Raw genomic sequence first — 88,425 nt, forward strand, 5'->3', positions numbered from 1 at the left:
TTTTCGCCCGCGAAGCGAACGCGGTCGGTGGCCAGGCAGTGCGTTCCCCAGCCTGCGGGCACCGTCAGCGCGCGCTCGGTCCAGCGCAGCGCATCCTCGCCGCTCACCACGGCGGCGACTCCGGGAAGCGACAGCGCTTCGCTCGTATCGACGGACAGGACGCGCGCGTGCGCGTGGGGGCTGCGCAGGATCGCGCAGTGCAGCATGCCCGGAAGCGCGAGGTCGTCGATGAAGCGGGTGCTTCCGGTGAGCAGCTTGGGGTCCTCGACGCGATGGACCGATCGACCGACGAAGCGACCCTCCGCCACGGCTCAGCCCCCGTCCGTCTCGCGCAGCTTCTCCGCCGCGCGCCTCACCGAGGCCAGGATCGACTGGTAGCCCGTGCAGCGGCAGATCTGACCGCCGAGCGCGTCCCTGATCTCGTCGTCGCTGGGCTCGCGATTGCGCCGCAGCAGCTCGAGCGTGCTGACCAGGAAGCCGGGCGTGCAGAAGCCGCACTGCAGACCGCGCTCCTCCAGAAAGGCGCGCTGGATCGGATGAAGCTCCCCGTCGACCGCGAGGCCCTCGACGGTCTCCACTCTCGCGCCGCTCGCCTGCACCGCGAGCGTGAGACACGAGCGGGCCGGAGCGCCGTCGAGCAGGATCGTGCAGGCGCCGCAGACTCCGTGCTCGCAGCCGACGTGCGTGCCGGTGAGTCCGAGCTCGTGGCGCAGGAAATCGGCGAGAGAGGTGCGGGCCTCCGCGCGCCCCTCGAGCTCGCATCCGTTCACGGAAAGCCGGATGGTGAATGTCTCAGACACCGGGCGCGCGCCCCCGGGAGCTCGTGGCTCGCGCGGCCGCCTCGGCGAGCGCGCGCTGCACCAGAACGCGCGTGAGATGCGCGCGGTACTCCGAGGAGGCGTGCGCATCCGACTGCGGCGGCCCGAGCTCCGCGGCGACCCGCTCCGCCGCGCGCAGGTGCAGGGATTCGCCCGGCCGCTCGCCTGCGAGCGCGGCTTCAGCCGCCCGCGCTCGCACGGGCCGCGGGCCCACGCCGAAGGGGACCAACCGGGCGTCGCAGTAACGGCCCGTGTCGTCGAGCGAGACGCTCGCCACCACGCCGGCCAGCGCGAAGTCACCGGGCCTGCGGGCGAACTCGAGACACGACCAGCCGCTTCGCGACGGCAGCAGCGGCCAGCGCACCGCGGCCAGAATCTCGCCGGGCTCGAGCGCGGTCGCGAGAAACCCCTGGAAGAAGTCGTCCGCGACGATCGTCCGCGTCGTGCCCGCGCCGCGGACGCGAAGGGTCGCCCCGAGCGCGACCGCGAGCGCGGGGTACTCGGCCGCGGGGTCCGCCTGTACCAGCGATCCGCCGACCGTCCCGCGGCTGCGGATCGGCGCGTGGCCGATCAGACCGGTCGCCGTGTGCAGGAGCGGGTGGCGCTCGCGCACCAGCGGCGAGTGCTCCACGGTCCGCTTGCGGGTCACCGCGCCGATCTCGAGCGCGCCGTCCGACTCCACGACGTAATCGAGCTCGGCGATTCGCGACACGTCGACCAGAACGCTCGGCCGCGCCAGCCGCAAATTCAGCAGCGGCAGCAGGCTCTGCCCGCCCGCGAGGATCATCGCGTCGTCGCCGTGCTCCGCGAGCCGAGCGACCGCCTCTTCGGCGCTCGACGCGGCGACGTAGCGGAACGGGACCGGTTTCATGCGCAGCCTCGTCGAGACAGTGCCGGATGCGATTCTACTCGAAGGTCACCGGCGCGTGAATCGCTTGACGAAATCCCCCGGTTCGCGCTCTTCTCGTGCGGCGTCGCAGCGCGGGAGGCGGGAGGAGCGATGGATCTGCTGCTGATCATCCGTGATGCGCTCGCGAGCTCACTGGCCGGCGCGCTGCTCACCGCGCTGCAGGCGCGCGAGGCGGGACGGACGGTGGCCGTGCTGCTCACGCAGGAAGCGCTCGAGGCCGCGGCGCGGGGCAGCTTCGGCTGGCCCCGCGAGCTCTCGGGGCCGACGATCCGGCTCGGCATCGCGGATCGGGCCGCGGCGCAGGGGCTGCCGCTGCTCGGGCGCGGCGCGGGCCGCCAGCTCGATGCGAAGGGGCTGTTCTCGCGCGCGGAGCGCGCGGGCGTGGAGCTGTACGCGTGCCCGGTGTGGACCACGCTTCTGGGTCTGGAGGAATCGCTCCCGCCGGGGATGCGCAGACTCGACGGCCGCGCTCTCATCGATCTGCTCCGGAACGCGGGGCGGGTGATCGGGTCACTCTAGTCAGCCAATCAGGCGGGAGGTGCACGAAGTGAGTTGGAGTGACTGGACCCGAGTCGAAGGGGACGGGCTCGAGTTCGACGAGATCCGCTACGAGAAACGGGTCCACTCCGAGCTCCGCGGCGGCGTGGCTCGCGTCACGATAGCCAAGCCGGGCAAGTTCAACGTGATGACGCTGCACACCGTCGACGAGATGTTCCGCGCCTTCTACGACGCCAACCACGACGCCTCGATCGGGGCGCTGATCGTCGCGGGCAGCGGCGACCACTTCGGCACCGGGGGCGACGTCGAGTGGGAGCGCTGGGGCCTGCGCGAGGCGTTCTACAACCGCTACCCGCACAACCGCCTGATCCGGCTCTCGCGAAAGCCGGTGATCGCCGCGGTGCAGGGCTATTGCCTCGGTGGTCACAATCACATGGCCTACTGCTGCGATTTCACGATCGCCGCCGACGACGCGATCTTCGGACAGGCCGGACCGCGCGTGTCGAGCCCGGCCGACGGCTTCTTCGTCCCGTATCTGGTGAACGTCGTCGGCGCCAAGCGCGCGCGTGAGATGTGGATGCTCTGCCGCCGCTACACCGCGCACGAGGCGCTGCAGATGGGGCTGGTGAACCGCGTCGTTCCGCGCGCGCGGCTGGACGCCGAGGTCGACGCCTGGTGTGAGGAGCTGCTTCTGGCCAGCCCCGGCTGCCTCGAGGTGCTGAAGGCGGCGTTCGACCAGCAGATGGACGGCTATGCGGAGATGGGTGTGATCTCGAGCCAGCTCTATCCGGATTTCTTCGACCAGCCCGAAGGGAAAGAGGGGGGTGCCGCGTTCTCGCAGCGGCGCACGCCTCGATTCTGGAGCCTGCGCGAGCGCGAGAGCGCGCTTCGCCGCCGGCTGAGCGAGGAGTACGACGAGAACGCGCCCGAGGAGTGAGTGCAGGCTTCGCGCTCATGGCGCAGCCACCCCGGCCGCTCCGTCGCGCACCAGCGAGGCGATCTCGTCGGCCGAATAGCCCAGCTCGCCGAGCAGCTCGCTGGTGTGCTGGCCGTGCACCGGGGGCGCGCGCCGCACCGAGGCCGGCGTTCCGTGCAGGTGCAGCGGCGTGCCGGTGAGCGAGATCGGACCGAGCCGCGCGTGCTCGACGCTCGCGATCATTCCGTTGTGGCGGATCTGCGGATCGCGCACCACGTCGGGCAGCTCGTTCACCGGCGCCGTCAACACGTCACCGGCGACCAGCTTCGCCATGAGCCGCTCGCGGGGCATGGCTGCGCAGCACTCGCGAAGCAGATCGTCGAGCTCGTCCGCGTGCGCGAGCCTGCGCTCGATGGTCCGGAAGCGCGGATCGTCCGCCCAGCCCACGTCGAGCGAGGCGCAGAGCTTGCGGAAGAACTTCTCCGAAGGGCAGGTGATCACGACGCTGCCGCCGTCGCTGCAGGGGTAGATCCCGGAGGGCGCGAAGTACTGGCTGCGGTTTCCGGTTCGCGGCGCGACCTCTCCGGCCACGAGGTAGCCGCCGATCGCGCTCGTCTGCGCGTGGACCAGCGCGTCGAGGAGCGAGAGGTCGATGCGTTGCCCGCGTCCGCTCGAGCTTCGCGCGTGCAGCGCGGCCAGCGCGGAGGTCGAGACCAGGAGCGACGTCATCACGTCGACGAGCGGCACGGTCACGCGCACGGGATCGCCGTCGGGTTCGCCGTTCAGCGCCAGAAGCCCCGCGAACCCCTGCGCGAGGAAGTCGATTCCGGGCCGGCCCGCGTAGGGGCCGTCCGCGCCGAACGCGGTCACCCCGATCCAGATGATGTCGGGCCGGTGGCGGCACACCTGCTCGTAGCCGAGCTCGAGCCGCGAGAGCGCGGGCTCGCGCACGTTGGTGATCAGGATGTCGGTCGTTCCGAGCAGGCGCGCGAAGGCGCTGCGGGCGCTCTCGCGCTGCAGGTCGAGAACGATGCCGCGCTTGTTGCGGTTCAGGCCCAGGAACGCGGTCCGCTCGCCGTCGCGCTCCGGGCCCAGGTGCCGGCTGTCGTCGCCGAAGTGCGACTCGACCTTGATCACGTCCGCGCCGAGGTCGCCGAGCAGGGTGGCGCCGTACGGTCCGGCCAGCATCGTGGCCAGGTCCAGCACGCGAATCCCGTCGAGCGGGCCTTTGGCTACACCGCTCAGGGTATGGCCCCCTTCGCCTTGAACGCCTCGACCTCGTCCCAGTCGTAGCCGAGCGTCTCGGTCAGGATCAGCTCGGTGTCCTGCCCGAGCTCCGGGCCGAGCGTGCGGACCGAGCCCGGGGACTTCGACAGACCGACCGGCAGGCCGCGCACCTGGACCTTCCGCTGCACCTCCTCGCAGAAGGTCTCGACGAAGTAGTCGTTCGCCCAGGCCTGCGGGTCGGTGGCCGCGTCGCGCAGGTTCCCGATCGGGCTCGCGACGATCCCGAGCGGGCGGAAGCGCTCCATCCACTCCGCCGACGTGCGCCGCGAGAGCGACGCGTCGAGTGACTCGACCAGCGCGATCGCGTGCTCGCGGCGGAGCGCCGGGCTCTCGAAGCGCGGGTCGCTGGCGAGCTGCGGATCGTCGAGCGCTTCGCGCACCCGCCGCCAGCTCGTGTCGCCCTCGGGCATGCACAGGAAGATCCAGCCGTCGCGGGTCGGGTAGCGATTCCAGAGCGGGTTGCGGACGTCCTTTCGCGAGACCTGCCGCGAGTGGCGCGGGCTTCGCGTGGCCAGGAACGCCGCAAGGCTCGGTGCGGCGAGGAAGAGCTGCGCGCCGTAGAGCGACGCGTCGATCCGCTGCCCCCGACCGGTGCGCCGGCGGTGCCGCAGCGCGAGCAGGATTCCCAACGCGGCCAGCAGACCGCCGATCGAGTCCCCGGAGCCCATGCCCAGGTAGATCGGCGGCGCGCCGGGCTCGCCGAGCCGGGCCATGAGCCCGGTCAGCGCCTGCACCGTCATGTCGAAGGACGGCTTGTCGATGCCGCCGAACGGGCCGTAGCCGCTGTTCGTCGCGTAGATCAGCCGCGGGTTGATCGAGCGGAGCTTCTCGTACGAGAGCTCCCAGCGCTCGAGATTCTCCGCGCCCAGGTTGGTGAGGAAGACGTCCGACTTCTCGACCAGCCGGTACAGGATCTCGCGCGCCTCGGGCTTCTTCAGATCGAGCGCGAGCCCCTTCTTGTTGCGGTTGATCACCAGGAAGTACTGGTTCCAGTCGCCGACCGGCAGCGCCTTGATGCTGCGCACCCCGCGGCCCTGATCGCCACCCTGCGGGCGCTCGACCTTGATCACCTCGGCGCCGAAGTCGGCGAGGTGCTGCGCGGCGACCGGTCCCTGGAACCAGACCGTGAGGTCGACGACGCGAATCCCGTCCAGCGCTCCAGCCATCGGCTAGCCCAGGATCCCGCGCTCGGCGAGCGCGTGGATACGCTCCTCGGTGTAGCCGAGGCGCTCGCGCAGGATCTGCGCGCCGTGCTGGCCCGCGCACGGCGCGAGGCGCTCGAGGACCGCCGGCGTCTCGCTCATGAAGATCGGAAATCCCAACGTCTGGACCCGGCCGAGGCTCGGATGGTCCAGCGAGAGCACGTAGCGGTTCAGCTCGGCCTGGGCGTCGCCCGCCGGGAACTCGTAGTCCTCGATCACGTCGGCCGAGAGCTGGCGCTCCGCGAAGACGCGCCGCCAGTGTTCGCCGTCGTGGCGCAGGAACGCCTGCTCGAGCCTGTCGATCAGCTCCAGACGGTTCTGCTCGCAGCGCTTCTCGTGGCTGTCGAAGCGCGGGTCCGCCGGATCGATCCCGACCGCCGCGGCCAGCCCCGGCCACCACCGATCGGTGTCGGGCATGGTCAGCGTCAGCCAGCGGCCGTCCCGTGTCGCGTAGAGCATGCCGCTGCCGCTCATCGGGTTGCCCGAGTCGCGCCGCGCCACGGGCTGGAGCAGGCGCTCTCCTCCCATCGCCAGGTACGCCTGCAGGTCGAGCGCCGCGCCGTACATGTTCCCGGCGAAGAGGGAGACGTCCACGAGCTGTCCCTCGCAGCTCCGCTCGCGGTGCTCGAGCGCGGCGAGCACCCCGAAGGCCAGCATCACCGTGGTGTAGATCTGTCCGCTTCCGGTGTAGACCGGCGGCTCTCCGGGCTGCGGCAGGATCGGCATCATGCCGGTGCGCGCGGCCGCGAGCTCGTCGAGCGCGGGCAGCTCCCGGTCGGGCCCGTTCGGGCCGAATCCGCTCGCGCGCAGGTAGATCAGCCCGGGATTCGTCCGCGCCAGGCTGTCGTAGTCCAAACCGGCCGCGTGGGCCTCGTTCGTCGGCCAGTCGCAGACGAGGACGTCGGCGCGGCCGACGAGCTCGCGCAGGATCTCGCCGCCCTCGCGCTGGCCGAGGTCGAGCGCGACGCTGCGCTTGTTGCGGTTGGCGAGCTCCTCGCGGTAGCTCCAGGCGGCGCGCTCCTCGGGATCGGGAGCGGGCGCGAGCGGAGTGCGTCGGGTCTCGACGCGGATCACGTCGGCGCCGAAGTCGCCGAGCATCGCGACGCCGAGCGAGGACCAGAACTCCGTCGCGAGGTCGATCACGACCAGCCCGTCGAGAGCGGAGCTCATCGCTTTTCACCCGCGGACCAGCCGCGCACCACCTCGAGCGTCCGGTCCTGGTTCGCCTTGCGGTCGGGGAGCCTTCGCCCGAGCCAGGTCTCGTAGAACGTGTCCAGGTCGGGCAGGAATTCGAAGTCGGGCGGGCAGCCGCGCGGCACCGCCTCGACCTCGAGCTGCGCGCCGCAGCCGGGGCAGGTGTATTCGCGGATCTGGATCCAGGCCGGGTCCGGCTGCTCGCGGCCGCGGTAGACCTCGCGCAGCTGCTCGCGCGTCTCGCGCACGTGGATCAGCGCCGCGAGCTTCCAGTTCACGCGGTAGTCGCCGAACTCGTGCCCGCAGCGGCACTTCACCACGCGCTCCGCCTGCTTCTGCACGATCGAGAGACAGGGCGTGAGCGGCAGCAGGATCCGCTCGCTCCACGGCACCCGGCTCTGCAGCACCGCGATCCACTTGTCGAAGCGGTCCGGATCCTTCGCCTCGCGCATGATCTCCTGCACGCGCGACCACGGAAGCTTTCCGTCGATCAGTCTCTCGATCTCTTCGCTCTCGTACGACGCCAAGGGGCCTCCGCGCTAGAACTCGAAGTCTTCGGGGAGCTGCCAGAAACCGCGCAGCTCGGCGGCGTAGCCGGGCGATGCCGCGAGCGACGTGCGCCACATCTGCAGCACCGCGGGGTGCATGCCCTCGGAGGCCTGGATCTTGCGGCGCTCCGCGCTCCACCAGTCGCGAAACGGCACGCCGCGGCGCAGCCGCTCGCGGCGGATCTCGTCGCGGCGCGCCGCGGTCGCCTCCAGGTCGACCGTCCACTCGCCGCTCGCGGGATCCTGCGCCGCGATCACGCCGTGGACCTGTCGCGCGACCCACTCGCGCGTCCAGCCCTTCGACAGGTCCGCGCGCACGTGCTCCGGATCGCGCTCGAGCGGATCGCCCTGCGCCTGCGCTCCCGAGATCGGGTGCACGACCACGTCGTACTCGTGCAGCGGCTCCGGGGTGACGAAGGGCGCCACGAGGTCGGGCTCCAGCGTCGTCGCGCGCAGGTGCACGGCGAGATCGGGTGCCTCCGGATCGCCGCGCTCGTGCACCAGCGGCAGGCGCGCGTCGATGCGCTCCTTCAGGTTCGTGCCGCTCGCGTAGCTCGGCCGGTCCGGCGCGGCGGGGTAGGCGCCGAACATCCCGTGGTTCGCGACGATCTTGCTGCGGATTCCCGCGCAGCCGCACTGGTAGCTGATGCCCGGCGTGTTCATGATCATCCAGACCGCCGTGTGGCCGAGCCCGCCGCGGAACTTCCCGTAGCCGCCGGAGTCGGGCTCGACGTTCCGCCCCAGGTAGAGCACCGGCTGATAGGACTCGCCGAACTCGGCGTTTCCGAAGTCCCCGTTCGGCGTGTAGATGCACCAGGCGCTGTTCTCGCCGTCGGCCATGCCGCGGGCGGGCGAGCCGTTGCTCGCCTGATCGAGCGCGAGCGCGGCCGAGAAATTGCCGTACTGGTCGGTGCCGACGAACTCGGCCGTCATGGTCGTGGCGGCGCCGGCGGCGACCTCCTCGACGTAGCCGCGCATGTAGTAGAGCCGCCCGAACGCCTCGTACAGCGAGCTCATCCACATCACCGCGGGCGCCCACGCCACGCCCGACGACGCGAAGTAGTTGGCCGGGAACGGATTCGCCCACGAGCCCTCGGGCGGGGTGTCGAGCGTCCACGCGGCCATCGGCCCGGAGTTGAACATGTCGAAGCCGACCACGTGCGAGTAGCCGTTCAGAAGCGCCGAGACGAGCGCCGTCGGCGTGATGTTCTCGCCGAACGGCACCCAGCCGCTCGCGCCCTGCAGCGACAAGCGCAGCCTCGCTTCCGCGTCGATCTCGAGCTCGAGCGGAAGATTGAACAGACAGTCGACGTCCTGCTCCGGCAGCAGCACGCGCTTGCCCGCCATCGCGAGGTCCTTGAAGTTCGACTTGCGCAGCCGGCCCGGGATCGCCTGTGTCTTCACGCGCATCACCGCGTAGCGGCGGCTGTCCTCGACGTACTCCTGGATCACGTCCCGGAAATAGTCGCGGCCGTACTTCTCGATCACCTCGAGCACGCGCTCGCGGATCGTGATGCAGCCGGCGAGCCGGCCGCGCGCGTCGCCCATCACCCAGTCGGGCGTGCGCACGCGCGAGCGGATGCGCATCTCGTACCAGGGGTAGAAGCGGTCCTTCGCGCCGATCTTCTCCATCGTGACGGGAACGCCGTCGCCGAAGACGCTCGGATTCATGAAGCCGATCGAGCCGGGCACGATGTAGCCCGCGTCGTTGGCGTGGCTCACCGCCGAGGCCCAGGCGACCAGCTCGCCGCGGTGGAAGATCGGGATCGCGGTGTCGAAGTCGACCGGATGGATGCCGCCGTAGTGCGGATCGTTGTTCTCGAACACGTCGCCCGCGGCGATGCCGGGGTCCTCCTCGTAGCCGAGCTCGATCAGCGAGCGCACGAAGAGCGCGAGCAGTCCCGGGTGCGCGGTGATTCCGCGCGAGGTGCAGACGGCCTCGCCGGTGGGCAGGTGCAGCGCCCAGAGCGCGTCGCCGCCCTCGGTCGCGATCGGCGACGACGAGACCTTGCAGCCGACGGTCCAGCCGGTGTTGCAGATGTTCTGCAGGATCTGCCAGATCGCCTCGTAGCTGCCCGGGTTCTCCTGCTTGCGGCGCAGCTCGCGCAGGCCGAACAGGTGCCCGGTCTCCTTCAGCAGCCGGTCGTTCTCGACCAGCCGTCCATGGACCGGTCGCTCGGGATTCGGGACGCTCGCGTTCATCGGCGCGGATCCTTTCGCGACAGCCAATAGATTTCTCGCTCGTCGATCCGCAGGCTCCAGTCGGACGGCACGAACAGGGTGGTGTTAGGCGCCTCGATCACCGCCAGACCGTCGAGCCGGTTGCCGGCGCGCAGCTCGCTCATCTCGTAGATCTCTGCCTGCTGCCAGCGACCCTTCTCGAAGACCTGCCGCGATCCCTTGCTCGCCTGCCGCCGCGGCTCGGCCGCCTCGAGCTCGTGCAGGACGAGCCGCGGCTTCACGGTGTCGACCTGCGCGATCACGCTGACCTCGCTGATCTGGTAGGTGGGCGAGGCGGGCCGGCCCGCGAGCGTGAACATGCGCGCGAAGGTCTCCTCGAAGCGCGAGAGGAGCTTGCGCACGTCCGACGCGTCGGCCAGGCGCGGGACCGGCGACTCGACCTCGACGTCCTCGAGCAGGCCGAAGTAGCGCAGGTAGGCGATCCGCCGCAGCGAGATCTGCTCGCGCCCGAAGCCCTCGGCGAGCAGCTCCTCGAAGAGCTCGGCCGCCAGCGAGTCCCACGCCGCGCCGACCGGCGCCGCCGCGCGCATCAGCGCCGCATCGTCGGCGCCTGGCGGGATCACGCCCGACACACTTCGGTGGCGGCGGTGGGCGTAGTCCATGCACGCGCCTCCCCAGGCCGAGAACGCCCCCGCGTGCGGCACGGTGCAGATCGCCTTCCAGGGCGTGTCCCCCGCGTAGCCGAGCAGATGCAGCGGGCCGCCGCCGCCGTAGCCGAGCAGCGTGTAGTCGCGCACGTCGCGGCCGACCATCAGGCTGCGCACCAGGTGCTCGTGCATGGTCACGTTGATCAGGTGCAGGCACTGCTCGGCGGCGACGTACGGGTCCAGACCGAGCGGCTTTGCCACGTGGCGCTCGAAGCTCTCGAGCGACTTCTTCGGGTACACCTTCACGCGACCGCCGAGGTAGTAGTCCGGATTCAGGATCCCGAGCAGCAGGTTGCAATCGTTCACCGTCGGGATCTCGTTTCCCGTGTCCTGGAAGACCGGCCCCGGCATTCCCCCGGCGCTATCGGGCCCGAGCTTGATCCGGCGCGTCTGTGGATCGAGCCGGATGTACGTTCCGGTGCCCGCGCCGATCGAGCGGATGTCGAGCATCGGCACGTTCACGTACATCTGCTGGAACGGCGGCTGGCGGTCGATCGGCAGCATTCCCGCGCTGATCGCCGCCGCGTCGAAGCTCGTTCCGCCGACGTCGGAGCAGACGACGTCGGAGACGCCGATCGTGTTCGCGAGATAGCTCGCGCCCATCAGGCCGCCGACCGGGCCCGACATGACGGTCTCGAAGAGGCGCGGATAGCGGATGTTCGTGATGCCCCCGTAGGAGAGCACCGTCTTGAGCGAACGGCGGTAGCCGAGCGCCTGGAGCTTTCGCTCGACGCCGAAGAGCTGCTCGCGCGCCGGCGCGGTCGCGTAGGCCTGGATCACGGTGGAGTTGGCGCGCGAGATCTCGCGCGCGGTGGGCGCGACGTCGCTCGAGACGGCCAGCGGAATCTCCCGGCCGCGCTCGCGCATCACGCGGCGCGCGATCTCGGCCGCCCGCTGCTCGTGCGCGGGATTGGTGAAGGAGAACAGGAAGACGATCGCCAGCGACTCGATCCCGAGGTCGAGCAGCTCCGCCACGCCGCGCTCGACCTCGTGCTCGTAGAGCGGGATGACCGGCTTCCCGAACAGGTCGATGCGCTCCGTCACCCCGCGCGTCAGCCGCCGCGGCACCAGCGGCTCGCGGTGCTTGCGGTACTGCATGTGCGTGATCTCGGGCCAGTGGTAGCCGATGAAGCTCTGCGAGCCGCGACCTTGGACGATCAGATCCTCGAAGCCGCGCGTCACGATCAGGCCGGTCTCGAGTCCGGACAGATTGATCAGCGCGTTCAACATCGAGGTGCCGGTGTAGATCGCGGTCTCGACGTCGGCGGCGAAGCCGGCGCCGTCGCGGGCCAGGTCGAGGCCGAGATAGCCCAGCGCCTCGTCGAGCGACTCCATGAAGCCGATGCTCTCGTCGTGCGGGGTCGTCGGGGCCTTGCCGATCACGCAGCGCCCCGTCTCGTCGACGACGATCACGTCGGTCATCGTGCCGCCGGCGTCGCAGGCCACGAGATACCGAGGCATCCGGAACTCCTGTCTCGTTTCGAATTCTACGCTTCGTCGCTTCGCTCAGGCGCCCGTTCTACCCAGCAGCGCTCGGAACAGCGCGGCGATCCGCTGCCATGCCGTGCGAAGCAGCAGCGGCAGGACGCGCAGGGTTTCCTCTCGCGGCGGCGGCGCCGCCGCCTCGAGCTGCGCGCGCACGCGCGCGGCGAACTCCGCGAAGAGCTGCCGCGCCACGCCCTCGATCATTCCGCGGCCGAGCTGCACGATCCGGCCGGAGAGATCGATGCTGGCCTCGGTCTGCACCTCGGTCCCGCCGCCGGGACGCGCGCGCAGCCGGCTCGAGACCGTGCCGAGCGCGGATCCGCCGCCCGGCTCGCGTCCCTCGGCGAGCATCTCGACCTCGCGCGCGCTCTCGTCGACGCGAACCAGCCGCACCTGGCCGCGGTAGCTCGCGGTGATCGCGCCGACGCGGAGCTTCACGCTGCCGCGGAACGTGCGGTCGTCGAGGGCCTCTTCCATCGTGGCCCCCGGCAGACAAGCCGCGACCGAGCGGGGGTCCAGCATGAAGCGCCAGACGTCTTCGAGCGCGGCCGCGACCTCGAACGACTCCGCTAGCGCGATCGCCATCTGCTCGCGCCAATTCCGGACTCGTCGCCGCCGGCCGGATCCCGTACCCTCACGGGGCTAGCTTACTCATGAGTCAGTCGAAGTCAACCAATTCGTGCGCCGCGCTCGAGCGGCGGGCGGAACGGAGCCGCGTTGCCCACCCGTGAGATCTACTGGAACGTCGTCGGCGAGGCGCTGATCTATCCGTTCGCGCTGCTCGCGCTGCTGCTCTTCGCGCGCGGGGTCGCTCGGCGGTACGCGCTGTGGCGGAGCGGCCGGCCGCAGGCCCGCTTCGACCGGCCGCTGCTGCGGCTTCGCGGGCTCCTCGTCGAGGTGTTCGGCGGACGGCGGCAGCTGCGCGATCCGCTCGCGGGCGGCGCGCATCTGCTGATCCTCTACGGATTCTGCGCCGAGCTGATCGCCACATCGCTGATCTCGCTCCAGGACTGGAGCGGGGTGCACTTCCTCGAGGGACGCTTCTATCTGGGCTATTCGCTCTTCGCCGACCTGTTCGGGATCGCGGGACTGATCGGCGTCGGGATGGCGGTCTGGCGGCGCGCGTTCCTGCGCCCCGCGCACCTGCACACGGTCTTCGACGACTGGCTGGCGCTCGCGCTGCTCGGGCTCGTTTTCGCGCAGGGCTTCGCGATCGAAGGCGCGCGGATCGCGGTGACCGAGCTCGAGTCGCAGCCAGGTCTCGCGATCTGGTCGCCCGGCGGCTACGCGGTCGCGCTGCTGCTTCGGCCGCTCTCGGACACCTCGCTCCTGCTCCTGCACCGCGCGCTCTGGTGGGTGCACGCGCTGACCGCGTTCGGCTTCATCGGCTACGTGGCGTACGGAAAGCTCGAGCACATCGCCTACGGCCTCGCGAACGTCTTCACGCGCAATCTGGCTCCCTCGGGAAAGCTCGCGCACTTCGACATCGAGGCCGCGCTCGACGCGGATCCGGAATCCGTCGCCGAGCTCGGCGTCGGGCGCATCGGCGCCTTCACCTGGAAGGATCTGCTCGATCTGGACGCCTGCACGAACTGCGGTCGCTGCGAATCCGTCTGCCCGGCGCACCAGAGCGGCGTGGCGCTGAGCCCCCGCAAGCTGATCCGCGACCTGAAGGACCATCTGAGCCAGCCTGGCACGCGCCCGCTCGTCGGCGACGGCCGCGACGGCGCGCCGCTTCCCGCCGTGCTCGAGGCCGAGGTCTGGGGCTGCCGTACCTGCGGCGCCTGTCAGCAGGAGTGTCCGGTCCTGATCGAGCACGTGCCGAAGCTCGTCGATCTGCGCCGTCACCTGGTCATGACCGAGGCGAGGATGCCGGAGCCGCTGCAGCAGATGCTGCGAAGCGTGGACGAGCGGATGCACCCCTGGGCGGGATCGGGGCGGGATCGCGAGCACTGGTTCGCCGACCTGGATCTGAAGGTCTTCGGCCGTGGCGACACCGCGGAGTACCTGTTCTGGGTCGGCTGCACCGGCGCGATGGTCGACCGCAACGTCGCGGTCACGCGCGCGACGGCGAAGGTGCTCACGGCTGGTGGCGTCGACTTCGCGGTGCTCGGAGCGGAGGAGGCGTGCAGCGGCGACCCCGCACGGCGGACCGGCAGCGAGCTCGGCTTCCAGACCTGCGCCAAGACGAACATCGAGACGTTCGCGCGCTACGGCGTGCGCAAGATCATCACCACCTGCCCGCACTGCTTCAACACGCTGCGCAACGAGTACCCCGATTTCGACGGCCACTACGAGGTGATCCACCACAGCGTGCTGATCGAGCAGCTGATCCGGGATGGACGCCTGCCGCTGCGCCGGGAGCTCGAGTCCGTCACGTACCACGATCCGTGCTACCTCGGCCGACACAACGGCGTGTACGACGCGCCGCGAAACGTCGTGGCGGCGCTCGCGCGGCCGGGCGCGATGCGCGAGCTCGAGCCGGGTGGATCGCGCTCGCGCTGCTGCGGGGCGGGCGGCGGCTACGCCTGGATGGACGACTCGCCGGAGACCCGCATCAACCACACGCGGATCGAAGACGTGCTGGCCAGCGGCGCCACGACTGCCGCGGTCGGCTGCCCGTTCTGCCTGCAGATGTTCGACGACGGCCTGCGCGCTCGCGATCCCGCCGGGGGGATCCGCGCGGCGGACCTGGCCGAGCTCGTGGCCGAGGCGCTCGAGAACTGAGCCTGGACTCGCGCGATCGATCGAGGGCACCATCCCGGCAGGCGCGAAGCGATCGACGTGCGGACTGAGGAGCGGAGCATGGCGGGCCCACTGGACCTGACCGGCCGGGTCGTGATCGTCACCGGCGGGACGCGCGGGATCGGTCGCGGCATCGCCCGGCGTTTTCTCGAAGCGGGTGCCGAGGTCCTGGTCTGCGGCAGAAGCGACGTGGACGAGCTTCCCGCCGCCGGCTCGCGCCGCGCGCACTTCGCCCGCGCGGACGTGCGCGAGGTCGAGCAGATCGAGTCGGTGATCGGCCTGGCGCTGCAGCGCTTCGCGCGGATCGACGTGCTGGTGAACAACGCCGGCGGCTCGCCCCCGGCGGCGGCTGCCACCGCCTCGCCCCGCTTCTCGGAAGCGATCATCCGCCTGAACCTGATCGCGCCGCTCCACTTCGCGCAAGCCGCAAACGCGGTGATGCAGAAGCAGGAGCAGGGCGGCTCGATCATCAACATCGCGAGCGTGAGCGGAGTGCGGCCCTCCCCCGGAACGGCCGCGTACGGCGCGGCCAAGGCGGGCCTGCTGAACCTGACCCGGACGCTCGCGGTGGAATGGGCCCCGAGAGTCCGCGTGAACGCGATCACGGTCGGCATGATCCAGACCGAGCAGGCCGATCTGCACTATGGCGACGCGCGCGGGATCGCCGCGGTCGCCGCCACCGTTCCGCTGGGCCGGCTCGGCCGACCCGAGGATGTCGGCAACGCCTGCCTGTTCCTCGCCTCGAACCTTGCGGGCTACGTCTCCGGCTCGGCGCTCGAGCTGCACGGCGGCGGCGAGCGGCCCGCGTTCCTGGGCGCGTCCAACACCGGGAAGTGACGCGGGATCAAGACTCCGCGGTCGCGCGGAAGATCTCGACGCCGTCGCGAAACGTCGCGACCACCTTCGATTGCGCGAGCTCGCACCGCACCTGCGACCACGGCCGTTCGAGCAGGCAGAGGTCGGCCCGCGCGCCCGGCTCGACCCGGCGCGGTCGCGATCCCGGCGCCGTCGCGGACGAGGTGAACAGGCCGAGCGCCCGCTCCGGCGAGAGCCGCTCGTCGGGTCCGAGCACGGCGCCGAAACGGGTGCGCCGATCGACCGCGGCTTGCATGGCAAGCCACGGATCGGGCTCGCCGAAGGGCGCGTCGGTTCCGGCGCCGAGCGGGACGCCCGCGTCCAGCAGTCCGCGAAGCCGGTACAGCCACGGGCGATCGTCGGGCTCGACGTCGACGCGGTAGGCGTCGCCGCGCTCCCAGACCAGCCCCGGCTGGGTCACGACCGCGACCGGCAGCTCCGCGAGCAGGTGTGCTGCATCGGGCGGGCAGACCGACGCGTGCTCGATCCGGTCGCCCTCGCGCGCGCCCGAAGCTCGGAGCGCGCCCGCCGCGAGCACGAGCTCCGCGAGCGTGACGCAGTGGATCGCGGCCGCTCGCCCGGCCTCGTGCGCGCGCGCGATCCGAGCCGCGAGCTCGTCCATGGCCGGCAGCTCGCGCTCGTCGAGCACGAGCTTCACGGCTCCGCGTTCGACCGAGCCGTGCGCGGGGTCGGGCAGGTCGGGCGTGCCCATCACGACGAGCCGCTGCAGCAGCTCGCCTGCGTCGGACGCCCGCACGAACGCGCGCAGCTCGGCGCCCGAGTTGCCCGCGGTCGCGTCGGTGAGTCCGGTGACTCCGCGCGAGGCGAGTCGCCGGCTCACGTCGGCCAGGCTCGGCCAGCCGCCGTCGCGGAGCCGCTCGCGAAGCCAGCCGTCGAGCCGGAACAGCCGCCCCGTCGCGCGCCCCGACGCGTCGCGTTCGACGCCGGGCGGCCCGAGCTCCAGGTCGAGCCCGAGCCGCTCCACTCCTCGCGAGTTCAGCAGCCAGGCCGAACCCGTGCGGTGTTGGATTCGGATCGGCCGATCCGCGACGAGCGCGTCGAGCCGATCGCGATCGAGATCGCCGGCGACCGACTCGTGGTAGCCGACGCCGCGAATCCAGTCGCCGCCCGACGCCCCACGCAGCGCGAGTGCGAGCTGCTCCGCGCCGCTCACCTGCGGGGGGCCGCAGCGGACCGAGCCCATGGCGGCGGCGAGCGCGGAGAGGTGCAGATGGTGGTCGTGCAGGCCGGGAAGCAGCGCGCCGCCTGCCGCGTCGAGCACGTCCTCGCCGGCGAGCGGCGCGAGATCGCGGCCGATCGCCTCGATGCGGCGATTCGCGAGGCGCACGGCGAGCGGAGCCACGCCCTCGACCTCGGCGCGCGTGATCAGCATCTGGACCGACCGGCGATCGCGCGCGCTCGAGTCATCTCGAGATGATACGCTGCGCGGCATCGGCCCAAGAGTGTGAGGTGAGCGCGCTGATGCCCGTGTTGAAGACAGGAAGCCGGCTGAGAAGCGCCGTGTGCGCGACCGAGGTGATGCTGGTGAAGGCGCCCGCGACCGAGGTCGAGATCTGCTGCGGTGGCGTGCCGATGTTGGACCCGGCAGCGACGAAGCCGTCCGGGCTCGCGATCGCGGCCGACGCGCGAAGCGGCACCGCGCTCGGCAAGCGCTACGTGAGCGCCTCCGGCGATCTCGAGCTGCTCTGCACCAAGCCGGGCGAGGGCTCGCTCTCGGTCGCCGGAGTGCCGCTGGTGCTGAAGGAAGCGAAGGCGTTGCCGTCGTCGGACTAGTCGAATGAATCTGATGATGCTGCTCGAGATGGCGGCCTCCGGATTCGGGGACCGCGAGGCGTTCCGGAACGAGGGCGCGTCGCTCAGCTACGCAGATCTGTTCCGTGCCGCCGGCGCGGCCGCGCGTGAGGTCCGGGGCTCGGGCCGCGAGCGGCTCGCGCTGCTCGACACCAGCAGCCTGGCCTTGCCGGTGGGGCTTTTCGCGAGCGCGTGGGCGGGCGTGCCGTTCGTGCCGCTGAACTATCGGCTCACCGGGAGCGAGTTGTCGCGGCTCCTGGCCGAAGTCGCGCCTTGCCAGCTCGTGACCGATCCGGAGCGCGCGGGCGCGCTATCGAAGCTCGACGGAAGCCGGGTGCTCTCGCGCGACGCGTTCCTCTCCTCGGCTCGCGCCGGCGATCCCGGCGAGAGCGACTGGGAGATGGACCCGGACGCGACGGCGGTGCTGCTCTTCACCAGCGGAACCACCGGCGCGCCGAAGGCGGCGGTGCTGCGCCACAAGCACCTGGTCTCGTACATCCTCGGCTCGGTCGAGTTCGGCTCGGCCGGCGAGGACGACGCCACACTGGTCAGTGTGCCGCCGTACCACGTGGCCGGAATCGCGGCGATGGCGAGCTCCGTCTACGCGGGCCGGCGAATCGTGCAGCTGCCGAGCTTCAGCGCGGAGGCCTGGGTCGCGCTCGCGCGCAAGGAGCGCGTCACGAGCGCCTTCGTCGTCCCGACCATGCTGGTGCGGATCGTCGAAGCGCTGGCTCGCGAGGGGAGTCCGCAGCTTCCCGACCTGCGCGCGATCTCCTACGGCGGTGGTCGGATGCCGCAGGAGGTGATCGCGCGCGCGATGGAGCTGCTGCCCGACTGCGACTTCACCAACGCCTACGGGCTCACCGAGACCAGCTCGACGATCACCGTGCTCGACCCAGAAGACCACCGTGCGGCCGCTTCCAGCGCCGATGCGAAGATCCGCCGCAGGCTGGGCTCGGTCGGGCGCGCGCTTCCCAGCGTCGAGCTGCAGGTCCGTGGCGAGGGCGGAGCTCCCGTCGAGCCGGAGGAGCGCGGGGAGGTCTTCGTGCGCGGCGAGCAGGTCTCGGGCGAATACCTGGGGCACGGCTCGCGGCTCGACGCCGACGGCTGGTTCCCGACTCGCGACGCCGGCTGGCTGGACCGCGACGGCTACCTCTTCGTCGAGGGCCGAATCGACGACGTGATCGTGCGCGGCGGAGAGAACCTCTCGCCCGGCGAGATCGAGGACGTGCTCCGCCAGCACCCCGCGGTCGCCGACTGCGCCGTGGTCGGAATCCCCAGCGAGCAGTGGGGCGAGGCGGTCGCCGCGGCGGTCGTGCTCGCGCCGGGCCAGCGCGCGGAAACGGCGGAGCTCGCGGAGTGGGTTCGATCGCGCCTGCGCTCGTCGCGCACGCCGGAGCAGATCGAGTTCCGCGCGGAGCTTCCCTACACCGAGACGGGAAAGCTGCTGCGGCGCCAGGTCCGCGCGGAGCTCGCGCGTTTCGCGAGAGGAACGCCGTAGCTTCCGCGGACGAGCTCGTGATCCTGCCGCTCGGCGAAGCGCTCGAGCAGCTGGGGTCGCCTGACGCGATGGAGCTCTACTCGCCGCTCTCGGGCGACTCGATCCTGATCGCGGATTTCCACCGATCCTCGGCCGGGCTCGAGCCGGATGCGATCGACGCGGCGTGCGAGGCGCTCGGGAGACTGCCGTGCCCGTCGCTCGCGCTCTCGGGCGCGCGCCCGGATCCCGCGCTCGGACGCCTGCTCTCGCGCTTCGACGTGGTCGTGGCCTCGCGCGAGGAGCTCGAGCCGGTCGCCGCGACCGCGGCACGCGCGCCGCTCGCCGCGCAGGCGCTGGTGCAGCTGCTCCGCCTGGGTGCGCGGCTCGACGTCCACCACGCGCTGATCGCGGAGTCGCTGGTCTACTCGATGCTGCAGAGCGGTCCGGAGTTCGCGCGCTGGCGCGCCGGGCGCGAGGTCCGACCCGCGCCGCAGGACGACGGCGAGCCGGCGGTGCTCGTGCAGCGCGAGGGCGACCGCCTGCGGCTGCAGCTCAACCGGCCCCGGCGCCGAAACGCCTTCTCGGCGGCGATGCGCGACGCGCTGGTCGAGGGGCTGCGGCTCGCCGAGCTCGACCCGTCGATCGCCGAGGTGATCCTCTCCGGTGTCGGGCCGTCGTTCTGCAGCGGCGGCGACCTGGACGAGTTCGGCTCGCGTCCCGACCCGGCCACCGCGCACGCGGTTCGGAGCAGCCGCAGCGCGTCGGCGCTCATCGCCCGCTGCGCGGCGAGGGTTCGCGCCGAGCTGCACGGGGCCTGCGTCGGCGCGGGCATCGAGCTGCCGGCGTTCGCTTCGCGCGTGGTCGCACGCGAGGACGCGTTCTTCCAGCTCCCCGAGCTCTCGCTCGGACTGGTTCCCGGCGCGGGCGGAACGGTCAGCCTGCCGCGTCGCATCGGCCGCGAGCGCACGGCGTGGCTCGCGCTCTCGGGCGCTCGGATCGACGCGCCGACCGCGAGGCGCTGGGGGCTGATCGACGCGATCATTTCCTGACCGCCTTTCCCCGGACCGGCCCGAGCTGCCAGAATCCCGGCCGATGACTCGCCCCACGCACCTCGCGCGGCACCGCCAGGCGGCGGTGGTCGGCATCCACGCGCTGCCGTTCTCGCGCAACATCGGCACGACCGAGCGCCACGGCGGGGCGCTCGCGATCCTGGGCGCGCTCGCGGACGCCGGGCTCAGCGTTCGCGACGTCGACGGGATGTTCCGGTACGTGTGGGAGAGCACGACCGAGATGGAGATGGCGCGGATCCTCGGCGTCCCGAACTTGAAGATGTTCGGCGAGATCGACTACGGCGGGGGCGCGGGCGCGCCCACCGTGGGCCTCGCGGCGCTCGCGATCGAGAGCGGCCTGGCCGACGTCGTGGTGGTCTGGCGCTCGCGAAACCGCAGCTCGGGCGGGCGCCCTTGGGCAAGCCAGCTTCAGGCCACCGGCCAGGACCAGTTCGAGCGCCCGTACGGTCTGGTGCGTCCGGTCGACGGAATGGCGCTCCACGCGCGCTACTGGATCCACAAGTACGGCTGGACGCCCGAGGTGACCGGCCGCGTCGCGGTGACCCAGCGCCAGCACGCGCAGCGCAATCCCGCGGCGATGATGCGCAAGCCGCTCTCGATGGACGACTACCTGGGCTCGCGCATGATCGCGGACCCGCTGCGCCTGTTCGACTGCTGCCTGGAGACCGACGGCGCGATGGCCATGGTGCTCACCAGCGCGGAGCGGGCGCGCGACCTCGACGTGGTTCCGGTCCACGTCACGGGCTTCGCGATGGGATCGGGCCCGCAAATGACCGCCATGACGTTCTACTACGGCGAGGAGCTGGGCCGGACGCCGAATCGCTGGGTCGCCCCCGAGCTCTGGCGCAACACCGGGCTCGCGCCGCGCGACATCGACGTGGTGCAGCTCTACGACGCCTTCACGCCGCAGATCCCGCTGGCCTTCGAGGAGTACGGCTTCTGCGGCGAGGGCGAGGCGCCGGCGTACATGGCCGAGGGCCGCAATCCCCCGTACAACACCAGCGGCGGCGGCCTGTCCGAGGCCTACGTGCACGGCTTCAATCTTCTGGTCGAAGGCGTTCGCCAGGTTCGCGGCAGCTCCACGTCGCAGGTCGAGAACGTGCGTCACTGTCTGGTGACGAGCGGGAACGTGGTCCCGACCGGCGCGATCGTGTTCTCGAAGGAGCCGTGGTGACGCAGGGCGCCGACGACCGCTCCCGCGCGTTTCCGGTCCCGGTGCCCGACGCGGACACGCAGCCGTTCTGGGACGGCTGCCGCGGCGGCGAGCTGCGCATCCAGCGCTGCGCGTCGTGCGGGACGTGGCTCTGGCAGCCGCGGCCGGTCTGCTCGAGCTGCCAGACGCCGGGTCCGGTCTGGACGGCGGTCTCCGGCGACGGCTTCGTCGCGTCCTGGACCGTGATGCGTCCGCCCACGCTGCCGGCCTTCGCGGATCGGGTTCCGTACGTGCTCCTGCTCGTGGAGCTCGACGTCGGCGTGCGGCTGATCGGCTACCTGGTCGACGGCGACGGCCGCTGGCTTCGCAGCGACGGCGCGGCGGAGGGGGTCGAGATCGGCCGGCGGGTCGCGCTGCGCTTCCACGACCAGGCGGGGACGCCGCTCCCCTGCTGGACGCTCGTCTAGACGCGCGTCCAACGCTTCCGATCTGTGGTAGGTTGGCGTCTGACTCGCGAGTGAGGAGACGTCGGGCCTTGGATTTCGACTTCACCGCCGAGCAGAAGGCGTTCGTGGCCGAGGTCGAGCGCTTCCTCGACGAGAACCACGACCCCGAGGTCATGGACCCGAGCCGCGAGAACATGGCGCAGCTCGTCGACACGCCGAAGCGCCGGGCGTTCATGAAGAAGCTCGGGCAGCGCGGCTGGCTGGGCATGACCTGGCCGCGCGAGTACGGCGGGCGCGAGGCCGACGGCATCTTCGAGTTCCTGCTGAACGAGTGCCTGGCCCGGCGCGGCGCGCCGCAGATCGGCAAGGGCGTCGGGATCATCGGCAAGACGCTGATCCGGCACGGCAGCGAGAAGCTGAAGCGCGAGTTCCTGCCGAAGATCCTCGAGAACGACGTCGAGTTCGCGATCGGCTACAGCGAGCCGCAGGCCGGCTCCGACGCCGCGGCGATGCAGCTCCGGGCGGTGCGCGAGGGCGACGGCTGGCGGCTCGACGGCCAGAAGATCTTCACCACCTCGGCGCACTTCGCGCAGTGGTACTGGGTCGGCGCGCGCACGGATCCCGACCGGGCCAAGCACGACGGAATCAGCCTGTTCCTGCTGCCGATGGACGCGAAGGGCCTCACGGTCCACGCGATGCCGACGATCGGCGAGCGCGAGATCACCAACCAGGTCTTCTTCGACTCGGTCTTCGTGCCCGACGACTACCGCGTCGGCGAGCTGAACCGGGGCTTCCAGTACATCTCGGAAGCGCTCGATCTGGAACGGTTCACCATGTTCACGTTCTCGCCGATCCAGGGCCGGGTCGAGCTGCTCTGCGACTACGTCGCGCGCGCGCAGCGCGACGGCCGCCCGCTGCGCGAGGACCCGGTGATCCGCGCGCGGATCGCGCAGCTCCTGACCGAGACCGAGGTGGCGCGCGTGCTGGGCTTCAGCTTCGTCGCGAAGTCGATGAAGGGCGGGGCCGCGCCGACGGTCGAGGCCTCGGAGTACAAGCTCTACGCGACGCAGCTCTCGCAGCGAGTGGCCAACGCGTCGCTCGACATCGGCGGGCCCGCCGCGCAGCTCCGCGTCGGCGAGGCGGACGCGCCGATGAACGGCCGCGCCGACACCAGCTATCGCTGCACGGTGGTCGAGACGATCGGCGGCGGCGCGTCCGAGATCCAGAAGAACATCATCGCGCGGCGCAAGCTCGGGCTGCCGCGCAACTTCTAACGGGCCGTGGCGGCGGTGCCTCTCCTCTCCGGGTACAAGGTGCTGGACTTCTCGAGCGTGGGGCCGGCGTCGCGCTGCTCGCGCATCCTCGCCGACTACGGCGCGGAGGTGATCAAGGTCGCTCCGCCGCCGGCGAAGGCCGCGGCGCAGATCCAGCCGCCGTTCCACAGCTACGGCGCGGGCCGCGGCATGAAGTGGCTGCGCGTGGACCTGAAGCAGCCCGCGGGCCGCGACGCGCTGCTCCGCGTGCTGCGAACCGCGGACGTGCTGATCGAGAGCTTCCGCCCCGGCGTCGCCTCACGGCTGGGTCTGGGCTACGAGGCCCTGCGCGAGCTGAATCCCGGGATCGTCTACTGCTCGACCAGCGGCTACGGCCAGACGGGGCCCTACGCGCAGTGGGCCGGGCACGACCTGAACTATCTGGCGCTCGGCGGGTATCTCGCGTGCTCGGGCCGCCGCGCGGATGGAGCGCCGGCGCTGCCGGGCGCGAGCGTCGCCGACGCGGCCGGCGGTGGGATGCACGCGGCGATCGCGATCCTGGCCGCGCTTCTCGAGCGCGGGCGCTCGTCGCGCGGGGCTCATCTGGACGTCTCGGCCACCGACGGCGTGCTCTCGCTGATGTCGCTCGCCATCGACGGGTACCTGGCGACCGGAGACGAGCCGGGACCGGGATCCGACCTCCTGACCGGGCGCTACGCGTGCTACGACGTGTACCCGGCGCGCGACGGCCGCTTCCTGGCGGTGGCGGCGATCGAGCCTGCGTTCTACGCGAACCTGTGTCGCGCGCTCTCGCTCGAGGCGTGGATTGCGCACCAGCTCGACGACGCCCGACAGGACGAGATCCGCGCCGCGTTCCGCGCGGCCTTCGCGCGCCGCGATCGCGACGAGTGGATCGCGGAGCTCGCGCCGCGCGACACCTGCGTCTCGCCGGTCTACACGGTTTCCGAGCTGGCTCGCGACGCGCACCTCGCCGAGCGCCGCTCCTTCCAATCCGCCGTGCACGCGGAGCGCGGCACGCTTCGCCAGCTCGCGCCGATCCTGGCCGGTGCGAGCCGCGAGCCGTCGGGCCGGCCGCTCGGCGCGGATTCCGGCGGCGAAGCGATCGAGCTTCTGCGCGCCGCGGGCCTGGCCGAGGCGGAGATCGAGCGCCTGCGCCGCGACGGGGTGGTCGCGTGACGCGGCACGACGCGAAGGAATACCGCGATGGCTGAGCTCTCCGAGATCCCCGAACACGTGCGCGCCTGGATCGGCGTGCCGCTCGTCGAGGACGAGGGCGAGTTCGAGATCGAGCGCGGCTACATCGCGACGAGCCTGGCCTCGGTCGAGAACGGCAATCCGCTGTTCTGGGACGACGCGGTGGCGCGCGAGATCAGCGGCGGCCCGATCGCGCCGCCGAGCATGCTCTCGGTCTGGCTGCGCCCGCACCACTGGGCGCCGGGCCGGCGCGAGGAGCGCTTGCCGCTCGAGATGCACTTCCGGCTGAAGCGCGAGCTCGCGCTGCCGGAGGCGATCATCGCCGACAACGAGCTCTCGTTCGGCGAGCCGGTGCGGCCGGGCGATCGACTGCGCAGCCGGCAGACGCTGCGCTCGATCTCGGAGCCGCGGACCAACCGGCTCGGCACCGGCCGCTTCTGGGTGATCGAGGTCGAGTACACCAATCAGCGTGGCGAGTGGGTGGGCACCGAGAGCTACAACTGTTACGGCTACCGGAGGGACGGCGCGTGACCGCGCAGCTCGCGGCCCTGACAGCGGATCGAGTGAAGCCGGGCGACGCGCTCCCGCCGCTCTCCGTCGCCGTGACCGCCACCACCGTCGTGCTCGGGGCGCTGGCCGCGCGCGACTGGCGGCCGATGCACCACGATCGCGACTTCGCCCAGAACCAGGGCGTGCGCGACATCTTCCTGAACACCCCCAACATGGTGGCGTGGTTCGAGCGCTACCTGACCGACTGGACCGGTCCGCTCGGCCGGCTCGGCCGCATGAAGTTCAAGATCAAGAAATCCGTGTGCCCCGGTGACACCATGGTGTTTCAAGGGCGCGTCGACGGCGTCGCGAGCGACGAGACCGGCTGTGTCTGGGCGAGCGTCTCGATCGATCTGACCGTGAAGGGGGACAGCATGATGAGCTGCAGCGCGCGCATCGCTCTGCCCACGGACGCGTCCGACAACCCCTGGCGGCGGCGCGGGCGCGACTGGCGGCCGTAGCAACGCGGCCGGGGCGAAGAGGGAGTGGCGATGGATCTCGACTGGAGCGAAGAGCAGCAGATGCTTCGGGAGATGGTGCGCGGCGTCTGTCGCCACCACTCTCCGATCGCCGTGGTTCGCGCCTTGGAGGACGATCCGATCGGCTACCCGGCGGAGCTCTGGAAGAAGATGGGCGAGCTCGGGCTGATCGGGCTGCAGATCCCCGAATCATTTGGCGGCGGCGGGCAGACGCTGCTCGAGAGCGCGGTCGTCTTCGAGGAGCTCGGCCGCGCGCTCGCGCCCGTGCCGCTGCTCGGCAGCGCCGTGCTCGGCGCGGGCGCGCTGCTGCGCGCGGGCGACGAGGCGCAGAAGCAGAGCCTGCTGCCGGGCCTGGCCTCGGGCGCGAGCATCGTCGCACCCGCATGGCTCGAGCCCGAGCGCGGCTTCGGACCGGACGGCGTGCAGCTCGAGGGGGCGCGCGTGGGCGACGAGTACAGGCTGCGCGGCACCAAGCTGCACGTGCCGTTCGCGCGCGCGGCCACGCAGCTTCTGGTCCTCGCGCGCACGGGCCCGGCGCGAGACGCGATCGACCTCTTCCTGGTCGATCCGTCGCAATCCGGTGTCGGGCTCGCGCAGCAGCACAGCCTGGCCTCGGACACCCAGTACCGCGTCGAGCTCGACGGCGTGCGCGTGCCCGCGTCTTCGCGCGTCGGTGCGCCCGGCTCGGGCTGGGCGACCTGGAATCGAGTCATGCTCGACGCGATCGTGCTGCTCGCCGCGCAGGCGATGGGCGGTGCCGAGCGCGCGCTCGAGATCACCGCCGAGTACGCCAAGGAGCGCAAGCAGTTCGACAAGCCGCTCGGCGCGTTCCAGGCGATCGCGCACTACCTGGCCGACGCCGTGACCCGGATCGACGGTGGCAAGGCTCTGGTGTACGAGGCGGCCTGGGCGATCGCGACCGGACGGCCGAGCGAGCGGCTCGCGCCGATGGCGAAGCTCTTCGCCTGCCAGACCTACCGCGACGTGACCGCGACCATGGTGCAGATCTGGGGCGGCGTCGGATTCATCGCGGAGTACGACATCCAGCTCTACTTCCGCCGCGCGAAGCAGCTGCAGCTCTCGTACTGGGACACGCGCTACCTCGAAGAACTCGTCGCGGCGTCCGCGCTGGACGGGGGACGGTGACGGTCGCGAAGTCGAGCGGCGCCCTGCACGGCAGGCGCGTGCTCGACCTCGCGGACGCGAGCGGGGCGTACTGCGGCAAGCTTCTCGCCGACCTGGGCGCCGACGTGATCAAGGTCGAGCCGCCCGACGGCGATCCCTCGCGGCGGCACCCGCCGTTCCGCGCTCGCGTCGCCCATCCCGACGCGAGCCTGTTCTTCCTGTACATGAACACGAGCAAGCGCGGCGTCGTGCTCGACCTCGCGGAGGCGCGCGATCGCGAGCGCCTGCTCGAGCTCGCGCGCGGCTCGGATCTCCTGATCGAGGCCTTCCCGCCCGGGCAACTCGACGCGCTCGGCCTCGGCTACGCTGCCCTGTGTCGCGCGAATCCGAGGCTCGTGCTCACCTCGATCACGGGCTTCGGCCAGACGGGGCCGCGCCGCGGCTGGAAGTCCTCGGACCTGGTCGCGACCGCGCTCGGCGGCGCGGCCGGCGTGATCGGCGAGGCCGAGGACCCGCCGGTGCGGCTCGCCGGCGAGCAGGCGCACGTGTCGGCGTCGCTGGTCGCCGCGGCGAGCAGCCTGATCGCGCTCCACCAGCGCGACCGGACCGGGCAGGGCCGGCACGTCGACGTCTCGATCCAGGAGGCGGTGCTCTCGCTCAGTCACATCACCGGGGTCGGCAAGTACCTCGACGACGGAATCGTGCCGCGCAGGCGCGGCGCGGGGCTGTTCGCATCGGTCCCGTCCGGCACGTATCGGTGTCGCGACGGGCTCGTCTACCTGATGATCAACCGCCCCGCGCACTGGCAGGCGCTGGCGCGCTGGGTCCACGAGGTGACCGGCAACGAGGAGGTGCTCGCGCCGATCTTCGACGGGCCGTCGTCCAATCGCATCGAGTACCGCGAGCTGCTCGACCTGTTCATCGCCGAGCTGACCGAGCGCTTCACGGTGCAGGAGGTCTACCGCGAGGGTCAGCGCCGCCACATCGCGTTCACTCCGGTGAACGGCGCCGCGGCGCTGATCGAAGACCCGCAGCTCGAAGCGCGCGGATTCTTCGCCGAGCTCGCGCACCCCGTGGCGGGGGCGATGCGCATGCCCGGCGCTCCGTACCGGCTCTCGCGCACGCCCTGGCGGATGACTCGGCCGGCGCCGCGTCCGGGCGAGCACCAGACCGAGATCCTCGGCGGCGAGCCGCCGCTGCGTGCGCGCACGTACGCCGCTGCCGCGGAATCGGGCGCGGAGCTCGAGGGCCTGCGCGTGCTCGAGTTCAGCTCCGCGATGGCCGGGCCGTGGATCGGCCGCTTCATGGCGCACTGCGGGGCCGAGGTGATCCGCGTCGAGTCGCGAAAGCGCCCCGACGTGGTGCGCCTGTACGTTCCGCCGCGCGCGCCCGAGCTCGGCACCCAGCCGCAGCTCTCGCCGTGGTTCACCGACTGGAACGCGGGCAAGCGCTTCGTCGCGCTCGATCTCGCGAATCCGCTCGGCGCAGAGCTGGCCCGACGACTGGCCGCCGCCTGCGGCGTGGTGATCGAGAACCAGCGCGCCGGCGTGATGGAGAAGCTGGGACTCGGCTACCGCGAGCTCGCACGCGCCCGCCCCGACCTGGTCATGCTCTCGAGCTCGGGCTTCGGCGACACCGGCCCGTGTCGCAGCTACGTCACCTGGGGCCCGAACATCGAGGCGCTCTCCGGCCTCGCGGAGCTCTCCGGCTTTGCCGGCCGCTCCTGCACCATGACCCAGTACGCCTACCCCGACGGCCTCTCCGCGCTTCACGGCCTGGTCGCGCTGATGGCCGCGCTCGATCACCGCGCGCGAACGGGCGAGGGCCAGCACATCGACCTGTCTCAGCTCGAGGCGACCGTTGCCTCGATCGGCCACGCGCTGCTCGAGCAGCTCGCCGACGGAGTCACGCCCGCACGGCGCGGCAACCGCTCGACCTGGGCCGCCCCGCACGACTGCTATCCCTGCCGCGGCGAAGACCGGTGGTGCGCGATCGCGGTGACGAGCGACGCGGAGTGGGCCGCGCTCTGCCGCGCGATCGGCCGTCCCGACTGGGCCGCGGATTCGCGCCTGGCGCACGCGGCGGGCCGCCTCGCGCACGCCGACGAGCTCGACGCCGGCATCTCGGCCTGGACCCGCGAGCGCGACGACATTCAAGTGATGGATCTGCTGCAGCGCGCCGGAGTTCCCGCCGGCGCGGTGCAGGACACCCGCGACCAGCACGAGCGCGACCCCCACCTGGCCGCACGCGGATTCTTCGAGGAGCTCGAGCACTACAAGAAGGGAAGGGTGACCGCGACCGGAATCCCGCTCGGCCTGGGCCCGCGAACCCGCCCGCGTCTCCCCGCCGGCGCCGCCCTGGGCCAGGACAACACGTACGTGTTCCGCGAAATCCTCGGCCTGTCGGCCGACGAGTTCCGCGAGCACGTCGAGGCCGGCGCGATCGAGATGTCCGACGCCGAGTGACTCAGGCGCCGAGGAAGTCGGGCCGCTCGCTACGACCAGGTCGCGGTGGTGCCGCCATCGACCACGAGGATGGCGCCGTTGACGTAGCTCGCCTCCTCGGAGGCGAGGAACAGGCAGGCGCTCGCGATCTCGTCCGGCCGCGCGACGCGCCCGAGCGGCGAGACCATGAAGCGCGTGGCGTCGGCGAGGTGCGGGTCGCCGGCCGCGCTCAGTCGGTGGCGGATCATCTTGGTCTCGATGCTGCCCGGCGCGACACAGTTGGTGCGCACGCCCTTGGGACCGTAGGCGACCGCCATCGAGCGGGTCAGGTTCACCATTCCGCCCTTGGCGGCGCTGTAGGCATGGGCGTCGGCCATGCCCATGACGCCGCCGATGCTCGCGACGTTCACGACCGCCCCGCCGCCGGCCGCGAAAATGTGCGGCAGCGCGTGGCGGCACACGTTGTAGACCGAGCTCAGGTTGATGGCGATCACGTCCTGCCAGCTGGCGGGCGGCGTCGACGCGAGGTCGGCCATGGCGCCGGGGTGGGTGAGCTCGTAGTCGTAGCCGACGCCCGCGTTGTTGACGACGATGTCGAGCCCGCCGAGCCGCTCGACGATCGCGGCGACCAGGCGGCCGCAGTCCCCGTCGCTCGAGACGTCCGCCGCGACGGCCAGACCCTCGCCCCCCGCGGCGCGGACGGCCGCGATCGTCTCCTCGACCCGTGCCGCGTTCCTGCCACACGCGGCGACCCGCGCGCCCTCGCGCGCGAACATCTCGACCGCGGCCCGTCCCACTCCACTGCCGCCGCCCGTGACGAGGGCGACTTTTCCTGCAAGGCGTCGCATAGGGCGGCGGAGTATAGAGGAACGCGCCCCCCATCAGCGTCTTCGCGTTCGAGCGCTTCCAGCAGCTGCGACATTCAACCGGAATTCTCGGATCTCGGTCACCGCCGCTCGCGCGTCCGCTCCCGCAGGATGACGAAGGCCATGCCGACCTCGCCGGGGCGCTCGTCGGGGATGCCGATCACGGCGCCTGGCCGACGCCGGGCAGGCCGAGCGGCGCGCTCTCGATCGCGGCGGAGTAGTAGTTGAAGCCGCCGACGATGAACATGTCCTTGATCCGGTCGCTGATGCTCATGTAGCCGCGCCCGTCCATACTGCCGACGTCGCTAGCGTGGAGCCTTGTAGCCGCGCACCACGATCTCGCCGGGGGAGGCGCACGGGACCTTGGTGCCTGAATCCGGGGTGGTTCGACAAGGCGAGGGGCTTCTCTCGCGAGAAGCGGGTCGATTCACGAGGAAGGCAGGGCACGCCACGCTCCGACGAGCTGTGCGGGGGCGTCCGCACGCCTCGTTCCGTTCATCCACCTCAAATCAGGGCAAGATCAACCCGTATTGAGGTAGGTGCAGGATTCAGGTGCTCGAAGGTCTGGTCGGCAATGCGACGGTCGAGAAGGCGCTCCTGTATCTCGATCAGTTCGAGCAGGGATACCCGAGCGAGATCGCGCGCGCGTTCGACCTTCCCGTAGCAATGGTGCAGCGCCAGCTCGATCGGCTCGAGCGCGGCCGGATCGTGGTGAGCCGGTTGCGCGGGCGAACTCGTCTCTTCGAGTGGAATCCAGCATTCCCCTTTCGGGACGAGCTGCGCGCACTCCTACGAAAGGCCCTCCGGGCCCTGCCTGCGAGGGAGCGCAAGCGATTCCTGCCGGAGCGGCGTCGCCCGTGGCCGACGGGGAAGCGGATGTGAGCTCGATCGGCCCGAGGACCTCGACCGAGGACTTAGCAGGGCTGGTCTGCGGGACGCTGGAGAGACACGGTGTCGAGGTTGTGCTCTCGGGCGGGGCCGTCGTCTCGATCTAGTCGGAGAACGCTTACCCGTCGCACGATCTGGACTTCATTCCGGTGGGCCTGTCCGGCAAGGTCGCGGATGCGGTGAAGCTCTTCTGCACGAACTCGGCGTCTCGGCGTCGGGGTTCGCGGCCTGTGTGTACGAGAGAAGGGCCCAGCCTAATCGCCGCGGAGCGCACGCGGCTGATCGAGGCAGGCGCCTGCGGCGCGCCCGCATATCTGCTCGACTCCGAGGTCCTGCAGGGCCGCCAGCACCTGCCGCTGATCGCGCTGCTCCCGCGTCCGCAGATTTCGCGCGTGCGCTCCGAAGGGACTGATGTCGACACACGCGCCCCAGCAAAGCCCGCGCCGGGCCGACGCGCCGGTCGAGGTTCAATCCTCAGCGTGCTCCCCCTGCAACGTCGCAAGGGCGTCGCGCGATTCGAGCAACGCCTTCTGTGCATCGACAATCGCCTTCTCGGCTTCGATCTCGGCCGTCTCCTGACTCGAGTGGTCGATCTTGAGCTGGAACATCTCGGCGGGGACGGAGATCAGCTCCTTCGCGACGCGACCCGGAAACCGCGCCAGCTCAAGGAACTGACTTGGCTGCTCCGACTCGACGAACGTCAGCATGCCCTGGTCGAACTTCATCGATTGTTTGTTCGTCACCAGCCACGGGTCGGGTACCGGCAACAAGTCGATCGGGGCGCCGTTCGGGAGAGCGACGCGGGTCTCGTGAAGGAGTGAGCCGTCCGCTCTGAGGATCGAGAGTCCGTACGGAATCGGGCGGCGGTAGTAGAGACCGTCGGAGCTGTCGATGCGGCACCCCCCCAGCCACCTGACGATGGTTCCTCGCACGCCGCCGAAGCATTTCTGCTGAGGTGGCTCGAGCTCCTTCGAAGGACTAGCCGACAATTTGACATCGAGATCCACGCCCCAGGTGTCGAGCACCTGGTTCAGCGTCGCCAGATCCGAACGCTTGGGATCCGGGTCGAATATGTGCTCCTTGCGAAATGGCACGCAGGCGGGCTTCTTGTCGTCGGGCATTGTCTCCCGCGAGAGCGTCGCCAGGGTCGTTCCCGCCTTCGCAACGAGCGCCGCGGAGCGGACGACCTCCACGACGATGTCGGCGCTACGGTCGGTGAGGACGACGTCCGCACTGCTGAGCAGGCCCGCCGGTGTAGTGGCGATCGTCCACTTGTCGTCGCGTGATGCCGAATGCCCGAGCTGCGCGACGTAGCGAAGGCTTGGGTCTGGCTCAGGCGGGAGGACCGCGAGTGCGATCGCATCCGCGCAGTCAGTGCTCTTGTCCTCGGCCATCTTCTGTTCGAGCTGCTTGATCTCCAGCGCCTTGTTGTCGATCGCGGCCTTCTGGACCGTCAGCGCGGTCGACGCTTCCTCGACGCGGGCGTCGACCGCCTTGACCGCTTCCACGGCCCTCGGCCCAGGCGCGAGCTTGAGCCGCTCGCGCAGCTTCTGCAGATCGACAATAACCTTGTCGACCGTCTCCAAGGCCTTCTCTGCCGCTGTCTTCTCGGCCTTCAGGTTCGCGAGGTACTGCACCCGCTGGGTCTTGTCCGTGCGCGTGACCGTGAGCTTGAGGAGCTGCCGGGGCAGGAAGTAGGAGACTCCCGCTCCCGGTTCACCGGGCGACAGACGCGACTCGAGTGGCGTGGCACAGGACACCAGGCAGAGGCACAACAAGGACTTCGTTAGCTTCTGAGTCATCACTTCTCCTGAGTCGATACGGCGCCGACCTTAGTGCAATCGCCGTACCTTGAGCGGGAGCGGGTTTCACGGACTCCTGAGCTGCTCGGGGCACGAATGCGTCCAATGCGCCGGACGCGAGAATCCGGTCTATTGGACGGACGCGGTCACCGAACGCGCGGCTGAATCGCCGCGGATTCGCCGGAGGCTCGTCTAGACGAGTCCATGACGCCGTAGCCGAGTGTGGTTTCGCCTGCCGCATGGGTCTTCGGCTGACCTGAGTCGCGTGGGCGTCTCGGCTTGATTCACCGTCGCTCGCGCGCCCGCTCCCGCAGCACGAACTTCGTGACCTTGCCGGTGGCGTTCATGGGCAGCGAGTCGACGATCTCGACGTGGCGGGGGACTTTGAAGTTGGCCATCTGCTCGCGACACCAAGCGGTGACGGTGGCGGGGTCGAGGCTGGCGCCGGGGCGGGGGACGAGGAAGGCCATGCCGACCTCGCCCAGGCGCTCGTCGGGGATGCCGATCACGGCGGCCTGGGCGACGCCGGGCAGGCCGAGCAGCGCGTTCTCGATCTCGGCGGGGTAGCAGTTGAAGCCGCCGACGATGAACATGTCCTTGATGCGGTCGGTGATGCGCAGGTAGCCGCGCGCGTCCATCACGCCGACGTCGCCGGTGTGGAGCCAGCCGCCCGCGTCGATCGCGTCGCGCGTGGCGGCGGGGTCGTCCAGGTAGCCGAGCATCACGTTGTAGCCGCGCACCACGATCTCGCCGGGCTGGCCGCGCGGGACTTCCGCGCCGTCCTCGGCGACGCAACGCACTTCGACGTCCGGGATCGCGCGGCCCGACGTCGTGGCGATCGTCTCGGGGTCGTCTTCGGGGCGGCACATGCTGACCACGCCCGTGCTCTCGGTGAGTCCGTAGCCGGTGATCACCGTCTCGAAGCCGAGCTCGCGGCGCATGCGGTGGACGAGCTCGACCGGGATCACGGCGGCGCCGGTCACGGCCAGGCGCAGCGGCGACAGGTCGTAGCGGGACAGGTCGGGCGTGGCGAGGATCGACTGGTACAGGGTGGGCGGACCGGGCAGCACGCTGATCCGCTCGCGGGCGATCCGCTCCAGCACCGCGGGCGGGTCGAAGACGGCGTGCGGGATCACCGTGGCTCCGCGCATGAAGGCGGAGAGCCAGCCGGCCTTGTAGCCGAAGCCGTGGAAGAAGGGATTCACGACCAGATAGCGGTCCGAGTCACGCAGCCCGACGATCTCGCTCCAGGCCGCGAAGCAGCGCAGGTTCTGCGCGTGGGTCGTCATCACGCCCTTCGGCTTTCCGGTGGTGCCGGACGTGAAGAGGATGTCGGAGAGCGCGTCGGGCGGGACCGACTCCGCTCGGTGTCGGGCGTCGATCGCGGCGACGCGGTGGCCGCGCGCGAGGAACTCGGACCAGGCCTCGACGCCCGGCTCGATTGCTGCGCCGTCCGCGCCGCGCAGCACCGCGATCCGCTCGAGCTTCGGCAGGCCCGCGACCGGCCGACCCGCGGCGGCGCCGCCGAGCGCGCGCTGCAGAAGCTCGACGTAGTCGACGCCGAGGAAGCCCCGCACCGTGCAGAGGACGCGCGCGCCGCTCTTCTCGAGCACGTAGCCGGCCTCGAGTCCCTTGAGCCGGGTGTTCAGCGGGACGAGCACGGCCCCCGCGGCCTGCAGGCCCAGCGCCGCCGTGATCCACTCCCAGAGGTTGGGCGCCCAGATCGCGACGCGGTCGCCCGGGCCGATGCCCGCGGCCATGAAGGCGCGCGCGGCGTCTAGCATCGCCTCGGCGAGCGCTGCGTAGCCGAGCGCGACGGGGCCGTCCTCGATCGCGATCTTCCCGCCTCGGCGCGCGCCCGCGTCGAGGAGCAGGCGCGGGATCGTCTCGGCGAGCGGGTCGGTCGGGGTCATCGCGGCCATGATAATAGAGAGGCGATGCAGACGGATCGCGGCGCGAGCTCCCCGGCCTACCCGCGCTACGTGCTCGGCGTGCTCTGGCTGGTCTACGTGGCGAACTTCGTCGACCGGCAGGTGATCGCGATCCTGCTCGAGCCGATCAAGCGCGAGCTCGGCGCCTCCGACACCGCGATGGGCTTCCTGTCCGGGTTCGCGTTCGCGCTCTTCTACACGTTTGCGGGCATCCCCGTGGCGCGCTGGGCCGACCGCAGCTCGCGAACCGCGATCCTCGCCGCGGGCGTGGCGGTCTGGAGCCTGTTCACCGCCGCGTCGGGTCTGGCGCGGAGCTTCGCGGAGCTTGCGTTGGCGCGGGTGGGCGTGGGCATCGGCGAGGCCGCGGGCACGCCGCCCTCGCACTCGCTGATCTCGGCCTACTTCCCGCCGGGCTCGCGCGCGACGGCGCTGTCCATCTACGCCTCGGGCGTGTACGTCGGCTCGATGCTCGCGTATCTCGGCGGGAGCTGGGTGCTCACTCACTTCGACTGGCGCACGGTCTACCTGCTGGTCGGCCTGCCGGGAATCGCGCTCGCTCTCCTGGTGCGCTTCACGGTGCGCGAGCCGCCGCGCGCGGCGCCGAGCGGCGCGGTCACGGGGCAGGGGGCCGCGCCCGGGACGCTCGCGGTGATCCGCGAGCTGCTCTCGCGGCGCTCGTTCGTGTTCATCGTTCTCGCGGGCTCCTGCCAGTCACTCTCGGGCTACGCGACGCTGGCCTGGGGCCCCGCGTTCCTCGGCCGCGTGCACGGGCTCGCGCCGGTCGAGATCGGCGCGTGGCTCGGGCTCGTGATCGGCATCGGCGGGTCGCTCGGCGTGTTCCTCGGCGGGATGCTCGCCGACCGGCTCGGCGCGATCGATCCGCGCTGGGTGCCGCGGCTCTGCGCGCTGCAGTGTCTGTCCTCGTTCCCGTTCCTGCTCGGGTTCCTTCTGCTCGGAACGCCGCGAGCGGCGCTGCTCTGCTTCGCGCCGGCCTACACGCTGGCGGCGATGTACGTCGGCCCGATGCTCGCGATGGTGCAGGGGATCGCGCGGCCCGAGACCCGCGCGACCGCCTCGGCGCTGCACCTCTTCATCCTGAACATGGTGGGGCTGGGCGCGGGGCCGCTGCTGGTCGGGCTCGGGGACGACCGCGTCTTCGCGGCCTTCGGCTCCCACGCGATCCGCTACTCGCTGGTGAGCGCCGGGGTGATCGCGGCGCTCGGGAGCCTCGTCTTCCTGCTCGTGGCGCGCACGCTGCGCGCGGACCTCGCGGATGCGTCGGAGCCCGCGCGGCGCTAGCCGGCTCAGCCGGCGTCGCCCGCGAACGGGCGCAGCGACAGTCGCGCGAGGTTCTTCGCGTTCACGGGCACGTAGTCGCGCGCGGACGGGTCCCTGACGAAGAGCGGATCGCGGATGCGCTGCGGATCGTAGCCGTCGCGCTGCAGCTCGAACTTCTTCAGCTTGAAGGTCGAGGTGATGTCGGCGCTCGACGACAGGCGCACGAAGACCGGCGCGGCGTAGCTCGGCAAACGCTCCTCGGTGTAGGCGTAGAACGCGCGGCCGTCGAAAGCCGCGGGGTCGCGCAGCACCAGCGCCGCCATTCCCGCGCGGCCCTCCGTCCCGGGCACGCGCACGCCGAAAACGTTGGCGATCTCCAGGCCCGGGAACGCGCCCAGCGACTCCGCGACCTCCTGGGTCGAGACGTTCTCGCTCTTCCAGCGGAACGTGTCGCCGATCCGGTCCACGAAGTAGTAGTAGCCGTCCTCGTCGCAGCGCAGCAGGTCGCCGGAGCGGTAGCAGCGGTCGCCCTTGCGCAGCACGTCGACCAGGATCTTCGCATCGGTGGCTTCGCTCGACGTGTAGCCCTCGAAGCGGCCCGCGCCCGAGTCGGGAAGATCCGGAATCACGCCGATGAACTCGCCGATCTCCCCGGGGGCGCATAGCTGGTACAGCCCGTCCGAGCCGCGCGGGTGAACGCCGGTCTCGTCGTCGTAACGGATCAAGCGACCGTTGTGATAGTCGGGGAAGGGGATCCGCCCGCACGAGCCGACTTTGTTGTCGACGTTCAGAAGCGACGTGTTCGCCTCGGTCGAGCTCCAGCCCTCGAGGATCTGCTCGATGCCGAAGCGCTGCTGGAAGGCCGGCCAGATGTCGCGGCCGAGGCCCGCTCCCATCATCACGCGGATCTTGTGCGCGCGGTCGAGCGGGCTCTCGGGCTGGCTCAGCAGGTACCGGCAGATCTCTCCGATGTACTGGAACGCAGTGGTGCCGTAGCGAACGGCGTCGCTCCAGAACTGACTCGCGCTGAATCGGCGCCGCAGCGCGATGGCCCCGCCGTGGTGCAGCGCGCACGACACGACCACCATTCCCGCGGCTCCGTGGAAGAGCGGGAGCACGCAGGCGATCACCTCGTCGCGGCCGTACCCCGCGACGGCCGACATTCCGTCGCCCACGCCCAGAAACCGCATGTGGCTGAGCCGCGCCGCCTTCGGAAGCCCGGTCGTTCCGGAGGTGAAGATGTGGAACAGGTCGTCGCCCGCGACGAGACCCGCGCGCAGGCCCGGATCGGGATTCCGTTCGGACCCTCGCTCCAGCGCGTCCGAGAGACTCCACGCCCCGCGCGGTAGCTCCGCGGGGTGATCCGGGTCCAGATCGACCGCGACCACTCGATCGGCTCCCGAGACTCCCTCGAGCTTGTCGAGACACTCGCTGCCGACGATCAGGTGGCGCGCGCGCGCGGTGTCGAGCACGTGGGCGAGCGCGTCCCCGCGAAGCTGGGTGTTGATCAGCGCGGTCGTCACGCCGAGCTTCGCGAGCCCCGCCCAGGTCGAGATGAACTCCGGGCGGTTCTCCATCAAGAGCGAGACGACGTCCCCGCGGCGAAGGCCCAGCGATAGCGCGGCCGAGGCGACGCGATTCGCGCGCCGGTTCAGCTCGCCGTAGCTCACCCGCCGGTCCTCGAAGAGCACGAAGACCCGATCCGGATCCGCCGCCGCGCGCTCCTCGATCCGGTCCGCGACGGTGAACTTCTGGCTGGGCGTGTAGCGCAGCGTTCCGGCCGAGAGCACCGCGAGACGCTTCTGGGTCACCTCTCGGGGCACGCTCATGACGACTCCTCGGCGTAGTAGCGGCTGATCGTGTCGATCACGCAGCCTGGGCGGCTCCCGCCCTCGATCTCGACGGTGACCCGGATCGTCGCCTGCACGCCCCCCGCGACCGGCTCGGCGCGGAGCAGCTCCGCGCCGCCGCGCACCCGCGAGCCCACCGGAACCGGCGCGGGGAAACGCAGCCGGTCGGCGCCGTAGTTCACGCCCATCGAGGTGCCGCGCACCTCGACGATCTGCGGCAGGAACAGATTGACCAGGGACTGGGTCAGGTAGCCGTGGGCGATGCAGCGGCCGAACGGCCCGCTCGCCGCGCGCTCCGGATCGACGTGGATCCACTGCCGATCCCCGGTCGCCTCCGCGAAGCGGTCGATTCGGTCCTGCTCGATCTGGAGCCAGTCGCTGTAGCCCAGGTGGCGGCCCACCGCGCCGATCAGCTGGTTCGGTGACTCGAAGATGGTCGCCATTCCGAGGCTCTCGGCTCTCACTCGGGCTCGAAGCGGCCGAGCTCCCCGTCGCGCGAGAGCCGTCCCTTGCGCCCGACCTGCTCGCCCGCGACGAAGCGCTCCAGAAGCGCCCGGTCGGCGGGCGTGTTCGCGATGAAGCGCTGGTCCTCGTCGGTCCTCCCGATCACGATCCCGCGCGCCGGCGCGCCCTCGCGGTCGTACACCACCGTGTAGCCCTCGATGCGCCCTGTCCCGCGAGACGCCACGACGACCGGGAGCGGAGCGGGAAGCGGATCTGCGGCGTTCGGGCCCGGGTCCACGCCGTCGCCGGTCGGGCGCTCGGTCGACCAGACACAGCCCGAGTGCTTGGTCAGATACCAGCCGTTGCCCGTGACCAGACCCTTCTCGCCCGGGTGACTGCGCAGCAGATCCGCCATCGCGGCGAGCGAGTGCAGCGTGTAGTTGTTCGCGGGCCCGCCCGCGTAGGGCAGGCCACCGGTCACGGTGAGCGCGCGCGGGTCGCCGTCCGCGACCCCGTACGACTCCGCGGCCGACTGCACCGCGACCGGGAAGCAGCTGTAGAAGTCGATCCGGTCGATGTCGTCGATCGTCACGTTCGCGCTTCCCAGCGTCCGTCGCGCGCACTCGGCCATGGCCGGAGCCCGCGAGAGATCCGGGCGCTCGCTCACGAACCAGGCACGCTCCTTGGTGTAGGCGCCGCCCCACCAGTAGAGCCAGCGGTCCTCGGCGATCCCGAGCTCGCGCGCGGCGCCCGCCGACATCAGCAGGACGCCGGCGGCCTGATCGGTCTCGAGCACGGCGTTCAGGTACTTCGTGTACGGGAACGCGATCATGCGGTTCTCCGCCGTCGGCGTGACGAGCTCGGCGGCGCTGCGGCGCACCGGAAACCAGGCGTAGGGGTTCTTCGCCGCGGTCTCCGTGAACGGGGCGAACAGCCGGCCCAGCCGCTCGCGGTGCTTCTCGAGCGAGAGCCCGAGGCGCGCGCGGAGCGCGTTCTCGAGCACCGGGTAGTTCTGGACCGGCATGTCGAGACCGTGCTGCTGCTCGAGCGGGTTGTTCCCCAGCGACGGCTCGGCGATCACCTCGGCCTGGCCCGATCCGCCGATCTTCCAGTCGAGCTTGACCTGCCGCTGCCGGGCGCGCTTCAGCGTGTGCATGTTGTTGCAGCCGACCGCGAGCGCGATCCGCGACTCGCCGCTCGCGATCCGACGCGCGAGCCGGTTCACCATCGTGAGCGGGGCCTCGCCGCCGAGCCCGGAAGCGAGCTCGCAGCGACTGGTCGCGCCGAGCTGCTCGGCGAGGAACCGGCCGCCGTTCGGCGCCAGCCATCCGGCCACGTCGACCAGCCCCACGCTGTCGATCCCGCGCAACGCCCGGTCACCGGTCCCCGCGTTCTGCGCGGCATCACGCGCCATCTGCAGGAGCATCGCGAGGGGCTCGGGCGCCTCGCGCGGATCCGCGTCCCGAACCACGAGCTGAGCCGTTCCCACCAATACCGGCCGGTTGTCCTCGTTCACCTTCCGCCTCCTCCCGAAGACCTCTCATATACCACGAGCGGGGCCCCTCGCGATCGACGCCGCACGCCGCAGCCGCGATCCGATACCATCTCGGCGACGATGAGCCGCGAGCTTCCCCCTTACCCCCCGGGCCGCAATCTCCTGGCCGGCAAGACCGTGCTGGTCACTGCGGCCGCGGGCGCCGGAATCGGCTTCGCCGCCGCGCGCCGCTGCGCGGAAGAGGGCGCGCGCGTGATGATCAGCGACATCCACGAGCGGCGTCTGCGCGAGGCGGCCGACGAGCTGGAGCGAGAGCTGGGAACGCGGCCGCCCACACGGCTCTGTGACGTCACGCGCGAGCCGGAGGTCCGGGCGCTCGTGGACGCCGCGATCGCCGAGCTGGGCCGGATCGACGTGCTGATCAACAACGCGGGCCTGGGCGGGACGGCGCGGATCGTCGAGATGCGCGACGAGGAGTGGAGCCGCGTGCTCGACGTCACGCTGAACGGAACCTTCCGCATGATGCGCGCGGTGCTCCCGCACATGCTCGAGCGGCGCAGCGGCGCGATCGTGAACAACGCCTCGGTGCTCGGCTGGCGCGCGCAGGCCGGGCAGGCGCACTACGCGGCGGCGAAGGCGGGCGTCATGGCGCTCACGCGTTGCGCCGCGATCGAGGCGGCGGAGGCGGGCGTGCGCGTGAACGCGGTCTCGCCGAGCCTGGCGATGCACCGCTTTCTGTCCAAGACGATGCCCGAGGCCGAGCTCGCGGAGCTGGAGAGTCGAGAAGCCTTCCAGCGCGCGGCCGCGCCCTGGGAGGTGGCGAACGTGATGGTGTTCCTGGCCAGCGACTACGCGTCGTACATGACCGGCGAGGTCGTCGCCGTGAGCTCGCAGCGCGCGTAGCCACGGCACACGCCGGAGTCAGGCTCCGTACACCGGCTCGGGCGCGGCGGCCTTGGCCAGGATCTCCGCGACCGCGGCGCCGATCTCGTCGGGCTCCCAGCGCGAGCCCTTGTCCACGCCCGGGCCGTGTCGCCAGCCGTCGGCGAGAGAGATCTTCCCGCCCTCGACCTCGAAGACGCGTCCGGTGACTGCGTGTGACTCGGCGCTTCCCAGCCAGACCACCAGCGGCGCGACGTTCTCCGGCGCCATCGCGTCGAAGCGGCCCGGCTCGGGCTTGGCCATGGTCTGCGCGAAGACCGCCTCGGTCATGCGCGTGCGCGCGGCCGGCGCGATCGCGTTCGCGGTCACGCCGTAGCGCGCGAGCTCGGCGGCCTGCACCAGGGTGAGCGCGGCGATCCCCGCCTTCGCGGCCGAGTAGGCGCTCTGGCCGACGCTGCCGAGAAGTCCCGCGCCCGAGCTGGTATTGATGATCCGCGCGTCCACGCGCTGGCCCGCCTTGCTCTGCTCGCGCCAGTGGGCCGCCGCGTGGCGCGAGGTGCAGAAGTGACCGCGCAGGTGCACGCGCATGACCGCGTCCCACTCCTCGGGGGAGCCGCTCGCGAACATGCGATCGCGCAGGATGCCGGCGTTGTTGACCACGACGTCGAGCCGGCCCCATTCGCGGAGCGCCTCGCCGACCAGGCGACCCGCGCCGTCCCAGTCCGCGACGTCCTCGGCGTTTGCGATCGCGACTCCGCCGGCGGCGCGGATCGAGGCGAGCACCTCGCCGACGGGACCGTCCGAGCCGCCGCTCCCGTCGAGCTCGGCGCCGACGTCGTTCACGATCACGCGCGCGCCCTGGCGCGCGAACTCGAGCGCGTGGGCGCGGCCGATCCCGCGCCCCGCGCCGGTCACGATCACCACCCGGTCGTCGCAGATCCCCGGCATCTCCGCGCTCCGCCGCCGGCCTAGGACAGCCGCTCGATGATCGTCACGTTCGCCTGGCCGCCGCCCTCGCACATCGTCTGCAGCCCGTAGCGCCCGCCGGTCCGCTCGAGCTCGTGCAGCAGCGTCGTCATCAGCTTTGCGCCGGTCGCGCCGAGCGGGTGGCCCAGCGCGATCGCGCCGCCGTTCACGTTCACGCGCTCGGGGTCGGCGCCGGTCTCTTTCAGCCACGCGAGCACGACCGGCGCGAACGCCTCGTTGATCTCGACCAGGTCGATCTGGTCGAGCTTCATGCCGCTGCGTTCCAGCGCGTGCGCCGTGGCCGGGATCGGCGCCGTGAGCATCCAGATCGGATCCGCGCCGCGCACCGACAGATGGTGGATCCGCGCGCGCGGCGTGAGGCCGTGCTGCTTCACCGCGCGTTCGGACGCGATCAGCAGCGCGCTCGACGCGTCGCAGATCTGGCTCGAGACCGCCGCCGTGAGTCGGCCGCCTGCCTGGAGCGGCGCGAGCGCCGCCATCTTCTCGAGCGAGGTGCCGCGCCGCGGCGTCTCGTCGGTCGTGACGCCTTCCAGCGGCACGATCTCGCGAGCGAAGCGCCCCTCGTCGATCGCGCGGATCGCGCGCTCGTGGCTGCGCAGCGCGAACTCCTCCATCTCGCGCCGCGAGCAGCTCCACTTCTCGGCGATCATCTCGGCCGAGCGGAACTGCGAGACCTCCTGCGTGCCGTAGCGCGAGACCCAGCCCTTCGAGGTGGAGAACGGGTCCTTGAACCCGAGCGGCTCGGCGACGGTCATCGCCGACGAGATCGGGATCAGACTCATGTTCTGCACGCCGCCGGCGATCACGACGTCGCTGGTGCCGCTCATCACGGCCTGCGCGGCGAAGTGGACCGCCTGCTGCGACGATCCGCACTGGCGGTCGACGGTCGTTCCCGGAACCTCGTCGGGAAGTCCGGCCGCGAGCCAGCAGGTGCGCGCGATGTCCCCCGCCTGCGGGCCGATCGTGTCGACGCAGCCGAAGACCACGTCCTCGACGATCGACGGGTCGATTCCGCTTCGCTCGACGATCGCCGCGAGCACGTGCGCGCCGAGGTCCGCGGGGTGCACCCGCGCGAGCCCTCCGCCGCGCCGCCCCGTCGGGCTGCGTAGCGCGTCGATGATGTAGGCCTCCGGCATCTCGGTCCCCTCCGCTTACTTGGTTTCCTGGAACTTCGCTCCGCGCTTCTCGACGAAGGCGTCGCGCGCCTCCTGAGAGTCGGGCGAGGTGTACAGCTCCAGCGTGAAGCCCTGCTCGAAGCGGTAGCTGGTCTTCACGTCGAGCAGCTCGATCCCGTTCATGCACTCCTTCGCGAGGCGGATCGCGCGCGGGCTCTTCGCGGCGATCGACGCCGCGATGGCGCGCGCCCGCGGCAGGAGCTCGTCCCGGTCGACCAGCGCCTCGATCGCGCCCAGACGATACGCCTCGGCGGCGGGGATCGGCTCGCCGGTGAAGAGCATCTTGCGCACCTTCTGGATCGGGAACATCCGCATCAGGTGCGACGCGGCGCCCAGCGCCCCGCGATCGATCTCGGGCAGCCCGAAGCTCGCGTCGTGCGAGGCCACGATGATGTCGCACGAGCCGACCAGGCCGATGCCGCCGCCCAACACGAATCCGTGGCAGGCGGCGATCACCGGGACCGGGCAGTCGTGCACGGCCGCGAACGCGTCGAAGCAGGCGCGGTTCACGCGCGTGATCCGGCTCGAGTCCGCGGCGAGCTCCTTGATGTCGACGCCGGCGCAGAAGCCGCGGCCCTTCGCGCCGAGCACCACCGCGCGCGCCTCGCCGCCGCGTCCCAGCGACGCGAGCGTCTCGGCCAGTTTCGACCAGCCCGCGCTATCCAGTGCGTTCACGGGCGGATGGTCGAGCAGGAGCTCGGCCACGCCGTCTCGGATCTCGAGCGCAAGCGTCATCGCGCAATCCTCATCGTTGGAGTGACTCGAGCGTCTGCTCGGCCTCGCGCATGATGCGCTCGACCAGCTCCGCGCAGCTCGGCCGATCCGAGATCACGCCGGCCACCGTGCCGCTGGGCAGGACGCCCTCGGCCGGCCGCCCCTCGACCATCGCGGCCTGGATCAGGATCGGGGAGTTCGCCGCCATCAGGGTCTCGGCGCGCGAGAGCTTCTCGCTGCGACGCAGCGCGAACGCAGCGCGCAGGAGCTCCGGGATCGATGCGCCGGAGAGCCTGCGGTAGGCGAGAGCGCTGCGCAGCGCGCGCAGCAGCAGCGCCGCGCGGCTGCTCGCTTCGAGCTCGCGAACCAGCTCGTTCACGATCACGCGGTGGCTCATCCCGTCGATTCGCGTGGTCACGATCAGGTCGTCCACGCCCGCCTGGAAGTAGCGCTCGGCGGTGGCCGCGGGAACCGGGCTCTCTCGGGTCAGCAGGAAGCGCGTGCCCATCGCGATCCCGACCGCCCCGAAGGCCAGCGCAGCGACGAGCCCGCGTCCGTCGTGGAAGCCGCCCGCGGCGACGACCGGCCGGTCGACGGCGTCGACGACCTGCGAGACCAGGATCGACGTAGGGACGCTTCCGGTGTGGCCGCCGCCCTCGCCGCCCTGGATCACGATCACGTCGGCGCCGAGCTGGACGGCCTTCTGCGCGTGTCGCACCGCGCCGCAGGTGGGAATGCAGAGGATCCCGGCCTGCTTGAAGCGCTTGATGAAGTCGGGATTCGGCGCGCGGCTGTAGCTCGCCGCGCGAACGCGCTGGCCGATCATCGCGTCGACGATCTGCTCCGCTCCGGGCGCCTCCATCAGCAGGTTCACGCCGAACGGGCGATCGGTGAGCTGCTTCACGCGATCGATCTCCCGGTCCACCTCGTCGGGCCGCAGGTTCGCGGTGGCGAGGAATCCCATCGCGCCCGCGTTCGAGCTCGCGGCCACGAGCTCCGGCGTGGCGATCCAGCCCATCGCGGTCTGCAGGATCGGATGGCGGATCCCCAGGATCGAACACAGCTCGGTATCGAGTGGTGAGGCCATCGCCGGGCTAGCCCCCGAGTTCCTTCTGGCCGGCTCCGAGCGGGTCGAGCCGCGTGCGCAGAATCTCGAGCTCGAGGTCGGTCGGCGATCGCGTCTCGGGCACGTCGCGCGCGATCTCGAGTGCGAAGCCCGTGCTCTCGACGACCTGTGCGACGGAGACGCCCGGGTGGACCGACGCGAGCCGCATGGTCCGGCTCGACGTCGCGAAGTCGAACACGCCCAGATTCGAGACGACGCGGCGAATCTCGTGGAAGCGGCGGGCGCGCTCGCCGAGCCGGGCCGCGCGGTCGTAGCCGACGCCCGAGACCACGTCGACCTTCTCGACGAAGACGCGCGGGCCGTGGTTGGGCACCCAGTAGCTGGTCGGGTGGTTCAGCGTATTCCCCGGCGCGCCACGCATGCCGAGCAGCTGCGCCTTCGGCCGCGCGAACGGGCCGATGCAGGCGATGTTCTGGTTGCCGAAGCGATCGACCTGCGTCGCGCCCATCATGACGTGGCGACGCCCGGCCCAGAGCGTGTCGAAGACGCTGCGATAGGGCAGCCAGCCCTCGACCACCGGCGGCTCGTGCGGCTCGCCGCCAAGCGGCGGAACGCTGGCCAGCAGCATGGCGACTCCGTCGGTGAGCAGCAGGTCCGGCTCGAACGTGAGCCGCGCCAGCCGCGCGCCGATGCTCGGCAACGTCCCGATCGGACTCACGAGTGTCTCGCCATCGCCGCGGAAGGTCTCTGCGATCGCGACGGCGCAGATCTCGGCGCGGGTTGCGCCCGTCATCGCGCGCGCACCGCGCGCTGATAGGCCGCTTCGTCGGGAAGCTCCAGATACGTCTTCTTGAACGTCTCCCACTGGCCGGGATCACGCGCGGTGGCCGCGTACTCGCGCTGGAAGGCCTCGTCGCGCCCGTAGTCGGGCGGACATTCGGTGAAGTGCGCGCCGTTGGGCGCCTCGACCACGCCGTCGATCATCGAGCGGTTGATGCGGAGCGTGTGGAACGTCCCCTCGCGCAGCAGCTCGCCGCTCTCGACGATCCGCTCGCAGCTCATGAAGCGCTCGCGCGCCGCGCCGCAGAACAGGTCGTCGAAGTACAGGTCGGGACCGAGATACTGGCCGTTGCCGCGCGCGTCGGCGCGGTTCATGTGGATCAGCGCCGCATCGAGCTCGATCGCGGGCATGGCCACCAGCTCCTCGCCGTCCGCGTACGGTGACCGCACGAGCGAGAGGTGCGGGTTGATCGTGAGCACGTCCGAGCCGAGACCCGCGCGCGTGGGCAGGAAGGGCAGGCGAAGCGACGCGGCGTACAGGCCCCACTGCAGCATGCCCTCGTCGTACTCGACCGCCTCGATGCGCCCCTCTTCGCGCGCCCGCCGGAAGTGCGGCTCGAGCGGAATGGAGTCCAGCGAGACGAAGCCGTAGACCACGCGCCTCGCCTTTCCGGAGGCGCAGAGCAGCCCGACGTCCGGGCCGCCGTAGGAGACGATCGTCAGGTCGCGCAGCTGCGAGCGCAGGATCGCGCGGACCAGCGACATCGGCTTGCGTCGCGAGCCCCAGCCACCGATGCCGATGGTCATGCCGTCGCGAAGCCGGGCCACGACGTCGGCCTCGCTCATGCGCTTGTCCTGCCTGGCCATCCGGTCTCTCAGTTTTCGGCGAGGGGCGCTCCAGCGCGCGCGGTAGTATAGGCTGCAATGCAATGAAGGTGGAAGGACGTGAGTGAGAATCCCGCGAGAACGGCGTCGCGCCGGTCGGTACACATCGTAGAGACACGCCCGGAGAACGCGAAGCAGCAGTGGCTCGAGCTCTTCGCGGACGATGCGATCGTCGAGGATCCGGTCGGGCGCTCGCCGCTCGACCCGCAGGGAAGCGGGCACCGGGGCAAGCAGGAGATCGGCGCGTTCTGGGACCGCACGATCGCGCCGGTCCGTGTGAAGTTCGAGCTCCGCGACTCGTACGCCTGCGGCGACGAGGTCGCCAACGTCGCGAAGATCAGCACCACGCTCCCCGACGGCTCGCGTTTCCGCACCGAGGGCGTGTTCGTGTACCGCGTGGATGCGGCGGGGAAGATCGTCTCGTTGCGCGCGTTCTGGGAGTTCGATCGCATGGGGGCCAGCGTCGAGAAATCCGGTTGACAGTGCCTGACTCCCGAGTAAGATAGCGGGACATGGCGGCGAGCCAACCCGCGAGCCCCAGGCGGGCGGCCCAGGCGGGCGAGGGAATGCGCGAGCAGATTCTCGCGGCCGCCGAGCAGGAGTTCGCAGCGCGCGGATTCGCGCCCGCACGGCTGGAGGACATCGCCGAGCGGATCGGAATCACGCGCGCCGCGGTGATCTACCACTTCCGCGACAAGCAGACGCTCTACGAGGGCGTGCTGGAGTCGGCCTTCACGCCGCTCCTGCAGCGCATCCGTGAAGCGCTCGAGAGCGACGATTCCCATGCCGCGCGGATCGAGGCGATGGTCGACGCCTGGATCCGCTACGCCGGCGAGCGGCCGACGCTGGCCCGGCTCTTCATGCGCGAGGTGGCCGACTCGGCGGGCGAGCTGCGCCCGGGCGTGCGTCGCCTCGTCGACCCGATGTACGCGATGGTCCTGCAGGGGATCGAGCAGGGCCAGAAGGAGGGCGCCGTGCGCAAGGTGACTCCCGCGCACCTCGTCAGCATCCTGGCCGGCGCGACGGTCTGGTTCGTGACCGGCGACCCGCTCCTGCAGCGGCGAAATCGCGGCAAGCCGCCGAGCGCCGCGCGGCTCGAGGCCTTCCGCGAGGACGTGCTCGGCGTCACGCGCTTCCTGCTGCGCGGAAAGAGGAGCTGAGTCGATGGACGACGCGGCCTGGGACGAGACGGTCGACGTGCTGGTGATCGGCTCCGGGGCCGGCGCGATGACGGCGGCGCTCACCGCCCACGATCACGGCGCGCGGACGCTCCTGATCGAGAAGTCCGACCGGTACGGCGGATCGTCCGCGATGTCGGGTGGGGGCTTCTGGATCCCGAACAACCACCTGATGGGCCCCGCCGGCGTTCCGGACACCCCGGAGGAGGCCTGGACCTACCTTCGCGAGCTGACACGCGGAAGTGTCGGTGACGATCGGATCCGGGCGTACCTCGAGAAGGGCCCGGAGATGGTCCGCTTCCTGTGCGAGCGCACGCGGCTGCGCATGGTGGCGCTGCCCGAGTACGCCGACTACTACCCGCGCGTTCCGGGCAGCAAGCCCGGCGGCCGGTCGATCGAGCCGGCGAGCTGGAACGCCTCGATTCTCGGCGACGAGCTGCTGCGCATGCGCGATCAGAGCCCGCAGATGCTGATCATGAGCCGGATCTTCATGACGATCCCCGAAGCTCGCGCGCTGCTGACGCGATCGCCGGGCTGGATCGCGCTCACCCTGAAGCTCGTGTCGCGCTACGCGCTCGATCTGCCCTGGCGCCTCAAGTCCAGGCGCGACCGGAACCTGGCGATGGGAAACGCCCTGGTCGGGATGCTTCGCGCGTCGCTTCTCGACCGCGAGATCCCGCTCTGGCTCGAAACTCCGGCGCGCGAGCTGCTGCGCGAGGGCGGCCGCGTCGTCGGCGTGCGCGCGGAGCGCGGCGGACGCGCCGTCCGGATCCGGGCGCTGCGCGGCGTCGTGATGGCCGCGGGCGGGTTCGAGGCCGATCCGGCGCTGCGCGAGCAGTATCTGCCCGCGCCGACGAGCGCCGAGTGGTCCTGCGCGAATCCGAACAACACCGGGGACGCGCTGCGGATGGGCGAGGGCATCGGCGCGGCCAAGGATCTGATGGACGAGGCGTGGTGGACGCCGACCACGCTGGTTCCGGGCGAGGCGCGCGCGCGGCTGCTCGTGATCGAGAAGTCGCTGCCCGGAAGCATCCTGGTGAACGGAAGCGGCGAGCGCTTCGTGAACGAGGCCGCGCCCTACACCGACGTCGTGAACGCGATGTACCAGAAGCACGGCGCGAACTCGCCCTGCATCCCAGCGTACCTGATCTTCGACGCGACCTTCCGCAAGAAGTACCCGTGCGGCCCGCTGCTGCCGGGCGCGCAGCAGCCGGACAGGATGCTGCCGAAGCGGCTCACGCAGGGGTACCTGCGCAAGGCCGACACGATCTCGGGACTGGCGACCCAGCTCGGCCTGGACCCGGCGCGACTGGTGGCCACGGTCGAGAAGGTGAACGCCTACGCGCGGACCGGAAAAGATCTGGACTTCCACCGCGGAGAGACGGAGTACGACCGCTACTACGGCGACGCCGAGGTGACACCGAACCCGTGTCTCGCGCCGCTCGAGACACCGCCGTTCTACGCGCTGGTCGCGCATCCCGGCGAGCTCGGCACCAAGGGAGGGCTCTCGACCGACGCGCACGCGCGGGTTCTAGACCGCACCGGCGCGCCGATCGCGGGCCTGTACGCGATCGGGAACTGCTCGGCATCGGTCATGGGCCGCACGTACCCTGGCGCGGGCGCGACGCTGGGCCCGGCCTGCACGTTCGGCTACGTCGCCGCGCTGCACGCGATCGGCGCGACGGACCGCGAATCACGAGGGAAGCCATGACGAAGCGAGATCACGTCCTCTTCGAGCTAGCCGACGGCGTAGGCGTGGTCACGCTGAACCGGCCCGATCGCCTGAACGCGGTCACCTGGGACATGGCCGGAGACGTGGCGCAGCTGTTTCGCGAGATCCGGCAGCGCGACGAGGTCCGCGCTGTGGTGCTCACCGGCGCCGGCCGCGCGTTCTGCTCCGGCGGCGACGCGGAGTTCCTGAGCGGATCGGGCGATCGACCGCTGCCCGGGCTCTCGGACCCGAACCAGCCGATGCCGCGCTACCAGCGCAAGACGCCGGCCGGCACGTTCGCGGACGTGACGAGGATGATCGTCGAAGTGGAGAAGCCCGTGATCGCGGCGATCGCGGGCCCCGCGGTGGGCGCGGGGCTGGCCTACGCGCTGGCCTGCGATCGCCGCTTCGCCGACACGACGGCGCGAACATCGGCGATCTTCGTGCGGCTCGGCTTCAGCCCCGACTGCGGGCTCAGCTACTTCCTGCCGCGGATTGCGGGTGTTTCGAACGCGCTCATGATGGTCGCGACGGGCGACGTCTACGACGCGAAGACATCGCAGTCGATGGGCCTGATCGACGAGCTGGTGCCGGAAGGGCAGGCGCTCCCGGCCGCGATGGAGTACGCGCGCAGGCTCGCGCGTGGCCCGAGCGTCGCGATCGATCTCGCGCGGCGCGTGATCCACAAGTCCCTCACCTCGAGCCTCGAGGAGATGCTCGACTACGAGGCGGTGGTCGCGACGCTCACCGCCGCGACGCGCGACGCGCGAGAGGGAACCTCGTCGTTCGTCGAGAAGCGCAAGCCGGACTTCAAGGGTTACTGATCCAGCTCCTCGAGCTCGCGCATCACCTCGGCGTCGTGCTGCCCCAGGCACGGCGCCGGCCTCCGGTAGCTGGCGGGAGTCTCGGAGAGGCGGATCGCGCAGCCGGGGGCGTAGCGCAGGCCCGTCTCGGGATGCTCGAGCGCGACCCAGAATCCGCGCGAGGCGAGCTGAGGATCCCGCGCGAGATCGCGGGCGTCGGCGAGCGCCGCCGCGGTGACTCCGGCGCTCTGCAGCAGGTTCATGAGCGCGATCGGGTCCGAGCTCCGGGTCCAGGCCGAGATCGCGGCGTCGATCTCGTCGTGGCGGTCGCGTCGCGCCGCCAGTCCGAGCGCCGCCAGCTCCGCGCCAAGCCCGGCGCAGCGGCAGAGCGCGGCCCACTCGGCGTCGCTCTCGACGCTGATCGCGATCCAGCGATCGCGACCCGCGCACGGGTAGCAGCCCTGCGGCGCACGCTGCGGGCTGCGGTTTCCGGCGCGGGCGGGGCTGGCGCCGCGGAGCTGCGCCTCCAGAAGCAGATCGCTCGTGAAGTAGAGGCTCGCCTCGAGCATCGACACGTCGACGTGTCGCCCGGGCCGATCCGGCCGCGCGTCGCGTTCGTGGAGCGCGACCAGCGCTCCGGCGACGGCGACCAGCCCCGACACGGGATCCGGCCAGGCGACACCGGAGCGGATCGGGCCGGAATCGGCATGACCCATCGAGAGCGAGAATCCGCTGCCCGCCTCGATGGTCGGCCCGAACGCCTTGCGGCTGCTGTGCGGTCCGGTGCTTCCGTACCCGGAGATCGAGACGTGCACGATCGCGGGGTCGATCTGGCGCAGCCGCTCGAAGCCCAGCCCCAGGCCGGCCATCACCCCCGGGGCGAAGTTCTCGATCACGACGTCGGCGTGTCTCACGAGCCGCTCGAAGACGCGCTTCGCCTCGGCGCGTCTCAGGTCCAGAGTGACTCCGCGCCGGTTGCGCGCCAGCTCGTTGAATCCACCGTTGCGATTCCACGGCCGCTCGCCCGGCTCGTCGTCGGGATACAGGTGCGTGAGCCGAGCGAGCTCTGGAGCGAGCGCACCGACCCCGCGGGCGTGCGGCGCCTCGACCAGGATCACGTCCGCGCCGAGATCGCCGAGCAGGCGCGAAGCGAAGGGCCCGGCCCAGACTCGCGACAGGTCCAGCACGCGCAGTCCGGCGAGCGGACCCGCGCTCGACACGCACGCGGGCGGCGCGGCTGCGGGCTCTGGCACGGACGGTCCCGCGCTCTCGCGCTCGCCGAGCGGGAAGGGGCTCCGTGGCCGGCGAAGCGCTCGGGCGCTGCCGTCCTCGCGCCAGAAGCCGCGCGCGCGGAGCTGGGGGTCGCCCAGCAGCGCGAGCAGCGGGGGCACGGGACCGCACGCGCCGCCGGCCGACTGGACGATGCTCGCGATCTCCTCCGCGGCTCGCGCTGCGAGCCACGGCGCGATCGCGGCGTCGAACGCAGCCTTGTTCCGCGCGATCGAGAGGTCATCGGCGAAGCGCGGGTCGAGCACGAGCTCCGGCATTCCCGCGGCGGCGAGGAACGCGTCGCGCATCGGCTGCGAGGGCAGCGCGAGCTGCACGAAACCGTCCCGGCACGGGTAGATCCCGACCGGGTGGGGCAAGCCCGGCTGCCGGTTCCCCTCGCGCTCGAGCACGTGCCGCCCGTGCGACCACATCGCGTGGGTGTGCTGGTGCATTCCGACCAGGCCCTCGAAGTGACTCACCTCGACGATCTGGCCGCGCCCGGTGCGCTCGCGGACGCGAAGAGCCGCCAGCGCGCCGATGAACGCTTGTGCGCCGGCCTGGTGCTGAGAAATCCGACCGGGCCGGGCCAACGGCTCGCGCCCGCGCTCGCCGGCGAGCCACGTGTGGCCGCTGATTGCGTCGTCGGTGAACTCGTTGGAGAGGAAGCGCGCGTAGGGGCCGCTCGAGCCGAACGGCGAGATGCGCACGCGAATCAGCGCCGGAAGCTCGATCGTATCCGAGAGCGGCGACAGCGGCCCGGGCGCTTCGCTCTCGATCACGACGTCGCAGCGCCCGAGCGCTCGCTCGAACGCCGCGCGCTCGCAGCGCCTGCCCGGCCGCTCGAGACGGGTCGCGTCCGCTCCGCAGTCGGAGAAGAGCCGGGCCGCGAAGGCGCCGGCCGGCGAGCCCGCGATCTCGAGGATCCGCAGCGCTTCGAAGGGCTTCACGGCTGCGAGCTTTGCCGGTCCCGGGCCTCCGCGCAAAGGCGGAGCCGATTCGCGCGCGTCTGCGGTAGGCTGGTGCACACGGAGGGCGCGGCCATGGGCGACGCGGACGGGTCGGAGCAGCGGATCGTCGACGGCCGCGCCTGGAGCGATTTCTGCGACGCGCTGAAGTCCGCCGGCGCGGTCGTGCTCGACGACGCCGCGCCCGCGGACCCGCTCACCCGCGCCGAGGGTTTCCGCTATCTGACCCGGCTCACGCGCGCCGCGTTCGAGACACTCGTCGAGGCCTCCGATCCGCAGGCGCCGGAGCTGCGCCGGACCGCGCACGAGACGATCAAGATGGGCCTCGACAATCCGGACAACATCTACCAGAGCGCGCCGATCCACGGCAGCTGCCGCTATCGCATCACCGGCGTTCGCGGCACCGTGCACTACTTGGGCTTCGGCACGCAGAAGGGCGGCTACGGCTCGACCGGCTCGCTGCAGACCACCGGCTACCTCGAGGGCCGGGATCTCGAGCTCCGCGGCGACGGAAGCTTCGAGATCGCCGTGAGCGCGGAGCCCCAGCCCGGGAACTGGCTGCGCATGGAGCCGGAGAGCCGGATGCTGATCGTCCGCCAGACCCGGCTCGACCACGCGCGCGAGGTCCCCGCGCAGATCCGGATCGAGCGCGTCGACGGGCCGCACCGGCCGCGCCGGTTCAGCCCCGCGCAGCTCGAGCGCTCGCTCGCAGGCGCCGCGGCGTTCGTGCACGGCTGCGCGAGGCTTTTCGCGGGCTGGGCGGGCGATTTCCAGAAGCACGCGAACCGCCTGCCGCGCTTCGACCCCGAGAAGGCGCTTCGCGCCGGTGGGGATCCGAACATCGCCTACTTCCACAGCTACTGGAAGCTCGCGCCGGACGAGGCGCTCGTGATCGAGGCGACCCCGCCGAAGTGCGACTACTGGAACTTCCAGCTCGCCAATCACTGGCTCGAGTCACTCGACTACCGCTACGACCGAATCCACCTGAACCCGTTCACGGCGAAGCTGCGCGCGGACGGCTCCGTGCGGGTGGTGGTCGCGCACTCGGATCCGGGCGTCGAGAACTGGCTCGACACCTGCGGACACGCGCAGGGGACGATGTGCTGGCGCTGGGTCGGCGCTGCTGAATTCCCGGAGCCGCAGACGCGGTTGGTCCGGCGGGCCGAGCTGCGCGGTGAGTGAATTCGCGCTCACCGAGGAGGCGGTGCTCGACGCCGCGCGCGCCGCCACCGGGCTCTCGGACTTCGGCGATCCGTCCTTCCGCCCCGGACTGCGCATTCTGCTCGAGACCTACGATCGCGGCGCGGGGCTCGACGAGCTGGGCCGGAAGCTCGCCTTCCGCCGCGTGGTGCAGCTGCTCGGCACGCGGCTCCGCGTCGAGCAGGCTTTGCGGACCTCGCCCCAGATCCGCGAGCAGAAGATCCGCCGGCCGCTGTACCTGACCGGGCTGCCGCGCACCGGCACCTCTGCGCTCTTCAATCTTCTCGGCTGCGATCCGAACGCCCGCCCGCTTCTGCTCTGGGAGGGATTCTTTCCCGATCCGCTTCCCGGTCACCCGCCCGGCGCTCCCGATCCGCGCTACCTGGCGGTGAAGGGCGCCTACGAGCGCATGCGCGAGCGCGACGGCGGCTTCGCGAAGATCCACTTCGCCAGCGCCGACACTCCGGAGGAGTGCGTGCTCCTGCTCGCGCACGCGTTCTGCGACGTGCAGATGGGGATCGAGGTGCTGGTCGAGCCGTACGCCTCGTGGTTCAGGCAGCAGGATCTGCGCCCGGCCTACCGCTACTACCTGGATCTGCTGCGCATGCTGCAGCTGCAGCGCCCCGGAGCGCGCTGGCTGCTCAAATCGCCCGCGCATCTCTGGGCGATCGACGTGCTGCTCGAGCAGATCCCGGACGCGTGCATCGTCTTCACGCACCGCGACCCGCGCGAGTGCGTGGCGTCGTACTGCAGCATGCTCGAGTCGCTGCTCGAGTCGCGGCACTTCGCGCCTCTCTCCGATCTGGGGCCGCGCGTGCTCGAGTACCTCGAAGCGAGCCAGGCGCGGGCGCTCGCGCAGCGAGCTCGCGCCCCGTCGGAGCACTTCTTCGACGTGGCCTACGGAGACTTCGTCGCCGATCCGCTCCGGACCGCGCGGCAGATCCACGCGCACTTCGGCCTCGACTTCTCCGCCGGGGTCGAACGCGCAATGCGCGAGCACGTCGCGGCCCATCCGCAGGGAGAGCACGGCGCGCACGAGTACGAGCTCGCGCGCTTCGGGCTCGAGGAAGCAGACGTGTTGGACCGGCTCGGCACGGACTGACGGAGGAGACGATGTTGCGAGGCGAGAAGATCCTGGTGGCCGGTCCGACGGGTCAGGTCGGCGGGCCGCTCGCAGTCGCGCTCGCGCGCGAGAACGAGGTCTGGGGCGTCGCGCGCTTCGGCGACGCGCGCGCCCGCTCGCGGCTCGAGGCGGCCGGGGTGCGCTGCGTGGCAGCGGATCTCGCCAGCGGCGATCTCGCGAAGCTGCCGGACGACTTCAGCTACGCGCTCAACTTCTCGGTCGCGAAGACCCACGACTGGGACCGCGACCTCGCGGCGAACGCGGAAGGCACCGGGTTCCTCATGCACCACTGCCGGAGCGCGCGCGCGTTCCTGCACTGCTCGTCGACGGCGGTCTACGCGCCGAACGGCCACGAGCGCTTGCGCGAGACCTCGCCGCTCGGCGACAACCACGCGGCGTTCGGCTTCCTGCCGACCTACAGCATCTGCAAGATCGCGGCGGAAGGAGTCGCCCGCTTCTCCGCGCGGCAGCTCGGGCTGCCGACGCTGATCGCGCGCCTGAACGTGCCCTACGGCGATGCGGGCGGCTGGCCGGCAGTCCACCTGGAGCTGATGCGCGCGGGAAAGCCGATCGCCGTGCACGAGAACGCCCCGAGCCTGTTCAATCCGATCCACGAGGACGACCTGCTCGCCAGCCTGCCGCGACTGCTCGCGGTCGCGTCGGTGCCTGCGACGATCGTGAACTGGGGCGGCAGCGAGGCCGTGAGCATCGAGGACTGGTGTGCGTGGCTGGGAGAGCTGACCGGGCTCGAGCCCGTCTTTGCCCCGACGCGCCGGACGATCGAGAGCACCTGCATCGACACCACGCGAATGCACGAGCTGATCGGGCCGACGCAGGTGCCCTGGCGCGACGGCTTCCGGCGCATGGTCGCCGCCCGTCGCCCGGAGCTGCTGCGCGCGACCGTGGTAGGCTGATCGAGAAGGAGGCCGCACGATGGCATTCGAGAACAAGGAGTTCGAGCTGCGCGGGATCAACCACCTGGCGCTGGTCTGCAAGGACATGGCGCGGACGGTCGACTTCTACACCAACGTGCTCGGCATCCCGCTGATCAAGACGCTCGATCTGCCGGGCGGAATGGGCCAGCACTTCTTCTTCGACATCGGAAACGGGAACCTGCTCGCGTTCTTCTGGTTCCCGGACTCCCCGCCCGCGGCGCCGGGCATCGCCGCGCCGGGCGACCGGGGACTGGTGACCGCGCACGGCTCGATGAACCACGTCGCGTTCGACGTGGCGCCCGAGAAGATCGAGGAGTACCGCGCGAAGCTCGTCGCCAAGGGGATCGCGGTCACCGAGCTCGTCGATCACGACGAGTCCGAGACTCAGGTCGCCAAGAAGATGCACCCGGGCGTGTGGATCCGCTCGATCTACTTCAAGGACCCGGACGGCATCCTGCTCGAGTTCGCCTCGCTCACGCGCAGCATCGGCCCCGGCGAGGTGAAGCACCCCGGCGCCACGCCGAAGAACCGCGAGCGCTACCTGGCGCAGCGCGAAGCCGCGCCCAAGCGCTGACCGAAGCCAGCCTCGTGGCGTTCGGGCGCAGCAGGTACTCCGAGAAGCAGAAGGCGGAGTTCAGGGCCCCCCTCATCCGGAAGCAGCGCTACCAGGTGGCCTGCCTGGTGCCGCTGGCCGGCGCGGTGGCGCTGGTGATCATGGGCTCGCCGTTCGTCCCCGACATCGGTGTGAACGCCGTGATCACGATCGCGCTCGGCGCGGTCGTGCTGGTCCTGTCAGGCGTGGGCTGCTCCTGGCTGGTCTGGCGCTGCCCGGCGTGCGGCCGGTACCTGGGACGGAGCCTCTCGCCGAAGCAGTGCCCGCACTGCGGAGTACCGCTCGCCGCGCGCTAGCCGCCGGCCGGAAGTGCGGATTGTCATAGTTGTGTCGAGAAGCCGCGCCCCCGCTTGAACGGGCGCCCCCGACGCAACAACCTGAGTCGCGCCTACCCCCGAAAACAAAGTGCGACCATGCTGAATTCGCTGCTTACGCGGTACGACCGAGCGCCGGACGAGCGCGTGAACTGGGTGCGCAGCACCCCGTTCATCCTGGTGCACCTGCTCCCGCTCGCCGCCATCTGGACCGGCGTCACGAGCTTCGACGTTGCGCTCTGCGGCGTGCTCTTCGCGCTGAAGATGTTCTTCGTCACCGCGGGCTACCACCGCTACTTCTCGCACCGCGCCTTCAAGACCAGCCGTGCGATGCAATTCCTGCTCGCCTTCGGCGGAGGCATCGCGGCGCAGAAGGGCGCGCTCTGGTGGGCGGCCCATCACCGGCACCACCATCGCTTCTCGGATCAGCCCGAGGACATCCACTCGCCCATGAAGGGCTTCTGGTGGAGCCACATCGGCTGGATCACCTGCGACCGCTACAACGACACGGAGTACGGCGCGATCCGCGACTTCGCGCGCTACCCCGAGCTGCGCTTCCTGGACACGTATCACTACGTTCCGCCGATCGTGCTCGGCGCGATCTGCTTTGCGCTGGGTGGCTGGAGCGCGCTCTGGATCGGCTTCTTCGGCTCGACCGTGCTGACCTACCACTCGACGTTCCTGATCAACTCCGTGACGCACATGTTCGGGCGCCGTCGCTACGCGCTCACCGACACGAGCCGCAACTCGCTGATCATGGCCCTGCTCACCTTCGGCGAGGGGTGGCACAACAACCACCACCACTACCAGGGCTCCGCGAACATGGGCTTCTACTGGTGGGAGATCGACATCTCCTACTACGTGTTGAAGGCCTTGAGCTACGTCGGACTGGTCTGGGATCTGCGCCTGCCGCCGGCCTCGGCCCTGGAGGAGAACCGCGTCGCGGACGGCCATCCCGACCTCGCGATGGCTGCCCTCCAGGACTGAGGCTCGGGCTCTCGCTCAGCGGTAGATGAACTCCTTGCCGTCGAGGTCGATGGCGGGGATCGCGACCTTCTCCGTCCAGTAGTCCTGCGTGTGCTGCCACTCGGGCTTGTCGCCGCGCCGCGGCAGCAGGTGCATGGCGCGCATCAGGTAGCCGGGATTGAAGTTGTTCGGGTCGATCCAGCCGGAGATCGGCATGTCCTTGTCCTCGGGCCGGAGCGTGACCTCGACCTGCTTCTTGCCCTTCTTTTCCAGGTGGCTCAGCAGCCGGCAGACGAAGTCGGAGAGCAGGTCCACGCGGAGCGTCCAGCTGGCGCGGAAGTAGCCGAAGATCCAGAGCAGGTTCGGCATCCCGGTGAACATCATCCCGCGGTAGGTCACCGAGTCGTGCAGGTCGATCGGCTTGCCGTCGACGCTGAACGCGATGTCGCCCAGCACGCAGATGTTGAAGCCGGTGGCCGCGATGATGATGTCGGCCTGGATCTCCTTGCCCGACTGCGTCAGCACGCCCTTCTCGGTGAAGCGGTCGACCTCGTCGGTGATCACCGAGGCCTTGCCGGCCAGGATGCCCTTGAACAGGTCGCCGTCGGGCACGAACGCCAGGCGCTGCTGCCAGGGCCGGTACTTCGGCGTGAAGTTGGCCTTGACCTCCTCCTCGGGCAGGTACGCGCGCACGCCGGCGAGCAGCTGCTCCGTCGCCAGGTCGGGGAAGTCGATGCAGAGCTTCGTCATCACCTGCTGGTCGTGCAGGATCTTCCGGCGCACGATCTCGTGGATCCAGCTCTCGTCGATGTCGAGCTCGCGCAGCATGTCGGCGACCTCGTTCTTGTTGGGCGCCGGGTAGAAGTAGGTCGGAGAGCGCTGCAGCACCATCGTGTGCTCCGTGTCGGCCGCGATCGCGGGCACCACCGTGGCCGTGGTCGCCCCGGACCCGATCACCAGCACCTTCTTGTTCCGGTAGTCCACATCCTTCCGCCAGTTCTGGGCGTGGATCAGCGTGCCCTTGTAGAGCTCCATGTCCTTCCACTCCGGCGTGTAGCCCTTGTCGTGGTGGTAGTAGCCCTGGCACATCCAGAGGAAGTTCGTGGTGAAGCGCAGCTGCTCTCCGGTGTCGAGGCGCGTGGCGTCGACGGTCCAGAGCTTGTCCTGGCTCGACCACTTCGCCGTCGTGATCTTGTGCCGGTAGCGGATGTGCTTGGCGAGGTCGTTCTCGTCGATCACCTCGCCCATGTACTTCAGGATCTCGTCGGCCGTCGCCACCGGAGCGGTCGTCCAGGGCTTGAAGCGATAGCCGAAGGTGTACAGGTCGCTGTCCGAGCGGATGCCCGGGTAGGTGTGCGTGAGCCAGGTGCCGCCGTAGCTCTCGAGCGAGTCGAGCACGACGAAGCTCTTGCCGGGGCACTGCTGCTGCAGGTGGTAGGCGCCGCCGACGCCGGAGATGCCTGCGCCGACGATGAGCACGTCGAAGTGCTCCGCGCGCTGGCCCGCCGCTGCCGATCCACTGACCGTCGCCATTCCTGGTACCCTCCTGCGTTGGTTTGAATTGTATTCGAACTATGCCACGGCTCGCCTGCGTTTTTCCACTCAAGGTCGCGATCGGGAGGGAACACCATGAGGTTCGGCGTCTTCTACGAGCTGCAGCTGCCCAAGCCCTGGGCACCGGATTCCGAGCACAAGCTGATCCAGGAGGCCATCGCGCAGGTCCAGCTCGCCGACCGGATCGGCATCGACTACGCCTGGGCGGTCGAGCACCACTTCCTGGACGAGTACTCCCACTGCTCCGCGTCCGAGGTCTTCCTGACGGCGCTGGCCGCGAAGACCGAGCGGATCCGGATCGGCTTCGGAATCCGGCAGGTGATCCCGAACTACAACCACCCGTCGCGAACCGCTGAAGCGGTGGCCATGCTCGACCTGGTCTCGAACGGCCGCGTCGAGTTCGGAATCGGCGAGGGCGCCACGCGCCTCGAGCTGCACGGCTACGGCATCGACGCCAAGCGCAAGCAGGCGATCTCGTTCGAGGCGGCCGAGCAGATCGCCAACATGATGGTGATGGAGCCGTACCCCGGATATCAGGGCGAGGGATTCTCGATGCCCTGCCGGAACGTCCTGCCCAAGCCGCTGCAGAAGCCGCACCCGCCGATGTGGCTGGCCTGCACGAACCGCAAGACGATCGAGATCGCGGCTCGAAACGGACTGGGGGCGCTCGCGTTCACGTTCCTCGACCCGGCCGAGGCCCGCACCTGGGCGGACCTCTACTACTCGATCATCAAGAGCGAGCAGTGCGTACCGCTGGGCCACAGCGTGAACGCGAACATCGCGATGGTCGCCGGGTTCTCGCTGCACCACGACGCGGCCGAAGCGCACCGGCGCGGCATGGACGGCTTCGCGTTCTTCCGGTACGCGATCAACGCGCTGGTCGCGAACGACGCCGTGCCGGGCCGCAGCCGCCTCTGGGAGGAGTACCAGGAGCTCAAGGGCCGCGAGCTGCCGACCATCGGCGCGCCCGGGATCGGCACGCCCGCCGACTACCGCGAGCTGGTGAAGGGGTTCGGCGACGTGGGCGTCGACCAGATCATCTTCCTGCAGCAGGGCGGGAAGAACCGCCACGATCACATCTGCGAGAGCCTCGATCTGTTCGGCCGCGAGGTGCTGCCGCACTTCGTCGAGGGCCGCGAGGAGCGCGAGGCGCGAAAGGCGCGCGAGCTCGCGCCGCACATCGAGAAGGCGCTGGCGCGAAAGCGCCGGATGCCCGCGCTCTCCGACGCCGAGATCCCGGTGGTCAAGGCCTCGCGCGAGCGCGAGGCGTTCTACTACAAAGAATGAGCGTGATCGCCGCGCGCCTGCTCTGCTAGCTCTCGCCTCACCAGCTTGCCGCTCGCGTTTCGCGGCAGCTCGCGCACGAAGCGCCAGCTGCGCGGCAGCTTGTAGCTCGCGAGGCGCGCGCGCGCGAACGACTCGAGGTCCGCCGCGCCCGCGACCGCGCCGGGCGCGAGCACGACCCAGGCGGCGACGCGCTGGCCGTAGTCGGGATCGGGCAGGCCCGCGACCGCGACCTCGATCACGTCCGGGTGCTCGGCGAGCGCGGCCTCGACCTCCGCCGGGTGCACGTTCTCTCCTCCCGTGACCAGCATGTCGTCCGCGCGACCCACCACCGCGAGACCTCCGAGGGAATCGCGAACGCCGAGGTCGCCGGTGTGGAGCCAGCCGTCGGCCAGCGCTCGCGCGCTCGCTTCGGGATTGCGCCAGTAGCCGGGAGTGACGGTCGCGCCGCGCACGAGGATCTCGCCGGGGGTGCCGTCGGGAAGCTCGGCGCCGAGCTCGTCGCAGATGCGAACCTCGACGCCGAAGAGCGGCCGCAATCCGCCCCCATCGCTGCGCAACGGCGCTCCGGGCGGAAGCGTCGCGACCTGCGAGGCGGCCTCCGAGAGGCCGTAGGTCGGCAGCACCGGCCAGCCGGTCTTCGCCGCACGCTCGAGCAGCGGGGCGGGCGCGGCCGCGCCGCCGAGCAGGATCGCGCGAAGCGACGCGGGCGGCGCAGCCTCGCCGCGCACGTCGAGAACGCGCGCGAGCATGGTCGGCACGAAGGAGACGAGCGAGATCGCGTCCGAATCGAGCGCGCGCGAGACCTCGAGCGGGTCGAAGCGCTCGTGCAGCACCACCGCGCTTCCTGCGAGCGTGCTGCGCACGAGGATCGCGAGCCCGCCGACGTGGAAGAGCGGCAGCGTCGCCAGCCAGCGGTCCGCCGGAAGCGCACCCAGGTGCAGGATCGAGCCGATCGCGCTCGCGAGCAGATTTCCGAAGCTGAGCACGACGCCCTTCGCATCGCCGCTGGTGCCGGAGGTGAAGATCAGGGCCGCGGGATGCGCCGGATCCAGATCCGCGGGAGGCGCAGCCGCGGAGCCCTGCGCGAGCTCGGACGAGCTCACCGCGCGCAAGCTCGCAGAGAGCGCGGTGACCGCGTGCGCGGCCGCGGCGACGGTCGGTTCGTCGGCGTGCACGAGCAGGTGCGCGCCGGCATGGTCGAGCTGGCGCGCGTGCTCGGCCGGGGTGAGACGCGCGTTCAGCGGCACCAGCACGACGCGCGCGCGAGCCGCCGCGTGCAGCCACTCGACGAAGGCCGGGTCGTTGCCGAAGAGCGCGCCGACGCGATCTCCCGGTGCGCACCCCCGGGCGCGCAGCGCGCCCGCGCGCCGCTCCGCGCGCGCGTTCAGCTCGCCGTAGGAGATCCGCGCGCCGCGCGCCTCGAGCGCGAGCGCGTCCGGAGTTCGAGCCGCGCGCTCCCAGAGCCAGGGCTTCACGCCGCCACCTCGAGCGGGACGCCGTCGCTGCAGGACGCGAGCCTCGCGTCGTCGAGAACGACGCCGAGCCCGGGCGTGCGCGACAGCGCGACCTCGCCGCGCACGACGACCGGGACGTCTGCGAGATCGCGCGCGAGCAGGTCGCCGGTCGCGAGACCGCAGGCGAGCAGCGGCTCCGGCAGGGCCGCTGCGACCGCGAGAGCCGCGGCCCGCGCGACCGCGCCGTCGAGAAGCGTGGTCGCGAACGCCGCGAGGCCCGCGGATCGAGCTCTCGCGGCCGCGGCGAGCGCGTCCGTCGCTCCTCCGAGCGCGCTCGGCTTGAGCACGATCACGTCGGCGGCGCGGAGCCGGAGCACGCGCTCGAGCGAGTCGGGGTCGACGGCCGACTCGTCGGCCGCGATCCGGATCGGCGAGCGATCGCGAAGCGACGCGAGCGCCGCGAGCGCGGCCGCGGGCACCGGCTGCTCGACCAGCTCGATCGCGAACGGCGCCAGCCGCTCGAGCGCCTCGAGCGCGCGCGCTGCGTCGGGAAAGATTCCGTTCGCGTCGAGCCGCAGGAGAATCCCGCTTCCGAGGGATTCGCGCGCGGCCGCGACGCGCTCGAGCTCGCGCTCGAACGGGCCCGCGCCGAGCTTCAGCTTCGCGCAGGTGAAGCCCGCGTCTCGCGCGACACGCGCGGATTCGACGAGCTCGTCCAGCGTGCGGCCGCGGAGCAGCGCCGAGACGGAGACCGTGTCTCGCATCGCCCGTCCGCAGCGACGCGCGAGCAGCTCGGCGACCGGAATGCCCTGGGCCTGCGCCTCCAGGTCGAGGAGCGCGCTGTCGAGCGCGCCGCGCGCGCACGGCGCGAATGCCCCGAGCGCCGCGGCGCGCGAGCGCAGTGCGGCCGGCTCGCGCGGATCACAGCCGAGCGCGAGTCCGGCCAGCGCGGGAAGAATCGCGCGCGCGGCCTGGTGCGATTCGAGCCCGAAGCCCGCGATCGGCGTGGCCTCGCCCAGGCCCACGCGTCCGTCGTCGCACTCGAGCACGAGCAGGGCGCCGCGGCGGACCTCGATCGTCTCGTGCGCGGTCGCGAGCGGCGCGCGCAGCGGAAGCGCGATCGGGTACACGCGCGCGCGCGCGATCTTCACGCCGCGGCCCAGAGCGCGGCCCCGAGCGCGACCCCGAACAGCGCGGTGAGCCGCGCGGTTCGCGCCAGCAGCGGATTCAGCGCCTCGCCGCTCGCCCCGGCGCGAAGCGAGCCCGCGATCGCCAGCGCCTCGGGTGCGAGCACGAGCGGAAACAGGGCGGCCACACCTGCCTGCGGCGCGGACGCCAGCGCGGGCAGCGCGGCGAAGGCGAGCGCGAGCAGCGCGATCGGCCAGATGCGCGCGGCCCGTTCGCTGCTGCGCACCGCGAGCGTGCGCTTTCCGGCGCGCGCATCGCCCTCGCGGTCGCGCAGGTTGTTCAGCGCCAGGATCGCGGTCGCCAGCGCTCCGATCGGCACCGAAGCGGCGAGCGCGAGGAGGCTCGGCTCACCGGCCTGGACGAAGTGCGAGCCCGCCACGCCCACCACGCCGAAGAACGCGAACACCGCGACGTCTCCCAGCCCGTGGTAGGCCAGCGGCCACGGTCCGCCCGTGTAGCCCCAGGCGGCGAGCAGCGCGAGCGCACCGGCGAGCAAGATCGGCCAGCCGCCCGCGGCGACCAGCCCGACACCGGAAAGCGTCGCCGCGGCGAGCACGCTCGCGAGCCCGAGCCGGAGCGCCCGCGGCGAGAGCAGTCCGAGCTGCGCGGCGCGAGGCGGGCCGAGCCGCGCGCCCGAATCCGTGCCGCGCTCGAAGTCGAACACGTCGTTCGCCAGATTCGCGGCGAGCTGCAGGAGCAGCGCGGTGGCGAAGCAGAGCGCCGCGAGTCCGAGCCGCGCGCGGCCCTCCACCGCGGCCACGCCGGTTCCCGCCGCGATCGGCGCGAGCGCCGCGGGAAGCGTGCGCGGGCGCGAGGCGAGCCACCACGCGCCGAACGATCCGGCGCGCGGAAGGCTCGGCGCGCTCGAGGCCGGCGCGCTCATCTCACGGTCGCCACGGGAAGCGCGCGAAGTCGGGCTTGCGCTTCTGCACGTAGGCGTTGCGGCCCTCCTGGGCCTCCTCGGTCATGTAGAACAGCAGCGTCGCGTTTCCCGCCAGCTCCTGGATTCCCGCCTGGCCGTCGCAGTCCGCGTTGAACGCCGACTTCAGGCAGCGGATCGCCAGCGGGCTGTGCTCGAGGATCCGCCGCGCCCACTCGACGCCGGCGCTCTCGAGATCGGCGAGCGGGACGACCTTGTTCACCAGTCCCATCTCGCGCGCCTCCTGCGCGTCGTACTGCTCGCACAGGTACCAGATCTCGCGCGCCTTCTTCTGGCCGACGATTCGCGCCAGGTACGAAGAGCCGAAGCCCCCGTCGAACGAGCCCACGCGCGGACCGGTCTGGCCGAAGCGCGCGTTCTCGGCCGCGATCGTCAGGTCGCAGACGATGTGCAGCACGTGGCCGCCGCCGATCGCGTAGCCCGCGACCAACGCGATCACCGGCTTGGGCATCGAGCGGATCAGCTTCTGCAGATCGAGCACGTTGAGCCGCGGCACGCCGTCGTCGCCGACGTAGCCGGCGTCCCCGCGCACGCGCTGATCGCCGCCCGAGCAGAACGCGTCCGGCCCTTCGCCGGTGAAGAGCACGCAGCCCACCTCGGGGTCCTCGCGCACGCGGGAGAAGGCGTCGATCAGCTCGAAGAGCGTCTTGGGCCGGAAGGCGTTTCGCACCTCGGGCCGGCAGATCGTGATCTTGGCGATTCCCTCGGCCTGCTCGTATTTCACGTCGTCGTAGCGGCGGATCAGCTTCCAGTCGGGCAGGCGGGAGGGCGTCGGGGGCGTCTGGGACATCGGAATTCTCCTCGGATCTCAGGGATCGTGGTGGGTCTGCAACAGAAACTCGGTCGTCACGGCGAGGAACGCGGCCGGGTTCTCGATCTGTGCGGCGTGGCCGGCGTCGGGAATCGCGGCGACGCGAGCATCCGGCAGTCGCGCGGCCAGGTCGTGCGCGATCGCGCGGAACTTCGCGTCCTCCGCGCCGTGCACGAGCAGGACCGGAAGCGCGAGCCGCGCGAGATCCTCGTGCAGCGCCGGCTGCACGCCGGTGCCCAGGCCGCGAAGCGAGCCGGCCAGCCCGGCCGCGGAGTTCGAAAGCCGCTGCACTCGCGACTCGGCCAGAAAGCGCTCGCCCAGCCGCGCCTGCGACGCGAAGAGCGGATTGGCCATCCAGCGCTCGACGAAGGCGGGGACGCCAAAGCGCAGGATCTCGTCTGCCAGCCGATCGTCGGCCTCGCGGCGGGCCGCGCGCTCCGCCTCCTGCTCGAGCCCCGCGGATGCGCCCACCAGCACGAGCGCGCGCACGCGCTCGGGATACGTGCAGGCGAAGCCGAGCGCCACGCGCCCGCCCATCGAGTAGCCGAGCAGCGCGGCGCGCGGCATTCGCTCGGCGTCGAGGATCGCGGCGAGATCCGCGCAGGTGCGTTCCAGGGCGTACAGCTTCGGATCCTCCGGCGCGTCGGAGCGGCCGTGCCCGAGCAGATCCACCGCGAGCGTGCCGAGGCCGTGGTCGCGCAGACCCTGCGCGACCGCGTCGAGCGTGCGAACCGAGCCGGTGAAGCCGTGCAGGAGCACCACCTGCGGGTCCAGATCGTCGCGCTCGTAGGCGAGCGCGTAGGACCCGCGCGAGATCCGGCGCGAGAGCGCGCTCATCGGGGCGAGTCTCCGTCGACGGCGTTCGCGGCCGCGGCCCAGAGCGCGCGGTGGTGTGCGACGTTCGCTCCGCGGTCGACGCGTAGCTCGAGCACCTGCAGGCCGCCCTCGCTGCGCGCGCGGTCGAGCTCGGCCTCGAGCTCGTCGCGCTTCGACACCCGCGCGTGTCGGCCGCCGCCGAAGGCCGTGAGCTCGGCGAGATCGACGCCGTGCGGCAGGGCGAAGAGCCGCTCGAAGTCGGCGTCCTCGCCGTAGGCCGCCACGGGCAGGTAGGAGAAAATTCCGCCGCCGTCGTCGTTCACGACCAGGAACGTGGTCGATAGGCCGAGCCTTCGCGCGGCGAGCAGCCCGCCGGCGTCGTGCAGGAAGGCGAGGTCGCCGATCAGGCACGCGAGCGGCGCGTCGGATGCCGCGGCCGCGCCTAGCGCTGCGCTGGTGATTCCGTCGATGCCGTTCGCGCCGCGGCTCGCGAGCACGCGCAGCGGCGCGGCGCGCGGCGCGAGGAATCCGTCGAGGTCGCGGATCGACATGCTGTTCGACGCGAAGATCGTTCCGCCCGCGGGCCAGCTCGCTCCGAGCACGCGCGCTGCGCCGGGCGCGAAGAGCTCGGGCTCGGCGGCGATGCCCGCGGCGAGCGCGCGCTGTGCGCGAGCCTCGGCGGCGACGAAGTCCGCGAGCCAGCTTCCGGGTCCGGCGCCGGTCCGCGGCTCGAGCGCGTCGGCGAGCTCGGCGCAGAGCCGCGCCGGCTCTGCGCGCGCGATCTCGGCCGCGTGGTGCGCGGGGTCGCGGAACGCCTGTTCGGAATCGACGATGCGCAGCTCGGTGCCCGGCGAGCGCTCGATCCAGGTCGCGGTGCCCTTGCTGGTCGGAGCCGCTCCGAAGCGAAGCACGAGCTCGGGCGCGTGCTCCGCGGCGAAGCGCTCCGCGCGAAGGATCGAGTCGTAGGCGCCGAGCAGCGGCGCGCGCGCGACGTGTGCGCCGCCGCGGAGTCCGGATGCGGCGTCGGCGAGGATCGGCCAGCCGAGCGCGCGCGAGAGCCGCGCGAGCTCGACGCCGAGCGCCGCGCTGCACTCGCTGGCGCCGACGATCAGCACGCCGCGGCGCGACGCCGCAAGCTCCGCCGCCCAGCGACGCACCAGCGCCGGATCGGGCGCGCGCTCCGCGGGCGAGACGCGCAGGTACGGCCCGCGATCGCGGCCGTGCAGCCCTGGCTCATCTGCGAGTGCGGCCAGCGCCTCGCGGTCGGCCGGATCGGTCCTGGGATCGAGCGGCTCGCGCAGCGGAACGTTCAGGTGCACCGGGCCGGCGGGCGGTCCGCCGGCCACGGCGACGGCTCGGGCCGCGGTCGCGCGGAGCTGGCGCAGCAGAGCGGCGTTCGGCTCGGGAAGCGGCAGCTCCGCGAACCAGCGCACGTGTGATCCAAACAGGCGCTGCTGGTCGATCGTCTGCGCCGCCCCCCAGTCGCGAAGCTCGGGCGGACGGTCCGCGGTGAGCGCGATCAGCGGAGCCTGCGCGAGGTTCGCTTCGACCAGCGCGGGCAGGAAGTTCGCGGCCGCCGTTCCGGAGCTACACAGAACCGCGACGGGCGCGCCGCTCGCCTTCGCAAGCCCGAGCGCGAAGAAGCCGGCCGAGCGCTCGTCCAGATGTGTGCGAACGCGAAGCGCAGGCGTGCGGGCCGCGGCGATCGCGAGCGGAGCGGAGCGCGAGCCCGGGCAGACGCAGACCTCGCGCACGCCCGCGCGAGCGAGCTCGTCGAAGAGCGCCAGCGCGAAGGCGATGTTTCGGTTGGGGGCGCTCAAAGCTCGACCAGCGCGGGAAGCGTCGCGCGCAGCTTCAGGCTGGTCTCGGCGAGCTCGGCGCGCGGCACCGAACGGCCCACGACCCCCGCTCCCGCGAGCAGCGTCGCGCGCTCGCCGCGAAGCAGCGCGCAGCGCAGCGCCACCACGAGCTCTCCCTGCCCCTGGCTGCCCAGCCAGCCGACCGAGCCCGCGTACCAGCCGCGTTCGAGCTGCTCGTGCTCCGCGATGAACTCGCGCGCGGCCGCGCGCGGCGCGCCGCAGGTCGCGGGGGTGGGGTGGAGCCGCGCCGCCAGGCGAAGCAGGGCGCTTTCGGTGCCGCCGCGGAGCTCGCCCTCGAACGGAGTGTGCAGATGCTGGATCGAGCCCAGGCGAAGGATCTCCGGCGCCTCGGGCGCGTCGAGTCGCGTGCAGAGCGGCTGCAGCGTCTCGGCGAGCGCTCTGCGCACGATCGCGTGCTCCTCCTGCTCCTTCTTGCTCTCGCGCAGCTCCTGCGCGCTGCGCTCGTCTTCTTCGGGGGTGCGGCCGCGCGGTGCGGAGCCGGCCAGAGCGCTCGCGCGGAGCCTCGCGCCGTCGCGCTCGAGCAGGAGCTCGGGCGTAGCACCGACGAAGCAGGCGTCGCCGTGGCCGACGGCGAAGAGGCTGCAGTCGGGATGATCGGCGCGCAGGCGCGCGAGGACCTGCTCCGGCGCGAAGCCGGAGTGTCGCGACAGCTCGCAGGAGCGCGCGAGCACGACCTTCTCGAGCTCGCCGCGCAGTATCGCTGCGAGCGCCCGCGATACCCCCGCCTCGTAGGCCTCCGGGGCGCGATCGGCACAGGCGCTGAAGCCGAGCGCTCCGCGCGTGCCCGCGGGCGCGGGTGGCCGCGGCGAGCACGAGGCGGTCGCGAGGATCGCGGCGACGCGGGCTTCGAGCTCCGCCGCGTCGGCGCCGGGCGCCACCTCGACCGACGCCGTTGCGAGAGCGGTCCCGTCCGAGATCGCGACCGCGAGCTCGGGCAGGACGAACGAGAGCGCGGGCCAGCCGCCCCATACACCGCCCGGTGGCGCGTCGGCGAAGGCGAAGCCGCCGACGAGCTTCGGCGCGGACGCGAGCACGGCGGCGCTGACGCTCTCGGCTGCGGCCGCGCGCAGTCGTGCGAAGAGCGCATCGCTCTGCTCGGCCGCGCGCGCGAAGCGATCCTCGCCTTCGCTCGCGATCGCAGCGCACGCTCCGACCGCAGCGAGCCCGACACCGCGTCCGGGGCGCTCGAGCAGGAAGCGCGCGCCAGTCGCGGCGGCGAACAGCGCGAGCAGGTCGCGCGCCGCCACGCGCTCGGTCCAGCTCGCGACGAGGTGCTCTCCGCGCGCGCTCGCCTCGGCGCACACGGCGCGAAGATGCGACGCGCGCCGGCTCATGCCGCGCTCCGCGCGCGCACCGCGCTGATCAGCTGCGCGGCGCCGAGCAGCAGTCGGCGCTTCTGGATCTGCGTGAAACCGGCGCGCGCCACCTGCGCCAGGAGGTCGCTCTCGGGCGGCAGGTAGCTCGTCGAGCGCGGCAGGTAGGCGTACGCCGCGCGGTCGGAGAGCAGGCCGCCGAGCACGGGCACGACGCGATCGAAGTAGAGCGAGTGGCCCGCGCGCACGAGCCGGGACTCGGGCCGATCGACGTCGAGCAGCGCGATGCGCCCGCCCGGAGCGAGCACCCGCGCGATCTCGGCCAGCGCAGCCGGCAGCTCGGTGAAGTTGCGCAGCGCGAAGCCGCAGACGAGCGCGTCGACGCTCGCGGTGCGAAGCGGCAGAGCGGCCGCGTCGGCCTGCACCAGAACTGCGGGAACGCGCCGTCGCTTCGCGCCGCGCAGCATCTCGCGCGCGAAGTCGACTCCGAGCACGCGCGCGCCGCGCGCCGCCGCAGCCTGCGCGAGGTCCCCGGTGCCACAGGCCAGGTCGAGCACGCGATCCCCGGGGGCGATCCGCGCCGCGTCGAGCGCCAGCCGCCGCCAGCGGCGGTCGAGCCCGCCGGTGAAGAGCCGGTTCAGCGCGTCGTAGCGCGGGGCGATGCGGTCGAACATCGCGCGGACCTGCACGCGCTTCTCGGCCCCGGTCGGCAGCGGCGCGTGGACGGCGCTCACTTCCAGCTCACCTCGAGCTGCGCCGACTCGGTCGCCGCGACCGCGGCGCGAAGCGAGCTGTCCTCGCCCGCGCCCTCCAGCCGCGCGAGTGCTCGCGAGACCAGCGTGCGCTGGAAGAACAGCGCCACCAGCCGCGTCGAGAGCGGCAGCAGCTCGCGAAACCGCAGCGTCACCTGCTCGGCGTCGAGCGCCTCGCCGTGCGGCTTGCGCACGTGTCGGTCGAAGAGATCGATCGCGCCCTCGCAGAGCTCCTGGGTCGCGCGCGCGTGGCGAACCGCGAGGTCGATCAGATCCTGCAGCGGAAGCCCCGATCCGAGCAGCGAGAGCCCGGCGCGGAGCAGGCTGCAGTCGAGCTCGCTGAAGCGCTCCTCCTCGTCGAGCCGCACCGGCTGGATCAGCCCCGCCCCCTGCGCGGCGGTGATCAGCGCCTCGGGAACGCCGGCCTCCGCGGCCAGCTCCGCGCGCGAGTAGGTGCGCGAGCCGACCCGCTCTGCGACCAGGGCCGAGATCAGCGGCTCGCGGTCCTCGCCCCCGCTGTCCTGCGCGTCGAGCACGCGCCGGATCAGCTGGAGCGACAGGCCGTCCGCGAGCAGACGGCGGATCCGCCGCAGCCGATCGAGGTGCTCCTCGCTGTAGATCGCGATCCGGCCATCGCGCCGGGGCGGCGGCAGCAGCCCCTTCCCTTGGTAGAAGCGGATCGTGTCGATCCGGACGCCGCTTCGCGCCGAGAGCTCGTCGATCCGATAGTCCACGCAGTGATTATTAGAGTAATCACTCGAATCGTCCAAGCCCGCGTGGCCGGGCGGCGACTACTCCTGGGTAGGGGGAGCGGCCGGGGCCTCGCCGGTCTTCACGTAGGCAGAGGCGGCTCCGTGGTGGTAGACCAGCTCGCCGCCCAGCTTTCCGGCCGGAATGCTCGCCACGGCGACGCCCGACATGGCGAGGATGCTGACCACGCGTCCGATCGTTCCGATCGACCCTCCGGCCACACCGAAGAGCGAGATCACGAAGGTGACCGCGGCGCTCCTCAGCAGCAGATCGGCGGCCTCCTCGTGCTCTTCGATGAAGCGCTCGTCCACGACCTTCTCGACCTTCTCCTCCTCGTTCTCGCCGGTCTCGTGCGCGACCCACGCGGTGCCCGCCAGCATGGCCTGCATCAGTACGACGCCGAGCCAGACCCGCGCGGGAAGCCATCCGACGTGGATCGCGAAGGCGGCGAGCAACGCGAACATGGGGACGAGCGACGCGAGGGCGATCGGGAAGTGGACCATCGCGGGGTGGAGCGGATCGGGAATCATGCGCTGTCCTTCGTGATGCGCCTGCTCGAGATCGAGACTCGCGGCCGGGCGTCGGCGCGCGTTCCCGGCTCGCAGTCCGGCGCGGGCGAGACACCGTAACTCCGCGCGATCGAGATTGGAAGCGCGTGCCGGGACGGCTGCCTCGGCCGTGCGGCGAGATCATCGCGATCACTGCCTTTGCCGCGCCTCGCGCGCACATGCATCGCTCCCTCGCTGCTCAACGCTCCCGACGCGCAGGCCGATGACGAGCCGTGAAGCGCAGCTTCGAGATGCAGCGAGTTCTCGTCGAGACCTTCGCGATCGTCGCGACGGTCGAGATGGCGATCATGCTCCTGCTCCCGCGCCTCCTGCCGGGGTCGAGCGGGTTGGCCGAGGCGGCGCTCGACGCGATCGCCCTGAGCGTCGTCGCGGGGCCGCTGATCATGTGGCGCGGTCTGGCGGCCTCGCGGCGTGCCGAAGCCGAGGACAGCGGCGATCGATCGCAGTCGCTGCGCCCGCTATTGCTGACGGTGGGGGCCGTGCTCGTGCTGGGAATCGGCGGCTCCGTCGTGGGCGCCTGGCGGATGCGGGAAGAGGCGCGCGCTGCAGACGCGGCGAGGTTCGAGGTGCTCGCCGAGCGCATCGAGGTCGAGACGGAGCGCAGGCTGCGGAGCTACGCGTACGGCTTGCGCGGCGCGCGCGGGGCGATCATCGCCAACCGCTCGATCACGCAAGCTCGGTTCCGCGACTACCTGGCGTCGCGCGATCTGGCGAACGAGTTCCCGGGCGCGATGGGCTTCGGCTACATCGAGCGCGTGGCGCGGGGCGAGCTTCCCGCCTACACCAGAGCGGTTCGGGCGGCCGGAGATCCGGAGTTCACCGTCTCGAGCTCGGGCGACCGGCCCGAGCTGTACGTGACCCGCCTGCTCGAGCCCCCGGAAGCCGACGGAGCGACTCCCGGCTGGGACGCGGCGACCGACGCCAAGCGTCGCGAGACCGCCGAGAGGGCCATGCGGAGCGGTGAGACCACCTGCTCGAGCATCCTCGTCACGGGCCGCGGCGCCGAGCGGAGCCCCGATTTCATCTGCTACCTGCCCGTGTTTCGCGAGGGCGCTCACACGTCGACTCTGGGCGAGCGCAGCCGCGCGCTGGTCGGCTGGGTGTACGTGACGGCGCTCGTCGGCGACACGCTGGCGCGGATGGTCGACGCTGCCGGCGGTTGGGTGGACGTGGAGATCTACGACGGGGCGGAGAGCGAGAGCGAGGCGCTCGTCTACGTCGGCGGGCGGCGCCGGCCGGGCGAGGCCCGCCAGCCGATTCTGGAGCGCGATGCCGACTGGCTCCGCCCCAAGCGTTCGGTGATCGACGCGGCAGGGGTGGAGTGGATCCTGGTGATGGCGCCCGCGTCCGCGTTCGAGTCGGTCCTGAACCGCGAGACGCCGGTTCTGATCGGCGCGGGTGGCATGCTCGTGACCGGCCTGCTCGCTCTGGTTTTGTGGAGCCTGGGCACCGGATGGATTCGCGCGCTGGCGATGGCCCGGGCCATGACGCACGACCTGCAGGCCAGCGAGCTCGAGGCGCACGGCACGCTCTCGAAGCTCGCGGCCTACCGCGCGGCGCTCGACCAACACGCGATCGTGGTGGTGACGGACGCGCAGGGAACGATCACGGAAGTGACCGATCTGATGTGCGAGCTCAGCGGCTACCCGCGCTCGGACCTGATCGGGGCGCATCGGAGCATCTTCGATCGGGGTCGGCCGAAGGAGATCCTCCCGGCAGAGGCGGTCGCGAAGGTGCAGGGCGGCCAGGTACACCGCGGGACGTACGGCAACCGAGGCAAGGATGGCCGGAGGTACTGGGTCGATCTCAGCGTCGGGCCGATCACGGATGCCACCGGAGCCTTCTGCGGCCTGATCGCGGTCGGCAGCGACATCAGCGAGCTCAAGCGGAAGGAGCGCGAGCTGGTCGAGCCGCGCGAAGAGCGAGTTCCTGGCCAACATGAGTCACGAGATCCGCACGCCGCTCACGGCGATCCTCGGCTACGCCGACATGCTCCACGAGGACGATCGATGCAACGGCTGTCCCGAGGGCCCGCTGCGGGCGGCGGCGATCGAGACGATCCAGTCGGCGGGCCGACATCTGCTCGCGATCATCAACGACATCCTCGATCTCTCGAAGATCGAGGCGGGCAAGGCGACGGCCGAGCGGATCGAGACTCCTGTGCTCGCAATCCTGCGCGAGCTCGAGGGCCTGATGCGGCCGCGCGCCGCGGGAAAGGGCGTCGCGCTCGGCTTGCGGCTCGACAGCCCGCTCCCGGAGCGCGTGATGAGCGATCCCACGCGACTGCGGCAGATCCTGATGAATCTGATCGGGAATGCGATCAAGTTCACGGACGCTGGAGCCGTGACGGTTCGCGTCCGCGCCGAACCCGGCGGCGAGACGAGCGAGCTCGCGCGGCTCGTCATCGACGTGGAGGACACGGGCGCTGGCCTGACTCGCGAGCAGGAGCGCAAGCTCTTCGCGCCGTTCAGCCAGGCCGACACGACCGTGACTCGCCAATACGGGGGCACCGGGCTCGGACTCACGATCTGCCGCCGCCTGGCGGCGCTGATGGAAGGCTCGGTCACGCTCGTGCACACGTCGCCCGGCCGCGGCTCGTGCTTCCGCGTCGATCTCCCGCTCGAGCCGGCCCCCGGCGCTCCGCTGGCGACGAGTCTGGATGCGACCGCGGACGACGAGCGCACCCAGCGCGTCCTGCCGCGGGCCCGGCTCGTCGGCCGCATCCTGCTGGCCGAAGACGGCCCGGACAACCAGCGGCTGATCCGGGGCCTGCTCGAGAAGGCGGGCGCGACGGTCGCGCTGGCCGCGGACGGCGCAACCGCGCTCGAGATGATCGAGGCGGCCGAGGCCGAGGACGAGCCGTTCGACCTGCTGTTGACCGACATGCAGATGCCGGAGATGGACGGCTACACGCTCGCGCGCACCCTGCGGCAGCGGGGCCGCACGCTGCCGATCGTCGCGCTCACCGCGCACGCGATGAGCGACGATCGGAAGCGCTGCATCGACGCAGGCTGTGACGACTACGCGAGCAAGCCCGTCGACAAGATCGCGCTGATCTCGACCTGCGCGCGCTGGATGGGGAAGTCCGCGCGAGGCGAAGCCGCCCCGGCCTGAGGCGCGGCGCGAGCTACTCGCCGGCCACCACCTTCTCGCCCGCACCGCGCGCGCTCCAGAATCCGCGCTGGCCGAAATTCATCAGGTGCGCGCGGCCGAGCTTCTCGGCGCGGAAGTCGATCTCGAAGCGCGGCTCGAGCTTCGCGCCGTCCCAGCCGTACGCCTTCAGGAACTGCGCGTCCTCGCCTCCCGTGCCGTCCCAGTTCGCGAGCAGGCTGGACGTGAAGTACACGCGCTCGCCGTCCCAGCTCTGCGAGACCATGTTGACCTGCGGCCCGATCTTCTTTTCGTATACCTGCCTGGGCTTGCGCGGCTCGGAGACGTCGAAGACGCGTACCGTGCCGTCGAGGAACGTCGAGGCGAACAGGAACCGGTCGTCCGCGGTGAGGCTCAGATCGACCAGAAGCGGCGTCTTCGACGGGTCACCGACATCGGCCACGGGCAGCGCCTCGAACGTGCCGTCGTCCTTGCGCGCCACCAGCCAGATCTTCGACTCGAGCGCGGTCGACGTGAACGCGTAGTGGTGCCGCGGCTGCAGCGCCCAGCGCACCTCGAGCGGCGCGCCGGGCATCTGGAAGATCTGCAGCGGCTTTCGCGCGTGGAAGTCCCAGAGCACCGCCGTGTTCCCGAAGTTCTTCATCGCCTCGGGATCCTTGATCAGATCGCCGAGCGCGCGCATGTAGTTCTTCTTGCCCGTGAATGCGGTGGTGAGCAGCCGGTTCAGGTTCGCGTTCACGCGCCCGTCGTAGCCGTACTCCGCGCCCTTCGGCATCCAGATCGTGCGGACGTGCTCGCCCGCGTTGTTGTACTCGACGATTCCCGTCTTTCCGGAGCCATCGGAACTCGAGACTCCGGTGATCAGCATCCGGCCGGGAATCGCGTAGAAGGTGTGGGGGCCGACGATGCCGCCGGTCGCCTTCTCGAAGTCGGTGATCGTCTTCACCAGCTTCGGCCTGGCCGGGTCGGTCGCGACGTCGAAGATGAAGATCTGGCTCGTGTCGAGTCCGCCGAGCCAGAGCTGCTTGCGGTCGTCGGTGAAGCCGCCGTGGTGCGCCTCGTGCCGGCCGCCCACCGACACGCTCGAGATCGCCTTTCCGTAGCCGGGCAGGGCGGGATTCGCGCCGACGGTCACGAGCTTGTCGGAGCCGTCGCCGAGCCCCTCGATCCCGACCGTCCACACGTAGATGAAGTCCTCCTGTCCGGTCACCTTGGGCAGATACGGCGACTGGCAGGTCTCGTCCGCGACGGCGGAGCTGGCGAGAAGCAGGGCGAAGCTCGCGATCAGGGTTCGGGCGCGCATCGTGGGTCCTCCGGTGAAGCCGCATCCTACCGCCGGCGGCCGGAAGGTGGGAGACGGCCGTACGGTGATTCGCGCCGGAAGCCGCTACGCTGGCGCGCCGTGGACCTGCTGCTGATCCGTCACGGCCTGCCGCTGCGCGTCGAGCGAGACGACGGCCTTCCCGCCGACCCGCCGCTCTCGCCGGAAGGACGCGAGCAAGCCGAGAGCGTCGCGCGCTGGCTCGCCCACGAGTCGATCGACCGGATCGTGTCGAGCCCGCTGCTGCGCGCGATGGAGACGGCGGCGCCGCTCGCCGCGGCGCTCGGGCTCGAGGTCGAGATCGAGCCGCGCGTCGCGGAGTTCGATCGCGACAGCGCCCTCTACGTTCCGCTCGAGGAGCTCCGGCGCAGCGACTACCCGGCGTGGAAGGCGTTCATGGCGAACGGCTACGGCGGGGGCGTGCCGATCGAGGTCTTCGCCTCCGAGGTTCGCGCGGCGCTCGACGCCTGCATCTCGCGAAATCGCGGCCGCCGCGTGGCGGTGTTCTGCCACGGCGGCGTGATCAACGTCTTCGCGTCGCAGGTGCTCGGCATCGCGCGCCCGCTCTTCTTCCAGCCGGTCTACACGAGCATCAACCGCTTCGCGGCGGCGTCCTCGGGCGAGCGCAGCGTCGTCGCGCTGAACGAGATCGCGCACCTCGAGGCGCCGCGCCGGGTCGGACGCGGCTAGGCGCGCGCCCGGCGCGAACCGCCCGGCGCGATCGCGAGGTCCTCGAACGCGCCGCGCAGATCGCGCTCGGTGCGGATCTCGCCGCTCGCGAGCCCGGCCTGGATCGCAGCGCGGACCTCTGCGGGAAGCGCCGCGTCCTCTCGGCCCTCGAACACGGCCACCTGCTTCGGGCGCGCGTTCACGCGGAAGTCGAACACGTCGGGACGCGTGTAGTGACCGGCGTGGTCGGCGATCATCTTCAGGTACGCGATCTGCCCCAGATTGGCCTTCGCCGTGAGAATTCCCTCCGCGTCGAGCAGCGGCCCCGCGAGCACGTCGCCGCTCGGGCCGATGATCGCCGAGTGACCGTTCATCGGCCGGACCACCTCGCGAAGCTCGTCGGGAATCCGCTCCGGGAGCAGCACCGACCCGGTCATCACCACGTACGCGCAGGCCTGCATGGCGAAGGCGCGCGAGAGGATCTCCTGCCGCGTCTCGGTCCAGCCGGGCCAGGCTCCGGCGTGGACCTGCAGCCCCTGCGCGATCAGCGCGTAGCCGGGGAGCACCATCTGGTGCTCCCAGCAGTTCAGACCGCCGAGCTTTCCGTAGGGCCGCTCGTAGAGGCGCAGCGTGCTGCCGTCACCCTCGCCCCAGACGCTGCGCTCGTAGAAGGTCGGCTTGAGCTTGCGGTGCTTGCCGAGGATCCGCCCCTCGCGCCCGATGAACAGGAGCGTGCAGTAGATCGACCCGTGCGTCGTGGCGTCGCGCTCCGCGACCCCGATCGCCACGTCGATTCCCGCACGGCGCGCTGCGGCGCAGAGCGCGTCGGTCGCGGGCGAGGGGATCTCGACGCCGTTCTGGATGAAGCGCTGCAGCGCGCCGCGGAACGCGCGGTGCTCGGGCCAGGCGCCGAAGCTCGCGTAGCCCGAGATCCAGGTCTCTCCGAACACCGCCAGGTCCGCGCCCCTCGCTCCCGCCTGGTCGATCAGGACGCAGGCCTTGTCGACGCTGGCATCGCGGTCGAGGTAGACGGGAGCCGCCTGCACCGCCGCGAGCGTGAAGTCCCGGAACTCGTCCCCCATCGCAATCTCCTCCCTGGCTGGCCATCCTACCGAGTGCGCGGCGCGAGCACGAAGTTGCAACCGACGGCTGCGCGGCGCGCGGGTGGGCCCGCAGCGTATTCTCTCGGGCAGGTCACGGGGAGGCGAGGGCGAGAATGTCGCGGATGATCTGTCCGGACTGCAGGATCGAGGTTCCGAGCGTCGCTTGGGCCTGTCCGAACTGCGGAAAGCCGGGCGAGCCGGTGCCGGGCAAGAACACCGGAAGGGAGATCTCGACGAAGGGGATGGTGCTGCTGCTCCTGCTCTTCGTGGTGTTCCCGGTGGTGCTCTTTCTGATCCACATCTTCGTGCCCGGGATGTGATCGGCGCGGCGTCGCGAGCTACTCCGCGCGCTCGCGCGCCCAGGCCTGGAGCTCCTTGATCCGCGTGTAGCCGCCGCTGCCCTCGATCACGCCCTCGCTTCGCGCGTCGTGGATCGACGCGGCCGGACAGAGCGGGACGCACTTCCCGCAGTCGATGCAGTCGTCGAGCACGATCGCGAAGCGGCCCAGGAAGTCGCCCGCGACCGCGTAGATCGCGTCGACTTTTCCCGGGCACGCGTGCTCGCAGGCGCCGCAGCCGATGCAGGTCTCGTCTATGTAGAAGTGCCCGCTTCGCGCCACGGCCGGCCCTCCTAGGGGCTTGCGATCTGGGTGCGGAAGTTCGCCGAGGCGTTCACGAACTCCTGCAGGCTCTGGTTGAAGCGGAAGTAGAGGTCCTTCTTCAGCACGTCATCCGAGGTCACGCGAAGCGGCTCACCCAGGTGCGAGAGCCGGTTCAGCGTGTGCTCGAGGTCGGGCCGCCCGCCGCCCACAGCGATGCTCTCGATCATCTCGCGCCAGGTGGCGAGCGGAGCCTCGAGCGCGAAGTCGGCGCTGGCCGCATCGGCCGGGCCCGCTTCGCGCACGTCGACCGCGTCGAACTCCTCGAAGGTGACCAGCGCCGACCACGGCCGGCCGCCCGCGCCGCCGTCGCTCACGGTGAAGAGCACCGTGCAGTCGACGTAGCCGAGCTGGATCTGGCGCGCGCGGCTCTCGTGCATCAGCTGCGCGAGGCGCTGGAACCAGGCGACGGACGGGAACGCAATCGTGTCGGCCATGCTAGCGCCCTCCCCACGGCGCGACGGTGGGCAGCTTGATGCGACCGCGCCGGTCGAAGCCGGCGCGTTCGCAGCGCTGCAGGTACTCCTCCATGAACATGCTCCACAGCTTGGTGAAGCCCTGCATGCCCTGATCGATCTTGTCGATTCCCCCGCCCAGCAGCACCGCGACCGGCTCGACCAGCGCGGCCTCGGTGAACGCGGTGAGGATCACCTGCTCGCCGACGTCGGCGAAGCGGTGCAGCTCCTCCAGCGCGCCCGCGCGATCGGAGTGGTGATCGAGATACCACTTGAGCTGCATCACGCCGTACGAGACGTGGCGCGCCTCGTCTTGCAGGCAGCGCCGGAAGATCTCCTTGTCGACGTGCGTCTTGGCGATCATCTCGCCGGAACGGAACACCGAGAGAACCAAGCCCTCACCGAGCACGTTCAGCAGGAACGTGCCCATCGTGTGCGTGGGCGCGTCGAGGATGGCCTTCAGCGCCCACTCGAACCCGGGCGAGGAGTGCCGCAGGCCGCCACCCGCGATCGCGCGCTTCCGGAACACCTCCTGGTGTCGCGCCTCGTCCATGATCTGGGTGGTGAGGAAGCTCTTCACCTCGAGGAAGTCCTGCGGGATCCGCACCAGCCACTTGGCCGGGAAATCGCCGGCCACGAACTCGACCTCGGTTAGGAACGTGTAGAGCTGGCAGGTCGCCTTCTCGAGGTCGTCCGGCAGCTTCTCGAGCTCCTTCCACTCGATGTCGCGCGTCGCGTTCCACTGGCGCGCCTTCGCCTCCTCGTAGAGCGTGATCACGTTCTCGGCCCAGAGCTCGCGGCCGTCGAGCACCGTGTAGTCGTCGATGATCGGCATCTCGTCGCGGTAGGGATCGCGGACCGCGCCACGTGGCGCGAAGTTCAGCCAGTCGGCGACCTCGGGCACCGTGCCGTAGCCGGGGATCTGGTTGATGTCGGTGTAGGTCAGGCCGCGCGAGGAGGGCTTGGCGCGGCGACCCCAGTTCTCGCCGTCGTCGTTCAGCCAGTGCAGGGAGTACTTGCCGGCGTGCATCCGCTCGGCGTTGCGCTGCAGGATCTCGCTCCAGCGGCGCAGGCCCCCGCGGTAGCGCTCCTCGTACTGGGACAGCTCCGCCTCGTGCAGAGGGATGTCGGTGGGAAGGGTCGGCAGCTCGTGGACGCGAATGGGTTCGGCCATGGATCCTCCGAATTGGGAGCTGGAATCGATCCGGCTACTACTGATAGCCTTGTCAATAGACCTTTTCAGACAAACTGCGAATCCTGTCAATAACTATTTCGGGGCATCCGCATGAAAGCCAGGACCCGGGCGAGTCGCCTCGATCCCTCGGAGCGCAGGGCCCGGCTGCTCGCGCACGCGCTCGGGGTCTTCGGCCGTCGCGGCCTTGCCGCCGGACGGCACGCGGAGATCGCCCGCGAGAGCGGGGTCGCGGTCTCGACGGTGTTCGTCTACTTCCCGACCCGCGCCGAGCTCGTCGGCGCGGTTCTCGATGAGGTCGAGCAGTTCTACGTCGGGATGGTCGAGCGCGTGCTCGCGCTCGAGCTCCCCGCGCCGCGTGTCCTGCTCGCGCTGGCCACCGCGTTCGCCGATTCGGTGGACGAGCATCCCGAGTACGCGCGGCTCTGGCTGGAGTGGAGCGCGGCGATCCGCGACGAGGTCTGGCCGCGGTTCATCGCGTTCCAGGATCGCCTGACCGCGCGCGTCGCGCGCATCGTGGAGCGCGGCAAGTCGGAAGGCACGGTGGCGGCCAGCGTCGATGCCGAAGAGGATGCGCGCGTGATCGTGGCGGCCGCGCCCGTCGTCGCGCAGATGAAGTTCTCGGGACGCTCCCCGGAGCAGGTCGCGCGCTTCCTGCGCACGGTGGTCGAGACCACCCTGGGGCCGCTGGGCGCCGAGCGCCCCCGCTGAGCGAGGCGCTCAGGCCGGCTGCGCGAGAATCTCGAGCATCTCCGAGCGGGACGGGCCGACCACGAGCGGCGGGCGCTCGTGTCGGCGTGCGTGCGCGGCCAGCGCGGCGGCGGTGATCTCGGGTCGGCCCGTCAGATCCTCGGGCGCGTCGAGCATGTGCGCGACGCGCATCAGCGCGCGCATCACGTCGAGGTTCTCGCGCGTCGCCGGCATCAGGCCGTCGCGGACCACGCTCCGCGCGAAGCGGGCGGGGTCGACCGAGCCGTCGGCCTGCTCGAAGCGGAACGGATCCTCGCCGCGGCGCATGGCCTCGTTCACCGCCACCGCGTCGCGGTCCTGCGCCATCTGCGCGCGAAGCCACGGGGCGCCCTCGCGCTCGACCGCGGCGTCGAGCGCGAGCGCGAGCGCGCGGAGATCGTCCGGGTGCTTCGACATCGCGTCCGCCAGCGCGTACGAGGTGATCCAGGCCAGCGTACAGCCGCGTCCGGTGATCGGATTGGCGTGGACCAGCGAGTCGCCGATCGCCACGATCCCGAGCGCGAGCGGCTCGGAGTTCTCGACCATGTGGCGACGCACGTCGTTCAGGTTGGCCATGCCGTTGACCTCGGAGATCGGCGTCGAGACCTCCGGCTTCACCCACTCGATCAGCATGGGGATCGCATGGGTCGCGGCGTCGAAGCCGGGTCCGCGCAGCACCGCGCGCATCGGGTCGTCGTCGGGCGCCGCCGCGAGCGTGATCGAGAACGTGCCCGAGTCGCCCGGGAAGATCCCGAACTTGATGTAGCCGAGGTCGCCGCCGATCACGCCGTCCTGGTTCGGGCGCGGAACGCCGGGAAAAAGCCGGTAGAAGCGGGAGCTGTAGAAGATCCCGCAGGGCTGCTTCTCCTCGCGCGGGCGAGGCGCGCCGATCGCCTCGAGCCAGTCGGCGAGCTTCGTGCGCCGGCCGCTCGCGTCGACGACGAGATCGGCCGCGACGGTCTCGACCGCGCCGCTCCGTGTGCGCAGCTGCACTCCGGTCACCCGGGGGCGGGCGCCGCGCTCGCCCGAGGTGACCAGTCCCGTCACCTCGGCGCCGTCGCGGAACTCGACCAGGCCGGTCGCCAGCGCGTGCCGGCGCAGCGCCCACTCGAGCGTCACGCGCCGGCAGGCCAGGAGCACCACGTCGTCGTCGCCCGGCTCGAAGCTCGGGTCCTCGAAGTAGCGCCGCGCCTGCGCGCGAAACGTGATCTCCTCTGCGCCCAGCGATAGCAGCCGCGCGAGAAGCGCCGGCTCGCGCTCGCGGATCAGCTTCAACATGCGGCCGAGGAACGCGTGCGAGTGGCGCACCTGCGGCGAGCCGCGCCGGTCCCACGCGTCGAACGCCTGGTCCGGCGTCTCGGGGAGCGGCGTCGGATCCTTCTCGAGAATCGTCACGCGCTGGCCGCTTCGCGCCAGCGCGAGCGCCCCGATCAGGCCTGCGACCGAGCCCCCGACGAACACGACCTGCTTGCGATCTCGACTCACGGCGCCAGCTCCTCGATTCGCGATCTCGCGCTCACGAGCGCGCCCGCTCGGGGTGCCCCGACCAGGTCCACGCCCATTTGCGCCGCGAGATGCCGAGCATCATGCCACCGAGCGCGGGCGGATGCAGAAACACGGTCTGCAGACCTTCCGCGTCGCGCTCGCCCGCGCCCGGAACCGCGGTGAACCCCGCGCCGCGGGCTCGCGCGCGCTCCTCGATCGCAGGCAGCTCCCCGCTCTCGGCAAAGGCCATGTAGAGAGATGGGCCACGCTTGGCGAAGAAGCGGCCCATCGTCTGGGTGGCGACGTGCGGGTGCACGATCTCGAAGCGGTGGAGGCGGTCGGGGTGGAAGAGCGTGAGAGTGCCGCGGTAGCCGTAGTGCGGAGATTCGATCGGGACGAAGCTTTCCGCGTCGAGCCCGAAGACGTCGGCGCAGCGGGCCGTCGCGCTCGGCGCGTCGGCGACCAGATACGTGACTTCGTACAGTCCGTCGACCGCGCCGACCGCGGGCCGCCGCTCGCTCCGCGAGAGAACCAGCCGCAGCCCCGCAAGACCCGCGACGGGAGCGACGAAGGCTTGCCCCGCCTCGACGACGACCGTCGCGTCTAGCGAGCGCAGCCGCGCCAGCAGCGCATCGAGATCCGCCGACGACGCGCCCGCCGCGAAGAGGTGCGCGCCATTGGCCCGTACCGCCTGCGCCACCGCACCCTCACCGTCGGGCTCGAGCAGCTCGATCGCGCCGTCGCCGAGCCGGAGCCGGGTGCGCCGGGCGGCGAGCGCCGAGATTCGATCTTCCCCATCCGGCTCCGCTCCGAGGATCGCGATCCACCCCGCGGCGGCCGCCTTCCGATCCGGCACCGCCATCTGCACCCGGTCGATTCGGTCGAGCATGCCTTTCGTGTACCACAACGCGCGGTTGCGCGGGCTGGCTGCCCGTCCGCGTGCGCTCGCCGCGCGCGGCGCGCCGAGGAACGACGCGGCGTCGTGGTATTCTGCTCTGGAGCGCAGTCGCCCCCGTCTCTGGTCGGTGTCGACCCCGGAGTTCCGTCGCGTGCGATTCCTTGCTGCCGCAGTCATGGCGTGCTCGCTGCTGGTCTGTGCCGATCTGGCGCGGGCCGCGTCTCGGACGTCGACCGGCGACGGCGCTTGGTGCGCAGCCGAGACCTGGGATCCGCCCGGAACGCCGGGCTCCAGCGATCGGATCACGATCGCGCAGGGCCACCACGTCACGCTCGAGGGCGGGTGCGCGCAGGCAGCGGCCGACCTGACCATCGAGAGCGGAGCGCTCTCCAGCGTCGGCGGTCAGGTCCTCACGGTCGGTGATCCGATCGCGAGCTACGCGATCCGGAACGAGGGCACGATCGAGCTCTCCGGCGGGGACCGGCTCGAGATCGATTGCGACGCGGTCGACACCACGAACTGCGAGGTGGCGAATGTCGCGGGCGGTCTCTTTCGCGCTCGTGGTGTGCGGCTGGGAAGCGGCGTAGTCACCGCAGTCACGGGCGAGAACTGCCCCGCCAACTCCGACTTCCTGCCCGAAGCTCCGTTCCAGGCCGCGGACTGCACCGACGTCTCGATCGATGTCGATGGGCTCGGCGGGATCGAGGACGGCGACGCGCGTTTCGTCGGCCGCTACATCCGCTTCGGCTGGCCGTCGGCGCACCGCGGCACCTGGTACAGGATCGTCGGCGCGTCGGCCCCGAGTCGCCTCGTGCTCGACTACAACTCCGAGGGCCAGCAGGCGGCGAGAGGGATCGGCCCGTCGAGCCCGACCGCGACCGCGACGGTGGCGCAGGGCTCGACGACGGTGATCTGGCCGAGCGGGCTCGAAGGTGCCGACGCCCGCGCCAGTCTAGGGGCGTGGTTCGTCTGCGACGCGGACTGCCCGGCCGTGAGCAACGACTCGCCATTCGCGGGCGCCTCGTCCGAGCGGCTGCCGTGCTCCTCCGCACGGCGCATCGCCGACGTGCCGGTCAACGAGGGGCGGTTCTCGCTCGTCTCGGGCTACCCGAGCGCGAGCTGCTCGAACGGCGCCGCGGCGCGAATCATCGGCTCATCAGCCTCGACCGGGCGCTCCGCCGTCGAATACGTGGAGCGCTTCGCGGCTGGAGATCCATTCGTCGTTTGGAACCCAGTGACGCTCACGGTGCCCGAGGCGAACAAGCAGTTCGCGCCGGTGCAAAGCAAGACCGGTGCCGGACTGCGGTTCGAAGATGACTCCGTCGTCGATCTGGAAGGCGTGCGGATCTCGTTCTGGGGCCGGGGCGATGCGGCGTTCGGACTGGACTACGACCCGATCGAGTCGCGGTTCACGGGCGCGAATACGACCGGAGCACTCTACCTGCGGCAGGTCGAGATCTCGCACTTCGGCGGCGGCGAGGCGGTGAAGTACAAGAACATCAAGAACGGCCTTGGCGCAAACGAGGACGTGACCGCTCGCGATCCGCTGCCGACCGATCTGGGCGCGGATCCGTCGCGCGGACACGGTCTGTGGATCAACCGTTACGAGTACCCCGGCGGTGACGGGATCGTCGCGATCGTCGGTTGGCGCGGCACTCGCCTGGGCGACGACTGCATCGTCGTGAACGGCGATTCGACCAGCGCCCCGAACCGGTACCAGTTCGCGCGGATCACGCTCGACCATCCGACCTGCACGTTCGCCTCGACGCTCGGGCAGCAGCCGTCGGCGCAGTGTCTGGACTTCCAGGACACGGATCTGATGCTCCGCGACGGTGTCGACATCCTGGCGCCGCTCTGCTCGAACTTTCACAACGGCGGCCTGATGTGGGTCGCGAACCAGACCGGCGCCACCGCATCGGGGCGCTGGCTGGTCTCGGATGGCGTTTTCCAGAACCTTCAGGATTCGTGCGTCGGCGCGCCGACGAACGCCGATTACAACGCATTCCGTGTGCTGGTAGTGAATTCGCTCTGCCGCAGTGTTCCCGCCTTCTCCGCCCAGCCCGGGGCGAGCTCGGACGGGATCGTGGGCGCCGACGTGTTCTCATCCTACGTGGCCGATGGTTTGCGCGGAATCGCCGAGGCGGACGTGGTCAGGGGCGCGTTCATCCGACTCGGCCGCGCCAACGGAGCGACCGGACTCTACACCGGCTCGTCGAGACCCTGGTTCTTCACTTCGTCCGACCAGAGCTACGAAGACGTCGCGGTGACGAGGACGGACTGCCCGCCGGATCTCAGCTGCGGCTGGGCGCGCGGCTTCGACGTGGGGACTCACGACTCACTGACTTCGGACCTGTCACTCTTGCACGGCACGTTCGCGGGCCTCGCCTCGAGCCCCGGCGGCGTGGCCTGGCAGACCTCGGACAATCCGACGGCGCTCGCGGTCGTTCGGGATTCGGTCGTCTGGGACATTCGCGACCTGTTCATCGTGCAGGGAACCAGCGGCAATTTGACCGAGTCACACAATCTCTTCGTCGACACACCCAATTTCTGCACCTCGAGCGGAGGCTCCTGCCCGCCGCAGTCCGCCACGACGCTCTCTACTGGCGTCATCGCGGTCCGCTCGTCCGAAACCGACGACCTGACGCCGCTTCCGGGCACGACACCGTTCAGCATGGAAACCAGCGATTCGACTCCGGCCGGTGCGCGCGTCGCCGGCCCGGCGAGCTGGTCGCGGCTCGAGCGCGTGTATCCCCCGCTGCGCGACCTCGGCCGCCCGGGCGTCCGGATTCCCGGATACGCCGTCGATTCGGACTTCGACGGGCTCTTCGACCTCCACGACGATTGTCCCTATGTGCCGCTCCAGTCGCTGCTCGAGCCGGGAGTCCCGGGCGAATGTGCGGCGCTCGCGGCGGGCTGCGGTCCGGGTCTCGAGGGAGTGCCGACCGCGTGCGGGCAGGGCGAGTGCGCGTCAACCGGAGTGTGCGCGAACGGCAGGGACACCTGCCTGCCCGGCCTGCCGAGCGCGGAGCTGTGCGACGGTCTCGACAACGACTGCAACGGCGCCGTCGACGACAGCGACTCGGATGGCGATGGCGTCGGCGACTGCGCCGACAACTGCGTCCTCGTCGCCAACCCGCTCGTGGCGGAGGACTTCCTCGCGACCAACCCATGGGCGACGCTCACCGGCGGCCAGCGCGACGACGACCGCGACGGCTATGGAAACGTCTGCGACGCGGACTTCACGCCGACGGGGACGTTGATCGGCACGGGCGACCTGACGCAGTTCCGCGCGAGCAACGGCAAGAGCCGCGCCAGCGACCTGTGCGGCACGACCGGCGTGCAGCCCTGCGCCCGCTACGACCTCGACGAGCGAGGCTCGCTGATCAACTCGGCGGACCTCGCGGTGTTCCGGAGCCTGAGCGGGAAGGCCGCGGGCCCGAAGTGTCCGGATTGCCCGCTCGCCTGCAGCGCGGGAAGCGACGGGAGCTGCGACTAGCGGTCGAGGGCAGCACATGGTTCGCATGCTTCGTCTGTTCGGAGCAGCCGGGTTGCACACGCTCCACGCCCGGCTGCGGCACGGCCCGAGAAGAGCGTCGTGGTCGTTCGGCTTCGAGTGGACGGTCCGCTACCTGCGCGCGGACTGGGACGATTCGGCGGACTGGTCGCCGGCTCGCCTGCGCGCGGACATGGACCGGCGGCCGTACCCGAGCGTCTTCGCGAGGCGATCGCGGCAAGAGCCGATCTCGCTCGGCGGCGTTCCGGCGCTGCGCGTCGTGCCGCCGGGGGCGCGCGCGGGGGCGGCGATTCTCTACTTCCACGGAGGGTCCTACGCGTACGGGTCGGCGCGGACGACACACGCGGAGCTGCTCGCGCGGCTCGCGGTCGCGAGCGGCGTCGAGGTCGTCGGCGTGGACTACCGACTCGCGCCCGAGCACCGCTACCCGGCACAGCTCGAGGACGCGTGCGCCGCGTTCGATGCGCTCGTGGGCGCGGGCACGCCGCCGGGCGCGATCGTGGTCGCAGGCGACTCGGCGGGCGGGAATCTCGCGATCGCGCTGCAGCTCGCGCTTCGCGATCTGGGCCGGCCTCAGGCGGCTGGCGCGGCGCTCGTCTCGCCGTGGGTCGACCTGACCCTGCCCGGCGCGTCCTACACCGAGAACGATCGCTTCGACTTCGGCACGCGAGGGGTGCTCGCGCGGCAGGCGGCGGACTTCGCGGGGGAAATCCCGCTCGACGATCCGCGCGTCTCGCCAACGTACGCGGAGCTTGCGGGACTCTCGCCGACCCTGATCACGGTCGGCGAGCTTGAGATTCCGCGCGACGACATCCTGCTCTTTGCGGCGCGACTCGAGCGGGCCGGCGTCGAGGTCGCGCTGCACGTCGCGAAGGACATGCCACACAACGCGCCGGTCTTCGCCGCGCTCCACCCGGAGGGCCTCGCGGCGCTGGAGGCCGTGGCGCGCTTCGCGCGCGAGCGACTGGCCTGAGCGAGGCGCCCGCGTCGCTCAGCTTCCCGTGGCGCTCTCTTCCTCCGGCTGCCGGTAGAGCGTGTTCAGGTAGCCGACGAGGAGCTTCTCGCGGATCGGAACCGGAAGCGCGTTCAGCACCTCGTTCACGTCCGCCATCCGCTCGGGAAGCGCGTTGCCCGCCGCGCCGCTCATCGCGAGCAGGCCGCGAATCGTGTCGTCGCCGATCGAGGCCGGATCGACGTTCGCGAACGCGGCGCTGATCTTCGCGGCGAGCTCGCCGCTTACGAGCGAGCGCGCCTTCTCCACGCACTCGCGCAGGTCGGCGAGCATCGCGTCCACCCAGCGCACGTTCGAGGGCATGATCGAGAGGTGGATGTTCTCGCGCGAGCTCGCGAAGCCGAGCTGCGGCTGGATGTACCAGCCGCGGAGCTTCATCTCGTCGATCACGTGGAAGACGCTGACCGTGTCCGAGGCGAACGCGACCAGGTTCATCTCGGGCCGGCCGAGCAGGCGAAGGTCGGGCATCGCCTCGATCGCGTCCGCGATGCGACGCGTCGCATCGAGCACCTGGCGCGCGATCTCCAGGTAGCCCTCGTCTCCGAAGTGGTTCAGCACCGCCCAGGCCGCCGCCAGCGGGCCGATCGACTTCGTGCTCTGCACGGTGGGGTTGATCACGGTGTAGCCGGTCCAGTTCGCACACGCGTACATCTGGTACTTCCGCAGCTCGGCGCTGCGATAGAGGATCACCGACGCGCCCTTCGCAGCGAACGCGTACTTGTGGAAGTCCATCGAGACGCTCGTCACGCCGGGCACGCTGAAATCGAAGTCGGGCACGGACGCGCCGAGCCGCCGGAAATAGGGCAGCAGGAAGCCGCCCATGCAGCCGTCGACGTGGAAGAGCAGGTCGCGCTCCAGGGCGATCTGGCCGAGCTCGCGGATCGGATCGACCACGCCGTGGGCGTAGGAGACGGCCGATCCGACCATGAGGATCGTGTTCTCGTCGATGGCCTCGCGCATGGCGAGCGGGTCGGCGCGGAAGCTCTTCGCGTCGACGGGCACGGTTCGCACGCCGACGTCCAGGTAGTGGCAGGCCTTGTGGAACGCCGCGTGCGCGGTGGTCGGCAGCAGCACGTGTGGCGAGGTCGCCTTCGGCCGGTTCGCCCGCGCGAAGTCCCGCGCGGCCTTCACCGCGCAGATGATCGACTCCGTGCCGCCGCTGGTGAAGTTGCCGACCACGTTCGCGTCGCCGCGCAGGTGGGCGGCCGCCATCGCGACGAGCTCGTTCTCGAGCCGCATCCCGCTCGGGAAGGCCGTCGGGTCGAGCGCGTTCTCGGTCAGGTACATCGTGTACGCGCGCTTGATCACCGCCTCGGCCTCCGCGCCGGGGTCGTACACGTACGCCCAGACCCGGCCGTCGCGCCAGTTCACGTCGTCCTTGCGGAACGTCTCGAGGCGGCGGAACAGCTCCTCGGTCTCGAGGCCGCGCTTCGGAATCGTGGTCATCGCTGCTCCTCCTGGCCCCGGTCGCGAGGCACCGAGCCGCAGTCTCGCACACACCGCGAGAAGCTCGACAGCGGATCGCGATCCCGCTACGGGATCACTCGACGTGGATGCCACCGGCAGCAATGTCGCCCGGATCGAGCTCGCGCTCCGCGAGGTCAACCAGCTCTTCCACACGCTCGACCCGTCTCCGTTCCGCGAGCGCTCGCTCGACGAGGCGGCCGAGGCGTTCATCGTCAGCTGGGCGCGCGATCTGCCGCACAAGGCGGAGCTCGAGCTGCTGGTCCACGTGCGCGGGCCGCTTCCAGATGAGGAGCTCTCGGCGCAGGTCGCGGCAGCGGTGCAGAGTCACTTTCTCTACCGCGCCGAGGTCAAGCAGCGCGAGTTCCGCCAGCTGATGTCGCGCGGGCGCACCAGCCTGATGATCGGCCTCGGCTTCATGACCGTGTGCGTGCTGGTCGGAAACGCGCTGGCCGAGGTGGGAAGCTCCGCGCTGTTCCAGCTCGGCCGCGAGAGCCTGCTGATCGGCGGCTGGGTCGCCATGTGGCGCCCGATCGAGATCTTCCTCTACGACTGGTGGGGCGTTCGGCGGCAGCAGCGTGACTTCGAGCGCCTCGCGCGAATGCCGGTGCGGATCAAGGCGAAGCCCGGCTGATCGCGGGCTCTGCGACCTCGTTGACAGACGCGCCGAGCGTGACGAGCCATGGGAACAAGGAGGTTTTACATGCGTTCGATCGTTGCTCTCGGTGTTCTGTCTCTGTTCGTGCTGCCCGCGCTTCCGGCTCGGGCCAATTGGGATGTGAAAGCGAAGCTGACCTGCTACGAGTCCTTCGAAGGCAAGCTCGCGAAGCTCAAGGGAACGGAAACGGATCTGATCGCGGCCTGTCTGGACGTGGAGCCCGGGTCCTGCGGCATAGAGTGTGTATGAGCGAGGGTGAAAGGAGAGCGGCGTACACTCCTGGTTGATGAAAACCAGAACGCTCGTCGAACGTCGACGGGCGCAGGAGGACGCCGCTCGTGATCAGCAT

The 88,425-nt window shown here is 71.0% G+C and carries 80 protein-coding genes and 1 pseudogene; 38 read left to right on the forward strand and 43 right to left on the reverse strand.

Annotated elements, in window-relative coordinates:
• The 3 genes from FJ108_02875 to FJ108_02885 form a co-directional block, all read right to left on the reverse strand.
• Window positions 1-308, reverse strand: a 308-nt coding sequence (locus FJ108_02875; protein MBM4334841.1) for a xanthine dehydrogenase family protein molybdopterin-binding subunit, incomplete at its 3' end; no start/stop codon positions are given.
• Between the two features lie 3 nt (window positions 309-311).
• Window positions 312-908, reverse strand: a complete 597-nt coding sequence (locus FJ108_02880) for a (2Fe-2S)-binding protein (GenBank protein MBM4334842.1) — start codon at window positions 906-908, stop codon at window positions 312-314.
• Window positions 793-1,689: a xanthine dehydrogenase family protein subunit M gene (locus tag FJ108_02885; GenBank protein MBM4334843.1), complete on the reverse strand. Its 897-nt coding sequence runs from the start codon at window positions 1,687-1,689 to the stop codon at window positions 793-795. The genes FJ108_02880 and FJ108_02885 overlap by 116 nt, the downstream gene beginning before the upstream one ends.
• A 129-nt stretch (window positions 1,690-1,818) precedes the next feature.
• On the opposite strand from FJ108_02885, the gene FJ108_02890 reads away from it, so the two are divergent.
• Both FJ108_02890 and FJ108_02895 read left to right on the forward strand, forming a co-directional pair.
• Window positions 1,819-2,247, forward strand: a complete 429-nt coding sequence (locus FJ108_02890) for a hypothetical protein (GenBank protein MBM4334844.1) — start codon at window positions 1,819-1,821, stop codon at window positions 2,245-2,247.
• A gap of 82 nt (window positions 2,248-2,329) precedes the next feature.
• Window positions 2,330-3,163, forward strand: coding sequence for a 1,4-dihydroxy-6-naphthoate synthase (locus FJ108_02895; protein MBM4334845.1), 834 nt, complete (start codon window positions 2,330-2,332; stop codon window positions 3,161-3,163).
• Window positions 3,164-3,178: 15 nt separating this feature from the next.
• Here the strand turns inward: FJ108_02895 and FJ108_02900 are convergent, their stop codons facing one another.
• The 7 genes from FJ108_02900 to FJ108_02930 all read right to left on the reverse strand — a co-directional run bounded on the left by FJ108_02900 (window position 3,179) and on the right by FJ108_02930 (window position 12,331).
• A complete protein-coding gene (locus FJ108_02900) occupies window positions 3,179-4,348 on the reverse strand; it encodes a CoA transferase (protein MBM4334846.1) in 1,170 nt (389 codons plus the stop codon).
• A gap of 35 nt (window positions 4,349-4,383) precedes the next feature.
• Complete coding sequence (locus tag FJ108_02905; GenBank protein MBM4334847.1) at window positions 4,384-5,595, reverse strand: CoA transferase; 1,212 nt, start codon at window positions 5,593-5,595, stop codon at window positions 4,384-4,386.
• Between the two features lie 3 nt (window positions 5,596-5,598).
• Complete coding sequence (locus tag FJ108_02910; protein ID MBM4334848.1) at window positions 5,599-6,801, reverse strand: CoA transferase; 1,203 nt, start codon at window positions 6,799-6,801, stop codon at window positions 5,599-5,601.
• Window positions 6,798-7,277 (reverse strand): acetone carboxylase subunit gamma, encoded by a 480-nt coding sequence (locus tag FJ108_02915; GenBank protein MBM4334849.1) that lies wholly within the window; start codon window positions 7,275-7,277, stop codon window positions 6,798-6,800. The genes FJ108_02910 and FJ108_02915 overlap by 4 nt, the downstream gene beginning before the upstream one ends.
• Window positions 7,278-7,364: 87 nt before the next feature.
• Window positions 7,365-9,575: a hypothetical protein gene (locus FJ108_02920; GenBank protein ID MBM4334850.1), complete on the reverse strand. Its 2,211-nt coding sequence runs from the start codon at window positions 9,573-9,575 to the stop codon at window positions 7,365-7,367.
• Window positions 9,572-11,722 carry a hydantoinase/oxoprolinase family protein gene (locus FJ108_02925; GenBank protein ID MBM4334851.1) on the reverse strand — a complete coding sequence of 717 codons (2,151 nt, stop codon included), beginning with the start codon at window positions 11,720-11,722 and terminating at the stop codon, window positions 9,572-9,574. The genes FJ108_02920 and FJ108_02925 overlap by 4 nt, the downstream gene beginning before the upstream one ends.
• Window positions 11,723-11,767: 45 nt before the next feature.
• Window positions 11,768-12,331, reverse strand: a complete 564-nt coding sequence (locus tag FJ108_02930) for a carbon monoxide dehydrogenase (protein ID MBM4334852.1) — start codon at window positions 12,329-12,331, stop codon at window positions 11,768-11,770.
• A gap of 132 nt (window positions 12,332-12,463) precedes the next feature.
• Here FJ108_02930 and FJ108_02935 point away from each other — a divergent pair, with 132 nt between their 5' ends.
• Window positions 12,464-14,473: a 4Fe-4S dicluster domain-containing protein gene (locus FJ108_02935; protein ID MBM4334853.1), complete on the forward strand. Its 2,010-nt coding sequence runs from the start codon at window positions 12,464-12,466 to the stop codon at window positions 14,471-14,473.
• 78 nt (window positions 14,474-14,551) lie between these two features.
• Entirely contained in the window at window positions 14,552-15,328 is a 777-nt protein-coding gene (locus FJ108_02940; GenBank protein MBM4334854.1) for an SDR family oxidoreductase, read from the forward strand.
• A gap of 7 nt (window positions 15,329-15,335) precedes the next feature.
• Here FJ108_02940 and FJ108_02945 read toward each other — a convergent pair whose 3' ends face one another.
• A complete protein-coding gene (locus FJ108_02945; protein MBM4334855.1) occupies window positions 15,336-16,799 on the reverse strand; it encodes an amidohydrolase family protein in 1,464 nt (487 codons plus the stop codon).
• Between the two features lie 38 nt (window positions 16,800-16,837).
• Here FJ108_02945 and FJ108_02950 point away from each other — a divergent pair, with 38 nt between their 5' ends.
• The 11 genes from FJ108_02950 to FJ108_03000 all read left to right on the forward strand — a co-directional run bounded on the left by FJ108_02950 (window position 16,838) and on the right by FJ108_03000 (window position 28,393).
• Window positions 16,838-17,140 (forward strand): hypothetical protein, encoded by a 303-nt coding sequence (locus tag FJ108_02950; protein ID MBM4334856.1) that lies wholly within the window; start codon window positions 16,838-16,840, stop codon window positions 17,138-17,140.
• 4 nt (window positions 17,141-17,144) lie between these two features.
• Window positions 17,145-18,659, forward strand: a complete 1,515-nt coding sequence (locus tag FJ108_02955) for an acyl--CoA ligase (protein MBM4334857.1) — start codon at window positions 17,145-17,147, stop codon at window positions 18,657-18,659.
• A gap of 68 nt (window positions 18,660-18,727) precedes the next feature.
• On the forward strand, window positions 18,728-19,687 hold the full coding sequence (locus tag FJ108_02960; protein MBM4334858.1) for an enoyl-CoA hydratase/isomerase family protein: 960 nt from the start codon (window positions 18,728-18,730) through the stop codon (window positions 19,685-19,687).
• Window positions 19,688-19,730: 43 nt separating this feature from the next.
• Complete coding sequence (locus tag FJ108_02965; protein ID MBM4334859.1) at window positions 19,731-20,882, forward strand: lipid-transfer protein; 1,152 nt, start codon at window positions 19,731-19,733, stop codon at window positions 20,880-20,882.
• On the forward strand, window positions 20,879-21,328 hold the full coding sequence (locus FJ108_02970) for a hypothetical protein (protein MBM4334860.1): 450 nt from the start codon (window positions 20,879-20,881) through the stop codon (window positions 21,326-21,328). Before FJ108_02965 ends, FJ108_02970 begins: the two co-directional genes overlap by 4 nt.
• Before the next feature lie 68 nt (window positions 21,329-21,396).
• Window positions 21,397-22,581, forward strand: a complete 1,185-nt coding sequence (locus FJ108_02975) for an acyl-CoA dehydrogenase (GenBank protein MBM4334861.1) — start codon at window positions 21,397-21,399, stop codon at window positions 22,579-22,581.
• Window positions 22,582-22,596: 15 nt separating this feature from the next.
• Window positions 22,597-23,757 (forward strand): CoA transferase, encoded by a 1,161-nt coding sequence (locus tag FJ108_02980; protein MBM4334862.1) that lies wholly within the window; start codon window positions 22,597-22,599, stop codon window positions 23,755-23,757.
• 27 nt (window positions 23,758-23,784) lie between these two features.
• Complete coding sequence (locus tag FJ108_02985) at window positions 23,785-24,306, forward strand: MaoC family dehydratase (GenBank protein ID MBM4334863.1); 522 nt, start codon at window positions 23,785-23,787, stop codon at window positions 24,304-24,306.
• Window positions 24,303-24,785, forward strand: coding sequence for a hypothetical protein (locus FJ108_02990; protein MBM4334864.1), 483 nt, complete (start codon window positions 24,303-24,305; stop codon window positions 24,783-24,785). Before FJ108_02985 ends, FJ108_02990 begins: the two co-directional genes overlap by 4 nt.
• 30 nt (window positions 24,786-24,815) lie before the next feature.
• Window positions 24,816-25,949, forward strand: a complete 1,134-nt coding sequence (locus FJ108_02995; protein ID MBM4334865.1) for an acyl-CoA dehydrogenase — start codon at window positions 24,816-24,818, stop codon at window positions 25,947-25,949.
• Window positions 25,187-28,393 (forward strand): CoA transferase, encoded by a 3,207-nt coding sequence (locus FJ108_03000; protein MBM4334866.1) that lies wholly within the window; start codon window positions 25,187-25,189, stop codon window positions 28,391-28,393. The genes FJ108_02995 and FJ108_03000 overlap by 763 nt, the downstream gene beginning before the upstream one ends.
• Before the next feature lie 29 nt (window positions 28,394-28,422).
• On the opposite strand, the gene FJ108_03005 is transcribed toward FJ108_03000, so the two are convergent.
• Window positions 28,423-29,220 carry an SDR family oxidoreductase gene (locus FJ108_03005; protein MBM4334867.1) on the reverse strand — a complete coding sequence of 266 codons (798 nt, stop codon included), beginning with the start codon at window positions 29,218-29,220 and terminating at the stop codon, window positions 28,423-28,425.
• A gap of 570 nt (window positions 29,221-29,790) precedes the next feature.
• Here FJ108_03005 and FJ108_03010 point away from each other — a divergent pair.
• Window positions 29,791-30,120 (forward strand): winged helix-turn-helix transcriptional regulator, encoded by a 330-nt coding sequence (locus FJ108_03010; protein MBM4334868.1) that lies wholly within the window; start codon window positions 29,791-29,793, stop codon window positions 30,118-30,120.
• Window positions 30,121-30,593: 473 nt separating this feature from the next.
• Here the strand turns inward: FJ108_03010 and FJ108_03015 are convergent, their stop codons facing one another.
• The gene (locus tag FJ108_03015; GenBank protein MBM4334869.1) at window positions 30,594-31,928 is read right to left on the reverse strand and encodes a hypothetical protein; all 1,335 of its coding nucleotides are present in this window, start codon (window positions 31,926-31,928) and stop codon (window positions 30,594-30,596) included.
• Window positions 31,929-32,212: 284 nt separating this feature from the next.
• Complete coding sequence (locus tag FJ108_03020; GenBank protein ID MBM4334870.1) at window positions 32,213-33,841, reverse strand: fatty acid--CoA ligase family protein; 1,629 nt, start codon at window positions 33,839-33,841, stop codon at window positions 32,213-32,215.
• Between the two features lie 24 nt (window positions 33,842-33,865).
• Here FJ108_03020 and FJ108_03025 point away from each other — a divergent pair, with 24 nt between their 5' ends.
• Window positions 33,866-35,158, forward strand: coding sequence for an MFS transporter (locus FJ108_03025; protein MBM4334871.1), 1,293 nt, complete (start codon window positions 33,866-33,868; stop codon window positions 35,156-35,158).
• Window positions 35,159-35,163: 5 nt separating this feature from the next.
• On the opposite strand, the gene FJ108_03030 is transcribed toward FJ108_03025, so the two are convergent.
• From FJ108_03030 to FJ108_03040, 3 genes are read right to left on the reverse strand one after another with little or no spacing between them, the layout of a single operon-like run.
• A complete protein-coding gene (locus tag FJ108_03030; GenBank protein ID MBM4334872.1) occupies window positions 35,164-36,966 on the reverse strand; it encodes a long-chain-acyl-CoA synthetase in 1,803 nt (600 codons plus the stop codon).
• On the reverse strand, window positions 36,963-37,430 hold the full coding sequence (locus FJ108_03035; protein ID MBM4334873.1) for a MaoC family dehydratase: 468 nt from the start codon (window positions 37,428-37,430) through the stop codon (window positions 36,963-36,965). The genes FJ108_03030 and FJ108_03035 overlap by 4 nt, the downstream gene beginning before the upstream one ends.
• A 17-nt stretch (window positions 37,431-37,447) precedes the next feature.
• Window positions 37,448-38,947, reverse strand: coding sequence for an acetyl-CoA acetyltransferase (locus tag FJ108_03040; protein MBM4334874.1), 1,500 nt, complete (start codon window positions 38,945-38,947; stop codon window positions 37,448-37,450).
• Window positions 38,948-39,046: 99 nt separating this feature from the next.
• On the opposite strand from FJ108_03040, the gene FJ108_03045 reads away from it, so the two are divergent.
• On the forward strand, window positions 39,047-39,829 hold the full coding sequence (locus tag FJ108_03045) for an SDR family oxidoreductase (protein MBM4334875.1): 783 nt from the start codon (window positions 39,047-39,049) through the stop codon (window positions 39,827-39,829).
• A gap of 18 nt (window positions 39,830-39,847) precedes the next feature.
• On the opposite strand, the gene FJ108_03050 is transcribed toward FJ108_03045, so the two are convergent.
• Genes FJ108_03050 through FJ108_03075 form a run of 6 tightly spaced genes read right to left on the reverse strand, consistent with a single transcriptional unit; the run spans window position 39,848 to window position 45,376 of the window.
• Complete coding sequence (locus FJ108_03050; protein MBM4334876.1) at window positions 39,848-40,756, reverse strand: SDR family oxidoreductase; 909 nt, start codon at window positions 40,754-40,756, stop codon at window positions 39,848-39,850.
• A gap of 20 nt (window positions 40,757-40,776) precedes the next feature.
• Entirely contained in the window at window positions 40,777-41,931 is a 1,155-nt protein-coding gene (locus FJ108_03055) for an acetyl-CoA C-acetyltransferase (GenBank protein MBM4334877.1), read from the reverse strand.
• 15 nt (window positions 41,932-41,946) lie between these two features.
• Window positions 41,947-42,705 (reverse strand): enoyl-CoA hydratase family protein, encoded by a 759-nt coding sequence (locus FJ108_03060; GenBank protein MBM4334878.1) that lies wholly within the window; start codon window positions 42,703-42,705, stop codon window positions 41,947-41,949.
• Between the two features lie 10 nt (window positions 42,706-42,715).
• Window positions 42,716-43,771: a nitronate monooxygenase gene (locus FJ108_03065; GenBank protein MBM4334879.1), complete on the reverse strand. Its 1,056-nt coding sequence runs from the start codon at window positions 43,769-43,771 to the stop codon at window positions 42,716-42,718.
• 7 nt (window positions 43,772-43,778) lie between these two features.
• A complete protein-coding gene (locus FJ108_03070; GenBank protein ID MBM4334880.1) occupies window positions 43,779-44,543 on the reverse strand; it encodes a CoA-transferase in 765 nt (254 codons plus the stop codon).
• Window positions 44,540-45,376, reverse strand: a complete 837-nt coding sequence (locus FJ108_03075) for a CoA transferase subunit A (protein ID MBM4334881.1) — start codon at window positions 45,374-45,376, stop codon at window positions 44,540-44,542. Before FJ108_03075 ends, FJ108_03070 begins: the two co-directional genes overlap by 4 nt.
• A gap of 99 nt (window positions 45,377-45,475) precedes the next feature.
• Here FJ108_03075 and FJ108_03080 point away from each other — a divergent pair, with 99 nt between their 5' ends.
• From FJ108_03080 to FJ108_03095, 4 genes are read left to right on the forward strand one after another with little or no spacing between them, the layout of a single operon-like run.
• The gene (locus FJ108_03080) at window positions 45,476-45,895 is read left to right on the forward strand and encodes a nuclear transport factor 2 family protein (GenBank protein ID MBM4334882.1); all 420 of its coding nucleotides are present in this window, start codon (window positions 45,476-45,478) and stop codon (window positions 45,893-45,895) included.
• A 32-nt stretch (window positions 45,896-45,927) separates the two neighbouring features.
• Window positions 45,928-46,575, forward strand: coding sequence for a DUF1956 domain-containing protein (locus tag FJ108_03085; protein ID MBM4334883.1), 648 nt, complete (start codon window positions 45,928-45,930; stop codon window positions 46,573-46,575).
• 4 nt (window positions 46,576-46,579) lie between these two features.
• Entirely contained in the window at window positions 46,580-48,304 is a 1,725-nt protein-coding gene (locus FJ108_03090) for an FAD-binding protein (GenBank protein MBM4334884.1), read from the forward strand.
• On the forward strand, window positions 48,301-49,128 hold the full coding sequence (locus tag FJ108_03095; protein ID MBM4334885.1) for a 2-(1,2-epoxy-1,2-dihydrophenyl)acetyl-CoA isomerase: 828 nt from the start codon (window positions 48,301-48,303) through the stop codon (window positions 49,126-49,128). The genes FJ108_03090 and FJ108_03095 overlap by 4 nt, the downstream gene beginning before the upstream one ends.
• On the opposite strand, the gene FJ108_03100 is transcribed toward FJ108_03095, so the two are convergent.
• Window positions 49,122-51,647, reverse strand: a complete 2,526-nt coding sequence (locus FJ108_03100) for a CoA transferase (protein MBM4334886.1) — start codon at window positions 51,645-51,647, stop codon at window positions 49,122-49,124. The genes FJ108_03095 and FJ108_03100 overlap by 7 nt on opposite strands.
• Between FJ108_03100 and FJ108_03105 the strand changes: the two genes are divergently transcribed.
• From FJ108_03105 to FJ108_03130, 6 genes are all read left to right on the forward strand, one after another.
• Window positions 51,417-52,523, forward strand: coding sequence for a DUF1214 domain-containing protein (locus FJ108_03105; GenBank protein ID MBM4334887.1), 1,107 nt, complete (start codon window positions 51,417-51,419; stop codon window positions 52,521-52,523). The genes FJ108_03100 and FJ108_03105 overlap by 231 nt on opposite strands.
• On the forward strand, window positions 52,516-53,643 hold the full coding sequence (locus FJ108_03110; GenBank protein ID MBM4334888.1) for a sulfotransferase: 1,128 nt from the start codon (window positions 52,516-52,518) through the stop codon (window positions 53,641-53,643). The genes FJ108_03105 and FJ108_03110 overlap by 8 nt, the downstream gene beginning before the upstream one ends.
• Window positions 53,644-53,657: 14 nt before the next feature.
• On the forward strand, window positions 53,658-54,578 hold the full coding sequence (locus tag FJ108_03115) for an NAD(P)-dependent oxidoreductase (protein MBM4334889.1): 921 nt from the start codon (window positions 53,658-53,660) through the stop codon (window positions 54,576-54,578).
• A 19-nt stretch (window positions 54,579-54,597) separates the two neighbouring features.
• Complete coding sequence (locus FJ108_03120; protein ID MBM4334890.1) at window positions 54,598-55,173, forward strand: VOC family protein; 576 nt, start codon at window positions 54,598-54,600, stop codon at window positions 55,171-55,173.
• Between the two features lie 14 nt (window positions 55,174-55,187).
• The gene (locus FJ108_03125; protein ID MBM4334891.1) at window positions 55,188-55,508 is read left to right on the forward strand and encodes a hypothetical protein; all 321 of its coding nucleotides are present in this window, start codon (window positions 55,188-55,190) and stop codon (window positions 55,506-55,508) included.
• Between the two features lie 117 nt (window positions 55,509-55,625).
• Window positions 55,626-56,513 (forward strand): acyl-CoA desaturase, encoded by an 888-nt coding sequence (locus FJ108_03130; GenBank protein ID MBM4334892.1) that lies wholly within the window; start codon window positions 55,626-55,628, stop codon window positions 56,511-56,513.
• 15 nt (window positions 56,514-56,528) lie between these two features.
• On the opposite strand, the gene FJ108_03135 is transcribed toward FJ108_03130, so the two are convergent.
• A complete protein-coding gene (locus FJ108_03135; GenBank protein ID MBM4334893.1) occupies window positions 56,529-58,025 on the reverse strand; it encodes an NAD(P)/FAD-dependent oxidoreductase in 1,497 nt (498 codons plus the stop codon).
• 96 nt (window positions 58,026-58,121) lie between these two features.
• Between FJ108_03135 and FJ108_03140 the strand changes: the two genes are divergently transcribed.
• Window positions 58,122-59,333, forward strand: coding sequence for an LLM class flavin-dependent oxidoreductase (locus FJ108_03140; protein MBM4334894.1), 1,212 nt, complete (start codon window positions 58,122-58,124; stop codon window positions 59,331-59,333).
• Here FJ108_03140 and menE read toward each other — a convergent pair.
• Genes menE through FJ108_03190 form a run of 10 tightly spaced genes read right to left on the reverse strand, consistent with a single transcriptional unit; the run spans window position 59,321 to window position 69,767 of the window.
• Complete coding sequence (gene menE / locus FJ108_03145) at window positions 59,321-60,808, reverse strand: o-succinylbenzoate--CoA ligase (protein MBM4334895.1); 1,488 nt, start codon at window positions 60,806-60,808, stop codon at window positions 59,321-59,323. The two genes, FJ108_03140 and menE, sit on opposite strands and share 13 nt — an antisense overlap.
• A complete protein-coding gene (locus FJ108_03150; protein MBM4334896.1) occupies window positions 60,805-61,938 on the reverse strand; it encodes an o-succinylbenzoate synthase in 1,134 nt (377 codons plus the stop codon). Before FJ108_03150 ends, menE begins: the two co-directional genes overlap by 4 nt.
• Window positions 61,935-62,858, reverse strand: coding sequence for a 1,4-dihydroxy-2-naphthoate polyprenyltransferase (locus FJ108_03155; protein MBM4334897.1), 924 nt, complete (start codon window positions 62,856-62,858; stop codon window positions 61,935-61,937). The genes FJ108_03150 and FJ108_03155 overlap by 4 nt, the downstream gene beginning before the upstream one ends.
• Window position 62,859: 1 nt before the next feature.
• Window positions 62,860-63,705: a 1,4-dihydroxy-2-naphthoyl-CoA synthase gene (gene menB / locus FJ108_03160; protein MBM4334898.1), complete on the reverse strand. Its 846-nt coding sequence runs from the start codon at window positions 63,703-63,705 to the stop codon at window positions 62,860-62,862.
• An 18-nt stretch (window positions 63,706-63,723) separates the two neighbouring features.
• Complete coding sequence (menH, locus tag FJ108_03165; GenBank protein ID MBM4334899.1) at window positions 63,724-64,563, reverse strand: 2-succinyl-6-hydroxy-2,4-cyclohexadiene-1-carboxylate synthase; 840 nt, start codon at window positions 64,561-64,563, stop codon at window positions 63,724-63,726.
• Window positions 64,560-66,362, reverse strand: a complete 1,803-nt coding sequence (gene menD / locus FJ108_03170) for a 2-succinyl-5-enolpyruvyl-6-hydroxy-3-cyclohexene-1-carboxylic-acid synthase (protein MBM4334900.1) — start codon at window positions 66,360-66,362, stop codon at window positions 64,560-64,562. The genes menH and menD overlap by 4 nt, the downstream gene beginning before the upstream one ends.
• Window positions 66,359-67,756 (reverse strand): isochorismate synthase, encoded by a 1,398-nt coding sequence (locus FJ108_03175; GenBank protein MBM4334901.1) that lies wholly within the window; start codon window positions 67,754-67,756, stop codon window positions 66,359-66,361. Before FJ108_03175 ends, menD begins: the two co-directional genes overlap by 4 nt.
• Window positions 67,753-68,469, reverse strand: a complete 717-nt coding sequence (locus FJ108_03180) for a ubiquinone/menaquinone biosynthesis methyltransferase (protein ID MBM4334902.1) — start codon at window positions 68,467-68,469, stop codon at window positions 67,753-67,755. Before FJ108_03180 ends, FJ108_03175 begins: the two co-directional genes overlap by 4 nt.
• Window positions 68,466-69,257 carry a MerR family transcriptional regulator gene (locus tag FJ108_03185; GenBank protein MBM4334903.1) on the reverse strand — a complete coding sequence of 264 codons (792 nt, stop codon included), beginning with the start codon at window positions 69,255-69,257 and terminating at the stop codon, window positions 68,466-68,468. Before FJ108_03185 ends, FJ108_03180 begins: the two co-directional genes overlap by 4 nt.
• A 21-nt stretch (window positions 69,258-69,278) precedes the next feature.
• Entirely contained in the window at window positions 69,279-69,767 is a 489-nt protein-coding gene (locus tag FJ108_03190; GenBank protein ID MBM4334904.1) for a hypothetical protein, read from the reverse strand.
• 269 nt (window positions 69,768-70,036) lie between these two features.
• Here FJ108_03190 and FJ108_03195 point away from each other — a divergent pair.
• Window positions 70,037-71,023, forward strand: a pseudogene (locus tag FJ108_03195) (hypothetical protein).
• Between the two features lie 721 nt (window positions 71,024-71,744).
• Window positions 71,745-72,920: a response regulator gene (locus FJ108_03200; protein MBM4334905.1), complete on the forward strand. Its 1,176-nt coding sequence runs from the start codon at window positions 71,745-71,747 to the stop codon at window positions 72,918-72,920.
• Between the two features lie 13 nt (window positions 72,921-72,933).
• Here the strand turns inward: FJ108_03200 and FJ108_03205 are convergent, their stop codons facing one another.
• Window positions 72,934-74,220 carry a selenium-binding protein gene (locus tag FJ108_03205; protein MBM4334906.1) on the reverse strand — a complete coding sequence of 429 codons (1,287 nt, stop codon included), beginning with the start codon at window positions 74,218-74,220 and terminating at the stop codon, window positions 72,934-72,936.
• Here FJ108_03205 and FJ108_03210 point away from each other — a divergent pair.
• Window positions 73,978-74,928 carry a histidine phosphatase family protein gene (locus tag FJ108_03210; GenBank protein MBM4334907.1) on the forward strand — a complete coding sequence of 317 codons (951 nt, stop codon included), beginning with the start codon at window positions 73,978-73,980 and terminating at the stop codon, window positions 74,926-74,928. The genes FJ108_03205 and FJ108_03210 overlap by 243 nt on opposite strands.
• Here the strand turns inward: FJ108_03210 and FJ108_03215 are convergent.
• The gene (locus FJ108_03215) at window positions 74,925-75,989 is read right to left on the reverse strand and encodes a carbon-nitrogen hydrolase family protein (GenBank protein MBM4334908.1); all 1,065 of its coding nucleotides are present in this window, start codon (window positions 75,987-75,989) and stop codon (window positions 74,925-74,927) included. The genes FJ108_03210 and FJ108_03215 overlap by 4 nt on opposite strands.
• Before the next feature lie 134 nt (window positions 75,990-76,123).
• Here FJ108_03215 and FJ108_03220 point away from each other — a divergent pair, with 134 nt between their 5' ends.
• A complete protein-coding gene (locus FJ108_03220; GenBank protein MBM4334909.1) occupies window positions 76,124-76,330 on the forward strand; it encodes a hypothetical protein in 207 nt (68 codons plus the stop codon).
• A gap of 18 nt (window positions 76,331-76,348) precedes the next feature.
• Here the strand turns inward: FJ108_03220 and FJ108_03225 are convergent, their stop codons facing one another.
• The 3 genes from FJ108_03225 to FJ108_03235 are packed head-to-tail and all read right to left on the reverse strand — an operon-like array spanning window position 76,349 to window position 78,298.
• Window positions 76,349-76,630: a 4Fe-4S dicluster domain-containing protein gene (locus tag FJ108_03225; GenBank protein MBM4334910.1), complete on the reverse strand. Its 282-nt coding sequence runs from the start codon at window positions 76,628-76,630 to the stop codon at window positions 76,349-76,351.
• 11 nt (window positions 76,631-76,641) lie between these two features.
• Window positions 76,642-77,106, reverse strand: a complete 465-nt coding sequence (locus FJ108_03230) for a hypothetical protein (GenBank protein ID MBM4334911.1) — start codon at window positions 77,104-77,106, stop codon at window positions 76,642-76,644.
• A gap of 1 nt (window position 77,107) precedes the next feature.
• Window positions 77,108-78,298, reverse strand: a complete 1,191-nt coding sequence (locus FJ108_03235) for a ferritin-like domain-containing protein (GenBank protein ID MBM4334912.1) — start codon at window positions 78,296-78,298, stop codon at window positions 77,108-77,110.
• Window positions 78,299-78,409: 111 nt separating this feature from the next.
• On the opposite strand from FJ108_03235, the gene FJ108_03240 reads away from it, so the two are divergent.
• Window positions 78,410-79,027: a TetR/AcrR family transcriptional regulator gene (locus FJ108_03240; protein ID MBM4334913.1), complete on the forward strand. Its 618-nt coding sequence runs from the start codon at window positions 78,410-78,412 to the stop codon at window positions 79,025-79,027.
• 9 nt (window positions 79,028-79,036) lie between these two features.
• On the opposite strand, the gene FJ108_03245 is transcribed toward FJ108_03240, so the two are convergent.
• Window positions 79,037-80,554, reverse strand: a complete 1,518-nt coding sequence (locus FJ108_03245) for a hypothetical protein (GenBank protein ID MBM4334914.1) — start codon at window positions 80,552-80,554, stop codon at window positions 79,037-79,039.
• A 7-nt stretch (window positions 80,555-80,561) separates the two neighbouring features.
• Complete coding sequence (locus FJ108_03250) at window positions 80,562-81,800, reverse strand: hypothetical protein (protein ID MBM4334915.1); 1,239 nt, start codon at window positions 81,798-81,800, stop codon at window positions 80,562-80,564.
• A gap of 154 nt (window positions 81,801-81,954) precedes the next feature.
• On the opposite strand from FJ108_03250, the gene FJ108_03255 reads away from it, so the two are divergent.
• Window positions 81,955-84,924 (forward strand): hypothetical protein, encoded by a 2,970-nt coding sequence (locus FJ108_03255; GenBank protein ID MBM4334916.1) that lies wholly within the window; start codon window positions 81,955-81,957, stop codon window positions 84,922-84,924.
• Between the two features lie 16 nt (window positions 84,925-84,940).
• Window positions 84,941-85,915 carry an alpha/beta hydrolase gene (locus tag FJ108_03260; GenBank protein MBM4334917.1) on the forward strand — a complete coding sequence of 325 codons (975 nt, stop codon included), beginning with the start codon at window positions 84,941-84,943 and terminating at the stop codon, window positions 85,913-85,915.
• Window positions 85,916-85,933: 18 nt separating this feature from the next.
• Here the strand turns inward: FJ108_03260 and FJ108_03265 are convergent, their stop codons facing one another.
• The gene (locus tag FJ108_03265) at window positions 85,934-87,400 is read right to left on the reverse strand and encodes an aspartate aminotransferase family protein (GenBank protein ID MBM4334918.1); all 1,467 of its coding nucleotides are present in this window, start codon (window positions 87,398-87,400) and stop codon (window positions 85,934-85,936) included.
• Between the two features lie 103 nt (window positions 87,401-87,503).
• On the opposite strand from FJ108_03265, the gene FJ108_03270 reads away from it, so the two are divergent.
• Window positions 87,504-88,052, forward strand: coding sequence for a hypothetical protein (locus FJ108_03270; protein MBM4334919.1), 549 nt, complete (start codon window positions 87,504-87,506; stop codon window positions 88,050-88,052).
• Between the two features lie 69 nt (window positions 88,053-88,121).
• Window positions 88,122-88,325, forward strand: a complete 204-nt coding sequence (locus tag FJ108_03275) for a hypothetical protein (protein ID MBM4334920.1) — start codon at window positions 88,122-88,124, stop codon at window positions 88,323-88,325.
• Window positions 88,326-88,425 lie beyond the last annotated feature (100 nt).

The sequence above is a fragment of the Deltaproteobacteria bacterium genome, from assembly GCA_016875225.1.
GTDB lineage: Bacteria > Myxococcota_A > UBA9160 > SZUA-336 > SZUA-336 > VGRW01.

Bases quoted from the DNA above. Each gene is read 5' to 3' on its own strand.
- menB (MBM4334898.1), bottom strand. From the start codon at position 63,705: ATGTCCCAGACGCCCCCGACGCCCTCCCGCCTGCCCGACTGGAAGCTG.
- FJ108_03230 (MBM4334911.1), bottom strand. From the start codon at position 77,106: ATGGCCGACACGATTGCGTTCCCGTCCGTCGCCTGGTTCCAGCGCCTC.
- FJ108_03175 (MBM4334901.1), bottom strand. From the start codon at position 67,756: ATGAGCCGGCGCGCGTCGCATCTTCGCGCCGTGTGCGCCGAGGCGAGC.
- FJ108_03250 (MBM4334915.1), bottom strand. From the start codon at position 81,800: ATGGTCAGGTCGGCCGCTGCCTGCGCGCACCCGCCCTCGAGCGTGACG.
- FJ108_03085 (MBM4334883.1), top strand. From the start codon at position 45,928: ATGGCGGCGAGCCAACCCGCGAGCCCCAGGCGGGCGGCCCAGGCGGGC.
- FJ108_03005 (MBM4334867.1), bottom strand. From the start codon at position 29,220: ATGCGACGCCTTGCAGGAAAAGTCGCCCTCGTCACGGGCGGCGGCAGT.
- FJ108_02945 (MBM4334855.1), bottom strand. From the start codon at position 16,799: ATGCCGCGCAGCGTATCATCTCGAGATGACTCGAGCGCGCGCGATCGC.
- FJ108_02960 (MBM4334858.1), top strand. From the start codon at position 18,728: ATGGAGCTCTACTCGCCGCTCTCGGGCGACTCGATCCTGATCGCGGAT.
- FJ108_03045 (MBM4334875.1), top strand. From the start codon at position 39,047: ATGAGCCGCGAGCTTCCCCCTTACCCCCCGGGCCGCAATCTCCTGGCC.
- FJ108_02905 (MBM4334847.1), bottom strand. From the start codon at position 5,595: ATGGCTGGAGCGCTGGACGGGATTCGCGTCGTCGACCTCACGGTCTGG.
- FJ108_02890 (MBM4334844.1), top strand. From the start codon at position 1,819: ATGGATCTGCTGCTGATCATCCGTGATGCGCTCGCGAGCTCACTGGCC.
- FJ108_03260 (MBM4334917.1), top strand. From the start codon at position 84,941: ATGGTTCGCATGCTTCGTCTGTTCGGAGCAGCCGGGTTGCACACGCTC.
- FJ108_03090 (MBM4334884.1), top strand. From the start codon at position 46,580: ATGGACGACGCGGCCTGGGACGAGACGGTCGACGTGCTGGTGATCGGC.
- FJ108_03265 (MBM4334918.1), bottom strand. From the start codon at position 87,400: ATGACCACGATTCCGAAGCGCGGCCTCGAGACCGAGGAGCTGTTCCGC.
- FJ108_03075 (MBM4334881.1), bottom strand. From the start codon at position 45,376: ATGAGCGAGGCCGACGTCGTGGCCCGGCTTCGCGACGGCATGACCATC.
- FJ108_03215 (MBM4334908.1), bottom strand. From the start codon at position 75,989: ATGGGGGACGAGTTCCGGGACTTCACGCTCGCGGCGGTGCAGGCGGCT.
- FJ108_02965 (MBM4334859.1), top strand. From the start codon at position 19,731: ATGACTCGCCCCACGCACCTCGCGCGGCACCGCCAGGCGGCGGTGGTC.
- FJ108_03135 (MBM4334893.1), bottom strand. From the start codon at position 58,025: ATGGCGACGGTCAGTGGATCGGCAGCGGCGGGCCAGCGCGCGGAGCAC.
- FJ108_03095 (MBM4334885.1), top strand. From the start codon at position 48,301: ATGACGAAGCGAGATCACGTCCTCTTCGAGCTAGCCGACGGCGTAGGC.
- FJ108_03120 (MBM4334890.1), top strand. From the start codon at position 54,598: ATGGCATTCGAGAACAAGGAGTTCGAGCTGCGCGGGATCAACCACCTG.
- FJ108_03025 (MBM4334871.1), top strand. From the start codon at position 33,866: ATGCAGACGGATCGCGGCGCGAGCTCCCCGGCCTACCCGCGCTACGTG.
- FJ108_03030 (MBM4334872.1), bottom strand. From the start codon at position 36,966: ATGAGCGTGCCCCGAGAGGTGACCCAGAAGCGTCTCGCGGTGCTCTCG.
- FJ108_02985 (MBM4334863.1), top strand. From the start codon at position 23,785: ATGGCTGAGCTCTCCGAGATCCCCGAACACGTGCGCGCCTGGATCGGC.
- FJ108_02915 (MBM4334849.1), bottom strand. From the start codon at position 7,277: ATGCGCGAGGCGAAGGATCCGGACCGCTTCGACAAGTGGATCGCGGTG.
- FJ108_02995 (MBM4334865.1), top strand. From the start codon at position 24,816: ATGGATCTCGACTGGAGCGAAGAGCAGCAGATGCTTCGGGAGATGGTG.
- FJ108_02930 (MBM4334852.1), bottom strand. From the start codon at position 12,331: ATGGCGATCGCGCTAGCGGAGTCGTTCGAGGTCGCGGCCGCGCTCGAA.
- FJ108_02885 (MBM4334843.1), bottom strand. From the start codon at position 1,689: ATGAAACCGGTCCCGTTCCGCTACGTCGCCGCGTCGAGCGCCGAAGAG.
- FJ108_02955 (MBM4334857.1), top strand. From the start codon at position 17,145: ATGAATCTGATGATGCTGCTCGAGATGGCGGCCTCCGGATTCGGGGAC.
- FJ108_03015 (MBM4334869.1), bottom strand. From the start codon at position 31,928: ATGACTCAGAAGCTAACGAAGTCCTTGTTGTGCCTCTGCCTGGTGTCC.
- FJ108_03055 (MBM4334877.1), bottom strand. From the start codon at position 41,931: ATGCCGGAGGCCTACATCATCGACGCGCTACGCAGCCCGACGGGGCGG.
- FJ108_02910 (MBM4334848.1), bottom strand. From the start codon at position 6,801: ATGAGCTCCGCTCTCGACGGGCTGGTCGTGATCGACCTCGCGACGGAG.
- FJ108_03155 (MBM4334897.1), bottom strand. From the start codon at position 62,858: ATGAGCGCGCCGGCCTCGAGCGCGCCGAGCCTTCCGCGCGCCGGATCG.
- FJ108_03235 (MBM4334912.1), bottom strand. From the start codon at position 78,298: ATGGCCGAACCCATTCGCGTCCACGAGCTGCCGACCCTTCCCACCGAC.
- FJ108_02925 (MBM4334851.1), bottom strand. From the start codon at position 11,722: ATGCCTCGGTATCTCGTGGCCTGCGACGCCGGCGGCACGATGACCGAC.
- FJ108_03060 (MBM4334878.1), bottom strand. From the start codon at position 42,705: ATGACGCTTGCGCTCGAGATCCGAGACGGCGTGGCCGAGCTCCTGCTC.
- FJ108_02880 (MBM4334842.1), bottom strand. From the start codon at position 908: ATGCGCACGCCTCCTCGGAGTACCGCGCGCATCTCACGCGCGTTCTGG.
- FJ108_03240 (MBM4334913.1), top strand. From the start codon at position 78,410: ATGAAAGCCAGGACCCGGGCGAGTCGCCTCGATCCCTCGGAGCGCAGG.
- FJ108_03130 (MBM4334892.1), top strand. From the start codon at position 55,626: ATGCTGAATTCGCTGCTTACGCGGTACGACCGAGCGCCGGACGAGCGC.
- FJ108_03200 (MBM4334905.1), top strand. From the start codon at position 71,745: ATGAGTCACGAGATCCGCACGCCGCTCACGGCGATCCTCGGCTACGCC.
- FJ108_03050 (MBM4334876.1), bottom strand. From the start codon at position 40,756: ATGCCGGGGATCTGCGACGACCGGGTGGTGATCGTGACCGGCGCGGGG.
- FJ108_03205 (MBM4334906.1), bottom strand. From the start codon at position 74,220: ATGCGCGCCCGAACCCTGATCGCGAGCTTCGCCCTGCTTCTCGCCAGC.
- menH (MBM4334899.1), bottom strand. From the start codon at position 64,563: ATGAGCGCGCTCTCGCGCCGGATCTCGCGCGGGTCCTACGCGCTCGCC.
- FJ108_03105 (MBM4334887.1), top strand. From the start codon at position 51,417: ATGGGCGACGCGGACGGGTCGGAGCAGCGGATCGTCGACGGCCGCGCC.
- FJ108_03000 (MBM4334866.1), top strand. From the start codon at position 25,187: ATGGCTCGAGCCCGAGCGCGGCTTCGGACCGGACGGCGTGCAGCTCGA.
- FJ108_03020 (MBM4334870.1), bottom strand. From the start codon at position 33,841: ATGACCCCGACCGACCCGCTCGCCGAGACGATCCCGCGCCTGCTCCTC.
- FJ108_03140 (MBM4334894.1), top strand. From the start codon at position 58,122: ATGAGGTTCGGCGTCTTCTACGAGCTGCAGCTGCCCAAGCCCTGGGCA.
- FJ108_02920 (MBM4334850.1), bottom strand. From the start codon at position 9,575: ATGAACGCGAGCGTCCCGAATCCCGAGCGACCGGTCCATGGACGGCTG.
- FJ108_03275 (MBM4334920.1), top strand. From the start codon at position 88,122: ATGCGTTCGATCGTTGCTCTCGGTGTTCTGTCTCTGTTCGTGCTGCCC.
- FJ108_03065 (MBM4334879.1), bottom strand. From the start codon at position 43,771: ATGGCCTCACCACTCGATACCGAGCTGTGTTCGATCCTGGGGATCCGC.
- FJ108_02940 (MBM4334854.1), top strand. From the start codon at position 14,552: ATGGCGGGCCCACTGGACCTGACCGGCCGGGTCGTGATCGTCACCGGC.
- FJ108_03190 (MBM4334904.1), bottom strand. From the start codon at position 69,767: ATGATTCCCGATCCGCTCCACCCCGCGATGGTCCACTTCCCGATCGCC.
- FJ108_03035 (MBM4334873.1), bottom strand. From the start codon at position 37,430: ATGGCGACCATCTTCGAGTCACCGAACCAGCTGATCGGCGCGGTGGGC.
- FJ108_03070 (MBM4334880.1), bottom strand. From the start codon at position 44,543: ATGACGGGCGCAACCCGCGCCGAGATCTGCGCCGTCGCGATCGCAGAG.
- FJ108_03220 (MBM4334909.1), top strand. From the start codon at position 76,124: ATGTCGCGGATGATCTGTCCGGACTGCAGGATCGAGGTTCCGAGCGTC.